At 66.6% G+C, this 106588-nt stretch carries 120 protein-coding genes, 2 tRNA genes and 1 pseudogene; 60 read left to right on the forward strand and 63 right to left on the reverse strand.

Annotation, left to right across the window (positions count from 1 at the left end; translation table 11 throughout):
- Positions 1-1250: 1250 nt before the first annotated feature.
- On the forward strand, positions 1251-1661 hold the full coding sequence (locus tag KK141_RS19380; protein WP_214572923.1) for an SEL1-like repeat protein: 411 nt from the start codon (positions 1251-1253) through the stop codon (positions 1659-1661).
- A gap of 62 nt (positions 1662-1723) precedes the next feature.
- Here the strand turns inward: KK141_RS19380 and KK141_RS19385 are convergent, their stop codons facing one another.
- The 25 genes from KK141_RS19385 to KK141_RS19505 form a co-directional block, all read right to left on the reverse strand.
- Positions 1724-2488, reverse strand: a complete 765-nt coding sequence (locus tag KK141_RS19385; RefSeq protein ID WP_214572922.1) for a phage portal protein — start codon at positions 2486-2488, stop codon at positions 1724-1726.
- A gap of 461 nt (positions 2489-2949) precedes the next feature.
- Positions 2950-3927 (reverse strand): hypothetical protein, encoded by a 978-nt coding sequence (locus KK141_RS19390; protein WP_214572921.1) that lies wholly within the window; start codon positions 3925-3927, stop codon positions 2950-2952.
- A 5-nt stretch (positions 3928-3932) separates the two neighbouring features.
- A complete protein-coding gene (locus tag KK141_RS19395; RefSeq protein WP_214572920.1) occupies positions 3933-4220 on the reverse strand; it encodes a nucleotide pyrophosphohydrolase in 288 nt (95 codons plus the stop codon).
- A gap of 157 nt (positions 4221-4377) precedes the next feature.
- Complete coding sequence (locus KK141_RS19400; protein ID WP_214572919.1) at positions 4378-5202, reverse strand: toll/interleukin-1 receptor domain-containing protein; 825 nt, start codon at positions 5200-5202, stop codon at positions 4378-4380.
- Positions 5203-5477: 275 nt separating this feature from the next.
- Positions 5478-6200 (reverse strand): NYN domain-containing protein, encoded by a 723-nt coding sequence (locus KK141_RS19405; RefSeq protein WP_214572918.1) that lies wholly within the window; start codon positions 6198-6200, stop codon positions 5478-5480.
- Between the two features lie 374 nt (positions 6201-6574).
- The gene (locus KK141_RS19410) at positions 6575-7876 is read right to left on the reverse strand and encodes a hypothetical protein (protein WP_214572917.1); all 1302 of its coding nucleotides are present in this window, start codon (positions 7874-7876) and stop codon (positions 6575-6577) included.
- A 16-nt stretch (positions 7877-7892) separates the two neighbouring features.
- Entirely contained in the window at positions 7893-8720 is an 828-nt protein-coding gene (locus tag KK141_RS19415) for a site-specific integrase (protein WP_214572916.1), read from the reverse strand.
- A gap of 55 nt (positions 8721-8775) precedes the next feature.
- Entirely contained in the window at positions 8776-9123 is a 348-nt protein-coding gene (locus tag KK141_RS19420; protein ID WP_214572915.1) for a hypothetical protein, read from the reverse strand.
- 417 nt (positions 9124-9540) lie between these two features.
- On the reverse strand, positions 9541-10908 hold the full coding sequence (locus tag KK141_RS19425; protein WP_214572914.1) for a zonular occludens toxin domain-containing protein: 1368 nt from the start codon (positions 10906-10908) through the stop codon (positions 9541-9543).
- Between the two features lie 3 nt (positions 10909-10911).
- Positions 10912-11529 carry a hypothetical protein gene (locus tag KK141_RS19430; RefSeq protein ID WP_214572913.1) on the reverse strand — a complete coding sequence of 206 codons (618 nt, stop codon included), beginning with the start codon at positions 11527-11529 and terminating at the stop codon, positions 10912-10914.
- Positions 11504-12679 (reverse strand): hypothetical protein, encoded by a 1176-nt coding sequence (locus KK141_RS19435; protein ID WP_214572912.1) that lies wholly within the window; start codon positions 12677-12679, stop codon positions 11504-11506. The genes KK141_RS19430 and KK141_RS19435 overlap by 26 nt, the downstream gene beginning before the upstream one ends.
- A 59-nt stretch (positions 12680-12738) precedes the next feature.
- On the reverse strand, positions 12739-12999 hold the full coding sequence (locus KK141_RS19440) for a hypothetical protein (RefSeq protein WP_214572911.1): 261 nt from the start codon (positions 12997-12999) through the stop codon (positions 12739-12741).
- A 157-nt stretch (positions 13000-13156) separates the two neighbouring features.
- Complete coding sequence (locus KK141_RS19445) at positions 13157-13276, reverse strand: capsid protein (protein ID WP_214572929.1); 120 nt, start codon at positions 13274-13276, stop codon at positions 13157-13159.
- Between the two features lie 140 nt (positions 13277-13416).
- Positions 13417-13662 (reverse strand): hypothetical protein, encoded by a 246-nt coding sequence (locus tag KK141_RS19450; RefSeq protein WP_214572910.1) that lies wholly within the window; start codon positions 13660-13662, stop codon positions 13417-13419.
- 12 nt (positions 13663-13674) lie between these two features.
- The gene (locus KK141_RS19455; RefSeq protein WP_214572909.1) at positions 13675-13965 is read right to left on the reverse strand and encodes a G5P family DNA-binding protein; all 291 of its coding nucleotides are present in this window, start codon (positions 13963-13965) and stop codon (positions 13675-13677) included.
- Positions 13962-15038 carry a hypothetical protein gene (locus KK141_RS19460; RefSeq protein WP_214572908.1) on the reverse strand — a complete coding sequence of 359 codons (1077 nt, stop codon included), beginning with the start codon at positions 15036-15038 and terminating at the stop codon, positions 13962-13964. The genes KK141_RS19455 and KK141_RS19460 overlap by 4 nt, the downstream gene beginning before the upstream one ends.
- Positions 15032-15235, reverse strand: coding sequence for a hypothetical protein (locus KK141_RS19465; protein WP_214572907.1), 204 nt, complete (start codon positions 15233-15235; stop codon positions 15032-15034). Before KK141_RS19465 ends, KK141_RS19460 begins: the two co-directional genes overlap by 7 nt.
- Positions 15225-15647 (reverse strand): hypothetical protein, encoded by a 423-nt coding sequence (locus KK141_RS19470; RefSeq protein ID WP_214572906.1) that lies wholly within the window; start codon positions 15645-15647, stop codon positions 15225-15227. The genes KK141_RS19465 and KK141_RS19470 overlap by 11 nt, the downstream gene beginning before the upstream one ends.
- 109 nt (positions 15648-15756) lie before the next feature.
- Complete coding sequence (locus tag KK141_RS19475; RefSeq protein ID WP_214572905.1) at positions 15757-16029, reverse strand: hypothetical protein; 273 nt, start codon at positions 16027-16029, stop codon at positions 15757-15759.
- A gap of 16 nt (positions 16030-16045) precedes the next feature.
- Positions 16046-16522, reverse strand: coding sequence for a hypothetical protein (locus KK141_RS19480; RefSeq protein WP_214572904.1), 477 nt, complete (start codon positions 16520-16522; stop codon positions 16046-16048).
- A complete protein-coding gene (locus tag KK141_RS19485; protein WP_214572903.1) occupies positions 16519-16680 on the reverse strand; it encodes a hypothetical protein in 162 nt (53 codons plus the stop codon). Before KK141_RS19485 ends, KK141_RS19480 begins: the two co-directional genes overlap by 4 nt.
- Entirely contained in the window at positions 16680-16859 is a 180-nt protein-coding gene (locus tag KK141_RS19490; protein ID WP_214572902.1) for a hypothetical protein, read from the reverse strand. Before KK141_RS19490 ends, KK141_RS19485 begins: the two co-directional genes overlap by 1 nt.
- A complete protein-coding gene (locus tag KK141_RS19495; protein ID WP_214572901.1) occupies positions 16856-17047 on the reverse strand; it encodes a hypothetical protein in 192 nt (63 codons plus the stop codon). Before KK141_RS19495 ends, KK141_RS19490 begins: the two co-directional genes overlap by 4 nt.
- Positions 17044-17280, reverse strand: coding sequence for a hypothetical protein (locus tag KK141_RS19500; protein ID WP_214572900.1), 237 nt, complete (start codon positions 17278-17280; stop codon positions 17044-17046). Before KK141_RS19500 ends, KK141_RS19495 begins: the two co-directional genes overlap by 4 nt.
- 500 nt (positions 17281-17780) lie before the next feature.
- Positions 17781-17856: transfer RNA gene (locus KK141_RS19505), tRNA-Ile, on the reverse strand.
- A 159-nt stretch (positions 17857-18015) separates the two neighbouring features.
- Between KK141_RS19505 and KK141_RS19510 the strand changes: the two genes are divergently transcribed.
- Positions 18016-18390, forward strand: coding sequence for a SnoaL-like domain-containing protein (locus KK141_RS19510; RefSeq protein ID WP_214572899.1), 375 nt, complete (start codon positions 18016-18018; stop codon positions 18388-18390).
- 76 nt (positions 18391-18466) lie between these two features.
- On the opposite strand, the gene rpoD is transcribed toward KK141_RS19510, so the two are convergent.
- The gene (gene rpoD / locus KK141_RS19515) at positions 18467-20326 is read right to left on the reverse strand and encodes an RNA polymerase sigma factor RpoD (RefSeq protein WP_214572898.1); all 1860 of its coding nucleotides are present in this window, start codon (positions 20324-20326) and stop codon (positions 18467-18469) included.
- Positions 20327-20493: 167 nt separating this feature from the next.
- Positions 20494-20934, reverse strand: a complete 441-nt coding sequence (gene dtd / locus KK141_RS19520; protein WP_214572897.1) for a D-aminoacyl-tRNA deacylase — start codon at positions 20932-20934, stop codon at positions 20494-20496.
- A gap of 99 nt (positions 20935-21033) precedes the next feature.
- Between dtd and KK141_RS19525 the strand changes: the two genes are divergently transcribed.
- The gene (locus KK141_RS19525) at positions 21034-21942 is read left to right on the forward strand and encodes a lipid A biosynthesis acyltransferase (protein WP_214572928.1); all 909 of its coding nucleotides are present in this window, start codon (positions 21034-21036) and stop codon (positions 21940-21942) included.
- A gap of 1 nt (position 21943) precedes the next feature.
- Here the strand turns inward: KK141_RS19525 and KK141_RS19530 are convergent, their stop codons facing one another.
- The 4 genes from KK141_RS19530 to KK141_RS19545 are packed head-to-tail and all read right to left on the reverse strand — an operon-like array spanning position 21944 to position 25885.
- A complete protein-coding gene (locus tag KK141_RS19530; protein WP_167253178.1) occupies positions 21944-22273 on the reverse strand; it encodes a hypothetical protein in 330 nt (109 codons plus the stop codon).
- Complete coding sequence (locus tag KK141_RS19535) at positions 22270-23976, reverse strand: glycosyltransferase family 39 protein (RefSeq protein WP_167253180.1); 1707 nt, start codon at positions 23974-23976, stop codon at positions 22270-22272. Before KK141_RS19535 ends, KK141_RS19530 begins: the two co-directional genes overlap by 4 nt.
- A gap of 59 nt (positions 23977-24035) precedes the next feature.
- Positions 24036-25067, reverse strand: coding sequence for a CDP-glycerol glycerophosphotransferase family protein (locus KK141_RS19540; protein WP_214572896.1), 1032 nt, complete (start codon positions 25065-25067; stop codon positions 24036-24038).
- Positions 25068-25069: 2 nt separating this feature from the next.
- Positions 25070-25885 carry a glycosyltransferase family 2 protein gene (locus KK141_RS19545; RefSeq protein WP_214572895.1) on the reverse strand — a complete coding sequence of 272 codons (816 nt, stop codon included), beginning with the start codon at positions 25883-25885 and terminating at the stop codon, positions 25070-25072.
- A gap of 180 nt (positions 25886-26065) precedes the next feature.
- On the opposite strand from KK141_RS19545, the gene KK141_RS19550 reads away from it, so the two are divergent.
- The 4 genes from KK141_RS19550 to KK141_RS19565 are packed head-to-tail and all read left to right on the forward strand — an operon-like array spanning position 26066 to position 30037.
- The gene (locus tag KK141_RS19550; protein WP_214572894.1) at positions 26066-27307 is read left to right on the forward strand and encodes an O-antigen ligase family protein; all 1242 of its coding nucleotides are present in this window, start codon (positions 26066-26068) and stop codon (positions 27305-27307) included.
- Positions 27304-28254 (forward strand): UDP-glucuronic acid decarboxylase family protein, encoded by a 951-nt coding sequence (locus KK141_RS19555; RefSeq protein ID WP_214572893.1) that lies wholly within the window; start codon positions 27304-27306, stop codon positions 28252-28254. Before KK141_RS19550 ends, KK141_RS19555 begins: the two co-directional genes overlap by 4 nt.
- Positions 28254-29180, forward strand: coding sequence for a glycosyltransferase family A protein (locus tag KK141_RS19560; RefSeq protein WP_214572892.1), 927 nt, complete (start codon positions 28254-28256; stop codon positions 29178-29180). Before KK141_RS19555 ends, KK141_RS19560 begins: the two co-directional genes overlap by 1 nt.
- Positions 29177-30037, forward strand: coding sequence for a glycosyltransferase family 2 protein (locus KK141_RS19565; protein WP_345777620.1), 861 nt, complete (start codon positions 29177-29179; stop codon positions 30035-30037). The genes KK141_RS19560 and KK141_RS19565 overlap by 4 nt, the downstream gene beginning before the upstream one ends.
- On the opposite strand, the gene KK141_RS19570 is transcribed toward KK141_RS19565, so the two are convergent.
- The 5 genes from KK141_RS19570 to def all read right to left on the reverse strand — a co-directional run bounded on the left by KK141_RS19570 (position 30034) and on the right by def (position 35564).
- On the reverse strand, positions 30034-30993 hold the full coding sequence (locus tag KK141_RS19570) for a glycosyltransferase (protein ID WP_214572891.1): 960 nt from the start codon (positions 30991-30993) through the stop codon (positions 30034-30036). The two genes, KK141_RS19565 and KK141_RS19570, sit on opposite strands and share 4 nt — an antisense overlap.
- A gap of 7 nt (positions 30994-31000) precedes the next feature.
- Positions 31001-32734: a glycosyltransferase family 39 protein gene (locus tag KK141_RS19575; RefSeq protein ID WP_214572890.1), complete on the reverse strand. Its 1734-nt coding sequence runs from the start codon at positions 32732-32734 to the stop codon at positions 31001-31003.
- A 90-nt stretch (positions 32735-32824) separates the two neighbouring features.
- Positions 32825-34120 carry a 16S rRNA (cytosine(967)-C(5))-methyltransferase RsmB gene (gene rsmB, locus KK141_RS19580; protein ID WP_214572889.1) on the reverse strand — a complete coding sequence of 432 codons (1296 nt, stop codon included), beginning with the start codon at positions 34118-34120 and terminating at the stop codon, positions 32825-32827.
- Positions 34117-35043, reverse strand: a complete 927-nt coding sequence (fmt, locus tag KK141_RS19585; RefSeq protein ID WP_214572888.1) for a methionyl-tRNA formyltransferase — start codon at positions 35041-35043, stop codon at positions 34117-34119. The genes rsmB and fmt overlap by 4 nt, the downstream gene beginning before the upstream one ends.
- Positions 35044-35054: 11 nt before the next feature.
- Positions 35055-35564 (reverse strand): peptide deformylase, encoded by a 510-nt coding sequence (gene def, locus KK141_RS19590; protein WP_214572887.1) that lies wholly within the window; start codon positions 35562-35564, stop codon positions 35055-35057.
- 191 nt (positions 35565-35755) lie between these two features.
- Between def and KK141_RS19595 the strand changes: the two genes are divergently transcribed.
- From KK141_RS19595 to purD, 6 genes are all read left to right on the forward strand, one after another.
- On the forward strand, positions 35756-36880 hold the full coding sequence (locus KK141_RS19595; RefSeq protein ID WP_214572886.1) for a LysM domain-containing protein: 1125 nt from the start codon (positions 35756-35758) through the stop codon (positions 36878-36880).
- Positions 36881-36957: 77 nt separating this feature from the next.
- Positions 36958-38094, forward strand: coding sequence for a DNA-processing protein DprA (gene dprA / locus KK141_RS19600; RefSeq protein WP_214572885.1), 1137 nt, complete (start codon positions 36958-36960; stop codon positions 38092-38094).
- A 136-nt stretch (positions 38095-38230) separates the two neighbouring features.
- On the forward strand, positions 38231-40747 hold the full coding sequence (locus KK141_RS19605; RefSeq protein WP_214572884.1) for a DNA topoisomerase I: 2517 nt from the start codon (positions 38231-38233) through the stop codon (positions 40745-40747).
- Positions 40748-41320, forward strand: a complete 573-nt coding sequence (locus tag KK141_RS19610; RefSeq protein ID WP_214572883.1) for a Sua5/YciO/YrdC/YwlC family protein — start codon at positions 40748-40750, stop codon at positions 41318-41320.
- Positions 41321-41509: 189 nt separating this feature from the next.
- Positions 41510-42874 carry an AMP-binding protein gene (locus KK141_RS19615; RefSeq protein WP_214572882.1) on the forward strand — a complete coding sequence of 455 codons (1365 nt, stop codon included), beginning with the start codon at positions 41510-41512 and terminating at the stop codon, positions 42872-42874.
- Positions 42875-42950: 76 nt separating this feature from the next.
- A complete protein-coding gene (gene purD, locus KK141_RS19620) occupies positions 42951-44231 on the forward strand; it encodes a phosphoribosylamine--glycine ligase (protein WP_214572881.1) in 1281 nt (426 codons plus the stop codon).
- 103 nt (positions 44232-44334) lie between these two features.
- Here purD and KK141_RS19625 read toward each other — a convergent pair whose 3' ends face one another.
- Entirely contained in the window at positions 44335-44715 is a 381-nt protein-coding gene (locus tag KK141_RS19625; RefSeq protein WP_214587355.1) for a hypothetical protein, read from the reverse strand.
- Between the two features lie 165 nt (positions 44716-44880).
- Between KK141_RS19625 and KK141_RS19630 the strand changes: the two genes are divergently transcribed.
- On the forward strand, positions 44881-46755 hold the full coding sequence (locus KK141_RS19630) for an MFS transporter (protein WP_214572879.1): 1875 nt from the start codon (positions 44881-44883) through the stop codon (positions 46753-46755).
- Between the two features lie 16 nt (positions 46756-46771).
- Here KK141_RS19630 and ampE read toward each other — a convergent pair whose 3' ends face one another.
- From ampE to KK141_RS19670, 8 genes are all read right to left on the reverse strand, one after another.
- Positions 46772-47641, reverse strand: a complete 870-nt coding sequence (gene ampE, locus KK141_RS19635) for a regulatory signaling modulator protein AmpE (protein ID WP_214572878.1) — start codon at positions 47639-47641, stop codon at positions 46772-46774.
- Positions 47642-47744: 103 nt separating this feature from the next.
- A complete protein-coding gene (gene nudC, locus KK141_RS19640) occupies positions 47745-48737 on the reverse strand; it encodes an NAD(+) diphosphatase (RefSeq protein ID WP_214572877.1) in 993 nt (330 codons plus the stop codon).
- Between the two features lie 13 nt (positions 48738-48750).
- Positions 48751-49128: an iron-sulfur cluster insertion protein ErpA gene (gene erpA / locus KK141_RS19645; RefSeq protein ID WP_167253220.1), complete on the reverse strand. Its 378-nt coding sequence runs from the start codon at positions 49126-49128 to the stop codon at positions 48751-48753.
- A gap of 58 nt (positions 49129-49186) precedes the next feature.
- The gene (locus KK141_RS19650) at positions 49187-49615 is read right to left on the reverse strand and encodes a polymer-forming cytoskeletal protein (protein ID WP_214572876.1); all 429 of its coding nucleotides are present in this window, start codon (positions 49613-49615) and stop codon (positions 49187-49189) included.
- A complete protein-coding gene (locus KK141_RS19655; RefSeq protein ID WP_167253224.1) occupies positions 49602-50351 on the reverse strand; it encodes a DUF6776 family protein in 750 nt (249 codons plus the stop codon). The genes KK141_RS19650 and KK141_RS19655 overlap by 14 nt, the downstream gene beginning before the upstream one ends.
- 133 nt (positions 50352-50484) lie before the next feature.
- On the reverse strand, positions 50485-50955 hold the full coding sequence (gene bfr / locus KK141_RS19660) for a bacterioferritin (protein WP_214572875.1): 471 nt from the start codon (positions 50953-50955) through the stop codon (positions 50485-50487).
- A 138-nt stretch (positions 50956-51093) separates the two neighbouring features.
- Complete coding sequence (locus tag KK141_RS19665) at positions 51094-51291, reverse strand: (2Fe-2S)-binding protein (RefSeq protein WP_214572874.1); 198 nt, start codon at positions 51289-51291, stop codon at positions 51094-51096.
- A gap of 66 nt (positions 51292-51357) precedes the next feature.
- The gene (locus tag KK141_RS19670) at positions 51358-51912 is read right to left on the reverse strand and encodes an RNA pyrophosphohydrolase (RefSeq protein ID WP_214572873.1); all 555 of its coding nucleotides are present in this window, start codon (positions 51910-51912) and stop codon (positions 51358-51360) included.
- Between the two features lie 190 nt (positions 51913-52102).
- On the opposite strand from KK141_RS19670, the gene KK141_RS19675 reads away from it, so the two are divergent.
- From KK141_RS19675 to KK141_RS19690, 4 genes are all read left to right on the forward strand, one after another.
- Positions 52103-52179, forward strand: a tRNA-Met gene (locus KK141_RS19675).
- A 254-nt stretch (positions 52180-52433) separates the two neighbouring features.
- A complete protein-coding gene (locus tag KK141_RS19680; RefSeq protein ID WP_214572872.1) occupies positions 52434-53108 on the forward strand; it encodes a hypothetical protein in 675 nt (224 codons plus the stop codon).
- Between the two features lie 73 nt (positions 53109-53181).
- Positions 53182-53907 (forward strand): DUF6683 family protein, encoded by a 726-nt coding sequence (locus tag KK141_RS19685; protein WP_214572871.1) that lies wholly within the window; start codon positions 53182-53184, stop codon positions 53905-53907.
- A gap of 83 nt (positions 53908-53990) precedes the next feature.
- A complete protein-coding gene (locus tag KK141_RS19690; protein WP_214572870.1) occupies positions 53991-54587 on the forward strand; it encodes a GNAT family N-acetyltransferase in 597 nt (198 codons plus the stop codon).
- Between the two features lie 4 nt (positions 54588-54591).
- Here KK141_RS19690 and KK141_RS19695 read toward each other — a convergent pair whose 3' ends face one another.
- Positions 54592-55251 (reverse strand): hypothetical protein, encoded by a 660-nt coding sequence (locus KK141_RS19695; RefSeq protein WP_214572869.1) that lies wholly within the window; start codon positions 55249-55251, stop codon positions 54592-54594.
- 18 nt (positions 55252-55269) lie between these two features.
- Positions 55270-55515 (reverse strand): hypothetical protein, encoded by a 246-nt coding sequence (locus tag KK141_RS19700; protein WP_214572868.1) that lies wholly within the window; start codon positions 55513-55515, stop codon positions 55270-55272.
- 179 nt (positions 55516-55694) lie between these two features.
- On the opposite strand from KK141_RS19700, the gene sctU reads away from it, so the two are divergent.
- On the forward strand, positions 55695-56768 hold the full coding sequence (gene sctU / locus KK141_RS19705; protein ID WP_214572867.1) for a type III secretion system export apparatus subunit SctU: 1074 nt from the start codon (positions 55695-55697) through the stop codon (positions 56766-56768).
- Positions 56769-56771: 3 nt separating this feature from the next.
- Here the strand turns inward: sctU and sctT are convergent, their stop codons facing one another.
- Genes sctT through KK141_RS19735 form a run of 6 tightly spaced genes read right to left on the reverse strand, consistent with a single transcriptional unit; the run spans position 56772 to position 61185 of the window.
- On the reverse strand, positions 56772-57569 hold the full coding sequence (gene sctT, locus KK141_RS19710) for a type III secretion system export apparatus subunit SctT (RefSeq protein ID WP_167253243.1): 798 nt from the start codon (positions 57567-57569) through the stop codon (positions 56772-56774).
- A gap of 7 nt (positions 57570-57576) precedes the next feature.
- A complete protein-coding gene (gene sctS, locus KK141_RS19715) occupies positions 57577-57843 on the reverse strand; it encodes a type III secretion system export apparatus subunit SctS (protein ID WP_167253244.1) in 267 nt (88 codons plus the stop codon).
- Positions 57844-57852: 9 nt separating this feature from the next.
- Positions 57853-58518, reverse strand: a complete 666-nt coding sequence (gene sctR, locus KK141_RS19720; protein WP_214572866.1) for a type III secretion system export apparatus subunit SctR — start codon at positions 58516-58518, stop codon at positions 57853-57855.
- A gap of 2 nt (positions 58519-58520) precedes the next feature.
- Positions 58521-59492, reverse strand: coding sequence for a FliM/FliN family flagellar motor switch protein (locus KK141_RS19725; protein WP_214572865.1), 972 nt, complete (start codon positions 59490-59492; stop codon positions 58521-58523).
- Positions 59493-59494: 2 nt separating this feature from the next.
- Positions 59495-60094: a response regulator gene (locus KK141_RS19730; RefSeq protein WP_167253250.1), complete on the reverse strand. Its 600-nt coding sequence runs from the start codon at positions 60092-60094 to the stop codon at positions 59495-59497.
- Complete coding sequence (locus KK141_RS19735; RefSeq protein WP_214572864.1) at positions 60091-61185, reverse strand: ATP-binding protein; 1095 nt, start codon at positions 61183-61185, stop codon at positions 60091-60093. Before KK141_RS19735 ends, KK141_RS19730 begins: the two co-directional genes overlap by 4 nt.
- Before the next feature lie 103 nt (positions 61186-61288).
- Here KK141_RS19735 and fliO point away from each other — a divergent pair, with 103 nt between their 5' ends.
- The 14 genes from fliO (at position 61289) to KK141_RS19805 (ending at position 75104) form a co-directional block, all read left to right on the forward strand.
- Complete coding sequence (fliO, locus tag KK141_RS19740; RefSeq protein ID WP_167253254.1) at positions 61289-61621, forward strand: flagellar biosynthetic protein FliO; 333 nt, start codon at positions 61289-61291, stop codon at positions 61619-61621.
- Positions 61622-61976: 355 nt separating this feature from the next.
- A complete protein-coding gene (gene sctV / locus KK141_RS19745; RefSeq protein ID WP_214572863.1) occupies positions 61977-64052 on the forward strand; it encodes a type III secretion system export apparatus subunit SctV in 2076 nt (691 codons plus the stop codon).
- Positions 64053-64089: 37 nt separating this feature from the next.
- The gene (sctC, locus tag KK141_RS19750) at positions 64090-66069 is read left to right on the forward strand and encodes a type III secretion system outer membrane ring subunit SctC (RefSeq protein WP_214572862.1); all 1980 of its coding nucleotides are present in this window, start codon (positions 64090-64092) and stop codon (positions 66067-66069) included.
- A 4-nt stretch (positions 66070-66073) separates the two neighbouring features.
- Complete coding sequence (locus tag KK141_RS19755; protein WP_214572861.1) at positions 66074-67387, forward strand: FHA domain-containing protein; 1314 nt, start codon at positions 66074-66076, stop codon at positions 67385-67387.
- Between the two features lie 31 nt (positions 67388-67418).
- Complete coding sequence (locus tag KK141_RS19760; RefSeq protein ID WP_208399640.1) at positions 67419-67763, forward strand: hypothetical protein; 345 nt, start codon at positions 67419-67421, stop codon at positions 67761-67763.
- Positions 67764-67790: 27 nt separating this feature from the next.
- Positions 67791-68195, forward strand: coding sequence for a hypothetical protein (locus KK141_RS19765; protein ID WP_214572860.1), 405 nt, complete (start codon positions 67791-67793; stop codon positions 68193-68195).
- A gap of 12 nt (positions 68196-68207) precedes the next feature.
- Positions 68208-68993, forward strand: coding sequence for a type III secretion inner membrane ring lipoprotein SctJ (gene sctJ, locus KK141_RS19770; protein ID WP_214572859.1), 786 nt, complete (start codon positions 68208-68210; stop codon positions 68991-68993).
- Between the two features lie 7 nt (positions 68994-69000).
- Positions 69001-69648, forward strand: coding sequence for a hypothetical protein (locus KK141_RS19775; protein WP_214572858.1), 648 nt, complete (start codon positions 69001-69003; stop codon positions 69646-69648).
- Positions 69645-70274, forward strand: coding sequence for a FliH/SctL family protein (locus KK141_RS19780; RefSeq protein ID WP_214572857.1), 630 nt, complete (start codon positions 69645-69647; stop codon positions 70272-70274). The genes KK141_RS19775 and KK141_RS19780 overlap by 4 nt, the downstream gene beginning before the upstream one ends.
- The gene (locus KK141_RS19785) at positions 70271-71623 is read left to right on the forward strand and encodes a FliI/YscN family ATPase (protein ID WP_214572856.1); all 1353 of its coding nucleotides are present in this window, start codon (positions 70271-70273) and stop codon (positions 71621-71623) included. Before KK141_RS19780 ends, KK141_RS19785 begins: the two co-directional genes overlap by 4 nt.
- Positions 71620-72108: a hypothetical protein gene (locus KK141_RS19790; protein WP_168648373.1), complete on the forward strand. Its 489-nt coding sequence runs from the start codon at positions 71620-71622 to the stop codon at positions 72106-72108. Before KK141_RS19785 ends, KK141_RS19790 begins: the two co-directional genes overlap by 4 nt.
- Before the next feature lie 7 nt (positions 72109-72115).
- Entirely contained in the window at positions 72116-72838 is a 723-nt protein-coding gene (locus KK141_RS19795) for a type III secretion HpaP family protein (RefSeq protein ID WP_214572855.1), read from the forward strand.
- An 11-nt stretch (positions 72839-72849) separates the two neighbouring features.
- Positions 72850-74214 carry a LysM domain-containing protein gene (locus tag KK141_RS19800; protein WP_214572854.1) on the forward strand — a complete coding sequence of 455 codons (1365 nt, stop codon included), beginning with the start codon at positions 72850-72852 and terminating at the stop codon, positions 74212-74214.
- A 218-nt stretch (positions 74215-74432) separates the two neighbouring features.
- Positions 74433-75104 (forward strand): hypothetical protein, encoded by a 672-nt coding sequence (locus tag KK141_RS19805; RefSeq protein ID WP_214572853.1) that lies wholly within the window; start codon positions 74433-74435, stop codon positions 75102-75104.
- Between the two features lie 45 nt (positions 75105-75149).
- Here KK141_RS19805 and KK141_RS19810 read toward each other — a convergent pair whose 3' ends face one another.
- Both KK141_RS19810 and KK141_RS19815 read right to left on the reverse strand, forming a co-directional pair.
- Positions 75150-75905 carry an ankyrin repeat domain-containing protein gene (locus KK141_RS19810; RefSeq protein ID WP_214572852.1) on the reverse strand — a complete coding sequence of 252 codons (756 nt, stop codon included), beginning with the start codon at positions 75903-75905 and terminating at the stop codon, positions 75150-75152.
- A gap of 82 nt (positions 75906-75987) precedes the next feature.
- Positions 75988-76968 carry a DUF2974 domain-containing protein gene (locus tag KK141_RS19815; RefSeq protein WP_214572851.1) on the reverse strand — a complete coding sequence of 327 codons (981 nt, stop codon included), beginning with the start codon at positions 76966-76968 and terminating at the stop codon, positions 75988-75990.
- 217 nt (positions 76969-77185) lie between these two features.
- On the opposite strand from KK141_RS19815, the gene KK141_RS19820 reads away from it, so the two are divergent.
- Complete coding sequence (locus tag KK141_RS19820) at positions 77186-78955, forward strand: LysM peptidoglycan-binding domain-containing protein (RefSeq protein WP_214572850.1); 1770 nt, start codon at positions 77186-77188, stop codon at positions 78953-78955.
- A gap of 136 nt (positions 78956-79091) precedes the next feature.
- Here the strand turns inward: KK141_RS19820 and KK141_RS19825 are convergent, their stop codons facing one another.
- Entirely contained in the window at positions 79092-79418 is a 327-nt protein-coding gene (locus tag KK141_RS19825) for a hypothetical protein (protein ID WP_214572849.1), read from the reverse strand.
- 232 nt (positions 79419-79650) lie between these two features.
- Positions 79651-80070, reverse strand: coding sequence for a hypothetical protein (locus KK141_RS19830; RefSeq protein ID WP_214572848.1), 420 nt, complete (start codon positions 80068-80070; stop codon positions 79651-79653).
- Positions 80071-80186: 116 nt separating this feature from the next.
- On the opposite strand from KK141_RS19830, the gene queD reads away from it, so the two are divergent.
- The 14 genes from queD to KK141_RS19900 all read left to right on the forward strand — a co-directional run bounded on the left by queD (position 80187) and on the right by KK141_RS19900 (position 91670).
- The gene (queD, locus tag KK141_RS19835; RefSeq protein ID WP_214572847.1) at positions 80187-80549 is read left to right on the forward strand and encodes a 6-carboxytetrahydropterin synthase QueD; all 363 of its coding nucleotides are present in this window, start codon (positions 80187-80189) and stop codon (positions 80547-80549) included.
- Positions 80550-80703: 154 nt separating this feature from the next.
- Positions 80704-81105 (forward strand): phasin family protein, encoded by a 402-nt coding sequence (locus KK141_RS19840; RefSeq protein ID WP_214572846.1) that lies wholly within the window; start codon positions 80704-80706, stop codon positions 81103-81105.
- A gap of 263 nt (positions 81106-81368) precedes the next feature.
- Complete coding sequence (locus KK141_RS19845; RefSeq protein WP_214572845.1) at positions 81369-81734, forward strand: hypothetical protein; 366 nt, start codon at positions 81369-81371, stop codon at positions 81732-81734.
- Positions 81735-81737: 3 nt separating this feature from the next.
- Positions 81738-82571 (forward strand): F0F1 ATP synthase subunit A, encoded by an 834-nt coding sequence (atpB, locus tag KK141_RS19850; protein WP_214572844.1) that lies wholly within the window; start codon positions 81738-81740, stop codon positions 82569-82571.
- 79 nt (positions 82572-82650) lie between these two features.
- Positions 82651-82938 carry a F0F1 ATP synthase subunit C gene (gene atpE, locus KK141_RS19855; RefSeq protein WP_168648365.1) on the forward strand — a complete coding sequence of 96 codons (288 nt, stop codon included), beginning with the start codon at positions 82651-82653 and terminating at the stop codon, positions 82936-82938.
- Positions 82939-83027: 89 nt separating this feature from the next.
- Positions 83028-83498, forward strand: a complete 471-nt coding sequence (locus KK141_RS19860; protein WP_167253298.1) for a F0F1 ATP synthase subunit B — start codon at positions 83028-83030, stop codon at positions 83496-83498.
- Between the two features lie 3 nt (positions 83499-83501).
- Entirely contained in the window at positions 83502-84035 is a 534-nt protein-coding gene (locus KK141_RS19865; RefSeq protein WP_214572843.1) for a F0F1 ATP synthase subunit delta, read from the forward strand.
- 91 nt (positions 84036-84126) lie between these two features.
- Entirely contained in the window at positions 84127-85677 is a 1551-nt protein-coding gene (atpA, locus tag KK141_RS19870; protein WP_214572842.1) for a F0F1 ATP synthase subunit alpha, read from the forward strand.
- Between the two features lie 69 nt (positions 85678-85746).
- Entirely contained in the window at positions 85747-86664 is a 918-nt protein-coding gene (gene atpG / locus KK141_RS19875; RefSeq protein WP_214572841.1) for a F0F1 ATP synthase subunit gamma, read from the forward strand.
- A gap of 126 nt (positions 86665-86790) precedes the next feature.
- Positions 86791-88224 (forward strand): F0F1 ATP synthase subunit beta, encoded by a 1434-nt coding sequence (gene atpD, locus KK141_RS19880; protein ID WP_026635370.1) that lies wholly within the window; start codon positions 86791-86793, stop codon positions 88222-88224.
- 81 nt (positions 88225-88305) lie between these two features.
- Complete coding sequence (locus KK141_RS19885; protein ID WP_026635371.1) at positions 88306-88731, forward strand: F0F1 ATP synthase subunit epsilon; 426 nt, start codon at positions 88306-88308, stop codon at positions 88729-88731.
- 101 nt (positions 88732-88832) lie between these two features.
- Positions 88833-89390, forward strand: coding sequence for a hypothetical protein (locus KK141_RS19890; protein WP_345777619.1), 558 nt, complete (start codon positions 88833-88835; stop codon positions 89388-89390).
- 45 nt (positions 89391-89435) lie between these two features.
- Positions 89436-90803, forward strand: a complete 1368-nt coding sequence (gene glmU, locus KK141_RS19895) for a bifunctional UDP-N-acetylglucosamine diphosphorylase/glucosamine-1-phosphate N-acetyltransferase GlmU (protein ID WP_214572840.1) — start codon at positions 89436-89438, stop codon at positions 90801-90803.
- A gap of 87 nt (positions 90804-90890) precedes the next feature.
- Positions 90891-91670, forward strand: a complete 780-nt coding sequence (locus tag KK141_RS19900) for a DUF4850 domain-containing protein (protein ID WP_214572839.1) — start codon at positions 90891-90893, stop codon at positions 91668-91670.
- Here the strand turns inward: KK141_RS19900 and KK141_RS19905 are convergent, their stop codons facing one another.
- Positions 91671-92675, reverse strand: coding sequence for a pteridine-dependent deoxygenase (locus tag KK141_RS19905; protein WP_214572838.1), 1005 nt, complete (start codon positions 92673-92675; stop codon positions 91671-91673). It lies immediately after the preceding gene.
- 93 nt (positions 92676-92768) lie between these two features.
- On the opposite strand from KK141_RS19905, the gene KK141_RS19910 reads away from it, so the two are divergent.
- The 6 genes from KK141_RS19910 (at position 92769) to KK141_RS19935 (ending at position 97675) form a co-directional block, all read left to right on the forward strand.
- Positions 92769-93041 carry a phosphopantetheine-binding protein gene (locus tag KK141_RS19910; RefSeq protein ID WP_214572837.1) on the forward strand — a complete coding sequence of 91 codons (273 nt, stop codon included), beginning with the start codon at positions 92769-92771 and terminating at the stop codon, positions 93039-93041.
- A gap of 68 nt (positions 93042-93109) precedes the next feature.
- On the forward strand, positions 93110-93409 hold the full coding sequence (locus KK141_RS19915; RefSeq protein WP_214572836.1) for a hydroxymyristoyl-ACP dehydratase: 300 nt from the start codon (positions 93110-93112) through the stop codon (positions 93407-93409).
- The gene (locus KK141_RS19920) at positions 93406-94359 is read left to right on the forward strand and encodes an acyltransferase (RefSeq protein ID WP_214572835.1); all 954 of its coding nucleotides are present in this window, start codon (positions 93406-93408) and stop codon (positions 94357-94359) included. The genes KK141_RS19915 and KK141_RS19920 overlap by 4 nt, the downstream gene beginning before the upstream one ends.
- Positions 94283-94945 (forward strand): LolA-related protein, encoded by a 663-nt coding sequence (locus KK141_RS19925; RefSeq protein ID WP_214572834.1) that lies wholly within the window; start codon positions 94283-94285, stop codon positions 94943-94945. Before KK141_RS19920 ends, KK141_RS19925 begins: the two co-directional genes overlap by 77 nt.
- The gene (locus KK141_RS19930; RefSeq protein ID WP_250901896.1) at positions 94942-97257 is read left to right on the forward strand and encodes an MMPL family transporter; all 2316 of its coding nucleotides are present in this window, start codon (positions 94942-94944) and stop codon (positions 97255-97257) included. The genes KK141_RS19925 and KK141_RS19930 overlap by 4 nt, the downstream gene beginning before the upstream one ends.
- Entirely contained in the window at positions 97241-97675 is a 435-nt protein-coding gene (locus KK141_RS19935) for a phosphotransferase (RefSeq protein WP_214572833.1), read from the forward strand. The genes KK141_RS19930 and KK141_RS19935 overlap by 17 nt, the downstream gene beginning before the upstream one ends.
- 1 nt (position 97676) lies before the next feature.
- Here KK141_RS19935 and KK141_RS19940 read toward each other — a convergent pair whose 3' ends face one another.
- From KK141_RS19940 to KK141_RS19950, 3 genes are read right to left on the reverse strand one after another with little or no spacing between them, the layout of a single operon-like run.
- A complete protein-coding gene (locus KK141_RS19940) occupies positions 97677-98441 on the reverse strand; it encodes a glycosyltransferase family 2 protein (RefSeq protein ID WP_214572832.1) in 765 nt (254 codons plus the stop codon).
- The gene (locus tag KK141_RS19945; protein ID WP_214572831.1) at positions 98438-99232 is read right to left on the reverse strand and encodes a beta-ketoacyl synthase chain length factor; all 795 of its coding nucleotides are present in this window, start codon (positions 99230-99232) and stop codon (positions 98438-98440) included. The genes KK141_RS19940 and KK141_RS19945 overlap by 4 nt, the downstream gene beginning before the upstream one ends.
- Entirely contained in the window at positions 99229-100425 is a 1197-nt protein-coding gene (locus KK141_RS19950) for a beta-ketoacyl-[acyl-carrier-protein] synthase family protein (protein WP_214572830.1), read from the reverse strand. Before KK141_RS19950 ends, KK141_RS19945 begins: the two co-directional genes overlap by 4 nt.
- Before the next feature lie 133 nt (positions 100426-100558).
- Between KK141_RS19950 and KK141_RS19955 the strand changes: the two genes are divergently transcribed.
- Positions 100559-101269, forward strand: coding sequence for a YdcF family protein (locus tag KK141_RS19955; RefSeq protein WP_250901890.1), 711 nt, complete (start codon positions 100559-100561; stop codon positions 101267-101269).
- Between the two features lie 78 nt (positions 101270-101347).
- The gene (hemF, locus tag KK141_RS19960; RefSeq protein ID WP_214572829.1) at positions 101348-102250 is read left to right on the forward strand and encodes an oxygen-dependent coproporphyrinogen oxidase; all 903 of its coding nucleotides are present in this window, start codon (positions 101348-101350) and stop codon (positions 102248-102250) included.
- 42 nt (positions 102251-102292) lie between these two features.
- On the opposite strand, the gene KK141_RS19965 is transcribed toward hemF, so the two are convergent.
- Positions 102293-102955: a hypothetical protein gene (locus KK141_RS19965; protein ID WP_214572828.1), complete on the reverse strand. Its 663-nt coding sequence runs from the start codon at positions 102953-102955 to the stop codon at positions 102293-102295.
- A gap of 142 nt (positions 102956-103097) precedes the next feature.
- Between KK141_RS19965 and gpmA the strand changes: the two genes are divergently transcribed.
- Together gpmA and KK141_RS19975 are read left to right on the forward strand one after the other, a co-directional pair.
- A complete protein-coding gene (gpmA, locus tag KK141_RS19970) occupies positions 103098-103841 on the forward strand; it encodes a 2,3-diphosphoglycerate-dependent phosphoglycerate mutase (protein ID WP_214572827.1) in 744 nt (247 codons plus the stop codon).
- Positions 103842-103952: 111 nt separating this feature from the next.
- The gene (locus KK141_RS19975; protein ID WP_214572826.1) at positions 103953-104495 is read left to right on the forward strand and encodes a DUF1453 domain-containing protein; all 543 of its coding nucleotides are present in this window, start codon (positions 103953-103955) and stop codon (positions 104493-104495) included.
- Between the two features lie 12 nt (positions 104496-104507).
- On the opposite strand, the gene glnK is transcribed toward KK141_RS19975, so the two are convergent.
- The gene (gene glnK / locus KK141_RS19980; RefSeq protein ID WP_167253333.1) at positions 104508-104846 is read right to left on the reverse strand and encodes a P-II family nitrogen regulator; all 339 of its coding nucleotides are present in this window, start codon (positions 104844-104846) and stop codon (positions 104508-104510) included.
- A 192-nt stretch (positions 104847-105038) separates the two neighbouring features.
- On the opposite strand from glnK, the gene KK141_RS19985 reads away from it, so the two are divergent.
- Both KK141_RS19985 and KK141_RS19990 read left to right on the forward strand, forming a co-directional pair.
- Positions 105039-105296 (forward strand): accessory factor UbiK family protein, encoded by a 258-nt coding sequence (locus KK141_RS19985; RefSeq protein ID WP_167253335.1) that lies wholly within the window; start codon positions 105039-105041, stop codon positions 105294-105296.
- 99 nt (positions 105297-105395) lie between these two features.
- Positions 105396-106241: pseudogene (locus KK141_RS19990) on the forward strand (magnesium chelatase domain-containing protein); the annotation flags it as partial.
- Positions 106242-106588: the final 347 nt, after the last annotated feature.

Consider the following 106588-nt stretch of genomic DNA (forward strand, 5'->3'; position numbering starts at 1 on the left):
GGTAGCCGCGCTCGTTAACTTGTTTGACCGCTTCAGCTTTGAACTCGTCGGTGAAACGTTTGCTGGTCATAGATCCTCCGATCCTCAATAGACACTATCAGGTGTCTACGGAATCGGGGGCGTACCACACTTATGGGGCCAGATGACGGCAATCCTGGAGGAAACGATCTGTACCACGCGTATGATGTAACCAGATCAATTGGATGCGCCGACCCCAATGATGTGATGCAGGGATTAATCAATAATCCGACACCACCTGCTGGAAATCCTCAGCCCGCGACACCTGGTGGTACTGCGAACAATGCTGCAGTTCCCGGCATTGCGCCGATTAACCCAGTTACGTCTTATTTGACGACTGACCTAAATACGGGCGCACCTGTTGTTGTGAACGTAACCGGAACCAATAGCGTATTTGGCCCAGGGTACGTTGCCCGAACCGTAACAAATGGCGTCGCACATACCTACGGTGAAGGTGAGGCCTGGAGTCAGTCAGATATGGGGATGGATGGGCCGAATCCATTTATGGATATTGGAAATTGGATCGTGAACCAACTAATTTGGGGCCGGCAGATGAACCAAATAATTGGCAACGCAAAAACGCGGTGCGGTTGTAGACATTAGAGGCAGCAATGAATGTGCATAACTCAGTTTCCATTGCCTTTTCATTTGGTGCGCCGCTGATGATTTTCCCGCCCCATGCTCAAGTGGCTAAGCAATTGGCTCCATGTCATGGCAGTGGGTGCGGCGTACGAATCAGTGCATCTTCCTTCATCCATAGAGCGGCTAGACATTCATGAATATCGGCAGGGCCTACCTTCTTCTTGCTGTATTAATAGTTCTCTTTTGCCTGGGAGCATTTACGGTGTTTTCTATCCCCTCTCTTCAATGGCCAGGTGCTGATCGCTTAACTTGGCCGGTAGCGATTGGATTTCTAGCTATCTCGGTCATCGCACTACTATTTCCACTCGTCCCCTATGGGCGGCGCGGCATCTCATCCAGTGCGAACAAGACGTTCTTCGCGATAGGCTATGCCATCCTTGCCTGCTATACCCTACTTGGCATTGTGGTCATTCTGCTCTATCACCTTAGGGGCGCCTCTGGTGTCTGACGATTCTCTGGTCAGTACTACGACGCGGAATCGGGATATTCGAACTGGGGTTTCCGGAGCTATGAGGCCTCCACGGGTCGCCCTTTGCATAGCGATCCAGAAGACCTAGGTCAACTTACGACCTTCTCGCCGAGGCACTAACATGAAGGCAAAGATCTCGCTCGCTATCGTCATGCTGATCGCAATTCTTGCTGGGTCTGCTCATGCGCAGCAGAAGACGCTGGAAAAGGCAGTCATGACAAATCAAGAGTTCGCACTCGACGCATCGCAAATCCGCCTCAACGAGGAAAAGGCATTGGACGGCACACAAGAGGCGGCAAATAGACTGGCTCATCACTATGAATTCGTAGCAGTTGATCTCGATAAAGCGCTGCGCTGGTACGAGATTGCGGCGGAAAACGGAAGCACGGAGGCGATGTACAACTATTGGACAATGGCCACTCAAAGCAATGATCCAAATGATGGGCGCCGGGGCCTTTTTTGGCTAAAAAAGGCTGCATCCTTGGGCGACACACAATCCAAGAAGGCGCTTCAAGATCTTAAAGTTCACTAAGTTACCCCGACAGGCCAATCTGCCCTAGCTGATTGCAGGAGGCTAGGGGCTAATGGGGACGGCTAAGATGCGCTCGTCACGGCGTAGTCGCTGAACGACGCCATCTCTTCACCAAGCCAGTCGTTAACCTGACGGAAGCGCGCCATCAGTGGCAATAGCTCATTAATCGCAAACACCTGTGCCGCCGGCACCACCGATCCAAACCCGGTGGTGCCGGTAGGCACCAGGCCAAGCAGCTGCGGTGGCACGCGATGCGCGGCGAGAACATCGTCACGAGTGACGTTCTTGATGCTGAAGAACTCATCTTTCGCGGCGACCTCGCTGATCGGCATCAACTGCAGGCCGTCCTTCTTGCCGTTGGGCGCATAGATGAAGAGGTTGCGGAAGTTGCCCTGCCCCTTGCTGTTCTTCAGCGCGTCGCGGATACCGTTCACCTGGTCTTCGTCGGCCAGCGCATCGGTGACATAGAGGGTGTACCCGGCGTGTGATCCGTTGAGGTAATACTTACGCCGGAACAGCGTGCCCGCTTCATTCAGCCAGGCGCTCTGCAGCGCCGACAGGTACTCGGGTACGCCATAGACCTCCTGGTGAGTATCCGGCTCCATCAAGTGGAAGATCGAGCCCTTCGCAAACTCGTGCTCCGCCTTCCATCCAGTCACCTGAAAGTACACATCCATATCATCGGCGCCACGCCGCATGTACTTCGCCAGCGCAGGCTGCAGCCCCATGGTGGTGCGCAGCCGGCTCTTCCGGCGCTCGAGGTAGCCGTTGCCGAACACCATGAAGTCCAGCGTCCAGCCGATACATCGCGTCGCGTGGCTTCGCATCTCGCACAGCCAGCACGGTCAACTCCGTCATCTTCTTCTCGGGTTGCGCCACGTGCAGTCCTACTGGTGGTATCCCACGTACTTCACGGATGCTGGAACATTTGTACCGCCGGGTGCCTTGCGCTGTAGCGAGCTGATCTGCGGATAAGTGAGACAAGAAAAGGCTCAAAAGTGGCCCACTTCTCCCAATTCCACCCTTCGGCGATATGTCGTGAGATGCTTTGAGAGCAAAAGATGGTGGGCCCACCAGGATTCGAACCTGGAACCAAGGGATTATGAGGCCCAAGGGAGGAAAACGAGGCCGCGTCGGCTGCTTTACAAACTTCGGTCAACTCTTCAGAACTGCATGGCGACGAGTGTTGGAAAGAGGCGAGCTTCTGCCAGCTCAATGATCCTTCATGGCGCAGCATTCCTGCTCGAGCTACATCGATTCACGATCACTTGGAGGACAAACAGGGGAGTTAGTGGGGGCGCCGAGGATGCTCCCTGTGCCATCTAAAATACGGCGCTGAGTCTGCTGTCCAGGCTAGGCATGTTGTTCCTTCTAAAGAGTCAATGATGGTATCAAGTTGTGGATTGCCACGAGCGGTGGTTGAAGCCCGGACGATGCCCGAAGCGTCTACATAGATGTACCCGTTCTCAAACAACTTGTCGCAGCCCAGCAAGCACACAGCCATAACGTTGGCTGCGTCGCGCTTCTGAGATGGATCACAGGAGTGACGTTTTCGGATATGCCCGATCACCAGTAGATCTACTGGCAGCACCTTCGCGCAGATTGCGCAGACTCCAGACTTCTTGCCACCAAGGTGGATCTTGCGAAGAAGCGCTTGCTCAGCTCGTCGAAGAACGTTGGCTGGAACATCAAGATCGCCCTCCAGGTTCTCGAGCGCGCGCGTTGCAGCCCAAATTTCGTCTTCCGCCGGCAAGAGAACACCAACAACAGGGTCTAGATCCAATGCCTCTATGATCGCCTCACTCTGGTCAGAGGAGAGAACGTTGAAGCCCTGAATGATGTTGTTCGCTTTGTATCGCGCAGCCGCATTGAATCGCACGACATCAATATCAATCTGCTCTAGATCCGTCAGGAAAAAAACGTACTCCCAAGTGACGCCGTCCGAACGTTCTTTCCACAGCTCGCGCGCTATATCTGGAGAGTGAATCTTGTACGCCACCGCCCCCTTGAAGAAGAAGCGCCTGTTGCGGTAAAGCATGGCAACATCACCCAGTTGCATGCGGCTCCATTTCCGGGCGTTGACTTGGTTCTTGCCGGGGGTAACCCCCCAGACTGCGACAGACTCACCAAACGCAAGAGATACACGCTCTCGTTCAGCCGGAGGAAGGAGAGGCAAGATGCGCGTTAGTGAAACAGGATTCTGGATAGTGTCGACGTAATGCTCGACGGCATCTGAATCACCACAGGGCTGTAGTACGAGCTGCATTGATGTCAAAACTCCGTGTACTTCTTTGCGCTTCCCTTTGACTTCTCAGTTGGGTATTTAGCGGCATTCTTATCGAGCTTGCCTAGGATGGCCTTCTCGAGATCGATACCCAAGTTGTCAGCCAGCTCGATTAGATAGACGCTAACATCAGCGATTTCGTCGGCAATCTGATCCTTGGCTGTGACGGAGTGTGTCTCACTCTCTTCAAGAGTCTTCCACTGGAAATGCTCAAGAAGCTCGGTCGCTTCAAGTACGATCGAGATAGCCAAGTTCTTAGGGTTGTGGAACTGCATCCAATCTCGTTCATCCCGAAAGTGGCGGATGCGAGCCTGAATTCGTTCTAGGTCCAAGTTCGTCTCCCCAAGGCAACATCCGGTAGATGTAGCGCAGCCCAAAAAGTAGCGGAAATGTACGCGTCGCAGCGCACATTTATTCTCTCAGAAGAAAGTCCTACGAAGAGTCTTTTACGCGTGTTACGGCTTCAACGATCTGCTGATAGCCGTCAGGTGCGTATCCATCGATATAGCGATAATCTCTTAAAAGTGGTGGCAGACGCTCAATTGGCAAGCCGAGGTTGACGACGACGAACTTCTTGGCGCTCTCACGGATCCGCTGTTGAAAGAAGTAATTTGCCTCTTGCATGGGCCAGCCCATCTCCTTGCTTAAAAAACTGTCTGATATGAAGAGCAGTCCAAGATGTGCGGCGTCGAGGCCTTGGTTGATCTTGGTCGTGATGCTATCGCCAGGCTCAATCTCGTAGCGATCATACCAGGCGCGGACTCCCGCCTTATGGAGAGCCTCGAAGGCTGCGTCGACGAAAGCCTTGTCTTTACTTGAGTGCGAAAGAAAGACTGTGAAACTAGCCATCATGCTTGGCTCTCCAAAGATGCCACTCGAGATGTCACGATCTGGGAAAAAGTAAAATTCGTTAGGCTCGCTGGACATTACGGAGTCTACAAACCCGTCGTCAGGTGAGCTAAATGTCGCTACATTAAAACCCCTTCGCGACAGAGACCCCATAAGCTCCTGGAACGTGAAGCGAAAGTGTCTTCTCCACGGGGTTGTTGTCCTAAGCCAAGTCTCAAAATCGTCTTGCGCACTAAAAAAGTTTAGAAACAAGAAAGAGGTTAAGGAGTACGGATTGTTATTAACGAACAGAACGCATCCGACCAGCTTGTCTCGATCATAGCGAGCGAGAAGTTGTTTAACTACTTCCCTGTCGCGCTTCCGGTTACCATAATCCAGCGGGATAAGGTAGTTAAATGAATGCTCCATTTCTATTCCTTGCCATCCCTAGTGCTGCGGTAATTAAGCGATGGCGCAGCGTACGATGAGTACGGGCGCACCCGCAATCATTCGATCAATGACAGCTGCATGCTACCGTCGATATTGATTGATGATGGGCCCAGCAGGATTCGAACCTGCAACCAAAGGGTTATGAGACCCAGGAAGGCAAGGTGGATCCGCGTCGGTTGCTGCAAAAACTTCGGTCAGTTATTCAGAAGTGCTTGGGGACAGATGGCCGATGCAGCATGGCTATCCCAATTCGCTTACCACGTGGGCGGCTTGTAGATGTTTGTGTTTGGTATTGGATCAGGCAGCATAGATTTCTCAAATGTCGCCTTGCGTATAACGCGCATGTCCGTTACGTGCTTTGCCAGATGCATTGATGGCCTTGTTCCCTCGGGCGTCAGAAGGAGCACCTTCTTTCCAAGCTCGGCACTAACGATACGCGCTGCTTCCGAAAGATCGCTGTCATTCGTTACAAGCGCGAAGCAATCTGCCTTGTTGGCCCAGGCGTCATTTAGGAAGTGAACGGCGACGTTCACGTCTGACCCCTTCTCTTCCATATTAATGACATGAACTGGAGGCCCCGGGTCATCCGCCCACTCTGGCTTTGCCGCGTGAACTTCGCAATTAAGATCGGCTACAAAGGCTTTTTTCCCGCGACTTAGGACGTCTCTTTTTGCCAGGGCGCCTACTGGGTGAAGCATCCGTTGGCACTTCGCGTGAACAGCAAACGAGCCGTGGACAATATCCAAATTTGGAATGTGATTGCGAAGCGCTGCGAGATAGATACGCTGACGTTCCGGAGAACCAGGGCTATCAGGAAGTTCATGGACCTGGGCCGTGAAGTATTTGATGCGAATGAGCTCATGCCCTTGCGGCAGAGACGCACCAACAAGAGACCACAGATCGAGCCACTTGCAGTTCAATTTCCGAATGGCCCGGTAGTACAGATTGAAGCCATCAATATAGGCGATAGTTCGCATTCCGCTTTCCCCCTGAAAGCAGAAGGCCCCGAAGTTTCCTTCGGGGCCCTCGGGGCCAGTCGACGGAACGACTGGCGCTGTGTGATTGAAATCTTACCCGAGTGGGCCACAGTTATCCACACAATCTGTGGATAACTTCCCTCTTTTCTGTGGATAAGTCCACTTTTTTTGCGTATCAAGAGCCTTAAGACGCCTCGAATCGCCAGTTTCACTCTTCGCATCACGTGGAATCGCCCCACCCTCATTACTGGCTGCTAGCGCTCCGCGCTTAGGTAGCTCAGACGTAGGAACTCGAGCGTTCAACCCAACGGACTATGAGTCCCAAAGGGACAAGATGGGCGGGCGCCGATTGTTCCGAAAATTAGGTCACTTCTTCAGCCGTTTGGGAATAGCTTCGGTCTACCCGCTTGTTCGGCCAAGTCGACCAGCCACCCTTTGGGCGTGATCTGAATGGTTTTACGACGCTTATCGCCATCATCCTGAGTACTCACCATTACGCCTGTGGCCTCAAGGTCGCGGATATGGGGTCGGAGCGCGGGAATGCTATTGAACCCGAACTGCTCAAAATCGCTCGGAGAAAACAAGCCGCCGATCTCGACGGCCTTAGTGAACACCGACCAGGCACGCGGTCCAAGCGCTCGCTTGACGGAAACATGAGCCAATTCCGCCTGCTCAAGGAGCCATGTTTCGAATAACGCGTGCTTTTCTTCGTCTGTCAATGGCAGTGAGCGGTCCGCCACCCACTGGCAATAGTTGTCGGCTTGTCCCAGCACGCTTCGCAAGTTGCCACGTAGAACTTCAAAAAGACGCCCAAAATCTGAGGAAATAAGCGGTAGGTATGTGTTATCACGTGCCGCCGTCGACTGCACGCGGCTATCCAGGATGGCCGGTGCAAATGTCGCGTCGATACCTCCGACTTCGACGGGGTTGTGCAGATATCCCTCCAGGCGCGGTGACGCCACCACGCCATGCACAATGCCCAGAGCACCACACAACACCCACCTCAGCCCCCGGACGTTAAACAGCTCGTCCCTCAGCGCTTCTAGCAGCCCCCGCGCTCGATCCGAAGATTGCAGCAATTCCAGATTGTCAATTATGCATACGACGCCGCCGTCCTCCTGCGAAGGGAATACGGACTGAAGCCACTCAAAAACTATCTTGCGTAAGCCACTCGATTGAAAGCCTGAAGAGGTGTTCGTTTCTACGTTGGCTCCCAATTGGAAACCGAGGCCGGCGGCGTTGTATGTCTTGAGCTGAGGTGAATTCAGCCACCGATCCAGGTGCGTCGTCGAAATGCTCTTGCCATCAGCCCTGTAAATGTCCTTCGCGCGTTCGATCAACGTCTGCGCAACCTCCATAAGGACGCCGTCGATGAATGTTTGCAGGTCTTGATCTGCGTCGAGCTGGAAGACCTTCTTACAAGGCACGAACAGGGCGCCATCTCCGCCTTCGAGGTGACTCTCGAATAATCGAAAAGCAGCGACGTTTGCGACGCTAGTTTTGCCAACGCCATTCAGCCCTTCAAGCGTCGCTAACTTTGGCCCCGTGCTGATGCGTCGCATCAGTTGAGCAACTTCTTTGTCTCGTCCCTTCAGTAGCTGGGATCCGATTTCCGAAGCTGGAAGCGATGTAGTGTCAAAGGGCGATCGCCGAAATCCCCATTCCTGGTAAACCATGTCTCGTCCTGTTCGGTCACGTATTGATTATGGCGTCGATAATTGCTGCGTGGGAAGCATACTGTGAGGGCGCAAGGTGTGCATAACGGCGCACCATCACTTGGCTGCGCCAGGCGCCTAAATCCTGTACCACAAATAGTGGGGTGCCGTGTTGTATGTGCCAACTCGCCCAGGTGTGCCGCAAATCGTGCCACCGAAAATTCTTGATCCCGGCACGCTTTAGCGCTTTCCGCCATGCCTTCGTGTTAGCCCAGGCAATAGGCTTGCCACGGTAAGTGAAAACACGTTGAGGATGGCGGCCCTTGCATCGCTTCAACACCGAGAGTGCTGTCTCATTGAGCGGCACGGAGAACGAGCGACGGCCCTTCGCCTGGTCGCTGTGTATCCATGCGAGCTTGCGGCGTACGTCGACCTGCGACCATTCGAGCCGCAGCACATTTCCCTGTCGCAACCCGGTAGCCAACGCGAAAAGCACCATGTCCAACTGGTGCTCCGGCAGCTCGCCTAAGAGCCCACGTGCCTGCTCGGGCGTTATCCAACGCACGCGCCCCTCTGATTCGGGAAACAGCTCCACGAACGGCATGCGATCGATCCATTCCCACACGCGACACGCGCGCCGGAAAATCGCGCGCACAAGTGCGAGATATCTATTCGCCGTTGCCGGCGATGTGGCTTTGGCCTTGTCCCACGCAGCGACCATGATGGTCTCTCTATCAATCGTCGCGAGTCGCTTCCCGGCAAGATATGGCTTCAACCACTCAAGCTTGAGCGCGTCGCGCTCGATGTCCGCCTTGTGCTTCTTTTCCACCAGCCACAGGCGCGCAGCGTCATCCCACGTGTGCATCTATCGGTCCATCGAACAACTGTAGGACCGCAACGCAAGCGCGTTGGTGCCGTGGTCAGTAGAAGCATTGAGTGCGTCGCGGCCACTCTTCGACCACGGTAGTCTCGCCTTGCTTGCGGACCACCATAACCAGCCCACCCATGCACTTAGCCTTGCCGCTCGCCAAAGCCTCCTCCGCTTCCGGCAGATATGCGCAGATACCCTGCACGCGGTGCCATAGACACTTCTGTCGCGTGAGATCGAGCGCAGTCTCCGCCGCTGGCTTCGGCGGCGGTTGGTGGGCCATCGCTTCCTCGCGCGCCACGTCTGCACGGGCGTGACCGAGGATGTAGCGATATATCGGCACCGTGGCGAGAAACAAAAGCGCGGCAATGCCGTAGTAGAACGCGTCCTTGGTTCGCATAGTTCCCCCTTGCTCCATGAGGGAGGGTAACGGCACAGGCGCCCCCAGCCAAATGCTATGCATTTGTCCGGTGACTCCTGCTCAGTCAAAGGCGCGGCGAGGCTCAATCGCCACCGTCCATAGGTTTTGGCCGGCAGAGCCGGCCCCGATTGGTGGGCGCTGTGGGGGCTAAAAAGCGGGGTTGGCGGGGTGGCCATGGGAACCGATGAACCCATGCAGGACATTCGGCCGCATGGTCCTGGGTTTCGATGTGATCCTAGATCAAGGGCGTATCCGTAGGGGCTTTGCCCCTACACCCCTACGGCCGGTTGCGACTCTGCTGCCAGCGCTGGAAATCCTGGTCCATCCAGGCGGCATACGCGCGGTTGCTGCGCATGGCCCACAGGCGGCGAATCGCTTCAAGGAATCTGCTGACCATCACTTGCCCGGCCTCCAATCCGACGCCCCCGGCCCCGTCATTTGCTCGGGTGGGGTGTAGGACCAGGATAGGCGGTTCTCTTTCCAGCCGCCAGCCACGCCGGGACCGCCGCCCTTGGCGGGAGCGGCGACCGTCACGTAGCCGCTTTGGCGGCCTTCCTGCACCGTCTGCGCCTGGTTGGCATCGGCGGAGCTGTTGGGCATGTCGACCGGCCACGCGGTCACCACGATCACCTGCGGCCCGTAGCGGAGCTTCACGCCGTAGCCGTGCACCTCCGCGACCACGCCCAGCTCGCGTACCTGATCGAGACTAAGCCGCTCCAGGACGTGCCCTTGGTCCTCCCGCCACTCGATCACAGCCCAATCCTTGCCGCCTTCCACGTGCGCCAGGGCGGCCAGCCGCGGCCGAGCCTGGGCAGACATGTCGAACAGGTAGCCAACCTCGGGCGGCATGCCCTTGGTGTCGTAAGTGGGATGCAGGCTGTTCGGCGACGCGGCCGGTTTCACCGGCGCCGCCTTCTCAGCCGAGGGTGGTGGGGTGGACTGACCTGTTTGCACGCCTACGGTTGCCGGCGCAGGGCCGAGACGCGTTTTCCCCGTGGTCTCCTTAGCCAAGCCAGAGTCGCCACCAAAGAAGTGCAGGAAGACCCACAGCGCGGCGCACACCGCTGGCACGACCACCACAGCCAGCACACCAATCTTGCGCCACACCGTGCGACCGCCAGCGGTGTATACCTCGGTATTGCCCGCGCCGTCCGCATAGCCCTTGTAGAGCGGAAATATCTCCGCGTCATACGACAGTGTGTCGGTGCCGACCTTCTCGTAGCGATCAGGCGCCACCGCGTGGTACCGCGTGGCGGTGTAACGCTTCTGCATGCCCACAGCGGTCAGCTTCTGAAACACGTTCTTCCGCTCAAGGCGCGCGCGCACCGCCGAATGCAGGCGGCGGTACCACTGCGACATCAGCACGCCATCCATGCCGTTCTGACCGCACAGCGCAAAGAACTGTTCGATAGCCGGATGGATCGGTTCGCGCGAAGCCACGTAGAACTCATGGACCTCATCGATCACGAAAAGCGCATCTTTCAGCTTGTCGTCAATCTTCCACTCGCCATCCTCGACATTGTGATCCTTCGTCGCGATAAAGAGGCGCTTTACTTGGGCAGTTGGCACGAAGATCAGCAGTTCGTCCAAGCGCTCCGCGCTCATCCCGAGGTAGGCGGCAATCTTGCTTCGGCGATCAGGGTCGTCCAGGCCGTTGATGCGGGCGAACACCTTGCGCCCGCGCTTCAACGCCGGCAACACATGATCTTTGATCGCGTCATAGCTCTTACCGGAGCGCGGTACGCCTTCGTTAAAGACGAGCATGGGTCACCACTGGAAAAGAGTAAGGAACTTGCGCAGCAACCGGAATGCATAGCCGGCGCCGACCAGCGCCAGACCTTCGCCAACGCGCAGCTGCACCAGAAAAAAGCCGACGATGGGGCCGGCCTGCCCGAGCAGGTTGCCCATGGAATAGTTCGTCAAGAACGCCGGTGGCGTGATCGAGCTGATCGCGTCAGCGATCAAATCAAGGATGGTCGACAGCACGTAGGTCACAAGGTCTTTCAATAGCTGCACGATGGCAACGAAGAAGGTATGCACCACGTTGGCAATCCAGCCCGTGAGCTTGCTAAGCCAACCCGTGCCCATCATCTGCGACGGTAGATCGCGCACTTGGCCGAGACCCTTGCCGAGCTTGCCAATCGTGGACGACGAGCTGCCACCGCCGTTGGTCAAGCACGTCTGATTACCCGTCACGGTGTCCGTAATGCAGACCGAGCCATTCGGCCCGGTGCTACCGTCGTCGCACACGTAGACACCCTGTTGCATCGAGCACGTGTAACCCGAGCCGGTCGACTGCGCGCGCACCACGCTGGGCAATATGGCCGTCAGCGCAAGCAGCGCGACGAGCGCGGCCGCGCTAATAGATGGCAATGCGGAACGCACTGAATGCCGCCACGGCAAGAACGATCCAGCCAGCCAGCGCGAGAATCGCGAGGATGCCGGAGTCACAGAAGAACGTGAAATCAAAGCCGCCCTGTCCCCAATACTGGTTCCCAGGGATGTGCCACGAGGGGCAAGAGCCGGAGGCGTTGACGGTGAAAAAGCCCGCTGCCGCCGTGATGAGAGGCGAGCCGGACACGCGTGATTTGAAGTTGGCATAGACGCTCCCGGGCGTATCCACGCTGGCCGAGTAAAGCGATCCGGTATCTCCGTCCGCCTGACCCACATCGCACATGCCACCCGTGCATTTGCTCTGCGTTGACGAACTACTCGCCGGCTGATTCGTAGTGCTGGTCCCCGTCGTCGTGCTCGTACCCGAGGTGGTACCGCTGCCACTGCCAGTACCACCGCCACCCGTGCCACCGCCGTCGCTGGTCCAGCCGCCGCTACTCGTCGTCGTGCTCGTCGTTGTCGTGGTCGATGTGGTGGGGCCGTTGTTGGTGGTGCTGTTCGTCGTAGTGCTGTTATTCGGTCCGGCAGACGAAGCAGGCGGCGCCGGCACCGTCTGCGGAGGCTTGTTAGCCGTCACGCACTTGCCGGAGATGGTCTCGCACCACGTGCACGTGCCATCGGCGTGGCACGCTTCAGACGGCGGCGGTGGCGGCGAAGGATCGGGAGGGGCCGGACTTGATGGACACGCGTTGCCCGTCTCGACCATCTGGCCGTTATTCGGACCACCAAGAGCAAGCGCCATATCGCACTGGCCGTTGCAGGTAACGCCCGAAGACTTCCACGACTGAAGCTGCGTACCAGCAGGCGGGGCATAACCGGCGCGGCACGAACCGTTATTAGGGTCTTCACCAACGCCGCAACTAAAAGTCGGCGTGTCACGCCCAGCCAAACCAGGCGCGACGTTGCCGTAGTGATAGTCAAGAACCGCAACCCATTGCGTGCCAGCATCGAGACGGAACGCAACGTTGTCGCGATGGTAGTACGGCCAACCGGCTTGAATGTTCGCCTCATTCCTCGCGACGGCGGCCATACCTGCCGCATAGCACGTCTGATCCGATGCGCGTACGGCACCGGCAAATGCCACGCACAGCAGCAACGCCATGACGAGTAGTGCGCGCACTGCCCTGGCAGCATTAGTCATCGTCCAGCCCCTTTGCACAGGCCCAGGCACACAGGGCGCCTAGAAAGCCGCAGAACAGATCAAGGAGCATGGGTCAGCGCCTTCCGCTCGCCGTCGTCATCAGCGCGATCCTCGAGGTCTTCAAACCGCCACTCAGCGGTTGGACCCCCGCCGTGATCACGCGTCGCGTCATCCGAGAACGACGCATCAGCGTCCTTGCTGCCGCCGAAGAAACGCCCCACCGTCGCGACGATCCACACGACGAAGATCAGGCCGACGAGTAACGCGCCACCAGCCAGCAGCGCAGACGTCACGGGCGCAGCGCTGATGCCGTCGAACACATGACCACCCGCATCACCGGGACCGTAGGTGCCCGTGCAAGGTCCGCCTGGGTTCCGCGAACCGCCGATACCGCAATCTGGAAAAAGCATGCTGGCCTCCCAAAAACGAAGGGCGGTGTGCACCCCGCCCGTCGTTACCTGTCGTTGTTGCTGGTCATCAGCCGAAGAAGCGCGCGACCTTCTTGGTCGCCCACTTGGCGAAGCCCACGCCGGCCAGCAGCGCGCCGGCCGAAATGATCGCGGTGATGGCCGTCGAGGTGCTCAGGCCGGACAGGATGCCGCTGTAGTCGTTGCCGGTGGCCTGGGCGAAGGCGGCACCACCGGTGACGGCCGAACCGGCCAGCAGCGCCATCACAGCGTTCTTGACGTTCTTGAGCTTGCGCATTGCACTTTCTCCCGTTTGGGTTGGTTGGTTTTTCACTTGAACATTGCGATCACGGCTCCCGCCGCACGCGACGCGATGTAGAACACCATCACCGCGCCCCATGCACCGAAGAACCAGCCCATGGCTTGCTCAGGGGTGGGCGTCCCCAGGGCGTCCTGTACAACTTGGTAGACGCCGTACTCGCTGCCAGAGACCAGCACGTAACCCGTGCACTCGCCGACCGGCTGACCGGTAGGGGTCAGCGTGCCGTCTTGATTGAGAGTCACGCACAGGGCCATGGCATCGAATCCTTATGCGGCCGCGCTGGCCTTGGTGGGCTGCTGCGGCTGCGCTTTCGGCTGTTCGGTCGGGATCAGCACGACGCGGCTCAGCGTGAGACGACCATTGGTCACACCGAAGCATTCCGGTGCGAGCGTGTACTCGCCCGGCGCGTACTCCTTGCCGGGATCGACCGTCACTTGGAACGACGTGGGCAGTCCGTCGATTTCATACATGCACCACTGCTTGACGCGATCGCGCGTCACGCCATCGAACGTCACCTGCACCGCTTCGGGTGCGCGCTTGAGAACTTGGATTTTCATTGCATCGTCTCCGTTTGATCGACTCGATAGGCCCACACCTCGCCACCTGGGCCAACACTTACGCGCCAGGGCGAAGCGAGGAACTCGCCCGTAAATTTGTCCATGTAGCCGCCGACCACCTTGCGAATGTCGGCACGACCCGACAGGGCATCACGTACCCAGATCGGAGCCATCCAGTACCGGACGTGCCGGCGCGACTCGGTGTCGAGTCCGCCATGTCCGTGCATGCGTGCGCCACGCGGATAACCACCAGCCTCGGCAGAGGTGGTCTTGCTCGCGTATTTCATGATGTAGCCGATAGGCGACTGCGCCGTTTTGATGTTGGTGCTGCCGTGCGGCCACCAGCCTTGCGCGTCCGCGAACGGAAGAAACTCGCCCTTGGGCAGCCAGACCACCACGTGGTAATGCAGCGCGCCGCGCTTCTGCAGCTCAGCCACCCACACGAAGCGACACTTGACCTTGCGGCGCTTGCACCACTGGCGAAGCGCATCGCGGAACTTGGAGAAGTGACCCGGACGCCAGTCGTCGCCGTTGGCGTACGTGAGCGTGATGAACTTTTTGTTCCAGCGCTGCGCGTCGCGCTCGCCGTGAGCATCGAAGTGCAGCAGGCGGGCCGAATGGCCCACCGTCGTCCGCATGCGCTTCACGCGCTGCGCGTTGCGGTTGATGAGCAGCTTTTCGCGAGGCGGCCGCCGTGCCTCTCCGTGGGTCTGCGTCCCACTTGTTGCATAGGAGACAAGCCCCAGGGTGTCCCGCGCGCTTCGCGCGCGGGACACCCTATGCGCCTCTACCCCACCGGACGTTGCCTTGGCCTTGGCGATGGCCTCGAAAGGCGCATCAAGCGCGCGCTGTTGAGCGACGTACACACGGGCACGGCGGGCGGCCTTGGCCGCCTGGGTGCGTGCATAGTCGTCCTCGATCAGCGGCGCCGGCTCACGCCGCTGTAGCGTGTATTCGGGGATCAGTGAGTCGGGCGCGCGGTACTCCGGCACCTTGCCCCACCCGGTCCATTCCGCGCGCTTGAGAAAGCGAATGGCGCGGTCTACGCGGTCGATGGTGTCGACCGTCAGCATGCGCCGTGGTCCTGATCGTCGTCGAGCATGTCGTCAGCGTTGCTGAGGCTTTCGGCGAGCGCATCACACGTCATGCCGAACACCGTTGCGAACAGCATCTGGCCGTTATGAACGCAACGCGCGTGCAACTCGCGCAGCTGTTCAACCACAGCCAGGCCGTCCGCGAGCGAGACCCGCGAGGTGTCATCAGTAGGCATTGTCGGTATCCGGATACTGGATCAGGTACGCGTGGATGCGCGAAAGCAGTTGCTCACGCGGCGGGAGGTTCGGCAGATCGGCCGGGCGACCCTGTTGGGCCAGCCACGCGTTGTGTATGACGATGGCGCGCGCTTCGCGCACCTTGGCGGCCATGCTTGGCGGGACAGATAGCTCGCACACGCTCAGCTGTGCCATCAGCGTGCGGTATTCATCGCGCCACCATGGTGCGTCACCGGCCTTATCGGCGCAGCGCTTGAACACTTGGTCAATCACGCGGCGCTGGTAGTTGTTGAGCAGCCCGCCGTTGCCCTTCTCGAACATGTTGCAAGCATCGCGGAAGCCGGATAGCCGGCCTTCGGCAAAAACCGTCGCCGCATCGAGAATGACATCGGTATGCGCGCGGCCTGTCACAGCATCACCCGGTCACGGACCCAGGACCACACGCGGCAGCACTGGCGATGGAACCGGCCAAGGCCGAGCACGAAAACGTACACGGACAGCAACGCCAAGACGGTTTGCATTAGTAGTCTTCCTCTTCGTCGTCTTCGTCGTCGTCTTCGTCGTCGCCGTCATCGAATCCGGATGCGCGCTCGGTACCATCGATCCGGCCACCGCAACGTGCGCAGCAGCCATCACCATCGGCTACGCGGAAATCGCCGCACGTGTCGCACCACGCTTCACCGTCGCCGTCTTCGGCGGACTCCACGACTTCCCCGCATTCGGGGCAATAGGCGTTGTCGGAGCCGGCGATGTCTTCCAACTCATCCGTACCGCATTGGGGGCACTTGCTCACGATGCTTGCTCCTTGGTCACCACTCGCCCGACGAGCCGCCACCGCCGAAATCTCCACCACCACCGGAGAAATCGGAGGACGTGCTATCGCTGCTGCTTGATGTGGACGTGGACAACGAAGACAGCGCACCAGAAGCAATGAAATCGGCAATGCCTGGGCCGTCATCGCGATAGCCGCCCTCTTCGCGCGCGGGCGCTCGCGTCGATGTGGACGCTGCTTGGCGAGAGCGTTGCGGCTCGGGGTGCTCGCGGTTGTACTGCTTTAGCTCTTCGGTCTCGCGGCGCATGCGCTCTTCCCACGCGGCGCGATACTCAGGAGAGGACTTGTCTTTCATCGGATCGGAAGGCGCGCCGGAGAAGAACCGCGCGACGGAACCGGACGTCCATATGCCGAAGCCGATGCCCACCACGATGGTTCCGCCAATAAGGATCAGAGCGATCACGGGGCCGGCATCAAGGCCAGCACTAATGGAAGTGAAGTCCGGGGCGATCATGCGAGACCTCGCATACGGCGCTTGATGCGCAGGCGTGTGACGCGGAACCACCCGGCGAAGAAGGCGCCGGAAACGTGTCCGATGATGAGCGCGAGCAGCACTAGGTTGCCGGTGTGGGCGAAGTTGTAGAGCCAGTGAGCGCGGTCGATGCAGAACATCAGAACTGCACTCCCTGCTTGGCGCACTGAGCCTTCACCGCCGCGATGGCCTTCTCAACCTCCGCAATTTCGTCTTCCTCGTACACGTTGGCGAGAAGATCGGAGAGAGCTAGCCAGACAACGAGCGCGTTATCGCGCGTCAGTGCCAGAATCACGTCGGCTTGCAGGATGCGGTTCATACGTGCACCCCGGTCAGCAGTTCGGTAACGCGGTCGAGGCGCTCGGTGGCGGCCTCTTTGGTCGAAGCGCAGCGAGCCATGCGGTACAGCGTCAGCGCGCGATCTTGTTCGCATTCGCTACGGCGCTGCTGACGCATTGCGGCGTCAACGCTCTGTTCGTCGGCAGTAAGCGGCTGGGTGTACCTCATGACCGCACCCGCTTCACGCGCAGGCCGTCGCTGTTGCCGCAACGCTTGATGACGGGCTTGAGCCAGTCGTGTGCGGCGGCGCGCGTCGCAAACAGTTCAACGGTGACCCAGCGGGCGCCAATCTTGGACTGCACGGCGTACTGCGGTTCGGTGTGCGATGCGATCCTGGCGGGCGGCAGTGCCGGGAGTTTCATCCCCTCGCCGTGCAGGCCGTCGTAGATTTCCAGGCTCATGCGCGCACCCCTTCCAGAGTGACCCGCTGCTGAGCAGCGAGATCGCGGAGCCCGCGAACGAGGTAACCCGCCCAAAAGGCGGCCAGAACAAACGAGAGAGCGGCTAGCGCGTACATTCCATGTCCCCTGTCTCTGTCAAGTGACTTGCGACGGGACGCAACGTAAAGTCAAATGCGACATTCCGTCAAGAGAGATGCGACATGAGCGCTGTAAATAATTTGCTTGACAAATACCGCGAGCGGTGCTCTCTCGCGTCCGACAACGCTTTGGGCGAGTCGCTAGGAGTGAAGCGCCAGGCGGTGCACCAATGGCGGAAAGGCCTTTCTTGGCCGAGCGACGAGCACGTCGTTGAGATGGCCGGCAAGATCAAAGAAGCGCCGGAAGGTTGGCTTGCGGCAGTACACGCAGATCGCACCAGCGACAAGACCGCTAAGCGGGTGTGGCTTCAAGCTGCTCAGCGCTTGGGATATGCAGCAGCGGTCACGCTCGCGTTGAACGCGTGGTGGGCCCAGCAGGATTCGAACCTGCAACCAAGGGATTATGAGTCCCCTGCTCTAACCGTTGAGCTATAGGCCCTGATGCCTGTCAGCCGCATTGCACGGCCAAATCCCGCAACAGCCCGTCATGTTAGCCACACACTCCGGGACCGTCGAGACCGCCGCCCCCGCCCACCGGCACATCCAGACTTATCCAACCCGGCGTACGCTGAGAGACCCTTTGACCCGGAGGTGCACGATGAGCACGGAATCGGTAGCGAAGCGGTTGGTGGCTTTGTGTCGCGAGGGTAAGTACGAGGAGGCGCAGAAGGAGCTGTATGCCAAGGATGCCGAGAGCATCGAGCCGGAGGGTGCGCCGGCTGGGGCGATGGGCAATGCGAAGGGGCTCGATGCCATCTTCGAGAAGGGCCGCAAGTTCCAGGAATCGATCGTGGAAGTGCATGGCAGCAACGTCAGCGACGCGGTGGTGGCCGGCAACTGGTTCAGCCTGGAAATGACGCTGGACGTGACGATGAAGGAATACGGCCGCGTGAACATGACGGAGATCTGTGTCTATCACGTCAACAAGGACGGCAAGATCGACCGCGAGCAGTTCTTCTACGACATGGGTTGAGCCGTTACGCCCGGTGCAAAAGAAAAGCCCCGCATGCGCGGGGCTTTTCGCTTTCTACCGTTCGCTTAAGGTCCGATCAATCGATATCGAGGAACGAACGCAGCTGCTCCGAGCGGCTCGGGTGGCGCAGCTTGCGCAGGGCCTTGGCTTCGATCTGGCGGATGCGCTCGCGGGTCACGTCGAACTGCTTGCCGACCTCTTCCAGGGTGTGGTCGGTATTCATGTCGATGCCGAAGCGCATGCGCAGCACCTTGGCCTCGCGCGGGGTGAGGCCGGCGAGCACTTCGCGCACGGTTTCCATCAGGCCGGTTTCCGTGGCCGACTCGATCGGCGAGCTGGCGTTGGTGTCCTCGATGAAATCGCCCAGATGCGAGTCTTCGTCGTCGCCGATGGGGGTTTCCATCGAGATCGGTTCCTTCGCGATCTTCAGCACCTTGCGGATCTTGTCTTCCGGCATCTCCATTTCCTTGGCCAGTTCTTCCGGCGTCGGCTCGCGGCCGAACTGCTGGAGCATCTGGCGGGAGATGCGGTTGAGCTTGTTGATCGTCTCGATCATGTGCACCGGGATGCGGATGGTGCGCGCCTGGTCGGCGATCGAGCGGGTGATGGCCTGGCGGATCCACCAGGTGGCGTACGTGGAGAACTTGTAGCCGCGGCGGTATTCGAACTTGTCCACCGCCTTCATCAGGCCGATGTTGCCTTCCTGGATGAGGTCCAGGAACTGCAGGCCGCGGTTGGTGTACTTCTTGGCGATCGAGATCACCAGGCGCAGGTTCGCCTCCACCATTTCCTTCTTGGCGCGGCGGGCCTTGGCCTCGCCGACCGACATGGTGCGGTTGATTTCCTTGATGTCGGTGAGCGGCAGGAACAGCTTGTGCTCGATGGAAGCGAGCTTTTCCTGCTCGGCGTCGATCGCTTCCTTGTAGTTCTTGATGTTCGGCGACCACTTCTGGCGCTTGCGGCCCAGCTCGTTCGCCCACTCGAGGTTGCCCTCGTTGCTGGGGAACGTCTTGATGAACTCGGCCTTGGGCATCTTCACCTGCTTGACGAAGATGTCCATCAGCACGCGCTCGTGGTGACGGATGTCGTTCACCACCTCACGCAGCTTGCGCACGAAGCTGTCGATCAGCGCGGACGGCAGCTTGAGCTTGAGGAATTCCTCAGCCATCTGCTCGCGCAGCTTGATGATCTTCTTGTCGCCGATGTCGGTGGTCTTGGCCGAGGCCTTCTGGAACTTGCCGTAGTAGTCGCGCAGCAGCTCCATGCGGCGCTTGACCTCTTCCGGATCGGGGCCGGTCGGGCCGGTCTCCTCGTCCTCGCTGGCGCCTTCGGTTTCCTCGTCCTCGTCGGCTTCGGCGTCGTTGTCGCCGGCGTCCACTTCGGCGGCGGCCAGGGCGGCGTCGGCGGCTTCCTCCAGGTCGGCGAAGCCGGCCAGGATCTCGCTCAGGCGGCGCTTGCCGTCCAGGTGCTGGTCGTATTCCTCCAGCAGCATCTCGATGGTGAGCGGGAAGCTGGCCAGCGCGGTCTGCACCTGGCCGAGGCCTTCCTCGATGCGCTTGGCGATGGCGATTTCGCCCTCGCGGGTGAGCAGCTCGACCGTGCCCATCTCGCGCATGTACATGCGCACCGGGTCGGTGGTGCGGCCCACTTCGGAGTCGACGGCCGACAGCAGGGCGACGGCTTCTTCGGCCGCGGCTTCGTCGTCGGTGGCGGTGCCACTGGCGTTGTCGGAAAGCGGGTCGGCGTCCGGGGCGGCATCGTGCACTTCGATGCCCACGCCCTTGAGGACGGCCATGATGTCTTCGATCTGCTCCGGATCGACGATGTCGTCGGGCAGGTGGTCGTTGATTTCGGCGTAGGTCAGGTAGCCCTGCTCGAGACCTTTGGAGATAAGCGCCTTGATTTCAGACTGTTGCTCGGGAGCTTTGTTGTTCATACCTACCGCCGCGGATGCAGGAACCGATCAGTATAGCGATGTGATGCTTTTTTGACCAGTTTTCAAGTGAAAGATATGGGTATCCGGCGCACGCAAAAAGCGCGCCAAACACCCGATGTCTGTGAAGTTTTTTTCGGAATCGTCGCGGTTGCCCGGTGGGTCCGCGGTCATGGCGTTTCGAGCCAGAAGGTGACCGGTCCGTCGTTGACCAGCTGGACTTTCATATGGGCACCGAAGCGCCCGATTTCCACCCCCGGGTGCGCCGCGCGGGCCAATGCCACCAGCCGGTCGAACCAGAGCCGGCCCTGTTCGGGCGAGGCGGCGCTGGTGAAGCTGGGGCGCATGCCGGAGCGGGTGTCGGCGGCCAGGGTGAACTGGCTGACCAGCAGCAGCTGGCCGCCGGTGTCCTTGAGCGAGCGGTTCATGCGGCCCTGTTCATCGGCGAACACGCGGTAGCCGAGCAGGCGCTCGAGCATGCGGCGGGTGCTGGCCTCGTCGTCGGCCGGCTGCACCGCCACCAGGGCGAGCAGGCCGGGGCCGATGGCGCCGACGGTTTCTTCATCCACGTCGACGTGGGCGGAAAGGACGCGCTGGATCAGGGCGATCATCGATAAGCGGCTGGGCTGGCGGCGGGGGCGCAAAGATTACCCACAAAACGAGGTAGCGGCCGGAGGGTGCACGGCTTGAGCCGCTACACTGTGCGGCTCATGCGCTTCGATATCTTCCTGCTCTACCTCCTGCTGCGCCTGGTCGGCCTGCTGCCTCTGCGGGCCCTGCACGGCGCAGGCGCGCTGCTGGGCCGGCTGTCGCTGCGGCTGGACGGCAAGACCGTGCAGAACACCGCAGTGAATATCCGCATCACCCGGCCGCAGCTGGACGCGCCGGCGCGCGCGGCGCTGCTGCGCGAGGTGATGATCGAGAGCGGCAAGTCGATCACCGAGATCGCCAAGATCTGGGGCAGCGACGCCGAACGCGCGCTGGACCTGGTCCGCGAAGTGCGTGGCGAGGCGCTGTTCGACGCGGCGCTGGCGTCCGGCCGCGGCGTGATCATCGCCGCGCCGCACCTGGGCTGCTGGGAGCTGCTCAATTACTGGCTATGCCGCAAGACCCCGATGGCGATCCTGTACCGTCCGCCGCGCATCGCCGCGGTCGAGGGCCTGCTGCGCAAGGCGCGCGGTGCGCTGGCGCCGGAGCAGGTGCGCGCCGAGGGCGCCGGGGTGCGCACGCTGTTCAAGCGGCTGGGCGCGGGCGGCACGGTGGGTATCCTGCCGGACCAGAAGCCGCGCGAAGGCGAGGGCGAATTCGCCCCGTTCTTCGGCCGCGAAGCGCTGACCATGGTGCTGCTGCCGCGCCTCGCGGCGCGCACGGGGGCGACGGTGCTGTTCGCGTTCGCCGAGCGCCTGCCGCGTGGCGAAGGCTTCCGCATCCATCTGCTGCCGGCGCCGGAAGGGCTGGCGGATGCGGATCAGGGCGTGGCGTGCGCGGCGCTCAATCACGGCGTGCAGAACTGCGTGGAGTTGGCGTATGCGCAGTATCAGTGGCACTACAAGCGGTATTCGGCGAACGATCGGCCGAGTCCGTACGACCATCCGGAAGTGCTGGACGGGGCGCGCTGACTCAGCCCGCGTCCTTCGGCTCCAGCCGGCGCAGAAACACGGCCATTTCCTTTTCCGCCTGCTTGTCGCCGCGCTCGCGCGCGGCGTCGATGCCTTGCCTCCAGGCCTCCGCGGCGCCGGCGCGGTCTTCCACCGCCAGCAGCGCCTTGCCCAGCAATTTCCACGCGGCGGAATAGCGTGGATCGAAACGCACGGCGTGGCGCAATTCCTCCGCCGCGGCCGGCGCATCGCCTTCGGCCAGCAAGGCATTCCCCAGCGAGAAACGCAGCAGCGCACCGTCGCGGGGGCCGCCGCACTGCGCGCGCAGGTTGGCGATCAGCGGCGAGCTCATTGCATCGCGCGGTACCGCCACGCGTCGACCTGGTACAGCCGGGTCGGGTGCGGCGGTTCGGCCGGGGTGTGGCCGGCGCGCTGGGCGGCCAGCGACGAGGCCGGCCAGATCACCACCCAGCTGGAGCGGAACGGCTGCACCAGCAGCGGGTAGCGCAGGTCGGCGTCGGCCAGTTTCTCGGGGCGGGTGATGATCAGGCCGTCCGGATGCAGGCGGGCGAAGGCCTGGATCGACTCGCCTTCGCTCAGGCGCTCGATCGGCCGGCTCAGGCGGCCTTCGAAATGGAACTGGCCTTCGTAGTTGCCGACGTAGCCGATGGCGCGGCCTTCGCCGTCCGCCGCGCCCAGCAGGCGGGCGGCCGGGCGCAGGTCGAAGTTCGGCCACATGGTCAGGGTGAACAGCGTGTTGAGCGCCAGCACGCCGATCAGGCCGGCCACCGCCAGGCGGCGCAGCTCGCCGCGGCCGCGCAGCAGCAGCAGCGCGCCCAGCACCACGAACACCACGCTGAAGAAGCGGCTGTACTGCGAGGTCGAATCGATGAACTCGCCGTGCATCAGGTTGTGCGCCACCAGGTTCGGCAGCACGAACAGGAACACCGCGAACAGGATGCCGCCCACGCCCAGCGGCCAGGTGCCCAGCCACGCCGTGTTGGCCAGCTTGGGCCGCTGCTCGCGCAGCACCGCGATGGCGCCGGCCAGCAGCAGGCAGGCACCGGCAAATTCCGGCAGCGGGTAGTACAGCTGCTTGCCGCTGATCAGCGAGAACGCCACCAGCACCGGCAGCAGCCAGCACAGCCCGAAACGGATGCCCGGCTCCAGCGGACGGCGCAGCGCGCCCAGCGCCACCCAGGCCCGCGGCCAGCCGCTGAACGGGAACAGCAGGGCCGGGATCATGGTGAGGTACCACCAGAACGGGCGGGCATGGTCGAACGCATCCACCACGCGGCCGGCGGTCTGGGTGAAGAACAGGCGGTGCCGATAGTCGTCGCCGCCGCTGAAGCCGGCCGGCAGCGCCCAGGCCAGCAGGATGATGCCGCCCAGCAGCACCGCCAGCAGGCCGCGGCCGTACCAGCGCCCGCGGTGGCGGTTGGCCCAGTCGTTCCACAGCGGGCCCAGCAGCCAGGGGAAGGCCACGTGCAGCAGCATCACCGGGCCCTTGGTCATCAGGCCGGCGCCGATGCACAGGCCGAACAGCAGCCAGCGCGGCTCTTCGCGGCCGGCCTTCGGGGTGAGGGTGAGCAGTGCCGCCAGCACCCATACCGCCAGCAGCACCTCGTACATCACCTGCAGGCCGAACAGGAAGGCGTAGCCCAGCGCCAGCAGCATCCACGGCGCGCCCTTGGCCACCCACGGGCGGTTGGGGAACAGGCGCCGCGCCAGCGTGGCCAGCAGCACCAGCTGGGTGCCGCCGAAGATCACTTCCAGGACGCGTGGCCACACGTCGTTCACGCCGAACACGAACCAGCCGGCATGGATCATCCAGAACAGCAGCGGCACCTTGTCGCTGTACGGCTGGCCGTTGATATGCGGCACCAGCCAGTGGCCGTGGCTCCACATCTCCCACGCCACCGCCAGGGTGCGGGTGGAATACAGCGGCATCGGGCCGTGCGAGAAGATCGCCAGCAGGGCGACCACGGTCCATAGCGGCAGCCAGGGCCACAGGGAGCGCAGGTGTTCGGAACGGCTGTAGGCGCTGGAAGGCAAGGGGGCGGCTCTTTCTCAGGAGGGTTGCGATTCTAGTGCGGCTTTTCTGTCCGGGGGCTTTAGGAGCGGGCCGGACCCCAATATCCGATACGGCGCCGCAGCTTGAGCTTGCGCCACCAGTTGCCCGGTTTCGGCTTGCGGCTGCGTCCGCCCTTGGCGATGAAGGCGTCGATCGCATCCAGCACGCGCTCGCTGGAATGGCCGTCGCGGTACGGGTGGATGGCGTCGGCGAAGTCGCGGATGGCCTGCATCAGCTCCGGCGGGCGGCTCAGCGCCCGGCGGATGGCCGGCTCGAACTGCGCGGCATCGTCGATATCGATCAGCTGCGGCCCCGGGCGGCGGTTCTTGAAGGTCACCACCGGCTTGCCGGTGAGCAGGAACTCGCTCAGCGCCGAAGAGGTGTCCGAACACATCAGGTCGGCCTGCGGGAACAGCTCCAGGATGTTGTCGTTCTCGGCAAAGGTCAGGTGCTCGCCCTGCAGCGCCTTGAACTTGGCCACCGTCTCCGGATTCATCTTGGGATGGAAGGTGACGATCCACTGCCACTCGCCGCTGCTCGAGAGGCGCTTCACCTCTTCGTACAGGGTCTCAGCTGCGCTCCACGAGGGCGAAAAAGTGGAGTGATAGAGGATCACCGGCTTCTCGCGCACCGGCGGCAGCGGGCCGGCGATCTCCTTCATGAAGGGGTCGAGCTTGGGCCAGCCGGTCTCGGCCACCGCGAAGTGGCCGAGCTCGTCGGCCAGCGCCTGGAACTGCACGGTGTCGCGCGGGCCGGTGGTGCAGTACAGGTCGAAGAAGCCGCGGATATAGATGTGGCGGGGCTTGCCGGCGTCGAAGCCGTGGAAGGTTTCCACTTTCACGCCGGGGAAGAAATGCGGCAGGTGGTTGGACGAGGTGATGCAGGCGATCGGCTTCCACGCGCGCACTTCGCGCACCGTAAGCAGGCGCTCGCCTTCGACCAGGTCTTCCGCGCCGGGGCCGTCGAAGAACCATGCCGCCTCGTCGCCGCGCGCGCGGATGGCGTCCTGCACCGGCCGCAGGATGGCCAGCGCGTAGCGCTCGGAGCCGTACAGAAGGTAGTGCTTGGGCATGGTCAGCGGTCGATTCCGTGGCGGTGGAGCGCGGCGGCCGCGCTCTCGATGGAGGCCGGGTTATGGCGCATCTCGTAGTAACGCATGCGCTTGTACACCGCATACGAGGCGGCGGTCTGGGCGATGGCGTAGCCGCGCCAGCCGTCGAGGAAGGCCAGGCGGAACAGGTAGTCCTTGAGGAAGGCCAGCGCGAACACGAACGGCGTCTGCCACATGCGCACGGGTTTGTCCTTCTCCAGCCAGTCGCGGCACTTCAGCTCCGCGTAGCGCAGCACCTTGATCTGCTTCTCCGGCAGGCTGGGGTTGTTCTCGTGGTTGAAACGGGCCTGGAAGATGGCTGACGGGCCGTCGAAGCGCAGCGACTCGTGCACGCGCACGTCGGCCCAGCGGGCGCGGCCGCGGTGGTAGAGGCGGGCCATCTTCTCGCCCATCGAGGGCAGGTAGAAGCGCATCGGCGCGCCCATGTAGATGGTGGCGCGGCGCAGCCACACGGCGCAGGTGTCGCCGGCCATCAGGGCCGGGAGCTTGGCGGCGATCTCCTCGGCCAGGGCCGGGGTGAGGTATTCGTCGGCGTCCAGGGCCAGGATCCAGTCGTGGCCGGCCTGGGTGCTGGCGAAGTTGCGCTGCGGGCCGAAGCCCAGCCAGTCCTGGTGCACCACGCGCGCGCCGCGGGCCTGGGCGAGCGCCACCGTGTCGTCGGTGCTGCCGCTGTCGATCACCACTTTTTCGGCGGCGAACGGCACGCTGTCCAGGCAACGGGCGATGTTCTTCGCCTCGTTGTAGGTCATCACGACGAGGGTGAGGGGGAGCGTCTGCATCCGGCGATTCTAGCCGCAACCGTCATTTCCTGATCCGGCGGCCGGGACGTTGAAGTCTGAAAGGCGGGTCAGGTCCCATCTGGGATGGAAAGCGCACCCTGCCTGCTGACAACGCGAGTGCCAACCCTGAGACTATGCGGCGCAGCGTTCCCCAGGCTGTAACGAGACAAGCAGGTAGTGATGGAGAACGAGATAAATCCCTCGAACGCGTGGCCCCCCTCCGAGCGGTACCGCCTCGGGCGTCTGCTCGTCGGCGTGGGTATTGCGTGGATGCTGCTGGGGCTGGTGGTGATGCCGGCGGGGGCGTCGCTCAACCCCGGCCGGATCTACCAGTACAGCCTGACCCTGTTGCTGTACCTGCCGGCGCTGGCGCTGGCTTTTGCCGGGCGTGCCCGCGTGTGGCGAGAGCTCTGGCCGCTGCCCGCGTTTCGGGTGTTTCTGCTGTTGCTGGCCTGGGCGACGCTGTCGCTGGCCTGGGGACATGTAGCTCACCCGGCCGAGGAAGTGGGGCGTCTGCTGAGTGTGCTGGCCTTCGTGCTGGGCTGGCAGGTTTATGCGGCCGACGAGCCGCGGCGTATCGGTGCGTTGCTGCTGCCGGTGGGGCTGCTGGTGGCGGCGTGCGCGTTGTTCTATTGCGTGCGTTTTTTCATGACCTCGCCGGAGGATGACCGCATCATCGGCGAGGGCACCATCGCGACCGCCAACTACGCGGCGGCGATGATGGGCGCGACCGCGCTATACCTCAGCCAGCTGCCGGTCGAGGACGTGCGCTGGTCGCTGGGCCGGTACGGCGCCATCGTCCTGCTGCTGGTGTTCGTGGCGCTGACGCAGTCGCGCGGCGTGTGGCTGGCGATCGGCCTGGCCTTCATGCTGATGCCGGCGTGGCAGCCGGGGCGCGCGTTCCGCTGGCTGGCCGCCGGCGTGGCGCTGATCGCGCTGGTGATGCTGGTGCATCCGCTCAGCGTGCTCACCGAGCGCGGTACGTCGCTGCGGCCGGAGCTGTTCGAGCAGTCGATGCGCCTGATCGCGCAGCATCCGTTGCTCGGCCTCGGCCAGGGCTCGCCCTTCAGCCTGCCGGTCAATGGCGTGACCTACGTGCACACGCATAACCTGCTGACCCAGGTGACGGTGGAGCTGGGCCTGCCGGGCCTGCTGTTGACCATCGCGTTGTGGTGCATGGTGGCCTGGCAGGGCTGGAAGAGCCGCGCCAGCCTGTCGGGCCGGCTGATCCTGGCGCTGTGGGTGTTCGCCTCGGTGGTGCTGCAGTTCGACATGCCGCAGATGCTCGACAGCCCGCGCCCGGCCTGGCTGCTGGTGTGGCTGCCGTTCGCTCTCGCCGTGGGCCGGGCCTGGCGCGAGCGCGAGCAGCATTCCCGATCCATCCATGTTTCTCCCGGTCAGCCGGGGCAGGATTCTCCATGAATAAAAAAGTGCTGGTGACCGGCGGTGCGGGCTTTCTGGGTTCGCATCTGTGCGATCGCCTGCTGCGCGACGGGCATGATGTGCTGTGCGTCGACAATTTCTTTACCGGCAGCAAGCAGAACATCGCGCATCTGCTGACGCATCCGTATTTCGAACTGATGCGCCACGATGTGACCTTCCCGCTCTACGTGGAAGTGGAGCGCATCTTCAATTTAGCCTGCCCGGCCTCGCCGGTGCACTACCAGCACGATCCGGTGCAGACCACCAAGACCAGCGTGCACGGTGCGATCAACATGCTGGGGCTGGCCAAGCGCACGCGCGCGCGCATCCTGCAGGCCTCCACCAGCGAGGTTTATGGCGATCCGGAAGTGCATCCGCAGACCGAGGACTACTGGGGCCGGGTCAACCCGATCGGCTTCCGCAGCTGCTACGACGAAGGCAAGCGCTGCGCCGAGACCCTGTTCTTCGATTACCACCGCCAGCACGCGCTGGACATCAAAGTGGTGCGCATCTTCAACACCTACGGCCCGCGCATGCATCCCAACGACGGCCGCGTGGTGAGCAACTTCATCGTGCAGGCCCTGCGCGGCGAGGACATCACCATCTACGGCGATGGCAGCCAGACGCGCAGTTTCTGCTACGTGGACGATCTGATCGAGGCGATCATCCGCATGATGCAAAGCGAAGAAGGCTTCACCGGTCCGGTGAACATCGGCAACCCTGCCGAGTACACCATGCTGCAGCTGGCCGAGCACGTGCTGCAGCTGGTCGGCGGCCGCTCGAAGCTGGTGTTCCGTCCGCTGCCGGCGGATGATCCGCGCCAGCGCCAGCCCGACATCGGTCTGGCCAAGGAGAAACTGGGCTGGGAGCCGCGCGTGAATCTGGACGACGGCCTGCGCGAGACCATCGCCTACTTCCGCCACCTGCTCCACGGCGGGGCCGGCTGATGGCGGGCGTGAGCTTCAGCGTCATCGTCACCAATTACAACTACCGCGACTACGTCGGCGCGGCGGTCGACAGCGTGCTGGCACAGACACGCGCGGCCGCGCAGCTGATCGTGATGGACGATGGTTCCATCGACGGCTCGTCCGCCTGGCTGGCCGAGCGCTACGGCAACGACCCGCGCGTCACGTTGCGCTGCGTGGAGAACGGCGGCCAGCTGTCCGCCTTCGTGCGTGGCATGGAAGGCGTGATCGGTGACGTGGTGTGCTTTCTCGATGCGGACGACGTGTGGGAGAAGGACTACCTGGCCACCCTCGGCGAGGTCTACGACCAGCGCCGCGACGTGGATTTCCTGTTCACGGACGTGCGCCTGTTCGGCAAGGAAGAGGGTATCCAGGGTTATGCCAGGGAAGCGGTCGACCTCGGCTACACCGCGATCAGCACCTGGATGACCGCGCACTGGTACGGCGCGGCGACCTCGGCCTTGTCGATGCGCCGCATCTGGGCGCAGCGCACGCTGGACCTGCCGGACGAATTCCTGCGCAGCTGGCGCATTTCCGCGGACAACTGCCTGGTGTTCGGCGCCAGCGTGCTGGGTGCGCGCAAGTACTTTCTGCCCACCGGCATGGTCGGCTACCGCGTCCACGGCGCCAACGGCTGGTGGCATGCGCAGCACCAGGGCAACCAGTTCGGCAGCCTGTGGCGCTCGCGCGTGCTGATCAACCATTACGCCCAGCGCATGCATATGGACGACCGCACGCTGGACCTGATCAAGTTCGAATTCCTCAGCAAGCCGGCGCCGTCGAAGGAAGAGACCTGGCGCTATGCACGCATGGCGCTGCGTGTCGGCACGGCGGGCTGGCCCAAGCGCCTGGACCGCACCTTATCGATCCTGCGCCGCGGCCGGCGCGCCGGGAAGGCGTCGTCGTGAAAGCGCTGGACGGCAGCCGCGTCAGCGTGGTGGTGCTGACCTACAACTGGCCCGCGGCGCTGGAGCGTGAGCTGCGCAGCCTGGCGGCGCAGGTGGTGCTGCCGCTGGAAGTGATCGTCGCCGACGACGGTTCGGGCGAGGAAACGCGTGCGTTGATCGAGCGGCTCGCCGCCACCTATCCGGTGCCGCTACGCCATATCTGGCACGAGGACCTGGGCTTTCGCGCCGCGCGGGCGCGCAACCGCGGCATCGCCGCCAGCCGCGGCGACTACGTCATCCTGCTCGACGGCGACATGCTGGTGCATCCGCGCTTCATTGCCGACCATCTGATGCTGGCCGAGCCGGGCTATTTCCTGCAGGGCGGCCGTCTGAAGGCCGATCATGCGGAAAGCGCGCGCCTGCTGGCCGGCGGCAAGCCGACCTTCGCGCCGTGGTTGCGCGCGAACTTCCACGAATTCGACGGTACGCGCAGGTTGTACGCGTTCCGTCAGCCGCTGCTGGCGCGCTGGAAGGCACGCTCGCGCAGCGGCGGACGCGTGATGAGCTGCAATATGAGTTTCTGGCGCGACGATCTGCTGCGCGTCAACGGTTTCGACGAGCGCATGGAAGGTTATGGCGCGGAAGATCGCGAACTGGTGGCGCGCCTGGAGAACGCCGGCTTGCGCCGGCGCCAGTTGAAGTGGGCCGCGCTGGCGGTGCACCTGGAGCACAAGTCGCGTGCGCAGGAAGATGTCGACGATCCGACCCTGCCGAACAACCGCCTGTTCCATGCCACGCGGGAGCTGCGCATCACGCGCTGCGAAAAGGGTATCGATCGTCACCTGGCGGAGTTCGCCACAGGCGCGGCGGCCCGCTAATCCAGCGCGACGATGGCCTGGTGCAGGCGCTGCGGCCAGGCGGCGCGATTGCTTTCATACCAGTGGCGCGCGGCATCGCCGAGTTGCCCGGCGGTGGCCGTATCTATCGCGATGCAGTGTTCGATCGCCGCGGCCATCGACTCGTCCGTGTAGCCATAAAGCGTGGCCAGGTCCTGCATGCCCTCGGCGCGCGCGGGCACCAGCACGCCGCGCGCGGCGGTGACCAGTTCGTTCATCGGCTCGGCATCGAGCGTCACCACCACCGCGCCGCAGCTCATCGCCTCGACCAGGTAGTGGCCGTAGCCTTCGGTCTGCGACGGGCACAGGTGGAAGCGGTGTTCGTTCTGCAGCCGGCGATACGCGGCGTCGTCCAGATGCTCGCGCAGCAGCGTGACGTTCGCCGGCAGCGCGCCGATATCCACGCGCTTGCGCCGCCACACCACGGTGAGCTGCGGCCACGACGGGTGTGCGGCCCACAGGCGCAGCAGCGCTTCGGTGCCCTTGTTGCCGCTGCGGCCCGGGCCATGGAAGAACGCATGCTTGCGTGGCACCGAGGCATCCAGCCGGTCCGGACTGGTGAAGCCGATGTACTGCGTGCGCGCACCGAGCGCGCCGAACAGGCGTTCCGCATGGCGCGTCTTCACCCACACCGCATCCATCGAGGCGAGGTGGGCGCGATCGAACGGGCGGAAGTATTCGGGATTCGGAATCACCACGTTGCGCCGCGCACCGCGCAGGAACTCGGGGCGGATGCGTTCCAGCATCAGGTTGATGTCCTGCGCCGGCGCGCGCCAGGCCAGGCGCAGCCGCGTTGCCCATTCGGCGAGGCGGCCGCGATGCGGCAGGCCGCTGAGCGCGACATCGTTGCCGGCCTCGCGCAGCGCCTCGGCCAGCAAGGCCATGTCGCGGCTGAGGCCGGCGCCGTTGTCGCGTCCGATCAGGTCAAGGCGCGCCATCGGGCGATCACTCGGAATCGGCGGTACTGGCCGGCACGCGGTCGACGTCCTCGCCCGGCGTGCAGCCCGGGATCACCGCGTCGGCCTTGAACAGCCACCACTCGCGGCGGTTGGCGTGGCCGAGGCTGATCGCCTTGCTGCGGTCGACGCACTTGTCCATCACGCCGTCCAGCGCGAACAGCCAGCGGTGCGCCGGAGCCTGCGCCTGCCACTTCACCGCCGCCACGTACTGCTCGTGCCAGGGCACGGTAAAGCCGAAGTCGGTGGCGGGGCGGTCGAGCATCAGCAGGTTCTGTTCCTTCCACGCGACCAGGCCCAGTTCTTCGTTGGCCGGCACGCGTGCACGCACGTCCTGCATCAGCGCGGCGGCGGAGCTGGAATCGTTGAGCAGCGGATACGCCCACAGGCCCCAGGCCAGCCACATCGCCGCCATGCCGCCGCATACCGCCCACACGGCGTGGCGCAGGCGCAGCGCGGCGATCAGTGCCAGCTGCACGGTGCCGATGGCGACGAACATCCACCACAGCGCGTGGCCTCCGTCGTCGAAGCCGCGCGCGGTGGCGAACTCGGTGGCGAATTTCGGATGCGCGATCAACGCCGCGGCGCCGACGCCGAGCATGGCCGCGCCCATCACGCCGATGAATACCAGGCCCGCGATGCGCAGCCAGCGCTTCTGCAGCAGCTCGTGCAGGAAGGGGCCGGTGATCAGCGCCAGCATCGGCAGCGCCGGCATGATGTAGACGTCGCGCTTGCCCTTGGGGATGGCGAAGAACACCAGGATCAGCACGATCCAGCCCAGCGGCAGCAGGATGCGCGCGTCCTTCGCCTTCAGCCGCTGCCACCAGCGCGGCAGCGTGCCCGGATAGGTGAGCGACAGCGGCAGCCAGCTGAACAGCACGATCGGCACGTAATAGAACGGCGAGTGGTGGTGGTCCCACGACTTGCTGTAGCGGCCGGCGGTCTGGTGGAACAGGATGTCGTTGACGTATGCGGCATAGGCCGGGTCGTTGCCGTGCGCCTTCGCGCCCAGCAGCATCGGCACCAGCCACAGCGCGATCGCCGCCAGCAGCGCCACCAGGCCCAGCGGCCAGCGCCACCACGCGCCCGGGCCCATGCGCGACACGCCGTCCCAGCCGCCGCGCCACGCCACCAGGTACGGCAGCAGCATGAACAGCGCGAGCACGCCCACGCCCTTGGTGATCACACCGAGACCCGCGCAGAAACAGCCGAACCAGAACGCACGCCAGTTCGGGCCTTTGAGCAGGTGCACCAGCAGGCCCCAGTTCGCCGCGGTGATGTAGAACATCACCAGCGGATCGATCTGCGCGCGTTTCACCTGGTAGACGAACTGGAAACTCACCAGCAGCGCCGCGGCCGCATACAGGCCCGCCTGCCGGCTCCACAGCCGCCGACCCAGGTCGTAGACCAGCAGCATGGTGCCCAGCGCGGCCAGCAGCGACGGCAGCAGGAAGGCCGCGCGCCAGCTGCGCAGCACGGTGTAGCTGGCCGCTTCGGTCCACATCAGCATCGGCGGCTTGTCCGAATACAGCTCGCTGCCGCGATGCGGGAACAGCCAGTCGCCGCTGTCCACCATCTGCTTGGCGGCCAGGGTGAAGCGCGGCTCGTCCGAGGGCCAGGGATCGCGCAGGCCGATGCCGGCGCCGATCACCACCACGGCGAAGATCAGCAGCAGCCAGAAATAGCGGCGTTCCTGGAGAGTGGCTTGCGAGGCAACGGGCATGCGTGGACTTCCGGCGGCGGCGCCGCGACGTAGCGATGGGTGAAGCGATTTTTTAAGCCGGGCGCCTTATCGGGCGCTTAGGCGCGCCGGTCAGGCCCGTTCGAGCACGGCATAGTACATGCCGTCGAGGTCCCCATCCCCGGGGAGAACCTGCCAGCCCAGCGCCGCCGCCTGCCCCGCGGGCAGGGTGAACGCGGCCGCGCGTGCTTCGGGCTGGCTGGCCAGGAATTCGCCGACCACCGCCTCGTTTTCCGCCTTCAGCAGCGAACAGGTCACGTAGACCAGCCGCCCGCCCGGCGCCAGCAGCGGCCACAGCGCCTGCAGGATGCGGCGCTGCTGCGCGGCCAGCGTGGCGACGTCGCTGTCGCGGCGGTGCAGGCGCACATCCGGCCGGCGGCGCAGGACGCCGGTGGCCGAGCAGGGGGCGTCGATCAGGATGCGGTCGAAGGGGCGGCCGTCCCACCAGGTATCCGGGGTGCCGGCGTCGCCGATCACCACGTCGGCGTCGAGGCCGAGGCGGTCGAGGTTCTGGCCGATGCGTTTGGCGCGGCCGGCGTCGGATTCCAGCGCGATCAGGTCGAGCCTGGCGCGTTCGAGCAGATGGCAGGCCTTGCCGCCGGGGGCGGCGCAGGCGTCGAGCACGCGCAAGCCGTCGCGCACCTCGGCCAGATCCGCCGCGGCCTGGGCGGCGCCGTCCTGCACGGCAAAGTGGCCTTCGGCGAAGCCGGGCATGCGGGTGACGTCGGCGCTGTGCGGCAGCACGATGCCGTCGGCCAGCCAGGCGTGGGCCTCGGCGGTATAGCCGGCGGCGCGCAGGCGTTCGAGCAGGTCGTCGCGGCCGCTGCGGCGGCGGTTGGCGCGCAGCATCAGCGGCGGCTCGATATTGTTCGCGGCCATTACCGCGTCGGCCTGTTCCGGCCAGTCGCGGGCGATGGCCTTGGCCAGCCAGGCGGGGTGGGCGTGGCGGGTCTGCGGCTTGGCGTCGAGCGCGGCCAGCAGCTCGGCGCGCTCGCGCTGCCAGCGGCGCAGCACGGCGTTGACCAGCCCGGCCATGCGCGGCCGCTGTAGTGCGCGCGCGGCCTGCACGGTGGCGGCGACGGCGGCGTAGTCGGGCAGCTCCAGGATCTCCAGCTGCACCAGGCCCAGCACCAGCAGGGCGTGCACGGCCGGTTCCTTCTGGCGCAGCGGTTTCTCCAGCAGGCGGTCGATGGCGGCGTCGAAGCGCAGCCACCAGCGCGCACCGTCGCTGACCAGGGCGGTGAACAGGGCGCGGTCGCGCGGGTCGGCCAGGCGCGGGGCGTAGCGCTCGGTGGCGTCGCGTTGCGAGGCGCCGCGCAGGGCGACTTCGGCGAGGGCCTGGGCGGCCAGGGCGCGGGTGTCGGTCATCGAGCGCTGCGCAGTTCGGGCCGCGCATTGAGATAGTCGGCCGCGCCGATGCGCTTGCCGCCGGCGCGCTGCAGCGCGGTCACGCGCAGGGCGCCTTCGCCGCAGGCGATCTCGATGCCGTCGCGGCCGGCGGACAGCACGCTGCCGGGGGCGGCCGCGTGGTCGCGCGCCACGGCTTCGGCGGCCCAGATGCGCAGCGCTTCACCGGCGATCTCGCCTTCGGCGACGGGCCAGGGATCGAAGGCGCGCACCTGGCGTTCCAGGCTCAGCGCGTCGCGCTGGAAGTCGAGCTTGGCCTCGGCCTTGTCCAGCTTGTGCGCGTAGGTGACGCCTTCCTCCGGCTGCGCGCGCGGGCTCAGCGTTTCGCCGGCCATGACGCGGCGCAGGCCTTCGGCCAGCACGTCGGCGCCCAGGGCGCAGAGGCGGTCGTGCAGGCTGCCGCCGGTGTCGGTGCGCTCGATCGGCGTGCGGCGTTCCAGCAGCACGGGGCCGGTGTCCAGGCCCGCTTCCATCTGCATCAGGTCCACGCCGCTTTCGGCGTCGCCGGCCAGGATCGCGCGCTGGATCGGCGCGGCGCCGCGCCAGCGCGGCAGCAGGCTGGCATGCACGTTCCAGCAGCCCAGGCGCGGCAGGGCCAGCACCTTGCGCGGCAGGATCAGGCCGTAGGCCACCACCACCATCAGGTCGGCCCGGCAGGCCGCGAGCGTGTCGCGCGCTTCCTGGCTTTTCAGCGATTCGGGCTGTTCCACCGGGATGCCTGCCGCCAGCGCGGCCTGCTTCACCGGGCTGGGCGTGAGCTTGCGGCCGCGGCCCGCGGGGCGGTCCGGCTGCGTATACACGGCAACGACCTCGGCGCCGCTGGCGCGGCAGGCTTCGAGGCAGGGGACGGAGAACTCGGGCGTGCCGGCGAAAACGACGCGCAAGGGCGCGCCCGTCAAGCGCTGGCCGCCTGCTTGCGCTGCTTGTCCATGCGCTTGAGCAGCATGGAGCGCTTCAGCGGCGACAGGTAATCGACGAACACCTTGCCGGCCAGATGGTCCATCTCGTGCTGGATGCACACGGCCAGCGGGCCTTCCACGTCGAGCACGAATTCCTTGCCGTCGGCGTCCTGCGCCTTGACCTTGATCTTCAGCGCGCGGGTCACGTCGGCATAGATGCCGGGGAAGGACAGGCAGCCCTCCTGGTACACCTGGGAGCCGTCCTTTTCCAGAATCTCGGCATTGATCAGGGCCAGCGGCTCGTTGCGCTCGTCGCTCATGTCCGCCACCAGCACGCGCTGGTGCACGTTGACCTGGGTGGCGGCCAGGCCGACGCCGTTGGCGGCATACATGGTTTCGAACATGTCGGCGACGAACTGCTTGAGTTCTGCGTCGAACACGCGCACGGGCTCGGCCTTGGTGCGCAGGCGGGGGTCGGGGAATTCGAGAATGGTCAGGGTCGGCATTTGGTGTACACCTCGGCGCCAAAAATGCGGGCGAATCGGTGAAAACCCAGCCCGGGCGCGATCTAGAATGAGCCTTATTGTACGTCGGCAACCCCGTGTCTGGCAGAGGATTCTGCCAACTGGCTCTGGTTGCGGGCGTTAAACCATCGGTTACACTCCGCCGAGCATCGGGGGATGGGGGAATCCCGTTTATGATTAGAAAGTCCATCGGGCTGCTGGCCGGCATGCTGGTCACTGTCGCCGTTTACGCTGCCGGCGCTCAATTGCGTTCGGACCACCCCGATTCGTACACCGTGCGCAAGGGCGACACGCTCTGGGCCATTTCGGCGCGCTTCCTCTCCAAGCCCTGGCTGTGGCCGGAGATCTGGCAGGCGAACCCGCAGGTGCAGAACCCGCATCTGATCTATCCGGGCGACGTGCTCAATCTTTCCTTCATCAACGGTCCGCGCCTCGGCTTGCAGCCGCGCGTGCGCGCCGAAGGCGAGCCGATCCCCGCCATCCCGCTGTCCGCGCTGCGCATGTTCCTCAAGGAAACGCGCGTGATGAGCTCGGACGAGGTGAAGCAGTCGCCGTACGTGATGGGCTTCGAGGAAGCCCGCCTGCGCGGCACCGTCGGCCAGAACATCTACGCGCGCAACCTCAAGTCCGAGCCGGGCCAGCGCTGGGCGATCGTGCGCCCGACGCATACCTTCCGCGGCTTCAACCAGGACGACCGCAGCGAGCCGTACCCGTTGGTCGGCCATGAGCTGGACAACGACGCCTCGGTGGTCACCACCCCGTGGCGCGAAGAATTCCGCAACGACCACCACTACGGCTCCGGCACCGACCTGGGTACCGAAGTGACGGTGATCGGCAATGCCGAAACGCTGCGCACCGGCGACGTCTCCACCCTGCTGCTGCTGGATTCCACCCAGGAGATCCGCAAGGGCGATCGCATCATGCCGATCGACGACAAGCCCTACGACCCGTACTACTACCCGCATGCGCCGAAGTCGGTGCCGGACAACTCCCGCGTGATCGCCTTCACCGACGCGCTCGAGGCCGTCGGCCCGCATCAGGTGGTGGCGCTGTCGATCGGTGCGAAGGACGGCGTGGAGAACGGCCAGACCTTCTCGATCATGCATCCGGGCGAGACCATCAACGACGACGTGGCCAGCGACAGCTGGCGCCGCGACACCGGCAAGCCGGTGACCCTGCCGGAGGAATTCGCCGGCCACGTGATGGTGTTCCGCACCTTCGACAAGGTCAGCTACGGCCTGGTCATGGACGGCATCAAGCCGATCTCGATGGGCGACCGCCTGACGATGCCTGAGTAAGCGCATCGGCATCGGCTGACAGAACGGCGCGGCATAGTCCGCGCCGTTTTCGTTTGCGCGGCCCATAAACTGCGCGGATGAGCGAAACCGACGCATGGCGCGCCTGGCTGGTCCTGCTGCGCACCCCCGGCCTGGGGCCTTCCATCCTCCGCCAATGGCTGCTGGCCCACGACCGGCGCATCGAGACCGTGCTGGCGCATGCGCCGCGCCGCGCTGCGGCATTGGGCGCAGATGCCGTGGCCTGGCTGGAGCGGCCGGACGAAGCCCTGATCGCCGCCGACCTGGCCTGGCTGGCCCAGCCGGGGCACCGCCTGCTGTGCTGCACCGAGGCAGATTTCCCGCCCCTGCTGGAAGCGATCCCGAACCCGCCCGCCGCGCTGTTCGTGAGCGGCGACGCCGGGCTGCTGCTGTTTCCGCAGGTAGCGGTCGTCGGCTCGCGCAGCGCCACCGCCGGCGGGCTGGTGCAGGCGCGGGCGTTCGCGCGGGATCTCGCCGTGGCCGGCTTCGTGGTGACCAGCGGCATGGCCGACGGCGTCGACGGCGCGGCCCACCTGGGCGCGCTGGATGCCGGCCGGCCCACGGTGGCGGTGGTGGGCACCGGCCTGGACCGCGTCTACCCGCGCAAGCACCTGGCCCTGGCGCACCGGATCGCCCAGGAAGGCGTCCTGGTCAGCGAATTCCCGCTGGGCACGCCGGCCGTGGCGGGGCATTTTCCGCGGCGCAACCGCATCCTGTCGGGCCTGGCCCTGGGCACCCTGGTGGTCGAGGCGGACCTCGAATCGGGCTCGCTGATCACCGCCCGCCTGGCCGGCGAACAGGGGCGGGAGGTGTTCGCGCTGCCCGGCTCCGTTCATAATCCGCAGTCCCGTGGCTGCCACCAGCTGATCCGCGACGGCGCCCGGCTGGTCGAAACGGCGGCCGAAGTGGCCGAGGTGCTGGCGCCGCAGGCGCGCGCGCTGGGCGCGGAACTGGCGGCGCGGCTGCAGGATGCGCCACCGGGCCACGCCGTCCAGGCCGCCCAGGCGGGCTGGAGCGGCGACCCGGAGTACGGCCAGCTGCTGGCCGCCCTGGGCCACGACCCGGCCAGCCTGGACGAGCTGGCCGGCCGTACCGGGCAGTCCGCCGCCGCCTTGTCGTCCATGCTGCTGATGCTGGAGCTGGAGGGCGTGGTGGGCAGCCTGCCGGGCAATCGCTACCAGCGCCTGCCGGGCTAGCCGGGCCGGATGGCCGAAATGGCTCCATGCCTCGTTTTCACGAGACCGAGCTTGACGGCGTTGGCGCGGCATGCCTTTAACTAAATAAAGAAGGCCCGCCAAAGTGCGGGCCGTTGGCTTCTGGAAACCCCGCTGCATGGCAAAGAATCTGCTCATCGTCGAGTCGCCCGCCAAGGCCAAGACGATCAACAAGTACCTGGGCAAGGACTTCCAGGTCCTGGCCTCCTACGGTCACGTGCGTGACCTGAAGCCGAAGGAGGGCGCGGTCGATCCGGACCATGGTTTCGCCATGGCCTACGAGATCATCGAGCGCAATCAGAAACACGTCGACGCCATCGCCAAGGCGGCCCAGGCGGCCGACGACATCTACCTCGCGACCGACTTGGATCGCGAAGGTGAGGCGATCAGCTGGCATATCAGCGAGATCCTGCAGCAGCGTGGCCTGACCAAGGGCAAGCAGCTGCACCGCGTGGTGTTCTCCGAGATCACCCCCAAGGCGATCAAGGCCGCCGTGGCCCAGCCGCGCCAGCTCTCGCACGACCTGGTCGACGCCCAGCAGGCGCGCCGCGCGCTGGACTACCTGGTCGGCTTCAACCTGTCGCCGGTGCTGTGGCGCAAGGTGCAGCGCGGCCTGTCCGCCGGCCGCGTGCAGAGCCCGGCGCTGCGCATGATCGTGGAGCGCGAGGAAGAGATCGAAGCCTTCGTCGCCCGCGAGTACTGGACCGTCGAAGCCGCGCTGCGCCACCCCGAGGGCGACTTCAGCGCGCGCCTCACCCGCCTGTACGGCAAGAAGTTCGAGCAGTTCGACCTCACCAACGAGGCCGACGCCATGGCCGCCCGCGCGGCGCTGAAGGAAGCCGCGCACGGCCGCCTCACCGTCAGCGACGTCGGCAGCAAGGAGCGCAAGCGCCGCCCGGCGCCGCCGTTCACCACCTCCACCCTGCAGCAGGAGGCCGCGCGCAAGCTCGGCTTCTCCACCAGCCGCACCATGAAGGTGGCGCAGGGGCTGTACGAGGGCGTGTCGCTGGGCAGCGAGGGCAACGTTGGCCTCATTACCTATATGCGTACCGACTCGGTGGCGCTGTCCGAAGACGCCGTGGGCGAGCTGCGCCAGCTGATCGCGCGCGACTACGGCAACAAGGCGCTGCCGGACCATCCGCAGGTCTACAAGTCCAAGTCCAAGAACGCGCAGGAAGCGCACGAGGCGATCCGCCCGACCTCGGCCATGTACACGCCGCGCGAGGTGGCTTCGTACCTCAACGACGAGCAGCGCAAGCTGTACGAGCTGATCTGGAAGCGTACCGTCGCCTGCCAGATGATCCACGCCACGCTCAACACCGTGTCGGTGGATTTCGCCCTGCCGCATGCCCAGGGCGGTGAGGCGGGCTTCCGCTCCACCGGCACCACCGTGGTCGACCCGGGCTTCCTGGCCGTGTACGAGGAAGGCCGCGACCAGAAGAGCGCCGAGGACGACGACGAAGGCCGCCGCCTGCCCAGGCTGGAAAAGGGCGAGCAGGTCGCGCTGCACGACATCCTGGCCGACCAGCACTTCACCGAGCCGCCGCCGCGCTATTCCGAAGCGAGCCTGGTGAAGTCGCTGGAAGAACACGGCATCGGCCGCCCGTCGACCTACGCCAGCATCATCCAGGTGCTGCTCAACCGCGAATACGTGCTGCTGGACAGCCGCCGCTTCAAGCCCACCGACGTGGGCCGCGCGGTGAGCAAGTTCCTGACCCAGCACTTCACCCGCTACGTCGACTACGACTTCACCGCCAAGCTCGAGGACGAACTCGACGCGGTGAGCCGCGGCGAGGAAGCCTGGGTGCCGCTGATGGAACGCTTCTGGCAGCCGTTCAAGCAGCAGGTCGAGGAAAAGACCGAGACCGTCGACCGCAGCGAGGCCACCGGCGCGCGCGAGCTGGGCACGGATCCGAAGTCCGGCAAGCCGGTGTCGGTGCGCCTGGGCCGCTACGGGCCATATGCGCAGATCGGCGACAAGGACACGGACGAGAAGCTGCAGTTCGCCAGCTTGCGTCCGGGCCAGAGCATGCACACCATCACCCTGGAAGAGTCGCTGGAGCTGTTCAAGCTGCCGCGCAAGCTCGGCCAGGCCGAGAACGGCGACGAGGTGTCGGTGGGCGTGGGCCGCTTCGGCCCGTTCGTGAAGCAAGGCAGCACCTATGCCTCGCTCAAGGCCGAGGACGACCCCTACACCATCGAGCTGCCGCGCGCGCTGCAGATCGTGCAGGAGAAGCTGGAGTTGATCGCCAACCGCGTGATCCAGGACTTCGGCAACGGCGTGCAGGTGCTCAACGGCCGCTTCGGTCCGTACATCACCGACGGCGAGAAGAACGCGCGCATCCCGAAGGACCAGGACCCGAAGACCCTGACCGAGGCGCAGTGCATCGAACTGCTCGCCGCGGCGCCGGTAAAGAAGGGTCGCGGTGGGGCCAAGAAGGCGGCGAAAAAGGCCGCGCCGGCAGCGAAGAAGGCGGCCGCCAAGAAGGCGCCCGCGGAAAAGCCGGCGGTGAAGAAGGCTGCAGCCAAGAAGACGACGGCCTCCAAGACGGCAGCCAAAAAGACCGCGACCAAGAAAACCGCCACCAGGAAAGCCGCCGCGAAGAAGCCCGCAGCAGGCAAGGCCAAGGCCTGAGTGGCCCGGCACTTCGCGCTCGGCCAGCTCGACGAAGCCGCCGCGCTATTGCGCGGCGGCGGCGTGCTGGCGTATCCCACCGAGGCGGTGTTCGGCCTGGGCTGCGATCCGCACGACCGCGCGGCGTTCGAGCGGATCTTCGCCTTGAAGCAGCGCCCGCCCACCCAGGGCGTGCTGCTGATCGCGGCGGATTTTGCGCAGGTCGAGCGTTACATTGCGCGCGCCGCCGTGCCCGATGAGGTGATGGAGCAGGTACGCGCCAGCTGGCCCGGACCGAACACCTGGATCTTCCCGCGCTCGGCCGAAGTACCCGAATGGGTGGCCGGCGCCCATGCCGGCATCGCCCTGCGCGTCACCTCGCACGAGCCCGCCGCCGCGCTGTGCCGCGCCTTTGGCGGCGGGCTGGTGTCGACCAGCGCCAACCCGCACGGCCAGCCGCCGGCCCGTTCCGCGGTGGCGGTGGAGAGCTACTTCGGCGCCGCTCTGGACGGCCTGCTGGACGCCCCGCTGGGGGGCCTGGAGCGGCCCACGGTGATCCGCGACGCGCTCACCGGCGCTATCATCCGCGCCTGACCCGAGCCGGCTCGCCGGCCCGCCTGAATACGCTCTGGACGCTACCGGCGCCAGTGGGGAGGTATTCAGCGGCGGTCGCGAGGATGGGAAGAGCCTCGCCGGGCCCAATCCGCGATCCGTTCCGTCGGCCCGGTTTCCGGGGCGGCTCCATGGATGCGTTGCCGGTGAACAGTACGGGGAGAACACCGCTTGGCCATTGTCTACGACAGCTACCGCCACGATCCGGCCAGCACCGGCCTGCCGCTGCTGGTGGCCGGCCATCCGGCGCGCACGGTGGCCTGGCGCGGCGCCGAGGCGGTGAGCGCCGCGCAGTTCCTGGCGCACGTGCAGCAGGTGGCCGCCGGGCTGCCCACTGCCACCGCGGCGGTGAACCTGTGCGATGACCGCTACGCCTTCCTGGTCGCGTTCTGCGCCATCGCGCTGCGCGGCCAGGCCAACCTGCTGCCTTCCTCGCGCCAGCCGCAGGCGGTGATGGAAGTGATGGCGGCGCATCCCGGCAGCTACGCACTGGGCGAACTGGCACTGGATGCACCGCCGCCCGGCTACCGCCTGATGCCCGTGCTGGACGCACCCGCCGCCGACGGCGAAACCCCGGCGCCGCTGATCCCGGCCGAACAAGTGGTAGCGATCGGCTACACCTCCGGTTCCACCGGCGTCCCGAAGGCCTACCCGAAGACCTGGCGCAGCTTCCACGCCAGCAACGCCGGCAATATGCGCGCGCTGCGCGCCCTGGTCGGCCCGCGCTTCGACGTGGTGGCCACGGTGCCGCCGCAGCACATGTACGGCATGGAGACCTCGGTGCTGCTGCCGCTGCTGGGCGACGTGGGCGTGCATGCGGCGCGGCCGTTCTTCCCGGCCGACGTGGCCGACGCACTGGTGCAGACGCGCGGCCCGCGCGTGCTGGTGATCACGCCGATCCACCTGCGCGCGCTGATTGAATCCGGCATCGCACTGCCGCCGATCGCCGCCATGATGTCGGCCACCGCGCCGATGCCGGCGGAGCTCGCCGCCGCCGCGGAGCAGCGCTTCGGCGCGCCGCTGCTGGAGGTGTTCGGCTCCACCGAAACCTGCGTGATCGCCTCGCGCCGCGCCGCCGCGGACGAACCCTGGACGCTGTACGACGGCGTGCGCCTGCATCCGCAGCCGGACGGCACCCTGGTGGACGCGCCGCAGCTGGATCAGCCGATCGCCCTGGCCGACATCGTCGCCCTGCAGGACGAGGGCCGCCGCTTCCGCCTGTGCGGCCGCCATGCGGACCTTTTGGAAATCGCCGGCAAGCGCGCTTCGCTGGGCGATCTCACCCGCCGCCTGCTGGCGGTGCCGGGCGTGCGCGACGGCGTGGTGTTCCAGCTCGACGGCGACGCCATCGGCGTCAAGCGCATCGCCGCCCTGGCGGTGGCGCCGGGGCTGGACGAGCACAGCATCCTGGAAGCCCTGCGCGGCTCGGTCGAGCCGGTGTTCCTGCCGCGCCCGCTGCGCCTGGTCGACGCGCTGCCGCGCAACGAGACCGGCAAGCTGCCGCGCAGCGCGCTGATGGAGCTGATCGGCCGCTGACGGCCGCCTGGGCGCCTCGCCCGCTACAATGTCGCGCTGCGCCATGCAGGCGCATCCCCTCGTAGTGGAGCAAGGCATGAAAGTTCTGGTCATCGGCAACGGCGGTCGCGAACACGCGCTGGCGTGGAAGCTCAAGCAGTCGCCGCGCGTGAGCGAGGTGATCGTCGCCCCCGGCAACGCCGGCACGGCGCGCGAGCGCGGCCTGCGCAACGCGGACGTGGCGGTGACCGACCTGGACAGCCTGCTCAAGCTGGCGCGCGAGGAGAAAGTGGAGCTGACCGTGGTCGGCCCCGAAGTGCCGCTGGTGGCCGGCGTGGTCGACAAGTTCCGCGCCGCCGGCCTGCGCATCTTCGGGCCGCGCGCGATCGCCGCGCAGCTGGAAGGCTCCAAGGCCTTCGCCAAGGATTTCCTGCTCCGCCACAACATCCCCACCGCGCGCTACGCGGTGTTCACCCAGCTGGAACCGGCGCTGGCCTATGTGCACAAGCACGGCGCGCCGATCGTGATCAAGGCCGACGGCCTAGCCGCCGGCAAGGGCGTGGTGGTGGCGCTCACGCTGGCCGACGCCGAACTCGCGCTGCACGACATGCTCGGCGCGCACAGCTTCGGCGATGCCTCGGCGCGCGTGGTGATCGAGGAATTCCTCGATGGCGAGGAAGCCAGCTACATCGTGATGAGCGACGGCAGCCACGCCCTGCCCATGGCCAGCAGCCAGGACCACAAGCGCCGCGACGAGGGCGACCTCGGCCCCAACACCGGCGGCATGGGCGCGTACTCGCCCGCGCCGGTGGTGACGCCGGAAGTGGAGCGCCGCATCCTCAAGGAAGTGATCGAGCCGACCCTGCACGGCATGGCCGCCGAGGGCGCACCCTTTATCGGTTTCCTCTACGCCGGCCTGATGATCGACAAGAGCGGCGCGCCGAAGGTGATCGAATTCAATGTGCGCTTCGGCGACCCGGAAACGCAGCCGATCATGCTGCGGCTGAAGTCCGATCTGGTCGAGCTGATCGAAGCCGCGCTGGACGGCGAGCTGCGCCACACCACCGCGCATTGGGACCCGCGCCCTTCGATCGGCGTGGTGATGGCCGCGGGCGGCTATCCGGGCAAGGTGCGCAGCGGCGATGCGATCACCGGGCTGGACGGCGTCTCCGGTCCGGACGCCAAGGTTTTCCACGCGGGCACCAAGCTCGATGCGCAGGGCCAGCCGGTGACGGCCGGCGGCCGCGTGCTGACGGTGTGCGCGCTGGGCAAGGACATCGCGGCGGCGCGCGAGCAGGCCTATGCGGCGGTGTCGAAGGTGCATTTCGACGGCGCGTTCTGCCGGCGCGACATCGCGCACCGGGCGCTGCATCGCTGAGCAAGGAACGGCGTAGGTTGGGGTGAGCCGAAGGCGAACCCCAACGACGCGATGAGCCTGGTCATGTTGGGGTTCGCCTTCGGCTCACCCCAACCAACCCCGCTCACTGCGCGAAGCCCAAGCGCCCAAGCGCCATCGCCAGCGCGAACACGTAGCCATAGGCGAAGCGGTCGATGCGCAGCAGCGCATCGCCGCAGCGCCGGCGCCAGTAACCGAACAGCATCATCGCGCCGCCGGCGAGGACGGGCACCAGCACCAGGCTGGCCAGGCGCTGCGTCTCGGTATGCCCCAAGTGGCCCGGCATGACCAGCAGGCTCAAGCCGCCGGCCAAGCCGCCCAGCAGAAGCATCCCGATCACCGCCACGACGGGATGCGGGCGCCGGCGGAAGGGTTCGCGCACGGCGTGGAAGCCCAGTTCCGCCAGCGTTTCGGCGAACAGCTGCAACAGCAGTTCGCCCAGGATCTGCAGGATGGCTTCCAGCATGTCAGCGCCGGCCCGCAGGCGCCTTGCGCCGGTCCTTCGAATCGCTCATCGATCACCCCCGGTTCGTTGCCGCATCTTTGCCGATACGCCGCGGCGAGGGTAGCCACCGGCGCCGCCGGGTTTCCGGCTAGGCTATGCCGCACCGCTCTGACGCCAAGGACCTGCATGAGCCAGTTTTCTCTGTTGGGCAGCCGTCGCTTCGCGCCCTTCTTCTGGACCCAGGCGCTGGGCGCGTTCAACGACAACGCGTTCCGCAATGCCATGGTCATGCTGGTGGCGTTCCAGATGGGGCTGGACGACCGCACGGTGTCGCTCTACACCAGCCTGGCGCCGGCGCTGTTCATCCTGCCGTACTTCCTGTTCTCGGCCACGGCGGGACAGCTGGCGGAGAAGTACGAGAAGACGCGCATCATCCGCTTCGTGAAGCTGTTCGAGATCGGCGCGATGCTGCTGGCGGCGATCGGCTTCTATACGCATCACGTGTCGCTGCTGCTGGTGGTGCTGTTCCTGATGGGGCTGCACTCGACCGTGTTCGGACCGATCAAGTACGCGATCCTGCCGCAGGCGCTCAAGCCGCAGGAACTGGTCGGCGGCAACGGCCTGGTAGAGATGGGTACGCAGCTGGCGATGCTGGTCGGTATGATCGCCGGCAATGCGCTGATGCTGATCGCGGGCTTCGGGCCGGTGGCGGCTTCGTCGCTGACCATCGTGGTGGCGTGCATCGGCTACGTCGCCTCGCGGCAGATTCCGTCGGCGCCGGCGACCGCGCCGGATCTGCGTTTCAGCTGGAATCCGTACACCGAGACGGTGAAGGTGCTGAAGCTGACCCGCGCCGATCGCGCGGTGTTCAACGCGGTGCTGGGCATTTCCTGGTTCTGGTTCTTCGGCACGGTGCTGATCTCGCAGCTGCCGAACTACACGCGGCTGAACCTGGGCGGCGACGGCTCGGTGAACACGCTGGTGCTGACGCTGTTCTCGATCGGCACGGGCATCGGTTCGCTGCTGTGCGAGCGCATGTCCGGGCGCCGCGTGGAAGTGGGCCTGGTGCCGCTGGGTGCGTTCGGCCTGACCGTGTTCGGCGTGGACCTGTACTTCGCGCGCTCCGGCCTGGCGTTGACGCATGGGCTGGACTGGACGGCCTTTCTGCATTCGCCCGGCAGCTGGCGCATCGCGCTGGATCTCACCCTGGTGGGCATGTTCGCCGGTTTCTACGTGGTGCCGCTGTTCGCCTTCGTGCAGAGCCGCGCGCCGCGCGAGCAGCTGTCGCGCATCATCGCGGGCAACAACATTCTCAATGCGCTGTGGATCTGCGTCGCTTCCGGTTTCGGCCTGGGGCTGGGCGCGGCGGGGCTGACGCCGGCGCAGATTTTCCTGGCGACGGCGCTGCTGAACATCGCGGTGGCGGTGTACATCTTCACCCTGGTGCCCGAGTTCCTGATGCGGTTCATCACCTGGGTGCTGGTGAACACGCTGTACCGGGTGCGCGTGGACGGCACGCAGCACATTCCGGAAGAAGGCCCGGTGCTGCTGGTGTGCAACCACGTCAGCTTCATGGACCCGTTGCTGCTGATGGCGAACCTGCGCCGGCCGGCGCGTTTCGTCATGTACTACAAGATCTTCAACATCCCGCTGCTCAACTTCGTATTCCGTACGGCGAAGGCGATTCCGATCGCGGGACAGAAGGAAGACCCCGACGTGCTGCGCAAGGCGTACGAGGAAGTGGACGCGGCGCTCGCCGACGGCGAAGTGGTGTGCATCTTCCCGGAAGGCGGGCTGACCAAGGACGGCGAGGTGGCGACGTTCCGTCCCGGCGTCGCGCACATCCTGCAGCAGCGTCCGGTACCGGTGGTGCCGATGGCGCTGCGCGGTTTGTGGGGCAGCGTGTGGAGCCGGCGCGACAACATGCTGCGGCGCGCGCGGCTGCCGCGGCGTTTCCGCGCGCGGGTGGAGCTGGTGATCGGCGAACCGCTTGCGCCCGCCGAGGCGCAGCTGTCGGTGCTGGAAGCGCGGGTGCGCGAACTGCGCGGCGACAAGGCCTGAAGCGAGAGCCGGCGGCTCAGTGCAGCCAGCCGGCCAGCACGATCAGCGCCACCACGCTCATCCACGCCAGCAGCGCGCGCAGCAGCGCGCCGCGCAGGCGGCGCAGTTCGCCGAGTACGTCGATGCGTTCCTCGGCGTAGCCGTCGCCGGCTTCGATATCCACCTCGATATCGGCACGCGCGGCGGCGCCGAGAAAGCCGGGGCCTTCGCGCAGCCAGCTGCCGGGAATGGCCTGCTGGTGCCACTGGCGCCAGGCGCCGATCACCGCGTCCCAGTGGCCGACCAGGGCCAGGGTGAACACCATCAGCTGCGCGGGCACCCAGTCGAGGCCGTGGGCGATGCGGCGGGCCATGGATTGCGCGTCGGTGTCCAGGCGCAGAGTGGCGTCGCTGCGCAGCGTCTGCGCGAGGCGGTACAGCAGCGCACCGGCCGGACCGAGCACGAAGAACCAGAACAGCACGCCGAAGCGGCGGCGCAGCGCGGCATAGGCGACGGCTTCGCCGACCGCGACGGCATGCCAGGCGATCGGTTCGCCCTCGTCCGACAGCGCCTGCACGGCGGCCTGGCGGCTGACGCCGTCCGGCGCCTTGAGGATCGCTTCCAGATCCGCTTCGTAGGCATGCGGCCCGAAGCAGTACAGCAGCACCGCGAGCGAGAACGCCAGCAGCACCAGGTCGCGCATCGGCAGCAGGCTGATCAGCCAGATCGCCAGCAGGCACAGCACCACCGGCACGGCCAGCGCGATCACCGTGCGGCCGGCGCCGCTGGCGTCGCCCAGCTGCGCTACCCAGCGCCGGAAGCCGCCGTCGCCGCGCCAGTGCGCGAGCGCCGGCTGCAGATGCAGCAGGCCGAGGGCGATAAGAGCGGTGAGCAGGCTGACGGCCATCGGTGGGACTCCCTTGCGTTGGCCGCATTGTAGCGAGGAGCGTGCGACAGCCGTGCGCCTGGCGGGCAGGCCTTTCTTTATACGTCGTTGGTGATGCGCGGCTTCAGCGCGCCGGCGTGGTCCGCGCTGCGTGTGCCTGTTCGACCAGCGTGTCGAGGTCCAGCCCGGCGCGCCACTGCAGCCAGTGCGCGAGCAGGTGGTACGACACCGACAGGCGCGGCGACGGCAGGAAGCTGCCGTCGTTGAGGCCGTCCATGATCTGCCGCGGGGTGAACCAGCGGGCGTCTTCGAGTTCGTCGTCGCGCAAGCGGATCGCCGGCGACACCGCCTTGGCCATGAAGCCGACCATCAGCGAAGCCGGTAGCGGCCACGGCTGCGAGGAGTGGTAATGCACCTCGCCCACCACTACGCCGGATTCCTCGGCGACTTCGCGGCGCACTGCATCTTCCAGCGCTTCGCCGGGTTCGACGAAGCCGGCCAGGGTGGAATAGCGTCCCGGCGGCCAGCCGGCCTGGCGGCCGAGCAGGCAGGCGCCTTCGTGTTCCACCAGCACGATGATCGCCGCGTCGGTGCGCGGGAAATGCAGGCGGCCGCAATCGGCGTTGGTGCACTGCGCGCGATGGCCGGAAGCGACCAGCACCAGCGGCGCGCCGCAGCGCGCACAGAAGCGCGTCTCGCGCTGCCAGTGCGCCAGGCCCTTGGCGTAGGCGAACAGGCCGGCTTCGTCGGCGGGCAGGCGCAGGCCGGCATCGCGCAGGTTGGCGCGGCGGGCGTCGAGCGAGGATTCCAGCGCGGCGGCGCGTTCGGCGTCGTCCAGCGCCAGCAGGAAGTGCGGGCGGTCGTCGGCGAAGCCGAGCAGGCTGGCGTCGATGTCGCCGAGCAGGCTGGCGCGTTCGCCGGCGTCGAGCCAGCGCAGCGTTTCGCCGTCCTTGCGCAGATAGGTTTCGCCCAGGCCATCCAGCAGCAGGTAGCGCGCTTCGGGCGAGGTGCCCTGTTCGGCCACCCAGGCCAGCTCTTCGCGCCGCTCCGCGACGCGATCCAGGATCAGGCTGAGGCCGGCGAAGGTGTTGGGCCGCGGCAAGGTCTTGCTGTCCATGCCCGGGAGGCCTTTAGGCGGAGAAGGAGGAGCCGCAGCCGCAGGTGGTCTTGGCGTTGGGGTTGCGGATCACGAACTGCGAGCCGCTGAGGTTTTCCGCGTAGTCGATCTCGGCGCCGGTGAGATATTGCAGCGAGAGCGGATCGACCAGCAGGGTGACGCCCTCGCGCTCCAGCGCGAAGTCGTCCTCGGCCTGGGCCTCGTCGAAGGTGAAGCCGTACTGGAAGCCCGAGCAGCCGCCGCCGGTGATGTACACGCGCAGCTTCAGCGAAGGATTGCCTTCTTCCTGGATCAGCTCGCGCACCTTGTGCGCGGCAGCCTCGGTGAACACCAGCGGTGCGCCGGCGCTGCGGTAGTCGGGAACGGTGGGGAAGGGAACGACGGTATCCATCGCGATCACATGGGGCTGCGGCGGGCGATGCGCAAGGATACCGCGTTTCGGGGCTGCCTCAGGCGGGGACGGGCTCGCCGAGGTCCGCCGGCGCCGGCAGCTCGCGCGTGGCTTCGCCGGTGCGGTGCGACATGCGGCCGTTCACTTGGGCGCCGGCGGCCATTTCCAGGGTCTTGTAGTGCACGTCGCCGTGGATGCGCGCCTGCGGCGCCAGTTCCAGGCGTTCCTCGATATGGATGTCGCCCTGCACCTGGCCGTTGATGATGGCGTGGGGCACGCGGATGTCGCCCTGCACCTGGCCGGATTCGCTCAAGGTGAACACGGCATCCGGGCCTTCGCCCAGCACGGCGCCTTCGATGCGGCCGTCCAGGTGCAGCGCGCCGCTGAAGCGCAGGTCGCCCTGGATCACCGTGCCGCGGGCGATCAGGCTGGTGTCGTGGGAGGTGCTGCTGCTGGTGCGCTCGGTGCGCTGCTTACGGTTGAGCATGGGAGTCCCCTGGCTTGGTGAGAGTGCCGCCGACGGCATCGGTCCAGGCGACCGTGCGGCTGACCGCATCGTCGCCCGCGGGCTGCGCGCTGACGTACACGCGATTGGGGCGGAAATCCGCCGGCAGCACGATGGTGGCGTGCAGTTCCTGGAAATACTTGAGGCGAAACGGCAGGCCGTCCTTCTGCGCGGTGTCGCCGAGCGCGGCCCAGTCCAGCCGCACCACCTTGTCGCCGCGCAGGCCTTCCACGCTGAGCGTGGCGGTGCCGCTGGTGTCTTCGCCGCGCTTGGCGTTCTGGGTGAGCGAGACGGTGAGGTTCCAGCCCTGGGTGCCTTCGATCGGCTGCACCCGCACGCTCTGGATGCGCAGGCCGCCGCGCTGAGCGTCGCCGCCGACGAGGCGGCCGTAGAAGTCGAGGTCGGCGCGCAGGCCGCTGATTTCCTCTTCGCGCTCGGCCAGCGTGGTGCGCAGCGAGCGGTTGGCGATGTCGTTGACCTGGGCGGCGCGCAGCTGGTTGGTGACCTGCTGCTTGAGGTCGTCGTTCTCCCGGCTCAGCGCCTGCACCTGGCGGTGTTCGCTGGCCGCGGGCGTGCCGTGCCCGACCAGCAGGCCGGTGACCAGGGCCACCAGCAGCACGCTGGCGAACCACGCCACGCCCAGCCAGATCCAGCGGCGGCGCTGGCCGGCCATATCGTGCGGTCGCACGACGAAGCGCGGTGGTGGACGTGAAGCCATGCGGGGCCTTCCCGGGAAAAAACACGGTATAGCCGCGGCGTGACAAGAGCGTCAAGGAACGGCCGCACGCTTCGGCGGCCGTTCCCTGCATTTCGCGATAATTCCGGGACGTTTATGTCCGGATCGTGACGGATCAGCTGGACATCTTGCTCTGCAGGTAGCGCTCCGCGCCGATGTCCTTGATCAGGCTCTGCTGGGTTTCCAGCCAGTCGATGTGTTCTTCCTCGTCGTGCAGGATGCCCTTGAACATGTCGCGGCTGACGTAGTCGGCGATGCCTTCGCTGTAGGCGATGGCTTCGCGCAGGTCCTTCACCGCGGCGATTTCCAGGTCCAGGTCGCCCTGGATGCATTCGAGCACGTTCTCGCCGATGCGCAGCTTGCCCAGGTGCTGCAGGTTGGGCAGGCCTTCGAGGAACAGGATGCGCTCGATCAGGTGGTCGGCGTGCTTCATTTCCTCGATCGATTCCTTGTACTCGTGCTCGGCCAGTTCGCCGTAGCCCCAGTCCTTGAACATGCGGTAATGCAGGAAGTACTGGTTGATCGCGGTGAGCTCGTTGTAGAGCACCTTGTTGAGGAACTCGATGACCTTGGTGTCGCCCTTCATGGTGTTGTCTCCTGATCGCTGCAGCTGGCGACTATACGGGTCCGTGTCGCGCCATGATGGAACGCAAATAGGAATGCTTCGCTCACACGAAAGCGCCCGCGGCGAACCGCGGGCGCAAACATAGCCGTGGGGACGGTATTAAGCGGTGACGATGGGCAGCTGGAGCAGCACGTGCTCCACCGCCTTGTCGAGCGTGGCGCGCGCTTCCTGCTCGCAGCAGCCGCAGCAATCCGAGCAGCCGGTGCGGGCCTGCAGCTCGGCAAAGGTATGCACGCCATCGGCCGCGGCGCGGCGGATGTCATGGTCGGTAACGGCGTTGCACATGCAGATGTACATGTGGCGTATGGGAACGCAAATGCGAATGATTGTCAACTTACGTGCCCGGATGCCCGGGCCGGGTGTTCAGGCAGCCTGATAGCCCGGACCGCCGCCCGGCCGCTCGGCCTCTTCCTGGCGGGGCAGGTTGCCGAGCTGGATGCTCAGCAGGGTCTCGACCATGGGCGCGAACTGGCGCAGCGCCCGCTCGTAGACCTGGCGCTTGAAGTTCACCACGTGGTTGGCCGGATACCAGAAGTCCACCCAGCGCCAGTGGTCGAACTCGGGTTTCTCACAGCCATCGAGACAGAAGGCCTCTTCGCTGCCGACCAGGCGCAGCAGGAACCACACCTGCTTCTGGCCGATGCACATGGGGCGCTGGTGGTGGCGGATATAGCGGTTGGGCAGTTTGTAGCGCAGCCAGCCGCGGGTGGCGCCGATCACTTCGACGTCGGCCGGGTTCAGCCCGGTTTCCTCGGCCAGCTCGCGGTACATGGCTTCCAGCGGGGTCTCGTCGCTGCGCATGCCGCCCTGGGGGAACTGCCAGCCATCACGATTGACGCGGCGCGCCCAGAACAGGCGGCCGTCTGTATTCAGCAGCACGATGCCCACATTCGGACGGTAGCCATCGACGTCGATCATGTCTTCTCCTAGGTCAGGCGCTTGCCTTGATGCCGGCAACACCTTGTTCCCGCGACCGATTCAACCACAGCCCCGGAAGCACCGGCAAGCGAAGCCTGAACCGGAGACTTGAACCCATGGCTAAGGCCGACTAAACTTTCGCGCCCTCGCCCTGGTGCTTCCGCGCCCGCCTGGCGAAAGACCTTACCGTGGCTAGGTAGCTCAGATGGTTAGAGCGCGGCACTCATAATGCTGAGGTCGGCGGTTCGATCCCGCCTCTAGCCACCATTCATTCCTTCGCCGACAGCGGCGAACGGTCAGGAAACCGCGCCAGGCGCGGTTTTTTTGTGCCTGCGATTCCTCGAGCGCTGCACGCATGGGGATATCCCTATCTAGGGTTCGACCTAGCTGGTCGCTGTCCGGTGCCTGCGGATACTTCGCCTACGGCCCGGAGGCGGTCTGCACGGGGCGAGGCCATCGGCGCCGGCAAGGCGCGGCGGAGCGGCCATCCAATCCTTCCCCCTAGATGCAGAGGAATCGCCATGTCGCACGGAATCAGCTTCAACTCGATCGCCAACCCCGTCCTGGACGCCACGGCCACCTCGCTCAGCGGCGGTTCCTCGCTGGTGTTCAACTCGGCGGTGCGCCAGATCGCCAATGAAGCCTTCACCAACACCATCACCCAGCAGTTCGGCCCCACCGGCACTCTCGCCAGCGACGCCTTCAATTCCTCGTTCACCGGCGACACCGCGTCGCTCAGCGGCTGGAACGACAGCGCGCTGCCGCAGGCCACCAGCGACGTGATCGCCGCCGCCAACCACCAGGGCCTCAATGGCGCCTACACCGGCGACGCCGACCGCTTCCGCAGCGACCTGCAGGACGCGATGACCAAGGACATCAACAGCATCATCAACAACGAGTCGCTGATGCGCGCGCTGAAGGGCGGTTCCGACAAGGACTCCGACGGCCTTGGCGAAAGCTGGCTGGTGGCGATCGCCAAGGCGATGGGCAAGATGCTCGGCCAGCAGGCGCAGCACCTGGTGGATCTCACCAACCAGATGTCGCAGCACACCGGCAAGGACGACGCGCAGGTGTTCCAGCAGCTCAATGCCGAGTTCTCCGCGCAGTCGCAGATGTTCGGCATCCTGTCCAACTCCTTCAGCAACTCGATCAAGACCATCGGCGACGGCCTGACCACGCTGGCGCGCAAGAACTGATCGAACGGCTGCACCGGTTGTTCACACGCGGGGGCTACCATGCCCCCGCGTTGTTTTTTCTGGAGCCATGCTCATGAAACGTTCCCCGCTCGCGTTGCTGCTGTTGCTGCTGGCGTGTACCGCGCAGGCGCAGTACGACGCCAGCGCCACGGTGGGCATGGGCCAGGGCATGGTGCTCAACAATGCGGTGATCGGTTCCAACGTGATGGGCGACGTGATCCTGAAGCAGGGTCAGCCGGCGCATCGCGGCAGCGCATCCAGCCAGGGTAGCGCCGCGAATCTCTCCGCCCTGCAATTCCAGCCCTCTGCGGACGTCAGCAAGTCCGTGCTCGACCATATCGCCCAGCAATTCGGCGGCCGCCAACCGGACACCTACCGCCAGGCGCTGCTGCGCGAAGGCCTGCTGGCGAAGTTCGATGCGCTGCTGCAGCAGTACGGCTACGACAGCCACAACGTGGCCGATGCATTCACTGCGTACATGGTGCTGTCGTGGGAAGTGGTGAACAACGGCAGCATCGGCCAGAACCGCGCGGGCATCGACGCCGTCCGCCGCAACATGCAGCAGACGCTGGCGCGCAATCCGCGCTTCGTCGCCATGCCGGATGCGCAGAAGCAGGAAATGGCCGAGACCTTCGGCTACCTCGCGATGATCGCCTCGTCCACGCGCAGCGCGCTGCAGCGCAAAGGCGACCAGATGAGCCTGGCCAAGCTGCAGGAAGGCGTCAACGGCACCGCGCAGAAAATGGGCGTCGATTTGCGCGAGATCAAACTCACGCCGCAAGGCTTCGTCGCGTTGTGATGCATCGGCCTGGGGAAATCCCCAGCTAGCCAGCGCTGCCGCCGCACGTCAGAGTCGCGCAAGCATCGACTTCGGGCGCGGCCATGAGCGGTACGGCGGAACGGCAGGTCAGGGCGCGGCCCGCGGCGCCGGCCGTCGGTGTGGAAGTCGCGCGCAGCCGCCGCATCCGCCTGCGCCAGCTCAGCTATGGCGACATTCCCTGGCTTAGCCGTCTATACGCCCAGCCGCAGGTGCGCCAGTTCCAGCTGGACGATTGCCCCACGCGCTTTATCGACGTCGCCGCCCTGGTGGCCTGGGTCAACCAGATCTACGCCAGGCATCGTGGCCTGGGCATCTGGCGCGCCGATTCGATGGGTGGCGAATTTCTCGGCACCTTTTCGCTGATGCCGGTGCAGGCCACCGGCGAAGTGGAAATCGGCGCGCGGCTCACGACGGAAGCCTGGGGGCGCTGGTATGCGATTGAGGGCGGCCGGCTGCTGTGCCGGCAGGCTTTTACGGTGCTCGGCCTGCCTAAGCTGGCGGCTTATCACCATCCGGAAAACGAAGTGGTGGCGCGCGTGCTCGAACGGCTCGGCTTCCGCGAAACGGGAGCCTGCGAATACGCGGGGAAAGCAGCGCGCCGCTTCGAGCTGGATGCATCCGACTGGGGCATGGCCGAAGCGGCCGCCGAGCAAGCCTGAGCGATCAGAGCCGGTGCACGATCCAGCCGGGCGGCACCGGCGTATCCGGCGCATCGCCACGCAAGGCGGCACGCACCACTTCGTCCGGCGTGCTCTGCGGCTTGCGCCAGCGCTGCGCCATGCGGCTCAGGATGTCGCGCGTATCGCGCGTGTAAGTGCCTTCGAGCTCGCCGCCGGCATCGGAACCGAGCTTGCCGGCGTACAGCTCGCGCAGTTCGGGATTGAGATCGAACAGCGCTAGCAGCTTGCGCACCGCATCGGCGTACAGCGCTTCCTCCAGCATCGGGCGCTGGGTCTGCTGGCAATGCCACACGGTGAGATATTCGATCGGACCGAGCAGGCGGCGGCGCGTGTGCGCATTCATGCCGGCGCCTTCGCCGCTGGAGCCGCCCCAGGCGCTCAAGGGGCCGCTGGGCAGGTCCATGCGGCGCGCGGCGGCGGCGAGCAGGTCGGCCACCAGTTGCTTGGCGGCGGTGTCTTCGCTCTCCGCGACGATCAGCAGGATCTTGAGGAAGACCGGATACGCCTCGTCGCCGAGCTGGCGCACCACGCGCTTAGCCAGCGCCAGGCGCATCTCGACGGAAGGTTCATGCTGAAGCGCACCGATCAGCCGCCGCGTGGTTTCCAGCAGCGGTGCGGCAAGCGGTTGCAGCTGGGCGCTCATGCGGGCGCTCGCGCCGGATCAGCCCAGCGGGGCCAGGATGTGGCTGACCACCTGGTCCAGATGCGCACCGCCGCCGGGCAGGGCCGGGGCGCCGCCCAGCAGGCGTTCCGCGGCGCTGCTGCCGGCCCACACGTCCAGGCCCAGCAGCTGGTTGCCATGGCTTGCCGGCAGGCGCTGCGCCAGGGCCTGGCCCGCCAGCGCATGCAGGCCGCCGACCTCGAGGGACGGCGCAAGCGGACGCGGCTGGAGTTCGGAAAGGCTCATGGCACCCGGCGTGGAATCGATGCTTGGCATCAGTCTAGGTCTCGCATGATGCTGAATCAGCTGGGGTAATCCCTAGGTGGTCGGCGGCGGCCGGCCTGTCCACACTGGCGTCCTGGTCACGGTGAATGCCCAACGCCAGGGCGTAGCATCGGTTGACCGCCACAGGCGCGAGCGGACTCATGGCCGGGCAGAACAAGGACAGCGGTGACCGCACCGAAAAACCTACCCCGAAACGCTTGCGCGACGCCCGCAAGGAAGGCGACGTCCACAAGAGCCGGGAGCTGACCAGCACCGTACTGGTCCTGGCCTGGCTGCTGATGGTGATGATGGGCATGCCGCTGATCCGCGCTCGTCTTACCGGATTGTTCGATACCACCCTGTCCGGCCTCAATCAGCCATTCGGCCAGGCGCTGCACACGGTGGGACTGGCCACGCTGGAAGCCTTCCTGTGGCTGACCTTGCCCTTCCTGCTCGGCGCGGTGGCGGTGGGCGTGATGGTGGAATTCCTGCAGGTCGGGCCGGTATTCGCGCCCAAGAAGCTCAAGCCCGACGCCAGCCGCATGAATCCCGCCGAGGGCATCAAGCGGCTGTTCTCGCAGGAGAACCTGGTGGAGGTGATCAAGGCCATCGCCAAGAGCGGCCTGCTGATCGGCCTGTTCGCCTGGGTGCTGTTCGCGCTGATCGGCCAGTTCGCGCAGCTGCCGCAGGCGCCGCCGGAGATGCTGGGCGAGGCGCACTGGGTGGCGGTGAAGCGTCTGGCGACCGGGGTGATCTTCGTCTTCTTCTTCGTGTCGGTGCTGGATGCGTTCTACCAGCGCTACGCGTTCACCAAGAAAATGAAGATGAGCCGCCGCGACATCAAGCAGGAGCTCAAAGACAACGAAGGCGACCCGATGGTCAAAGGCCGCCGCCGCCAGCTGCACCAGGAGTGGGCGCAGCAGAACACCTTGGCCGGCGTGCGCAGCGCCAGCGTGGTGGTCACCAATCCCACCCATCTGGCTATCGCCATCCGCTACCAGCAGGGCGAGGACGACCTGCCGGTGATCGTGGCCAAAGGCGAGGACCACGAAGCCGCGCTGATCCGCCAGGCCGCCGAGGAAGCCGGCGTGCCGATCATGCGCAACGTCACCCTGGCGCGCGGCCTGTACGAGAAAGTGGAAGTGGACGAATACCTGCCGTCCGATTTCTTCGAAGCCGTGGCCGAGCTGCTGCGCTGGGCCGAGTCGATCCGCGATTCGCGCGACGGCAAATAGCCCTCAAAGAATCGACTGCAGCATCTTTAGCAACCCGCGGTTCTCGTACAGCTTGCGCATCACCACTTCCACCATCGCGCCCAGCGCCAGCAGCAGCACCCAGGTGGACATCCACGCCTTGATCGGCATCGCCAGCGCGAACACGTTCAACTGCTGCGCATAGCGGTTGACCAGGCCCAGCGCGATATCCACCAGCGACATCACCACCAGGGCCGGCGCCGACAGCACCAGCACGGCCGTCATCAGGTAATTGAACTGGCCGATAAAAAACTCCATGCCGCCGGCCTTCAGCGGCGGCAGCATGCTCGCCACCGGCCACAGCGCATAGCTGGACATCAGCAGGTCCAGGAAGACGGTGAACGCACCGCTGGTCATGAACAGCCAGGTCGCCAGCTGCATCAGGAACACGCTGGTGAGCGTGCTCTGCTGGCCGGCGATCGGATCCATGTCCATCGACATCGACGAGCCGGCCTTGGTGTCGATCACCGCGCCCGCCGCGCCCAGCGCCCAGAACACCATGCCGAAGCAGAAGCCGATCAGCAGGCCGATAAAGACTTCCTTGCCCAGCACGCCGATCCAGTTGGCGCCGGTCATCACCGTCATGCCGGGGCTGGCGGCGGCAGCGAGTGGATAGGCCAGGATCGCCAGGCTCACATAGAAGCTGTTGCGCACCAGCGACGGCACCGTCTCCGCGGTCATCAGCGGCAGCACCAGAAAGGCCGCGACGATGCGCGGCAGGGTCAGCGCCACGCCGGTGAGCTGGTCGCCCAGGTATTGAACGGAAAACGCGTCCCCCGTCATCGCGCGCTCAATGGAGCATACCGGGGAAGCCGCTGAACAATCGGTCGGCGAATTTGAACAAGGTGCCGCCGAGCATGGCTGCCGTACCCAGCAGCGCGACGACGACCACCACGAATTTCACCGCGTAAGGAAAGGTCTGTTCCTGGATCTGCGTGGCCGCCTGCAGAAACGCCACCAGCAGGCCGGCGATGGCCGCGGCCAGGATCGGCGGTGCGGACAGCACCAGCACCAGCCACAGGGCTTCGCGGGCGAGCTGGATTTCCTGATCGTACATGCCCGCCTCCTATTGGTAGGTCATCACCAGGCCGTGGATCAGCTTGGCCCAGCCGCTGAGCAGCACGAACAGCAATAATTTGAACGGCAGCGACACCATGGTCGGCGACAGCATCATCATGCCCATCGCCAGCAGGATGTTGGACACCACCAGGTCGATCACCAGGAACGGCAGGAAGATCAGGAAGCCGATCTGGAACGCCTGGGTCAGCTCGCTCACGGTGAACGCGGGCACGATCACCATGTAGTCCTCGTTGGTGAGGTCGGTCTGGCGATCCGCCGGCAGCAGACGCTTGGCGCTGGCGAGAAAAAAGCCGCGTTCGTTCTCGTTGCTGTGCTTGATCAAGAAGCGCCGCAGCGGCTCTTTGCCGGATTGCACCAGCTGGCCGAGTTTCTCCATGGTCATCGGTCCGGGTGCCTGCGTGCTCATCTGCGTCTGCACGTCGCGGTAGCTGTCGCCGAGCACCGGGTTCATCACATAGATCGACAGGATGATGGCCAGCCCGTTGATCACCACGTTCGGCGGCACCTGCTGCAGCCCCAGCGCATTGCGCAGCAGGCTCAGCACAACCACGATCTTGGTGAACGAGGTGACCATCACCGCGACGAACGGCGCCATCGCCAGCGCCACCACCATGGTGATGACCAGCGCCGGCGAGAAACTATTGAAATCCATGCTCAGTCCCTTTGCGCAATGCGTACGCCCAACCATTCGCCCAGCCGCACCACGCTGCCTTCGCCGTAGCGCCGTCCGCCGAGCATGATCCCGACCGTGGCGCCCACCAGCGCGCCGTCCACCTGCAGCACACTGCCGGCGCGCAGGGCGCCGAGATCGTCGAGGCTCATGTTCAGCCGCGTCAGCAGGAACAGCGGACGCGCCGCGTCGTTGCCCAGCGCCGCCAGAGGACGCTGCGCGATCTGCCACTCGCCCTGGCGCCGCTGCACCGCCCAGCCTTCGGGCAGGCCGAAGACGTGGCGTGCGCTTTCGTCGTCCGGTTGCAGCCGCGCTTCGCAATCCGCTTCGTGGCCGACGACCAGCACGTCGCCGGGCGCGAGTGCGGCCGCGGCGGCTGCGTCGAGCGCGTGTCCCGGCACCACCAGGCGCAGTGAGAGAGAAGCAAGGTCGCCGATCAGCGCGGGGGTGGACGGGTCCTGCCGCCATTCGCTGCGTGCCGCGAGTGCGCGCAGGTCGGTTTCGGCCAGGCCGATCCAGCCGCCGACCGTGGCGCCGTCGTGCTCCTGCCACAGCAGCTTGAGCCAAAGCTTGTCGCGCTCGCCGCCGATCGGCAGGAAGGCCGCGGGCAGCGCGTCCTGGCCGAGCAGGGCGCCCACCGCGCCGACCAGCGCTTCGTGCGAGAGCGACCAGGCAAGCAGGCGCGCTTCGCCGTCGTAGTCTTGCCAGCGCGCGTCGCCGAGCGGGCTTTCGCCGCGCTCCTGCTCCAAGGCCAGCCAGCACGAGCCATGCGCATGATCGAGCCGCACGCAGGCCAGGCCGGCGGCGTGGCGCTGGCCGCGTCCGGCCTGTACGGTGAGCACGCCGATGGCGTCGGCATAAGCCAAGACGTTGCCGCGCGACAGCAGCGCCCGGGCCGCGGCGAGCAAGCCGTCGCCGGGCGGGGGAATGGCCGGTACGGCCTCCATGGCGACCATGCTCAAGCCTGGCCCAGTACGGCGCGCGTCAGTTCGACCACGTTGTGCGCACCCAGCTTGGCCATCAGGTTGGCGCGGTGCAGTTCCACGGTCTTGGGGCTGATCTTCAGATCGTCCGCGATCACTTTGTTGAGTTTCCCGCTCATGATGCCGTCCAGTACCTGCCGCTCGCGCCGGGTCAGGTTCGCCAGCGCGCCGGAAGCCGCCTGCGGCGCATGCGCCGACAGCGCGGACTGGATCGCCTCGATCAGCAGCGGCGCGTCGAACGGCTTCTCGATGAAATTGGCCGCGCCGTGGCGCATGGCATCCACCGCCAGCGGCACGTCGCCGTGGCCGGTGACGAAGATCAGCGGCAGCGCCAGGCCGCGGTGGGCCAGCTCGCTCTGCAGTTCCAGCCCGCTCATGCCGGGCATGCGGATGTCGCTGACCACGCAGCTGCGCGCCGGCGGCGGCGTGCGCGCGATCTCCTTCAGCAGCGCCTCCGCGCTGGAAAACGCCTGCACTTCGAAGCCGGTCTGCTCGAGGATCCAGACACAGGAATCGCGAAACTCCTGGTGGTCGTCCACCAGGTAGATGCGGGTGCCATGGTTGGCCGATGTCATGCAGCGTTCCCTCGTGGCACGGTGAATGCCATGGCGCAGCCACCGTGCCCATCCGGGTTCGGTTCGGCGAACAGGCGTCCCTCGTGGTATTCGACGATCGAGCGGCAGATGGCCAGGCCGATCCCCAGCCCGTCGGGCTTGGTGGTGTACAGCGGCGTGAACAGCCGCTGCATGTCGGCGGCGCCGAGGCCGCAGCCCTGGTCGACCACGCGGATCTCCACCATGCCGTCGTAGTCCACTCGCGCGGTGACGCGGATGCCGCGGCGCGCCGGCGGCGTTTCGCGCATGGCCTCGATCGCGTTCTTGATCAGGTTGAGCAGCACCTGCTCGATCATCACGCGGTCGGCGAAGATCGGCGGCAGGTCGGCCGGCAGCGCGTCGACGATGGCGACCTGGAACTGCTCGGCCTCCAGCCGCAGCAGCTCGATCACGCCGTGCACCAGCGCGTGCGCATCCAGGTTCTGCCGGTACGGCTCGCGGCTGCGCACGAACTCGCGGATGCTGCCGATGATCTGCGCCGCGCGCTCGGCCTGGCGCTTGGCCAGGCGGATGCCCTGCAGCAGATGGCCCGAGCCCTGCGTCTCGCCCGCCAGCTGTTCGCAGCCGTTCAAGTAGTTCACCGCCGCGGCCAGCGGCTGGTTGAGCTCATGCGCCAGCGTGGTGGCCATCTCGCCCACGCTCATCATGCGCGAGGTGGACAGCAGCTGTTCGTGCTGCGCCTGGTGGCGGCGCAGCAGGTCGATGCACTCGCTGATATTGGTGATGAACAGCGCCTCGGCCGGCGCCGCGACGGTCGGCTGGCCGTTGTCGATGCGGTACCAGCGCCGCGTCTGCGCGGCGTAGTAGATCGGCTTGCCGCCCTGGCCGCTGGTGCTTTCGAACGCCGCGTCGAAGTGCGCGCGCGCCGGTTCGCGCTCGAACTGGGGGAACTCGTCGCGGAAGGCCGCGTTGCTGGCGAGCGCCTTGCCGTCGTGCCGGTCGAACACGATGCACGGCCACGGCACCGCATCGATCCATGCATATCCCTGCGCTGCGTCGGCGGTCGCGTTCCGTGCGGGCGTCGGCTTGCGGTGAATCCGGGTCACAGGCATCGTGACGATCCTTGATCGATCAGGTGTGCCGCGCTTTCGTCCCCCATGACGAACGACACAGTGGCCAGGTCGGTTGGTTTTTTTTTGGAATGGGAATAATGCCATGAAGAGATTACTTCGCAACGTCATGGCCGGATTAACTTGGCCATCCGTCGCATTTGCAACCGATTCACCCGAGGGCGGCAGCCTCTGGCTAGGCCTTTTATTACCGCTCATTGCAGTGTGCGCGGCCTTGCTTGCATGGTTGTGGTGGCTGCGCAAGGGCCAAGCGTTACGTGGCCCCGGCGGTCCGTTGAAAGTGGTTCAGGCCGTTGCCGTAGGCGCGCGCGAGCGCGTGGTGGTGGTGGATGCGGCGGAGCGCCGCCTGGTGCTTGGCGTCACGGCGCAGCGCGTGGAACTGATCGCCGAATTACGGCGTGATGACAATGCGAAATAGCGTGATCAATATCACGCTAAAAGCGTGAATCGGAAAATACTTTCGATTATATGTGCCGTGTGAATTTCATTTTCACGAAGGTGAATCCGAAAACCTAGGGTTTTCCCTAGGTACCGATTTTCAGGGGCGCTGTGTAGGTTGCCACTTCACCGAGCGCCGACAGGGGGCGTAAGGCTGAAGTGGATCGCGCCGCAAGAGCGCGGCGGCATCGGCAACGGCAGTGGGAAAGGGCGTTTCCATTCGCTCAATGGACGAGTGTGTCCGCTTGCCGGAGTCGTGTGCGTGGTCAGCGTGGCGAGGCCAATCAGGTTGCCAGCACAGCAGGTCGTCGCCGACCGCGCCGCAGCGGTGCGCCATGGCGCTTGAGGCGATCTTCTCGCGGCTGGCGCCCGGCGCCGGCGGCTCGCGCAGCTATAGCGACCTGGTGCTGGTCGCGGGCGTGGTGGCGATCATCGGTTTGATGATCCTGCCGCTGCCGATGATGGCGATCGACGCCCTGGTGGCGCTCAACATGCTCATCGGCGTCGGCCTGCTGCTGATCGCCATCTATATCCCGGCGCCCGTCGCGTTCTCCAGCTTCCCCAGCGTGCTGCTGCTCACCACGCTGTTCCGCCTGGCCCTGTCGATCGCCATCACGCGCTCGATCCTGCTCAATGCCGACGGCGGCCACATCATCGACACCTTCGGCAACATGGTGGTCGGCGGCAACCTGATCGTGGGCCTGGTGGTGTTCCTCATCATCACGGTGGTGCAGTTCATCGTGGTGGCCAAGGGCGCCGAGCGCGTGGCCGAAGTGGCCGCCCGCTTCTCGCTGGACGCCATGCCCGGCAAGCAGCTGTCGATCGACTCGGACCTGCGCTCGGGCCTGCTCGAGAAGGACGAAGCGCGCCGCCGCCGGCGCCTGCTCGAAATCGAAAGCCAGCTGCACGGCTCGCTCGACGGCGCCATGAAGTTCGTCAAGGGCGACGCCATCGCCGGCATCGTGATCATCGTGATCAACCTGCTGGGCGGCCTGGGCGTGGGCGTGATGATGCACGGCATGGGCCTGGGCGAGGCCGTGCACACGTACAGCGTGCTGACCATCGGCGACGGCCTGGTCGCGCAGATCCCGGCCCTGCTGGCCTCCATCTCCGCCGGCCTGATCGTCACCCGCACCGCGGGCGACGAGGAAGACCGCAACCTCGGCGCGATCATCGCGCGGCAGATCTCCGGCGAGCCGCGGGTGACCATGATCATCGGCTGCATCGCGCTGGGCATGATGCTGGTGCCGGGCTTCCCGCTGCTGGTGTTCCTGCCGCTGGGCCTGATCCTGGTCGGCATCGCTTCCTGGCGCATGCGTGAGCGCGTGGGCTTCCTGCGCCGCCTGTTCAAGGTGCCGGAGAGCCAGGCCGAGCTGCTCCCGCCGGACGTGGCCGACAGCGACGTGCTGCTGCCCTCGGCGCCGCTGATGCTGGAAGTGCACATGTCGGCGCTGCAGGCGCTGGGCAGCAACCAGGTGCGCAACGTGCTGCGCCAGGTGGTCGGCGGCCTGCGCGAAGACTACGGCGTGCCGCTGCCGAAGCCCGCGCTGCGCGCCGGCCTGAATCTGCCGGAGCAGGGTTACGCGCTGTATGCCTATGGCGTACGTATCGCGCACGGTGCGCTGCGTCCGGGCCAGCTGTTCCTGCCCGGCCGCGCGGCGCTGCCGCCCGCACCGGCGGCGCCCGACAACGGCGGCGCGCTGGCCCCGGAAGGCGTGAACGGTTTCCCCGGCCGCTGGCTGCCGCGCGATGGCGCGCGCCAGGCCAAGGCGCTGGAAGCGCCGCAGGTGCTGCATGAGCACATCCGCCTGGCGCTGGAGCGGCATCTGTCGCTGTTCGTCGGCATCCAGGAAACCTCCAATCTCTCCAACGGCCTGAGCCGCGACTACCCGGACCTGGTGCGCGAAATGCTGCGCGTGGTGTCGCCGCAGCGCGTGGCCGAAGTGCTCAAGCGCCTGGTCGAAGAACGCGTGCCGATCCGCCAGCTGCGCGACGTGTTCGAGGCGATCACCGACGCCGCGAGCCGCGAGAAGGACATCGTGCTGGTGGCCGAATACGTGCGCATGGCGCTGCGCCGCCATCTCAGCTACCGCTACGCCGACGACAACCACGTGCTGCGCGTGTTGGTCGCGCGGCCGGAGCTGGAAGAGCGCCTGCGCCGCTCGGTGCACACCGGCCCGGCCGGCACCCAGTTGGCGGTGGAGCCGGATCTCGCCGCGCGCCTGCTGGCGCAGATCGGCGAACACGCGCGCGGCGAACACGGCACGGCGATGGTGCTGCTCAGCTCGATGGACGTGCGCCGCCACCTGCGCAAGCTCACCGAGGCGGAGTACGCCGACATCCCGGTGCTTTCTTATCAGGAGCTGGTACCCGACTTGCGTCTGGTGCCGGTGGGACAACTGGCCGTCTGACGGCCACGACATTGAACAGGCCAAGGAATCCGTGAAGATGGGCGATGACAGGGGCAGGACGATGGGTAAGGGCACGCGGCGGGCGCTGGCCTGCATGGCGGTGCTCGGCCTGATGCTGTACGCCGCGCTGGCGCAGGCGGCCGCGATACCGTTCAAGAAGAGCAGCACCGAGATCCAGACTGACAAGACGCTGCGCGAGATCCTGCCGGACTTCTTCCACGACCAGGGCCTGGAAGTGGTGCTGAGCCCGCAGGTCGCCGCGCGCAACGGCACGCTCAACGGCAGCTTCAAGGGCACCTATGCGCAGGTGTGGCGGCGCATCGCCGACACCAATGGCCTGCTGGCCTATTGGGATGGTTCGGCCGTCTACGTCTACCTCGACTCCGAGCGCGTCACCGACTACACCAGCGTGCCGCTGCCGCTGGAGCAGCAGTTCATCTCCGCCATGGGCAGCGTGAACTGGGCCGACGCCGCCACCGGCAACGTGTGGAAGCTCGAGCCCAGCACCGGCCTGGTCTCCATCACCGGCACCAAGCGCTTCGCCGAGCAGGTCAAGCAGATGTCGCTGACCATCGCCGGCCTGGGCCAGCGCGAGACCACGCGCTTCAAGTTCTATCCGCTGAAGTACGCCTGGGCCTCCGACACCAGCATGAACCTGGGCAGCCGCCAGGTGACGGTGCCGGGCGTGGCCAGCGTGCTGCGCGCCCTGGTCAGCGACCCGGGCAGCTACGGCCAGTTCAGCGGCGCCAGCGAGCGCATCGCCTCGTCGCGCCAGCGCGGCCTGCGCGGCCAGGGCCTGGCCGGCCAGGGGCAGCAACCGCCGCCGCCGCTGGGCAACTACAGCGTGCCGCCGCAGCAGGACGACGACGGCCTGACCCCGCCCGCCGCGCAGCTGGCGCCCACCGCGCAGCGCAACGGCGTGGAAGCGATCGCCGGCAGCGGCGACACGCGCATCGTCGCCGACAGCTTCCGCAACGCGATCATCGTGCGCGACACCGCCGACCGCCTGCCGATGTACGACGAGCTGATCCGCCAGCTCGACGTGCCGCCGCAGATGGTGGAGATCGAAGCGACCATCATCGACGTCGACAAGACCAAGGCGCGCCAGCTCGGCATCAATTGGTTCTACCGCAACCATCGCACCACGGTGGGCTTCATGAGCGGCAACCAGACGCCGGCCGACGCCCTGTACAACAAGGCGCTGCTGCTGGCCGCGCTGGGGCTGGGCGACACCAGCGGCCTGCCGCCGCTGTTCAACAACGGTTTCCAGATCGGCACCATCCTGGGCAACCCCGCCAAGTTCGTGGCCAACATCAATGCGCTGGAGGACGACGGCATCGCGCACGTGGTCACCCGTCCGCAGGTGATCACCATGAACGACGCCGAGGCGGTGATCCAGAGCAATCAGTCCGTGTATGTGCCGGTGGCCGGCGCCTACAACTCCGACCTGTACAACGTCACCGCGGGCACCACGCTGCGCGTCACCCCGCATCTGGTGATGGAAGAGGGCGGTCCGCGCATCCGCATGATGGTGCAGATCGAGGACGGCAACATCACCTACTCGGCCAAGGATGCGCAGGACATCTCGTATCCCATCGTCAGCCAGAACGCGGTCAACACGCAGGCGGTGATCCAGGACGGCCAGGGCCTGCTGCTGGGCGGCCTGGTGCAGGACCAGTCGCGCAATAACGAGCACAAGGTGCCGATCCTCGGCGACATCCCGCTGCTGGGCTATCTGTTCAAGACGGTGGAGAAGCAGCGCGCGCATACCGAGCGCCTGTTCCTGATCACCCCGCGCCTGGTGCTGCTCAACCACATCAACGGTCAGCAGACGCCCAGCTCCCCGCAGGTGAGCATGGAAAGCCAGGAGCAGCTGGACAAGCAGGAAGCCAACCGCGATGCGTGGTGGAACCACAAAAAGAGCCAGGTGACGCAGCCGGCGCCGGTGCCGGAAGTAGTGCAGCAACCGCCGCCGCCGTCGCCGGCTCCCGCCCCCCAGAAGCGTCCGCCGGAGTAATGCCATGAGCGCTCTGCCTGCCACCCGCCAACGCGCCAGCCAGCCGCCCAAGGTGCAACTGGCCTTGCGCGTGTTCAGCGGGCTGCATGCGGGCGCGGAGCTGCGCCTGCCGCAGCGCGGCATCCTGATGATCGGGCAGGCCGACGACTGCGATCTGATCCTCAACGACACCGGCATCGCCAACCATCACTGCGTGCTCACCGTGGTCGGCGACCAGGTGCTGCTGCGCGCGATGGACGGCGAGGTGGAAACCCACGACGGCCGCATCGCGGTGGGCGAGAACGTCAGCCTGGAACACTTCGCCCTGGTGCGCCTGGGCGACGTGCAGTTCGCGGTGGGGCCGCATTGGAGCGAACGCTGGCAGACCCTGGCCGACGTCGGCGACGAGACCTTGCCTGCGCTCACCGAACGCCAGCTGGCCGGCCGCCGCCGCGGCGTGCTGGCCCTGGCCGGCCTGCTGCTGGCGGTGGCCGCGCTGGTGCTGGCCGGCAGCTGGAAAGTCACGCATCCGGCGGTGGCGGTGCGCGCGGCCAGCGTGTCCGACCAGCTCAACCGCGTGCGGGCGATCCTGCATGGCCTGTCGCTGCGCCATGTCGGCGCTTCGGCCGGCGAGGGCGGCCACGTGGTACTGCGCGGCGTGATCGGTAATGCGGCGCAGCTGCCGCAGCTCAAGCGCAAGCTGTCCGAAGCCGGCCTCACCACCGAGTTGACCGTGCGCGACTGGCCCAGCGTGGAGAAGCAGGTCAACGACATCTTCGCCATGCACGGCTACACGGTGGAAACCAAGCTGCTCGACCAGGGCGGCGTGGAAGTCGGCGGCCACTTCGGCGACATCGCCAAGGCCGACAAGGTGAAGAAGGACGTGCTCGGCTCCACCGACATGCAGAACCTCAACGCCGATGCGCTGGGCCTGGCCCTGGCGCTGAAGAACTACGACGAACACGCGCCGGAACCGGTCAAACCCGATCCCGGCAAGCGCATCCGCCACGTGGTCGGCGGACGCGAACCCTATCTCGTGACGCGCGACGAATCGCGCTACTACGTGGGCAACAAGCTGCCGCAGGGCGGCGTGTTCCTCGCGGTCAGCGCGGAGGGAACCATCCTCCTGCGCATGCCGGACAACCGCTACATGCAATTGAACAAGGCCGACGACTACCAGACCCCGCAGCCGCTCGACGAAGCGGCCGCGTCGGTGCTGCTGCCGCCGGCCATGCCGGAGTCCGCCGCTTCCGCGGCCGAACCGGCGCCGGAGCCGCCCGTGCTTCCTGCCAAGGCCGTCGCCATCGGTGCGAAGACCCAGGCCGGCGGCGGGCGTTGAAGCGAGCAGTGTCACCACCAGGAGACGAACCATGAGCAGCAACAACAGCATCAACGGCAACGGCGGCAACACGCAGTTCCCGACCATCAACACCAGCATCGCCGGCGGCAGTGCGGCGGCCGGCCGTTCGGCCAGCGACGAGCAGTCCAAGAGCTGGTTCGAGGCCATGGCCAAGGCCTGGGGCAACGCGCTGGACCATCAAGCCTCCAAGGTCACCGAGCTGTCCGCGCAGGTGAGCGAGAACGGTTCGGACCAGCCGTCGGTGATGACCCAGCTCACCGCCGAAAGCCTGAAGATGCAGTTCCTTTCCACCAACGCGGCCACCTCGAACAACGCGGTCGGCCAGGCGCTGGAAACCCTCGGACGCAAGCAGTAATCCGGCCGCGTGCCAGGAGGCATGAGCATGAACGTGGATCCTACCCAGCTGGTCAACGTCGGCCAGTTCGCACCCACCGAACCGAAGGCCGCCTCGCCGGCGCACGCCGACGACGTGGCCAAGTTCCGCCAGAGCTTCGCCGACGCCGCGCCGGCCAACGCGGTGCAGTCCGAGCAGGTGACGCCGGTGCCGCACGAGATGTCGCCGGAGTTCAAGGCAGTGCTCGGCCAGTTCGACTCGCTCAACGGCCGCGCCAACGAACTGGGCCGCTTGTCCGAGGCGATGAAGGCGAACGGGCGCGATCTCTCGCCCAGCCAGGTGATCGACATGACCCTGAAATGCCACGAGCTGGTGTTCCAGGCGGAGCTGACCAGCAACGTCGCCAACCGCAGTTCGGAAGGCGTGCAGCAATTGTTCCGCCAGCAGTCCTGAGGTCTTACGGCGATGATCAAGCGTTTCGCGACCTTCGCCCTGCGGCTGGCGGCCCTGGCCTTCGTGCTCGGGCTGCTCGCCGGCTGCAGCCGCGACGTGCTGTACGCCAAGCTGGACGAACAGCAGGCCAACGAAGTGGTGGCCGCGCTGATCAACGCCGGCATCGACGCGCAGAAGGAACCCGGCGAGCGCGGCGAGGGCTGGCGGGTGCTGCTCGACCGGCGCGACATGCCGGCCGCGGTGGCGGTGCTGCGCGACGCCGGCCTGCCGCACCAGGGCATCGCCAATATCGCGCAGATCTACAAGAAGGACGGCTTCGTCTCCTCGCCGATGGAGGACAAGCAGCGCTTCATCTACGCGCGCGAACAGCAGCTGGGCAATACGCTGCGGCAGTTCGACGGCGTGGTCGACGCGTACGTCTACCTGTCGATTCCCGACAAGAGCCCGATCGACGACAAGCCGCCGAGCGGTTCCGCCTCGGTGGTGATCATTGCCCGCCCCAATGCCGGCATCGAAAGCCGTGCACCGGACATCAAGGCGGCGGTGATGACCGGCACCGAAGGGTTGACCGATCCCAGCCGCGTCACCGTGCAGTTCTTCCAGCGCACGCCCAGCGAGGTGCCGGCGCAGCCGGCGCGTTCGGGCGTGATGCGCGGCGACGTCGCATCGATTCTGCTGATCGGCCTGGCCGCACTGGCGGTGCTGCTGGCCGGCCTGCTGCTGTGGCGCAACCGCGGCGCACTGATGGGCCATCCGTCGCGCGGCGTGATGCGGCGCGAGGCGCCGGGTGAGCGCTGAGCGCGCCATGCGCCGCCAGCACGCGCGGGCCGCGCTCGACGGCCTGCATCCGGCGCGCTGCGCGGCGCTGCCGGCGCCGCTGCTGGAACGTGCGTGGATGTCCGCGCTCGGCCGCCGCTATCTCGCACGCGCGGCACTGCGCACGCAGCCGCGCGTGTTCGCGCCCGACCAGGAGCGCTGGGCGATGTGGGTGGAAGAAGAACCCTGGCTGCACTGGCCGCAGGCGGAGCTCGACGCGTTCACCCGCGTGCTCGGTGCGATCGCGCTCGGCCCGGCGGTGCGCGTCACGGTGGAGCGTAGCGAAGTGCTGTTCCTGCGCGAAGCGCTGGGACTCGAACATTGGCGCCGCGCGCAGGGTGCCGACCCCTGGCGCGGCCCCGCGCCCGAAGCCGTGCGCAACATGGGCCGCGCGCTGATCCAGCGCTGCGAGCGCGATGCCGGCGCTCTGCGTGAGGCCGCCTACGAGCGCGGCAAGATCGAATTCCTCGGCCATGCCGGCCGCCACGATCCGCGGCTGGCCGAGCGCCTGGCGCTGGCCTATGCCACCGCGCCGGCGCTGCCCTGCGCCAAGGAAGCCTGGCTGCCGGCGTCCACCGTGCCGGCTCTGCTCGCGCCAGCCCCGGTGGAACCTGTCGCGGAGGAGCCTGCCGTATGAATGCCCAGGCCATGTTCGTCGACCGCGAGCGCTTCCAGCTCTATCTGGATGGCGGCGTGATTCCGGCCGCCGCGTGGGCGCCGCTGCAGGAAGCCCAGCGCATCCTGGACGAGGCCAACGCGATCCTGCGCCAGGCGCAGCAGGAAGTGGAACAGATCCGCGGCCAGGCCAAGTTCGAAGGCCTGGTCGAAGGCCGCGAGCGCGGCCTGCGCGATTGCGCGCGTGCACTGGAGGCGCTGGTGGTGGCGCGCGCCGCCGCCACGGTGGAACTGCGCCGGCGCGCCAGCGAGATCGCCATCGCGGTGGTGCGGCATATCGCGCCGGCGATCGGCGCCGAGCGCCTGGTCGCCTCGCTGGTGGCCGAGGCCATGCAGAAGCTGGTGTTCGAACCGCACTTGCTGGTGCGCGTGCATCCGGACGTGGCCGAGCAGGCCCGCGCCGAAGTGGCTGCACTGGGCGCGGCGGCGGCGCCGGATACCGAAATCATCGGCGACCCGGAGCTGGACCGCTTCGACTGCATTATCGAATCCGCCGGCGGCATGGTGCGCGCTGGCTTCAACGAACAGCTGGAACAGGCGCGCGTGATCCTGGCCGCCGCCGAGCACAGCGGAGCCGGCGCGCCATGAGCCTGCCGCAGCCCGACGCGCCGCAGCCCGAGGCCTTCGCCATACCCGGCGACGACCCGCTGCTGCGCGCGCTGAGCCGGCGCGACACGCTGCAGCGCGTGGGCCGCGTGGCCGAGGCCTACGGCACCCTGGTGCGCGCCACCGGCGTGCGCGCGGCGATCGGCGAGCTGTGCCTGCTGGAGCAGCCGGACAACGATTTCTGCCTGCCGGCCGAAGTGGTCGGCGTGTCGCAGCACCAGACCCTGCTCACCCCGCTGGGTCCGCTGGAAGGCATCTCCACCGCCACCACCGTGACCGCCACCGGCAAGCAGGCCACCGCGCCGGCCGGCATGAGCCTGCTCGGCCGCGTGATCGATGCGCACGGCGATCCGCTGGATGGCCTGGGCCCTCTGGAACAGGTGGAGCGCGTGCCGCTGTATGCGGCGTCGCCCAATCCGCTCAGCCGCCAGGTGATCGACCAGGCCATGCCCACCGGCGTGCGCGCGATCGACGCCGCGCTCACCATCGGCCGCGGCCAGCGCACCGGCATCTTCGCCGTGGCCGGCGGCGGCAAGAGCACCTTGCTCGGCATGCTGGCGCGCAATGCGCAGGCCGACGTCAACGTGATCGTGCTGGTCGGCGAACGCGGCCGCGAAGTGGGCGAGTTCCTGCACGACAGCCTGGGCGAGGAAGGTCTCAAGCGCAGCGTGGTGGTGGTGGCGACGTCGGACCGGCCCGCGCTGGAGCGCAGCCGCGTGGCCTGGCTGGGCACGGCCATCGCCGAATACTTCCGCGACCGCGGCATGAACGTGCTGCTGATGATGGACTCGATCACCCGCTTCGCCCGCGCGCTGCGCGACGTCGGCCTGGCGATGGGCGAACCACCGTCGCGGCGCGGCTTCACGCCCTCGGTGTTCTCCGCGCTGCCGCGCCTGTTCGAGCGCGCCGGCACCAACGACAAGGGCGCCATCACCGCGTTCTACACGGTGCTGATGGAAGACGAGGACGGCAGCGATCCGATCGCCGAGGAAGTGCGTTCGATCCTGGACGGCCATATCTATCTTTCGCGCCGGCTGGCGCAGGCCGGGCATTACCCGGCGATCGACGTGCTGGCCAGCGCCAGCCGCCTGATGCCGCGCGTGACCGGCAACGCGCATCAGCGCGCCGCTTCGCTGCTGCGCCGCTACATCGCGAAATACCGCGACATCGAAATGCTGTTGCAGCTGGGCGAGTACAAACCCGGCGGCGACGCCGACGCCGACACGGCGATCGCGCGCATCGACGCCATCAACCAACTGTTGCGCCAGGGCACGCACGAGGCGGCCGATTTCGCCGGCACGCGCTCGCGCCTGACGGGAGTGTGCACATGAGCGCCGGTCCTTTCCCGCTGGAACCGCTGCGCACCGTGCGCGGCATCCGCCTGCATGCGCTGGAGTCGGAACTGAAGCAGTGCCGCGAACGCCATCGCCTGGCGGACGAGGAGCGTGCCGCCGCGGACGAGCGCCTGCAGCAGGCCACGTTCGCGCGCCAGGATTTCGCCGACCGCGCCTGGACCGGCATGTTCGCCAACGGCGCGCCCACCGCGCTGGCGATCGACCGCTACGAGCGGCACCTGGCCCTGCTCGATCACCAGATCCTGCTGCGCCGCGCGGAGCTCGACGAGCGCGAGATCGCCTGCGCGCAGACCCAGGACGCACTGGACCGCGCCGCCGCCGCGTGGCGGCAGGCGCGCGGCAAGCTCGACGCCGTGGACGAAATGAAACAAGGCTGGCTGCGCGAGATGCGCGGCCGCATCGAATGGAGCGAGGAACAGAATCTGGAAGAACTGTTCCTGCGCCGCGCACCGACGAACTGAGGTCCTTATGCGCAACGATGCCACCACCGCCACTCACACCACGCCGCCCGCGCCGCATACGCACGGGCACACGCAGCGCGCCAAGGACGAACCCGCGCGCGGACGCGAGGACATCCAGCGCTTCCGCAAGCTGATGGATGGCAAGGGTCAGGATGCGCAGGACAGCGGAGAGACCGCCACCGGCCCGCGTGGCTCAGGTGCCAGCGAACAGGAAAAGGCGCTGCGCGAACTGCTGCAGCGCCAGCTCGACGCATCTGCCGGCAAGGCCACCGCACTGCCGCCGCGCGACGGCGAGCGCGACAACGGCAGCGATACGTCTTCGGACAGCGGCGGCCAGCCGGACGGCCAGGCACTGGCCAGCGCCGGCGCACAGGCCTGGCAGCAGGCGCAGCAGATCGTGCTGCACGGCGCGGAACAGCCGGCGCCCGCCGCCCAGGCGGCGCTGGCGCCCGCGCTGGCCGAGCTGATCGAGCGCCACGTCAAGCAGCTGCTGGTGCCGGATGCGCGCAGCTCCGCGCAGTCGCGCGAAATCATGATCACCTTGAAGGGTGGGGTGCTGCCGGGCACCGAGCTGTGGCTGAGCCGCACCGACAAGGGCTGGAAGCTGCGCGCCGACACGCATTCGCCGGATGCCTACCGGCAGCTGCTGGACGGCGCGCCGCAGCTGATCGAGCGGTTCGCCAGCAGCCGGCTGGGCGAGCTGGAGATCGATCCGTCCCTGCTGAGCTGAGGAGAGGGGCGATGGGCATCCACCTTCCGAACGATCCGGTGCTGCGGCTGCTGGGCGGCGACCGCGGCGGCCACGATGCGCAGGGCAACGGCCATGTGCAGCTGAGTTTCCCTATGTCGCCCGGCGACACCGTAAGCACCATCGCCGAGAAGCTCGGCTTGCCCCTGGACGGCCTGCTGCAGGTCAACCCTGGCTTGAGTGCGAATACGCCGCTGTCGTCGGGGCTTACCGTGCAGTTGCCGGTGTCGAGCCTGGGCGATCTCAATGGCAACTGGGGCGATCGCGGCAACGGCAATGGCAACGTCGACAATCAGTCCGGCCCTGAACTGCCATTGCTGCCCGAACTGGTGGATGCCTTGCGCGGCACCGCGCGCATCGACGGTATCCAGCTGGGCGTGACGCTGTCGACCAGCGGTGGCCTGCAGGCGATCCCCCTGATTTCCGCCGGCGCCATGAACAGCGCCGACCTGGCCGCGCAGGCCTCGCGGAACCAGCTCGCCGGTTGGCCCGGCGGCACCGTGCCCGGCAGCGCGCCGGTGAACTACGTGCAGGGCGCGGACCGCAGTGGCGCCACTGCGACGGGCGTACCCGCCACCACGTTGGGCGCTGCGCGCGCCGACGGCGTCGTGCTGAGCTTCGCCCAGGCGGCCGGCGCGATGGCGCAGGCGGCGCTGAACAACCAGCACGGCAACGACTCCGTGCCGCCGCCTCCGCCGATGCCCTGGCTGGACGGCACGCGGCCGGCGCTGGTGAGCGCGCCGATGGCCTGGCAGGCGGTGCCGCAGGGCATGCCGCCGGCTGGCTGGAGCGTGGCTGCGGCGGCAGTGGACGGCAACGAAGCCAAGCTGCAGATCATGGCCTTGCTGATGGCCCAGCTCGGCCAGGCCGCCGCCGGCAGCGCCGGCGCGGCGAACGTGCAGGCCCCCGGCTTTATCGACCCGCAGGCGGTGGCGGCGCAGGCCGCGGCGATGCGCGCCGGCCGCAATATCGACCTGGGCGCCGGCCGCAGCCTGCAGTTCACCCTGGTGCAGGACCGCATGCGGCGCGTCGGCGCAGTGGGTGAAGAGGAACGCGCGGCCGCCGGCCGCCGTACGGGCGAGGCGGAGGTGAAGTCCGCGCGCGAGCGGCGCGCCGCCGACGCCGAGGAAACGCAGGAAAACCGCGACCGCCGCGAGCAGGACCGCCGCCGCCGCGCCGCCGAAGCCGCCTTGCGCCGCCGCCGCAAGCTCAGCGCCCGCTGCCGTCCGCGCCGCGGGCCGCGCATGCCGTTGCGCGAGGCGGGGCACGGGCGCTATCCGAAGGCGGTGGATTGGGCGGAGTTCCGCGGACGGCTGCCGCCGCGTTATCTGTGGGGCAGTGCGCCGGATCCGCGCTAGCTTCCATCGATCGCCGGCCATGGGATGTCGGTAGTTATCAGCCGAACGTGCCCGGTGCCTGGCCACCGCCATCGGCAGCTCTTGCCGTAACGCCGGTGATTTTGATCTTCGTGCGATTGAGTCCCCTGGCCGGATCAGGGGCGATCGAAGATGTTGGCCTCGGGTGCCGATAATCCTTGGAGGGCCGCCGACGCGGTGCCGTTCGAGGAGTGATCGCAATGACCAGGTTCTTGATGTTCTCATGCGTGGCGATGCTGTCGCTCGCGACCACACCCGCTGCATATGCAAAGACAACCACTGAAATAAAAACCAGCGAGCTCTCCGGCGATCAGCTGCCGGGCGGCTTCAATGACATCGTTCTCATCCCCGACCACGATCAGCGCTTCAGTCGCTGGATTACGCTTCCGCAAGATCCGCAGGACAATGATCAGGTGGTCGTCTCTCGCACAAGTTCACGCGCCATCATGAATGCCGCGGATAAGGACCTGAAAAATTCCAGGCTCAATATCGGCGCCTTTGTCTATAGCGACAGGTGTGGCTCCTGCATCTTCAGGTACAGCGAAGCAAAGGGTAAATGGATCGTCACCGGTACGAAGATCAAGTACGTTTCTTCGTCCGAACGGAACGACATACCTGCGGGTACCTGGAACATCGCGGTCTATGAAGTGGATGGCGTGGCCAGTCATCCGATCAAGCTGCCGGTGGGCACGGGGAGCCAGGAAATAAAGATCGTTTCACACACGCATGACGCGCAGATCGATACTGCGCTTCTGTTGAACTCCGCGTACGTTGCACCCTCGCCACACGAAGCGACGGTGCCGAAAGGCAAGATCGCGGCGTTGCGCCACGACGACAGCAATGACAAATGGATCCTGGCCGGATTCGAATAGAAGACGATCAGCCAGGCCGCAGACTCGGGTGCAATGGCCGCCGCGTCATTGCACCCCCTGTTCCACCGCTACTCCATGCTGTCGAAGCCATTGATGCACCTGCTCGTGCTGCGCGCGCGCGGTGGCGTTCAAGCCACCCGCAGGAAGAATGTTGAAGTACGTCTGGAACGTCGCCCCCTGCTGATTGCGCCGCGTCGCATCCGCCCCGGCTTCCAGCAGGCGCAGCACGCAATGCGTGCGATGCACCTTCGCCGCAACGTGCAGCGGCGTATTGCCCAGGCGGTCGGCGCGGTTGGGATCGGCGTGATGGGCGAGCAGCAGGTCGAAGGCATCTTCGCCGGGGTTCATCAGCGCGGCATCCAGCGGCGGCGCCTGGGTCACGCCGTGCGGCGCGTTCGGGTCGGCGCCATGGTCGAGCAGCAGGCGCAGATAGCTGGAGTCGTTCGCCATCGCCGCCAGGTGCAGCACCGTGGCGCCGCCCACGCCGGGGCGCGCCGGATCGGCGCCGGCGCGCAGCAGGGTTTCCATGGCGCGGCGGTCCTTGTGCAGCAGCGCCCATTCCAGCGGCGTCACGCCGCGCTCGCCCTGCGCGTTGAGGTCGGCGCCTTGCTGGCTCAAGGCGCGCACGCGCGCTTCGTCGCCTTGCGCGGCGGCATCGACCAGCGCCAGCACGCGCGTATCCGTGAACACCTTGCTTGCATCCGTGTCGCTCATGGCCTGGGTTTCCGCGATGGCGCCGGCGAGCGCAAGGCCTGCCAGCAGACACCAGGCAGCACGCCTGGGGCGAAGGATGTGCATCATGCCGGGTTCTCCCATGTCGGCCCAGCGCCGAAAGCCGCCCGAGTACAGCAGAGGCGGCGTCACGGTTTCATGGTGGGGCGGCTCAGGGCTGCCAGGGATGGTCTTTCTGCAGCGCGGCGAGCACGGCATCGTCGTCGTGCAGATCCACCGAATGCTTGGCCACGTCGACGGCGTACTTCGCTTCCAGCACTTCCGCCTTGCCGTCGAGCCAGTCGTACCAGTGGATGTCCGGTTTGGCGACCGGATCGGGATCGTGCAGCGCGATCTTGTGGCCGACGGCGTCGGGCAGGGGCGAGTGCTCCTGCACGGTGGTAAGGATCTCGCCGTCCACCGCGTAGCGCCGGATCAAGCCGTTTTCGGCCTGCTGCTTCAGCGCCGCGGGATCGCCGTCGGGAATCAGCCGGTGGATCGTCTCGTCGTTGAGGCCCGCGGCGTTGAAGGTGACGCCGGCCGAATCCGTCGCCAGCGAGGCGATCGAGGCGAGGCCGCCGCCCAGCGAGTGGCCGGTGATGGCCAGGTTGTCGCCGAACGCCGCCTTGGCTTCGGTGGCCAGGGCCACGGCCTGGTTGTACTGCGCGGCCGATACACCTAAGCCCTGCTCGGCGTTGTTGAGCCAGTCCTTGATGTCGTTGGAGCCGGCGAAGGCCAGCACGTGGTCGCCGTTCTTGTCCTGGTAGATGGCGGCGCGGAAACCGGTGCTGGGGTCTTCCAGCGAGGCGGGGTCGATGCCGGCCTGGGTCAGCTGGTCGGCGGTGAGGCGCGTCCAGCCGTCGACGCCAGAGCTGTGCGGGTCGTAGACGTCCTGCGAGATACGCGCCAGCTGCATATCGATCGCTTTCGGGTCGGTGCCGCGCACTTGCGCGTCGAAGTCCGGCGCGCCGGCGCCGGATGCGCCGAACATCGAGCCGGTGAGTTTCGCCAGCTGCGGATTGAAGGCGAGCTGCGGCTGCGAGACGTGCGCATCGGGATGCGCGGCGCTGGTGGCTGCGGCCTGCGCCGAAGCGTTGTAGCGATCTACCGGCAGCGCCGCGCTGCTGCGTTGGGACTGCAGTTCCAGGTACATCGCTCCACCTCTCTTGGTGACGCCCGGACGATAGCCCTGCGGCTTGAGCGCCGATCATTAGGGCGCTCCCTAGCTGGGGTTCTCCCTAGGTGGTTTGGACGTCCATCTAGGGTTGCACCTAGCTGGGGAAAGTCCCAATGGGAGAGCTCGTTGTCACGATGCTGCAATTCGGCGGCCGGCCAGGTGGGCCGCATGCATCCGAGCAGAGAGGCCTTCCATGACCGCAGTCAGCGCCGTGCGTTCCTCGCCAGCCTTCGCCGCGAGCGACGAGTCGTCGAACACGTATTCCGTGCAGCATGGCGATTCGCTGTCGGCGATCGCGCAACGTTTCGGCGTGTCGCTGGCGGCGCTGGAGGCGGCCAATCCGCAGATCGCCAACCCCGATCGCATCTATCCCGGCGACGTGATCCATCTCCCCGCCCATGCGAGCGATGGCGGCGCCACGCCTGCCGCGCCCACCGGTGGCGCGCAAGCGGCGGCAGGCAAGGCGGGGCCGGCCTCGGGTTTCAGCATCAGCCAGAACGGCGTGCAGATGATCGAGGGTTTCGAGGGCTACAGCGCGACGGCGTATCCCGATCCCGGCACCGGCGGTGCGCCGTGGACCATCGGCTACGGCCACACCAAGGGCGTGCAGCCGGGGCAGACCATCACCCGCGCGCAGGCCGAGCAGTACCTCAAGGAAGACCTGGCCTGGGCGCAGGATGCGGTGCGGCGCAACGTGCATGTGCCGATCACGCAGAACCAGTTCGATGCGCTGGTCAGCCTTACCTACAACCTCGGTGCGAACGGTTATCCCGGGCTGCTGGCCAAGCTCAATGCCGGCGACTACAAGGGCGCGCAGGCGATGTTCGGCGAGTACGTGCATGCCGGTGGCCATGTCTTGCAGGGCCTGGTGAACCGGCGCGCGAAAGAGGCGGCGCTGTTCGGCAGCGATGCGCCGAATGGCGGCAATCCGCCGGCACCGCCATCGCCTCCTGCGCCGCCGGGCGGTTCGCACGACTACACGGTGCAGTCGGGCGATACGCTGTCGGCCATCGCCGCGCGCCAGGGTGTATCGCTGAAAGCGCTGGAAGCGGCCAATCCGCAGATCCGCGATTTCAACCACATCTATCCCGGGCAGGTGATTCATCTGCCGGGTGGCGGCGGCAGTGCGGCGTCGGGCGGCAGTTACACGGTGAAGTCGGGCGACACCATGTCGGGTATCGCCGCGCGCCATGGCGTGTCGCTTTCCGCGCTGCTCGCGGCGAATCCGCAGATCTCCAATCCGAACCGCATCTATCCGGGGCAGGTGATCCATCTGCCCGGCGGCAGCAGTGCGGGCAGCGCGCCGGCGAGCCACGACTACACGGTGCGTTCGGGTGACAGCATGTCGAGCATCGCGTCGCGCAACGGCGTGTCGCTGGCGGCGCTGGAGCGTGCGAATCCGCAGATCGCTAATCCCAATCGCATCTATCCGGGGCAGGTGGTGCATATCCCCGGTGCGGGCGGCACGCAAAGCACCGGCGGTACGCAGGACACCGGTGGCGTGCATGGCGGCAGCGGTGCGAGCGGCAGCAAGGTGGTGGACATCGCCAAGCAGTTTCTCGGGCGCAATGCGTCGGAGCTGGAACGCAGCGGCGCCTTGCCGATGAATCCCGGCGTGTCGCCGGACGAGTGCTGCGCGAATTTCGTCTCCGCGGTGCTGCAGAAGGCGGGCGTGCTCGACCGGCACACCGACCTGGTGTCGGGGTCCAGCCGCACCGGCCCGGGTGCGCCGGGTTCGATCGGGCGGATATTGAAGGACCGCGGCTGGAAGGTGGTCGATGCGGCGCATGCGAAGCCGGGCGACGTGTGCATCCTCAACAACGGCGGCCACGTCGAACTGGTGGCGAGCAACAACGGCGGCAATATCCAGTTGATCGGTTCGAACAACACCAACAGCAATGGCACGCAGCAGGTGGGCTACGGCCACCCCTACGGCGGCGCGTGGTACCTCACGCCCCCTTGAGCCTGCGGCCAGGCGGGGGAGGGCGAAGGGCGGCCTGTGGGTCGCCCTTCGTCTTTCAGGGTGCTCGATGGCCGGCGCAAAAAGAAAAGGCCCCCGTCACGGGGGCCTTTTCCAAGCGATGTCGTCCGGGAACGACTTACTGCTGCTTCATGCACACCGCCCAGACCACGGCGAGGAACGAAAGCGTGCTTTGCGTGGGCGTGCCGGTGTAGCGGATCGTCCAGCCTTGCTGGGTGCCGCCGATGGGCGCGTTGTAGAGCACGTTGGCGGTGTCGGCGATGAACTTGTAGCCACCGCCGCTGACGACTTCATCGGCCTGGCACGAGATCGTCAGGTCGCCGGCGGTAACGCTGCTGCTGGCCGAGCGCGTGGTGGTCACGAGTGCGGCGTCGGCCACCGAGCCGTAGCCGAGCAGGATCAAACCGATACAGGCAGCTTTGGTAAGAAATGTCACACGACGCATAAACCCTCCTGGTTAGTGTGTGTGTTGCTCAGGCTTCTAAAGGCGTCTCGCGCCAGCCCTGCGTGTCGCTTGGCGTGGCGGTCTTTCCTGGCGCCATGTCGAGCCGCTGCGGCTTATATCGGGGATGTTGTGAATCTTCCGCGCAGGCTTGGGCGTGGCTGTCGGTGAGCTTGCGGTGATCGAATGCGTGCCCGATGGCGGGGCCAGCACCGATGCTGCTTTCAAGCCTTGCTCAGTCGCCGAACAGCGCCGCGGGTGCGCCGTAATTCCGTGCCCAGGTGGTCCATGCCGGGTCGGTCGGGCCGATCGCTTCCGTCCTGATCGTCCAGTGGCCGGCCTTGCGTTCGAGCAGCGCGGCATAGACGCGCGACATCGCGCCGTGGCTGGCCGCTTCGGCGAACTCGGTGCCGGTGAAGTCCACGGGCTTGCCGCCCGCGCCTTGCATGTGCGCATGCAGGAAAGCCCAGTCGCCGGTTACGCGGAGCCGGTCGACCGCGAACTGCACAGATTGATGCAGGCGCTGTTCCAGCGGCGCGCGGGCCGCGTCGAGGATGGCTTTGCGTTCGGGGCTGCCGGCTTCGGGCGTGCTGATGGAAGAGGCGGTGGCGGTCATGGCGGTCAGGCTCAGCAGCAAGGTGGCGAGGAGGCGCATGAGGAGGGCTCGGGCCTTGGCCGGGCGAGTATCGCGCCGGCGCGGCGGGCGCCGGACCTGGGGTGTTCCCCAGTGCGCGCAAGGCGCCATGCCGGGGTGGGCGCTAGAATGTCGCGATGCATATCTTCAAGCTCTTTCATCTCGAAGCCGCCCACCGCCTGCCCAACGTGCCGCCGGGCCACAAGTGCGCGCGCCTGCACGGGCATTCCTTCCGCGTGGAAATCCATGTCGAGGGCGAGCCGGATCCGCAGCTGGGCTGGGTGATGGACTTCGCCGACGTCAAGGCCGCCTTCGCGCCGCTGTACGAGCAGCTGGACCACCACTACCTCAACGACATCGAAGGCCTGGAAAACCCCACCAGCGAGAACCTCGCGCGCTGGATCTTCCGCCACCTGGAGCCGCGCCTGCCGGGGCTGGACAAGGTGGTGGTGCACGAGACCTGCACCTCGGGCGCCAGTTGCAGCCGTGACAGCTTTTGACGCGACGCGGCATTTCATGGATTTGTCATAGTGGATTGTTCTTACAATAATTTTGTGTGACATCGCGCGTCTTCACAAAAAATATATTGCGCTGCACAAAATCCCTTGTTAGGCTTTGTCCCACTAACCCCATTCCCGTCGAGGGAGCAAAGCCATGACCCAGCAACTGAATGCCCAGGTGTTCGCCTACGCCAAGCAGCTGACCGACAACGCCTTCAAGGCCCAGTCGGTGGCTTTCAAGGCTCTGGAGAAGATTGCCGAGCTGCAGATCCAGGCGCTCGAGAAGCAGTCCCAGGTGACCTCCGAGTACATCGCCGATGCGCTGGAAACCCGCGACATCGAAGGCCTGCGCACCCTGTGGGAAAAGGGCAGCGCGCTGAGCCGCGAGAACGCCGAGCGCGCCGTCGCCGTGACCCAGGAAATCATCGCCGTCACGCAGAAGACCGCCGAGTCGCTGACCGCCCTGGTGCAGGAACAGCAGCAGGCCGCCAACGACGCCGTGTCGGCCCCGGTCGCCGCGGTGAAGAAGGCCGCTGCCGCCGCCGCCGCGAAGTAATCCGCTTCAAAACGTCGCTCCCTCCCTCGGCGACGTCCCCCAAGGCCGGACTGGTTCTTCCAGTCCGGCCTTTTTCTTGCCCGCGCCATGGACGCTTTGCACACGTGGCGGTCGGCAAAGTAGGCGATCGGGCACGAAAGTGCGGCATAACGCAGGAACGCGGCTTGTCCGTCTAAATGCCCCGCTGATATACTTTTTAAGATTGGACCGTGGCCCGCAGCTGGATCGGTGCCGCCTAGTGCGAAGCCGCGCGGGGACCTCACGTGCTCAACAGTCTTGCCTCCGGACGTCGTCTCGCGCTGCGCATCGTGATGCTGCAGCTCGCCACGGCGGCGATCGTGGGCCTCGCTTTCCTGACGCAGGGGTACCGCGATGCGATCGCGGCCGCTGCGGGCGCCGCACTGGTGGCGCTGGGTACCGCGCTGCTGGCGTCGCGTACCTTCGCAGGACTGGGCGGGGGCGGCATGACCATGGGCCGGATGGTTTCAGGCATGGTTCTGAAATGGATCGCGATCGCTGGAGGGCTGATCGTGATCCTGGGTCAATACAAACTGCCGCCACTGGCCGCTATCACGGGGCTGGTGGCTGCGTACGCAATAAATCTGCTGGCGTTCCGATTCAAGGGCTGAGACATGGCAAGCGAGCCTCAGGGCGGTTTAACCGAATACATCCAGCATCACCTGCACCACAACGTGGTGAGCCTGGGTGACGGTGCTTTCATGAAGCTCCATCTCGACTCGATCGTGGTGGCCTTCCTGCTCGGCGCGCTGTTCTGCCTGTGGTTCTGGCTGAAGGCGCGCAAGGCCACCTCGGGCGTGCCGTCCAAGGGCCAGGCCTTCGTCGAGCTGATCGTCGAATTCGTCGACACCCAGGTGAAGGACACCTTCCACGGCGACCGCCGCACGGTGACCCCGCTGGCGCTGTCGATCTTCATGTGGGTGACCTTCCTCAACGCGATGGACCTGCTGCCGCTGGACGCGCCGGGCTTCGCCGTCAAGGCCGCCGCCGGCGCCGAGACCGCGCATCACACCTTCTTCCGCTGGGTGCCGACCGCCGACATCAACACCACCGTGGGCCTGGCCCTGGCGGTGTTCTTCATCGTGCTGGGCCATGGCATGAAGGCCAAGGGCACGCTGGGCTTCGGCAAGGAACTGGTCACCGCGCCGTTCCACGCGCACAACCCGGTGGTGGTCGCGATCCTGGTGCCGTTCAACCTGGCGCTCAACATCATCGAATACCTGTCTAAGCCGGTGTCGCTCGCGATGCGACTCTTCGGCAACATGTACGGCGGCGAGCTGGTGTTCATGCTGATCGCGGGCCTGTTCGCGGGCTGGATCAGCTTCCTGCCGGGCGTGCTGTTCAACACTGCCTGGGGGATCTTCCACATCCTGATCATCCTGCTGCAGGCGTTCATTTTCATGATGCTGACGATCGTCTACATCGCGACGGCGCGTGAGCATCACTGACACCAGGTTCCATCCGGTTTCGCTTTTCAATTCCGTTTCGCTCTAACCACACCTTTAGAAAGATTCACAGGAGAACACCATGAACCTCGCCGAACTCATTTCCCATGTGCAGGGCCTGACCGCGATCGCCGTCGGCATCATCATCGGCCTGGGCGCGCTGGGCGCTTGCCTTGGCATCGCCATCATGGGTTCGAAGTTCCTCGAGTCCGCCGCCCGCCAGCCGGAGCTGGTGCCGCTGCTGCAGGGCCGCATGTTCCTGCTGGCCGGCCTGATCGACGCGGCGTTCATCATCGGCCTGGCCGTGGCGCTGCTGTTCGCGTTCTCGAACCCGCTGACCGCCCAGGTCATCAGCAACTTCGGCCACTAATCGCTTAGTAGCCGGCGCGATATGCCGCTGCGGCCCTGTGGCCGCAGCGGATTGCGGTCCCACGCGTTACCGGAGTTTTCGGAAAGCTCATGAATATCAATCTGACTTTCCTGGGCCAGATGGTGTCGTTCGCCATCCTGGTCTGGTTCACCACCAAGTTCATCTGGCCGCAGCTCAATGCCGCGATCGAAGAGCGTCAGAAGAAGGTCGCCGAAGGCCTGGCCGCCGCCGAGAAGGCGCGCGCCGAGCTGAAGGACGCCGACGCCAAGGTCGCCACGGAGATCAAGCAGGCCCGCCAGCAGGCCGCCGAGATCATCGAGCGCGCCCAGCAGCAGGCCAACCAGATCGTCGACAAGGCCCGCGAGGACGCTGTCGCCGAGACGGCGCGCCTGAAGGCCCAGGCCGGCGAAGAGATCGCCAGCATGCAGCAGCGCGCCCGTGAGGAACTGCGCGGCTGGGTCGGCCGTCTTGCCGTGCAGGGTGCGGAGAAGATCGTGCAGCGCGAAGTCGACGCCTCGGCCCACAAGGCCCTGCTCGACCAGCTCGTCGCCGAGATCTGAGCCATGGCCCAGGCAATCACTCTCGCCCGCCCGTATGCCCGCGCCGCTTTCGAGCTGGCGCGCGCGTCCGGCGCGCTGCCCGCATGGTCGCAGGCGCTGGCCTTCGCCGCCGCGGTGGCGAAGGACGCCCGCGTCGCCGCGCTCGGCAACGACCCGCGCGTGCTGCCCGAGCAGCTCGTCGCGCTGCACCTGCCGCAGGGCATGGACGCGCAGGCGCCGTTCGCCAGCTTCCTGGCCGAACTGGCCGAGCATCGCCGCATGGCGCTGCTGCCGGAAGTCGCCGACCTGTTCGAGCAGTACAAGCGCGAGGCCGAGTCGCAGCTGCTGGTCAAGGTGACCAGCGCGATGGCTCTGGACGCCGCGCAGGCCGAGCAGCTGAAAGCCTCGCTCAAGCGCCGCTTCAAGCGCGACATCGAGCTGGAAACCCAGATCGACGCCTCGCTGCTCGGCGGCGTGGTGATCGATACCGGCAGCGAAGTGATCGACGGCTCCGTACGCGGCCGCCTGGCGCGCCTTTCCGGCGCGCTGACGGCCTGAGTACGCGCAGAGCCAGCCCGGCCGTCCCGCGCCTGCGCGGAACGGACCGGATCTCGACTAGCGAATTCAAAAAAATCCCAGGATAACCACCATGTCCAGCACCACCTTGAACCCGTCCGAGATCAGCGAGCTGATCAAGACCCGCATCGAGCAGTTCAAGCTCGGCGCGGAAGCCCGCAACGAGGGCACGATCATCAGCGTGTCCGACGGCATCGTGCGCATCCACGGCCTGGCCGACGTGATGCAGGGCGAAATGATCGAGCTGCCGGGCAATGCCTTCGCCCTGGCGCTGAACCTCGAGCGCGACTCGGTCGGCGCGGTGGTGCTGGGCGAATACCAGCACCTGCGCGAAGGCGACACCGCCAAGACCACCGGCCGCATCCTCGAAGTGCCGGTCGGCCCGGAACTGCTCGGCCGCGTGGTCGACTCGCTGGGCGCGCCGATCGACGGCAAGGGCCCGCTCAACGCCAAGCTCAGCTCGCCGATCGAGAAGGTCGCGCCGGGCGTGATCTGGCGTAAGTCGGTCGACCAGCCGGTGCAGACCGGCTACAAGTCGGTGGACTCCATGATCCCGATCGGCCGCGGCCAGCGCGAGCTGATCATCGGCGACCGCCAGACCGGCAAGACCGCGCTGGCCATCGACGCGATCATCAACCAGAAAGATTCCGGCATTAAGTGCATCTACGTCGCCATCGGCCAGAAGCGCTCGTCGATCGCCAACGTGGTGCGCAAGCTCGAAGAGAACGGCGCGCTGGCCAACACCATCGTGGTGGTGGCTTCGGCCTCCGAGTCGGCCGCGCTGCAGTACATCGCGCCGTACGCCGGTTGCGCCATGGGCGAGTACTTCCGCGACCGCGGCGAAGACGCGCTGATCATCTATGACGATCTGTCCAAGCAGGCCGTGGCCTACCGCCAGATCTCGCTGCTGCTGAAGCGCCCGCCGGGCCGCGAAGCCTATCCGGGCGACGTGTTCTATCTCCACTCCCGTCTGCTCGAGCGCGCCGCGCGCGTGTCCGAGGAGTACGTCGAGAAGTTCACCAACGGCGAAGTGAAGGGCAAGACCGGCTCGCTGACCGCGCTGCCGATCATCGAGACCCAGGCCGGCGACGTGTCCGCCTTCGTGCCGACCAACGTGATCTCGATCACCGACGGCCAGATCTTCCTTGAGACCGACCTGTTCAACGCCGGCATCCGCCCGGCCGTGAACGCCGGTATCTCGGTGTCGCGCGTGGGCGGTTCGGCCCAGACCAAGATCGTCAAGAAGCTGTCCGGCGGCGTGAAGCTGGCCCTGGCGCAGTTCCGCGAGCTGGCTGCGTTCGCGCAGTTCGCCTCGGACCTGGACCCGGCCACCCGCGCCCAGCTGGACCGCGGCCAGCGCGTCACCGAGCTGATGAAGCAGAAGCAGTACGCGCCGCTGTCGATCGCCGAGCTCGCGCTGTCGGTGTACGCCGTCGAGAAGGGCTACCTGGACGACCTGGCGGTCGACAAGGTGCTGCCGTTCGAGAAGGGCCTGCATGCGTTCTTCCACCAGAACCACGCCGAGCTGATGAAGAAGCTCGTCGCCACCGGCGACTGGAACAACGACATCGAAGCCACCTTCAAGTCCGGCCTGGACGAGTACAAGAAGACCGGTAGCTGGTAAGCCGGACGCGGGAACGGCGCCGCCGTTCCCGTTTCCCGAACTTGAGCGACCACAGCGAGCGAGAAAGAGATGGCAGGCGGACGCGAAATCAAATCCAAGATCAAGAGCACGCAGAACATGCGCAAGGTGACGCGCGCGCTCGAAATGGTCTCGGCGTCGAAGATCCGCAAGGCGCAGGATCTGATGAAGGCCTCGCGCCCCTATGCGCGCCAGATGCGCAAGGTGATCGCGCACGTGGCCCAGGCCAGCACCGACTTCAGCCATCCGTTCCTGGTGCAGCGCGAAAAGGTCGCGCGCGTCGGCTACGTGGTGGTGTCGACCGACCGCGGCCTGTGCGGCGGCCTGAACTCCAATCTGTTCCGCCGCCTGCTGCCCGCCATCCGCGAGTGGCAGGAGAAGGGCGTGCAGGTGGACGTGGTGGCCGTGGGCCAGAAGGCCACGCAGTTCTTCCGCCGCATCAAGGGCGTGAACCTGGTCGGCAGCGTCACCCATCTGGGCGAGAAGCCCAAGCTCGAGCAGCTGGTGGGCGTGATCAAGGTGGTGCTGGATGCTTATACGGCCGGCAAGCTGGATCGCGTGTTCCTGGCCTACAACGACTTCGTCAACACCATGACGCAGAAGCCGACCCTGGACGCGCTGCTGCCGCTGCCCCTGGTGGCCGCGGAGCTGGAAGCGCACCAGTCGGCCGGCGAGTCGGCCTATGCCGGCATCAAGCTCGAACAGTCGCACGACTGGGACTACATCTACGAGCCGGACGCCGCCACGGTGCTGGAATACGTGCTGGGCCGCTACATCGAGTCGGTGGTCTACCAGGGCGTGCTGGAGAACCTGGCCAGCGAGCATGCCGCGCGCATGGTCGCCATGAAGGCGGCTTCGGACAACGCGAGCAAGGTCATCGGCGAGCTGACGCTGGTCTACAACAAGGCCCGTCAGGCTGCGATCACTCAAGAGATCTCGGAAATCGTCGGCGGCGCAGCGGCTGTGTGAGTGCGATCATCCATGATCGCGAAGATCAAACGGGCGGCCATCCATGGCCGCACTCTTCACTAAAACCACGCGACCAGAACGGGCGCGGTTAAACCAGACATTCAAAGATCCATCCGGAGCATTTCCATGAGCCAGGGTAAAGTTGTACAGATCATCGGCGCGGTCATCGACGTCGAGTTCGCACGCGATCAGGTGCCGCAGGTTTACGACGCGCTGAAGATCGACGGCACCGACATCACGCTGGAAGTCCAGCAGGTGCTCGGCGACGGCGTGGTGCGCACCATCGCCCTGGGTTCGCCGGACGGCCTGAAGCGCGGCCTGGCCGTGCGCAACACCGGCGAAGGCATCAAGGTGCCGGTCGGCAAGGCCACCCTGGGCCGAATCATGGACGTGCTCGGCAACCCGATCGACGAAGTCGGCCCGATCGAAGCCGAAGACCAGTGGGTCATCCACCGCGAAGCGCCGTCGTACGACGACCAGGCGCTGGCCAACGAGCTGCTGGAAACCGGCATCAAGGTGATCGACCTGGTGTGCCCGTTCGCCAAGGGCGGCAAGGTCGGCCTGTTCGGCGGCGCCGGCGTGGGCAAGACGGTGAACATGCTGGAGCTGATCAACAACATCGCGACCCAGCACTCGGGCCTGTCGGTGTTCGCCGGCGTGGGCGAGCGTACCCGCGAAGGCAACGACTTCTATCACGAGATGCAGGACGCGGGCGTCGTCAAGATCGACAACCTGCCCGAGTCCAAGGTGGCGATGGTGTACGGCCAGATGAACGAGCCGCCGGGCAACCGTCTGCGCGTGGCGCTGACCGGCCTGACCATGGCCGAGTACTTCCGCGACCAGAAGGACGAGCACGGCAAGGGCCGCGACGTGCTGTTCTTCGTCGACAACATCTACCGCTACACGCTGGCCGGTACCGAAGTGTCCGCGCTGCTGGGCCGCATGCCGTCCGCGGTGGGCTACCAGCCGACGCTGGCCGAGGAAATGGGCGTGCTGCAGGAGCGCATCACCTCGACCAAGACCGGTTCGATCACCTCGATCCAGGCCGTGTACGTGCCCGCGGACGACCTGACCGACCCGTCGCCGGCCACCACCTTCGCGCACCTCGATTCCACCGTGACGCTGAGCCGCCAGATCGCCTCGCTGGGCATCTACCCGGCGGTGGATCCGCTGGACTCGACCAGCCGCCAGCTCGACCCGAACGTGGTCGGCGCCGAGCACTACGACGTGGCCCGCCGCGTGCAGGGCACGCTGCAGCGCTACAAGGAACTGAAGGACATCATCGCGATCCTGGGCATGGACGAGCTGTCGGAAGAAGACAAGCAGCTGGTGTACCGCGCCCGCAAGTGCGAGCGCTTCTTCTCGCAGCCGTTCCACGTGGCCGAAGTGTTCACCGGCGCTCCGGGCAAGTACGTGACGCTGAAGGAAACCATCCGCGGCTTCAAGATGATCGTCGACGGCGAAGTCGACCACATCCCGGAGCAGGCGTTCTACATGGTCGGCGGCATCGACGAGGCCATCAAGAAGGCCGAGGACATGGCCGCGAAGAAGGCGGCCTGAGGACAGGGCGAGCCTGGGAGCGGTAACCATCCCGCTCCCTGATCCCCCATCCCCACTCCCGTCGAGCAGAGCGAGACAGACATGAGCCATACCCTTCGAGTCGACATCGTCAGCGCCGAGGCCGAGATCTTCCACGGCGAGGCGACGATGGTGATCGCCACCGGCGAAATGGGCGAGCTGGGCATCGCGCCCCGCCACGCGCCGCTGATCACCCGCCTCAAGCCCGGCCACGTCGACGTGGTGCTGGCCAATGGCGAACGCCAGCAGTTCTGGGTCTCCGGCGGCATTCTCGAAGTGCAGCCGCAGGTGGTGACCGTGCTGGCCGATACGGCCGCGCGCGCCGCCGACCTGGACGAAGCGGCCGCGCAGCGCGCCAAGCAGGAGGCCGAGGACGCCCTGGCCAACCGCACTGACGCCGAGGACATCGCCGAGGCGCAGGCCAAGCTGGCCCAGGCGCTGACCCAGCTGCAGGCGCTGGAGCGCCTGCGCAAGAACCTCAAGCACTGATTCCCCGCGCCGGTTACGGCGTATGGAATAGGCGGAACGCCGGCCTTGTGCCGGCGTTTTCGTTTGGGCATGTTGCGCCGGTGCATCCGAGGGAGCCGCGCGTGGCGAAGCGTTTCCGTATCGTGTCATCGGGTCTGGCGGTGTGCCTTGCCGCCTGCAGCCAGGTGTCGCCGCAAACATCGGCCACGCGGCCGCAGGGCGATGCCACCTGGCACGCCGTGGTGCCCGAAGGCACCGCGCGCTACGCGCTGGCGCTGGGCGAAGTGTCCAGCGGCGCCGCGCCCGCGCATCGCGTCACACCCGTCTATCCGGCCTCGCTGCTGGCAAGCTGCCCGCCGCCCGAAGAAGTACGCGCACTGTTCATCGTCAGCGCCACGGGCAAGGTCGACGAGGTGCGCATCGACGACGAAGCCAGCGCCAGCGCCAGCGCAGACCGCCGCCTCTATATCGCCGCAGTGAAAGCGGCCGCGACCCAATGGTCTTTCCTGCCCTTGAAAGTCGAACGCTGGGCCGCCGACGCCAACGGCGAAAGCCACGTCGTCGACAGCCAGGCGCGTCCGTTCAGCCTCGCCTACGATTTTCATTTCGAATGCTACGGAGGTGCGGCACGCGTCACGACCGGCGACGCTGCGTCAGCCCCCGGTCATGGAGCGAAATGAGCGGCTGCTATCCTGCTTCGCTGACCCAGGCTCTAAGGGACCGACATGAAGAACATGCCCCTGCACGTCATTGTCCTCGCCGCCGGCGAAGGCAAGCGCATGAAGTCCAAGAAGGCCAAGGTGCTGATGCCGCTCGCCGGCCGCCCGCTGCTGGCGCACGTGCTGGCCGCGGCGCGCGCGCTGTCGGCGCAGCAGATCCACGTGGTCTACGGGCACGGCGGCGACCAAGTGCTCGCCGCATTCGAAGGCCAGCCGGACCTGCGCTGGGTGCTGCAGGCCGAGCGCCTGGGCACCGGCCACGCCGTGGCCCAGGCCCTGCGCGACGTGCCCGATGATGCCGCGGTGCTGGTGCTGTACGGCGACGTGCCGCTGACCCAGCCGTCCACCCTGCAGCGCCTGATCGATACCGGCGAAGCGCTCAGCGTGCTCGCCACCCGCGTGGCCGACCCGAAGGGCTACGGCCGCGTGCTGCTGGACGGCAACGGCTTCGTGCGCGCCATCGTGGAAGAAAAAGACGCCAGCGACGAGCAGCGCGCGATCGACCGCATCAACACCGGCATCGTCGCCGCGCACGCCGCCGCGCTGAAGCGCTGGACCGCGAAACTCGACCGCAACAACGCGCAGGGCGAGTACTACCTCACCGATATCTTCGCGATGGCCGCGGCGGAAAACCGTCCGGCCTTCTGCGTGGAATGCGACGACGAGATGGAAGCGGCCGGCGCCAACAATCCCTGGCAGCTGACCGAACTCGAAGCGGTCTACCGCCAGCGCGCGGCCAAGGCGCTGGCGCTGGAAGGCGTGCGCATCGCCGATCCGGCGCGCATCGATATCCGCGGCCGCGTCACGGTGGAGCGCGACGTCGACATCGACATCGACGTGATCCTGGAGGGCGACGTGCAGCTGGGCGAAGACGTGCGCATCGGCGCGTTCTGCCGCCTCAAGGACGTACAGCTCGCCGCCGGCACCGTGGTGCAGCCGCACTGCGACCTGGAAGGCGTGGTCACCCACGGCCCCTGCACCATCGGCCCGTTCGCGCGCCTGCGCCCCGGCACCGAGCTGGCGGCCGGCGTGCACGTGGGCAATTTCGTCGAGACCAAGAAGGCGAAGCTGGGCGAGGGCAGCAAGGCCAATCACCTGAGCTATCTGGGCGACACCGTGATCGGCGCGAAGGTCAATATCGGCGCCGGCACCATCACCTGCAACTACGACGGCGTGAACAAAAGCGTCACCCGCATCGACGATGGCGCGTTTATCGGCTCCAACAGCGCGCTGGTGGCGCCGGTGCGGGTGGGCGAGAACGCGACGATCGGCGCGGGCTCGGTGATCACCCACGATGCGCCGGCAGGGCAATTGACCGTGGCGCGTGGACGCCAGGCCACCTTGCATGGGTGGAAGCGCCCCGAGAAAAAATAAACGTCGATCGACTCCGTCACCCCGGCTTTCGCTGAGGTGACGAGACCGGTCGGACATTCATCCATTCGAAGACAAGGAGCGTCTTGCATGAACTTCCCTGTGCGCCTCGGCGCCGTACTGCTGTTGCTCGCTGCCGGCTCGGGCATCGCCGTTGCCGGCGATGCGCCGCATCGCGCGCTGACCGGTCCGCCGTCGCACTACCTCTCCGTCGCCGGCAAGGACTATCGCCTGGCCCCGGCGCATCCTCGCGATGCCGCCGGCCACGCGCTCGACGCCATCCGCGCCACGCGCATCGAAGTCAAAGACGGCGAAGGCGATTGGGAAACGGTGCAGGACAGCGAACTGCCTGTACTCGCCATCGCCGTTCCGCCGGAACTGCGCGACAAGCTCGACTGGTTCTATGCCAACGCCACCGGCTGGCTCGCCGTGCCGCGCGGCTGGAAACCGCAGCGCACGGCGGTGGGCGTCGACGGCAATACCGTTTTCAGCTTCGTCGCGCCGGAAGGCGCCGAGGCGGGATGGATGAGCTGGGAACTGTTTCCCGCCTGCCTGGGCTGCATCTACGAAGCGGCGCAGGGCGTGTTTCCCGGCGCGCACAAGCAGCTCGATACGCTGATGGAAACCTCGACGCCGGAACCGGTGCTCGAGCCCAAGCCGGACGAACTGCAGCGGCTGGATCGCTGCACCGCGCGCCTCGCCTACCGCCTGCCGAAGTCGCCGCCCGTGCGTGCGCTGATGGTGCTGGACCAGACCGGCGATCCGTTCTTTCGCGAACTGGCGATCGCCGTACCCGCGTCGTCAGCCGCGGTGGCGGATGTCCTGCTCGCCTCGTTCAAGGACGCGCACGGCGGCTGCGGCAAACCCTGATCAGGCGTAGCGCCAGCCGTCGATCTCCACCAGCAGTTCGCGGCGGCACACGTCGCCGTGCAGCAGCAGCACCGGCACGCCGGGCAGGCGCGCGGCGAGGAAGCCGAGTACGCGCGGCGCATCCGCCGCGTGGCGCACGTAGGCCTTCAGCGGCGAATGCGTGTCGAAGCCGGCCGGCATGCCGGCATGCGCAAGCAGTGTTTCCAGGTTGGCCAGCGTCTCGGCCATCTGCGCGTCGAGGTCGTCCTCGTGCGCGGAGCTGTGGCCGACCACTGCGGCGGTGCCGGAAATCGCCAGTACGTCCTGGCCCGGCAGCGACATGGCTCGGGCGAAGCTCGGCGGCGTGCGGCCATACTGGCGCGGGTAGCGCCAGGCGCTGACCTGGCGCGGATTCTCCACGCGCTGGCCAGGCTGGTCGCAGGCCAGCAGATAGACCTGCAGATGCTCGCCGGCGTGATGGCCGGCTCCATGATGGCCAATCGCGGTGGCGGCGGGAAAGCCTTCGCGGAAGAACTCGCCCATGCCGGCCGCGCGGCCTTCGCAGAACAACTTGTAGCGCTCGGCGTCGCCTTCGCCCTGGTTGATCGCGCCGAGGTAATTCCAGATGCGCTGCACCTGTTGTTCCGGCCGGCGCGCGAGGAATTCGCGCAGCAGGCGGTAGGCCAGTTCGGCGGTAGCGCGCGGGCCGCCATGCGCGTGTTCGTCCAGGTCCACCGCGGCGAACAGCCAGCCCGCGCCGGCGGACCAGCGCAGCGCGCCTTCTCGGCCGTGTTCGACGTCGCCGTCGACCTGCCAGACCTCCAGCGGCGTCGGCGCTTCCATGCCTTCGAGCGGCACGGGCAGGTAGCGCGGATCGTCGTGCAGCGGCGCACCGGCGCCGAAGCCCAGCGCAGCCAGCGTGCCGGTTTCGGCCAGCACCGCGGCCAGGGCCTCGTGGCGGTAGGAGATGCGGGGGGCGCGCCTTTCCGGGGCGGCTGGCTGGAGGTTTTCTGAACCGGGAACCATGCACCGTAACCAGGGACGACAAGGCCGCCATGTTACACTGCCGCTCCATGCCAGCCGGGGGGGAGGGCATGTCCAGAGCAGTACGGAACGAGCATGGCAGAGCAGACGGCGGCACAACGTGAACTGGCGATCCTGATCGTCGAGAGCCTCAACCTGGAAGACCTCCAGCCCGAGCAGATCGACCCCGATACCGCGCTGTTCGGCGGCGAACTGGGCCTGGATTCCATCGATGCGCTGGAGATCGCGCTGGCGGTGTCCAAGCAGTACGGCTTCCAGCTGCGTTCGGACAATCCGGACAACCGCGCCATCTTCGCCAGCCTGCGCTCGCTCGCCGAGCACATCGAAAAGCACCGCGCGGCCGCCTGAGCCATGCCGGCGATGCCCGTACGCCAGGCATCGTCCCCACGTTCCCGCATGCACATGCCGGTGGCTGCATGAGCCCGACCTATCGCACCTGTGTGCGCATCGATCCCACGCATCCGTCGCTGCCGGGCCATTTCCCCGGCCAGCCGCTGGTGCCCGGCGTGGTGCTGCTGCAAGCCGTGGCGGATGCACTGCGCGCATGGCGTGGGCAGCGGCTGGCGCGCATCGCCGAAGCGAAATTCATGGCGCCGCTGCTGCCCGGTGAAGAGGCCGAACTGCTGCTGAGCGAAAGCGGCGCGCGCGTGCGCTTCGAACTGCGCCGCGGCGAGCTGCTGCTGGCGCGCGGCGCGATCGAAGGCGAAGCGGCATGACCGAGCATTGGCAAAGCCGGCCCGAAGGCGGTGGCCGTTTCGCGCTGTGGCTGATCCGCAGCATCGCCCTGCATGGCGGGCGCGGTTTCGCGCGGCTGTTCCTGTATCCGATCACGCTGTATTTCTACTGGCGCCGCAAGCTGGAGCGCGAGGCCTCGCAGGCCTTCCTGGCGCGCGTGCTGCCGCATCGCGTCACGGCATGGCATGTGTTGAAACACATCCACTGCTTCGCCTCCACCATGCTGGACCGCGTCTTCCTGCTGGCGCGCGGCGAGCGCGGCTTCGCCATCGAAGTGGAAGGCCTGGAGGCACTGGACGCACCGCTGCGCCAAGGGCAGGGCGTACTGCTGTTCGGCTCGCACCAGGGCAGCTTCGAGGCGCTGCGTGCGATCAGCGCGCGCCGTCCCGAGGTGAACCTGCGCGTGCTGCTGGACAAGCAGAAGACGCCCGCGCTCACCGAGCTGCTCGAAGCCCTGGCGCCGGAGATCGGCGACAAGGTCATCGACGCTTCGCAGGACGGCACCTCGGTCGCCATGCAGATGGCCGAAGCCTGCGGCCAGGGCGCGCTGGTGGCGATGCTGGCCGACCGTGGCCGCGAACACGAAGTGCTGCGCCGCGCCGAGCTGCTGGGCAGCCCCGCGCCGTTCCCGATCAGCCCCTGGCTGCTGGCGCATACGCTGCGCGTGCCGGTGGTGCTGTGTTTCGGCCTGTACCTGGGCGGCAACCGTTATCGCCTGGTCTTCGAAGCCTTCGCCGACCGCGTGGACATTCCGCGCCCGGGCCGTGCGCAGGCGCTGGACGCGGTCATCGCCCGTTATGCGCAGCGCGTCGAGCATTACATCCACGCCGCCCCCTACAACTGGTTCAACTTCTATGATTTCTGGCAGCAAGACACTAGCGCTCCTGTTCGCCCTGAGCCTGTCGTGCTGGGCGAACGCCCAGGAGCCTGAGGCGCGCGCGGCCGGGTCGAGTTCGGCCGACGCACAGGCGCTGATCGCTTCGCTGGCGCGTCCCGCGCCGTCGCGCACGCCGTTCGCCGAAGCTCGCTTCATGAAAGTGCTGGAGCAGCCGCTGGTGGTCTCCGGCGAACTGGGCTGGCTCGGCGGCGACCGCCTGGAGCGCCGCGTGGAGAAGCCGGCCAAGGAAACCGCCACCATTGCCGACGGCGAAGTGACGCAGCAGCGCGAAGGCCGCAAGCCGCGCAGCTTCTCGCTGCACCGCGCGCCGCAGCTGCAGGTGCTGCTGGACAGTTTCGTGGCGCTGCTCGGCGGCGATGCCGGCCGGCTCAACCAGGCCTTCGACGTGCGCCAGGAAAGCCATGCCGGCGGCTGGACCTTGACCCTGGTGCCGCGCGACGCGCGCGTGGTCAAGGTCATCGCCAGCATCGAGATCGACGGCCGCGGCGGCGAGCCGCGCTGCATGCGCATGCAGGAAGCCGACGGCGACCTCGCCGTGGACCTGCTCGGCGACCTGGCCGCGCGCATGCCGGCGGCGCCGACGCGCGAAGCCCTCGCGGCGCTGTGCAAGGGCGGCTGAGCGTGAAGCATGGCCTGCTGCTTGCCGTGTGGCTGCTGGCGCTGGCCGGGCTGGGCCTGCTGGTGTCGCAGCGGCTGAAGGTGAGCGGCGATCTGCGCGACTTCATGCCCGCGCCGGTCAATGCCGACCAGCGCCTGCTGATGGAGCAGGTCGGCGACGGTCCCGGTTCGCGCCTGTTGCTGCTGGCGATCGATGGCGGCGACGATGCGGCGCTGGCTGCGTTGAGCCAGGGTCTTGCGGGTGCGCTGCGCCCTGACCCGCGCTACACGCAGGTGCTCAATGGCAGCTTCGATCTCACCGCGCTGGACGAACAGCTGCTGCCGTATCGCTATCTGCTTTCGCCGACGCTGGATCAACAGCGCTACGACGAAAGCTTCCTCGCCGACCAGCTCGATCAGCGCGTGGACGATCTCTCCTCGCCCGCCGCCTCGCTGCTGAAAGGCCTGCTGCCGCGCGATCCCACGCTGGAAGTGCTGAAGCTGGCCGAACGCTGGACGCCCGCGCGCACGCCGGAGACGCGCGAAGGCGTGTGGTTCTCGCCGCAGCGCGAGGCGCTGCTGGTGGTGCAGACACGTGCCGCCGGTTTCGATCCTGCGGCGCAGGGCGAAGCGGTGAGCGGGATCGAGCAGGCGTTCCATCGTCTGCCCGGTGCGGGCAGTGCGCGCCTGACCATCAGCGGCCCCGGTTATTTCAGCGTGGTGGTGGGCGAGCACACGCGGCACGAGGCGGAGTGGATCGGCAATGTGTCCACCGCCGGTTTCATCCTGTTGCTGCTGCTGGCGTATCGCAGCATCGGCTCGCTGCTGCTGTCGGCCTTGCCGATCGCCAGCGCGGCGCTCGGCGGCATCGCGGCGCTGGTGCTGGCGTTTCCGCAGGTGCACGGCATCACGCTGGCCTTCGGCTTCACCTTGCTGGGCGTGGCGCAGGAATATCCCATCCGCGTGCTGAGCCACCGCCGCGCGGGCGAGGACGCCGTGGCCAGCGTGCGCGGCCTGTGGCCGCTGCTGCTGACGGCCATCGCTTCGGCGTGCATCGCTTATCTCGCTTTCTACGCCTCGGGCGTGAACGGCCTGCAGCAGCTGGCCGTGTTCACCATCACCGGCCTGCTGGTGGCCGGCCTGTGCACGCGCTATCTGCTGCCGCGCCTGCTGCCGGCGCAGGTGCGCGACGTGGCGCAGATGCCGTGGCTGGCGCACGCGCGTCGTTTCTTCGACCGGCTGCCGCGTCCGCGCTGGCTGCCGGCGGCGGTGGCCGTCGCCATCGTGGCCGCGCTGGCGTTCGCGCCCGGGCCGTTCTGGCAGAACAACCTCGCCGCGCTGACGCCGCTGCCGCAGGACCTGCTGCAGCGGGATGCGCGCCTGCGCGAAGCCCTGGGCGCACCGGACGTGCGCTATCTGCTGGTACTGCAGGCGTCCGATGCGCAGGGTGTGCTGCGCCTGTCGGAGCAGCTGGAGCCGAAGGTCGATGCGCTGGTGGCGAAGCACGCCGCCGATGCGATCGAACTGCCTTCGCGCTATCTGCCCAGCATCGCCACGCAGCAGCAGCGCCAGCGCCAGTTGCCCGATGCCGCCAGCCTGCGTGCCGCACTCGCGGAAGCGACGCAAGGCATGCCGTTCCGCAAGGATCTGTTCGAACCCTTCGTGGCCGACGTCGAGAAAGCGAAGACTCTGCCGCCGCTGACGCCGGAAGTCTTCGCGCAAAGCGCGCTCGGCCAGCGCTTCGCTGCGATGCTCGCGCAGCGCGAAGGGCAGTGGCTAGGGCTGGCGACGCTCAGCGGCGTGCATGATGTGGCCGCGCTCGAAGCACTGGCCAAGGACAGCGGCGGCAAGGTGCGCGTGCTCGACCTGAAAGCCGCCGCCGAATCGCTGGTGGCCGATTACCGCGTGCGCATCCTGCACGCGCTGGCCATCGCCGCCGTGCTGCTGGTGTTGACCGTATCGTTCGCGCTGCGCGGCTGGCGCCGTGCCTGGCGCGTGCTGGCGCCGATGACGCTGGCCACCTTCCTGGTGCTGGCGGTGGAGCGTGCGGCCGGCGTGGAGATCTCGCTGTTCCACCTGGTGGCGCTGACCTTGGCCGCCGGCCTGGGCCTGCACTACGCACTGTTCTTCGAACGCGATACGGACGACGTCGCCGAACAGCGCCGCACCCTGCACGCCACCCTGGTGTGCGTGGCTTCCGCGCTGCTGGTGTTCGGCATGTTCGCCTGGAGCAGCATCCCGGTGCTGCGCGCCATCGGCCTTACGGTGAGCCTGGGCGTGGCCTTCCATTTCTGCCTTTCGACCCTGATGGCGCCGCATGCTCGACCGGACTGACTGGGCCCAGCTGATTCCGCATACGGGCGAAATGTGCCTGCTCGATGCGGTGCAGGCGTGGGACGCCACCACCATCCATGCCATGAGCGAAGGCCATGCGTCCGCGGCGCATCCGCTGCGTTCCATGCACGGCCTGCACGCGCTGCACTTGTCCGAGTACGGCGCGCAGGCGATGGCGGTGCATGGGGCCTTGAGCGCCAGGGCGCGCGGCGACACCGCGGTGCGGCAGGGGCGGCTGGTCAGCCTGCGCGACGTGGTGCTGGCGGTGGAATACGTCGACGCGCAAGGCGGCCGGCTCGACATCCACGCGGAACAGCTGTTCGCCGACGAAGCCGGCGCGCAATACGCGTTCCGCGTGGAGCAGGCCGAGCGCGTCCTGGCCAGCGGACGCGCCGCGGTGATCTACGTCGCCGGCTGACTCAGCGCGCCGGCGCCGCCGTATCGAACACGATCGGCCGGCTCGCGCGCGAACGCCGGTAGCTGGACCACACTTCGCCGTAATGCAGCACCCGGCCCACCGTATAGGTGGTGATGCGCACCACGTCGCGCACCGGATTGAAGTGGCTCATGCGGAACTCGCCCTGGTAGCGCGAGGCGATTGGCACCGAAGCCATGCCTAAGCCCTTCTCGCGCGAGGCGGCGATCAGGATGGCCGCCTCGAACACGAAGTTCTCCGCCGGCAGTTCCACCAGGTCCAGCGCGGCGCGCGGATACCAGCGCTGGCCGCTCTGCGTGTCGGCCACCGGCTGCGCGCAGGCCCAGGAAATGCCCCAGTCGGCAATCGCATTGGCGATGCGGCGCGGCCTGGGCTGCTGCGCTTTGTCGAGCAGGCGGGCGCCGATCACGATGTGGTGCGGATAGCGCTGCGCGGCCGCGACGATGCGCGGCACGTCGCTGGCCAGGTGCTGGCCGTCGCCGTCCATGGTCACCACCGCGTCGAAGCCCTGGCGCAGCGCTTCGCGGAAACCGGTGCGCAGCGCCTCGCCCTTGCCGCGGCGCTGTTCGTGGCGCAGCAGAGTCACCGGCAGGCGCGCGACGATGTCCGGCGTGCGGTCGTCGGAGCCGTCATCGACCACGATGACCGGCGCGCCCAGCGCGATCGCCGCGCCGACCACGGATTCGATGGCCGCCTCTTCGTTGAGGCAGGGGATAAGTACACACCACGGGTTGGCCGGGACATTCAAGCGACGTTCTCCATGAGGATTTCCAGGCCGAGCCCTCCCGCTGCGGCCATCTGACAATGACGATCTCGACCCGCCAAAACGACAAGCAGCGGCAGCGCCGCGGCGGCCGTGGCATTGGCCTCGCTCCAGGCGGCGGGCAGTGGGCCGTCGTCCGTATGCGTTGCCACGCGCGGCGCCAGCTGCAGCGACAGCGTGGCTAGCGTGCGCGGCGAGGCTTCCGGTGCGAGCACGAAGGCGCAGCCGAAGGCCTGGGTACTGCGGGTGATCGGCGCCAGCGGACCGGCGCCGGCGACGTCGCTGCACACGAACAGCACCGGACGCTGGTCGGCCAGCGCCATGGCGGCCGCTTCCAGCAAGCCGGCGCCGATGCTGTCGTGCCAGGCGCACACCGCCGAAGACGGCGCGTGGCAGCCGGTGGCGATGGTCCAGTAGCCGGCGGCGGCGTTGTGCACCGAGTTGTGGAAGCGCGTAGGCGACAGCTCGGTCGGCGCATGCGCCAGCGTTTCGCACATGTAGTCGGTGATGCTCAGGTCGCCGAAGGCGGAGCCGAACACGCAGGCCAGTTCCGCCGGCGCACGGCCGCTCATCGCCACCGCCTGGCCGGCTACTTCGATCGCCAGCAGCACGCTTTCCGGCGCGCGGCGGCGTTCGTTCGCCGGCAGCGTGGCGGCCGGCGGCCTGCCGGCGGGAGCGGGCGCGGGCGTGCCTTGCAGCTGCCCGTGCAGCGCGGCGAAATCCGCCAGCTGCGGCGACCACACGCCGATGCCTTCCACGTGAACGCGCATGCTCATGCCGCCGCCTTGCCGAACGCGAGGCAGGCATTGTTGCCGCCGAAACCGAAAGAATTGCTCAAGGCGATGCGTACGTCGCGTCGTTCGCCGCGCCAGGCGAACTGTGGCCCGCAGGCCGGATCGGGCTCGTCGCCGCCGAGGTTGCCCGGGACGAAGCCGTGCTCGAGCGCAAGCAGCGCGAACGCCGCCTCGACGATGCCGGCCGCGCCCAGCGTGTGGCCGGTATAGCCCTTGGTGGAACTGGCGCGCGTGCTGGCCGGAAAGATGCGGCCGATCAGCGCGGCTTCGACTTCGTCGTTCTTCAGGCTCGCGGTGCCGTGCAGGTTGATGTAGTCGACCTGCGCGGCGTCCAGGCCGGCGCGTGCCAGTGCATCGCGCAGCGCCAGTTCGGCGCCGAGTCCTTCCGGATGCGGCGTGGACATATGGTGGGCGTCGCTCGCTTCGCCGTAGCCGAGCAGGCGCGGCGCGGCGGGCGCGGCCTCGGCGCGTTCGAGCAGGGCGAAGCCGGCGGCCTCGCCCAGCGACAGGCCGCGGCGCGCGCGGTCGAACGGGCGGCAGCGTTCCGGCGATACCAGCTCCAGCGAGTTGAAGCCGAACAGCACGCTGCCGCACAGCGTGTCGACGCCGCCGACCACGGCGGCATCGACCAGACCTAAGCGGATCAGCCGCTCGGCGCTGGCGAACACCTTGGCGCTGGACGAACACGCCGTGGACACCGTCAGCGCCGGCCCCTGCAGGCCCAGCGCTTCGGCGACGAAGGCGGTGAGCGAATGCGGCATGTGTACGCCGGAGCGCTCCAGATCGGCCGGCATGCGGCCGTTTTCCAGGCGGCGGTAGCCTTCCTCGGTGGCGCCGATGCTGGCGGTGGACGTGCCCAGTACCAGCGCGATGCGCGCGGCGCCGTAGCGCGCGATGGCCGCTTCGGCCTGCGCCAGGAAGCCGTCCTGCTGCAGGCCCAGCCAGGCCAGGCGGTTATTGCGGCATTCCCAGGCGGCGAAGGCGGCGGGCAGGGCTGCGTCCTCGACGCCGTCGACGCGGCCGATCCAGCAGGCCAGCGGCGCGTCGCCGAAATCGTTCGGGCGCAGGCCGCCGCGCGCCGCTTCGAGCGCGCGGCGGTGATCGGCAACGCCGTGTCCCAGTGCGGACGTCACGGTGTATGCACTGATAGCAAGTGGATGAATGGGTTGGGGCATCGCGGGAGCCTAGCGGGCGGCCGCTGGGTGCGCCCAGTGCGGCCGGTTCTTGCGTTCATATTTCCGCCTATTTTTTTCCATTGCGGCTTTCATAAGCCTTGCCCACACTGCTGGCCTTTTGCCGGACCCATCCTTGTCCTCCCTGCTCGCGCCCCTGAAACGCGGCCCCTGGCGCCATGCGCGCCGGCGCGATCTGCTGCATGTGGCGGCGGTGGTGGGCGCGGCGATGGTGCTGAGCCTGGGCCTGGTCTGGCTCGGTTATCTGCTTTACGTCTGGCGGGTGGCCTCGCGCAGCCCGTTGGCGCCGCCGCAACGGCGCGACCTGCTGGTGTTCGGCCGCAAGCTGGCCGGCGACCGGCCGGAGCGCGACTACCAGCAGCGCCTGGCCCGCGCGCTGGCCCTGGTGCATGAAGGGCGCGTGGAGCGCATGTTCCTGCTCGGCGGCTGCAGCGGCGGCCGCATCAGCGAGGCGGAAGCCGGCCTGGCCTGGCTGCGCGCGCATGGCTTGCCGGATGCCGTGGCGCCGAAGCTCGAACAGGCCTCCACCGATTCGCTGGACAACCTGCGCCACGCCCGCAGCCTGCTGCGCCACGACGATCCCGGCCATGCGATGCCGCCGGTGGCCCTGGTGACCAGCCGCTACCACCTGCCGCGCTGCCTGCTGCTGGCGCGCTGGCTTGGGTTCACGGCGAGCGTGCCGGTGGCGGCGGAGGAACGCCTGCGCCTGGACCGCCGCATCGTGCTGCGCCTGCTGGCCGAAGCGGCCTATGTGATGTGGATCGACCTGGGCCTGCGCTGGGCGCGGCGCATCGGCCATGCGCGGCTCTTGATGCGCGTGCGCTAGGGCGCGGCGCACGGTCGCAGTCCTGCTGCCGGACGGCTTGCTAAGCTCGCGGTGTTTTCCCCATCCACGGACGCCTAGATGAGCCAGCAAACCGACCGAGTCGAACAGTTCTTGCGCCAATTGCAGGACCGCATCTGCAGCGCGGTCGAACAGCTGGACGGCAAGGCGAAGTTCGTCGAGGACGCCTGGACGCGCCCCGCCGGCGGCGGTGGCCGCACGCGCGTGCTGCGCGACGGCGCGGTGTTCGAGCAGGCCGGCGTGAATTTCTCGCTGGTGCACGGCAGCCAGCTGCCGCCCAGCGCCACCGCGCACCGGCCGGAGCTGGCCGGCGGCGGTTTCGTCGCCACGGGCGTGTCGCTGGTTCTGCATCCGCATAATCCTTATCTGCCGACCACGCATGCCAACGTGCGTTATTTCGAGGCGAGCAAGGACGGCCTGGAGCCGGTGTGGTGGTTCGGCGGCGGCTTCGATCTCACGCCGTTCTATCCCTTCGACGAAGACGTGGCGCACTGGCATACGGTGGCACGCGACCTGTGCGCGCCGTTCGGCGCCGAGGTCTACCCGCGCTACAAGAAATGGTGCGACGAGTATTTCTATCTCAAGCACCGCGCCGAGACGCGCGGCGTCGGCGGCCTGTTCTACGACGATCTGAACGAAGGCGGCTTCGAGCGCTGCTTCGATTTCACCCAGGCCGTGGGGCAGGGTTTCCTCGATGCCTACCTGCCGATCGCCGAGCGCCGCAAGGACACGCCGCACGGCGAGCGCGAACGCGAGTTCCAGCTGTACCGGCGCGGGCGCTACGTGGAATTCAACCTGGTCTACGACCGCGGCACGCTGTTCGGGCTGCAGTCGGGCGGGCGCACCGAGTCGATCCTGATGAGCCTGCCGCCGCGCGTGCGCTTCGAATACGCCTATACCCCGGAGCCGGATTCGGCCGAGGCGCGGCTGTCGGATTACCTCAAGCCGCGCGACTGGCTTTGACAAAAAAGCTGGCGGCCCGGCCGGGCCGCCAGCATCGGTGGATCAGTCGTCCGAGGCCGGCATGTCGCCGGAGAACTTGGTCGGCGTGGCGCCCTTGATCGTGCCGACCTGGGCGCTGTCGCTGATCTGCAGGATCACTTCGCGGCGGAATTCCAGCGTGCCCTGCACCACGGCGTGCGGGCCGATCACCACGTGCGGCGGACGGTTGTTGCTGTTGAACCAGCCGCTGGGCTTGTCGACCAGAATGCCGCCTTCGACGCGCGAATTGGCGCCGATATAGATGCTGCCGTTGACCGTCTCGATGCCGTGGCCGATATGGCCGCCATCGAGGTTGATGCGGCCGTTGACGTTGCCGACCTTGCCCGAGACGTCCGCACCCTTGCCCAGGCGGATCGCGCCATTGGTGGTGCTGACTTCGCCGCTGACCTTGGCGCCGGCGCCCAGGGTGGCCGAGCCGTTGACGGTTTCCACCTCGCTGGCCTGCGCGCGCTCGCCCAGTTCCACCGAGCCGTTGACGGTGCTGGCCTTCTGCACCACGGCGCGCTCGCCCACGTGCACCGAGCCGTTGACCGAGCTGACGTCGCCGGCCTGCTGGCCGGCCTCGACGCGGACCGCGCCATTGACCTTGTCGATATCGTTGTCCCGGGCCTGGGCGGCCAGCGGCAGCGCGAGGACGAGGGCCAGGGTGAGCAGGGTGCGGCGCATGGCGGAACTCCTTGAGTGAATGACCTGCCTAGGATGCTCCGCCGCGGCACGGGGTTTAGCATGACCTTCGACAGGGGCGCGATTTGACGGGCAGGAAGGCGGCCTGCACCATCCGGTCTTTCCCCGCAGCCCTTTCATCGCCATGCACAAACTCGTACTGATCCGCCACGGCCAATCCCAGTGGAACCTCGACAACCGCTTCAGCGGCTGGGCCGACGTCGACCTCACCGCGCAGGGCATGGAAGAGGCCAAGGAAGCCGGGCGCCTGCTGAAAGAGGCCGGCTACAGCTTCGACGTGGCGCACACCTCGGTGCTCAAGCGCGCCGTGCGCACGCTGTGGGGCGTGCAGGACGAGATGGGCCTGATGTGGATCCCCGTGATCACCGACTGGCGCCTCAACGAGCGCCACTACGGCGCGCTCACCGGCCTCAACAAGGCGGAGACGGCGGCGAAGTTCGGCGAGGACCAGGTCAAGGTGTGGCGCCGCAGCTACGACATCCCGCCGCCGGCGCTGGAGCGGGCGGACAACGAGTCGGTGCAGGACCCGCGCTATGCCGGCCTGGATGCCTCGGTGATTCCCGACACCGAATGCCTGAAGGACACCGTGGCCCGCGTGCTGCCGTACTGGCACGACGTGCTGGCGCCGGCGATCCGCTCCGGCCAGCGTGTGGTGGTGGCCGCGCACGGCAATTCGCTGCGCGCGCTGGTGAAGTACCTGGACGGTATTTCGGACGACGACATCGTCGAGCTCAACATCCCCAACGGCGTGCCGCTGGTGTACGAGTTCGACGAGCACCTCAAGCCGTTGCGCCACTACTACCTGGGCGACGCCGAGGCGATCGCGGCGAAGATGGCCGCGGTGGCCAACCAGGGCAAGGCCAGGTAAGCGCCGCGCCGCGCGGGTGACACGCGTCACCCGCGATAGCTGTGCGGCGTCAATCGCCGTGAAACAGAACGAGCGTTAGGCTGCGCCAACTTCCACGACGAGTGCCGCGCCATGGCTCCGAACATGATTCCCGCGCTGATGATTCCGCTGATGGCGTACGGCATGTACCGCCGCGTGCGCGGCAACTTCGGCCAGCAGCCGATCCGGCGCAAGCGGATGATCGCGCGCGTGGTGGTGCTGTCCCTGCTGACCGTGGCGCTGTCCCTCACCGGCCTGTACAACCCGATGCTGCTGGTCGGCCTGGCCGGCGGCATCGCCGGCGGCGCGGTGCTGGGCACGGTGGGCCTGCGCCTGACCCAGTTCGGGCAGAACGGTAGCGGCGAAGACGTCTATATCCCCAACCCGTGGATCGGCGCCGGCCTCACCGTGCTGCTGATCGGCCGCCTGGCCTGGCGCTTCATGGTGGCGATGCCGCAGATGCAGGACCCGGCCATGGCCGCCGCGGCCGGCCACGCGCCGCCGATGGGCAACAGCCCGCTGACCCTGGCGGTGTTCGGGCTGATGGTGGGCTACTACCTGGTGTATTTCATCGGCCTGCTGGTGCACCACCGGCGCTTCCAGCGCGAGCGCGGGATCGCCGCCTCGGCCGATTGAGCGGACGCGCTGTCAGAGCGCGTCGTTGTCCAGCTCGCCGGTGCGGATGCGGATGACCTGGTCCAGCGCGCTGACGAAGATCTTGCCGTCGCCGATCTTGCCGGTGCGCGCGGCCTGGGAAATGGCCTCGACCACGCGGTCCAGCTGCTCGTCCGCCACCGCCACTTCCAGCTTGATCTTGGGCAGGAAGTCGACCACGTACTCGGCGCCGCGGTAGAGCTCGGTATGGCCTTTCTGGCGGCCGAAGCCCTTCACCTCGGTCACCGTGATGCCCTGCACGCCCACTTCGGCCAGCGCCTCGCGCACGTCGTCGAGCTTGAAGGGTTTGATGATCGCCACCACCAGCTTCATGGGAACCTCGTCACTTAAGGCAGCGGGCGGCAGGCGCCCCCGGGGAGCGGCATTTTGCCCGTCCCGGGGCGGATTTGTCGCCTGTGACGACGGTGTGTAGGAAAATCCCTACATAAAGCAGCGGAGCAGGCCGATGGCGTACAAACTAGGCGTTTACTTAGACTTCTTTCCGACGAGTTCGAGGTGCTATCCATGATGGATAGGCAGGATATCGATCAGCTTGCCTTACGACTTGCCTCGTTGGTTCCGCCAGGATTGGCTCAGGCGCATGAGGACCTCCGCGCCAACTTTTCCGATGTCCTTGCGCAGGGACTGCGCCGCCTCGACCTAGTCACCCGCGAGGAGTTTGACGTCCAGAGCCTCTTGCTCGCCCGTACGCGAGCCAGAGTGGAAGCCTTGGAGCGACGAGTGGCCGATCTGGAGGCGCTCGCCGCATCGCGCGGGGGCTAGCCCTTCTCCCTCCCGGGAGCCGTCCCCGGTCCGTCACCCTCACCCCGAGAACGACCGGGGGCGGTCATTCTCTTTGCCCGCTCCGGAAACGCCGTCGCCATGAGTCTTGCCGTCACCCTCAGTCGAGCCCAGGAGGGGGTGGCCGCGCCGCAGGTGATGGTCGAGGTGCATCTTTCCGGCGGTCTGCCCGGCACCAACATCGTCGGCCTCCCCGAAGCTGCCGTGCGCGAGGCGCGCGACCGGGTGCGCGTGGCGATCCAGAACACCGCCTTCGAATACCCCAACCGCCGTGTCACCGTGAATCTGGCCCCGGCCGAGCTGCCGAAGGACGGCGGGCGTTTCGACCTGGCGATCGCGCTGGGCATCCTCGCCGCCGGCAACCAGGTGCCGCGCGAGCGGCTCGATAACTGCGAATTCCTCGGCGAACTGGCCCTGTCCGGTGCTTTGCGCGGCGTCTCCGGCGTATTGCCCGCGCTGATGCGCGCCCGCGCCCGCGGTCGCAAGGTGGTGGTGCCGCGCGCCAATGCGGCGGAGGCGGCGCTGGTGTCCGATGCCGACGTGCGCGTGGCCGATTCGCTGGCCGAAGTCTGCGGCTGGCTGCGCGGCGTGCAGGACCTGCCCACCCCGGCCGCCGCCCCCGCCAACGACGAGCTGGCCGGCGACGGCCCGGACCTGCGCGACGTGCGCGGCCAGCGCCATGCGCGCCGCGCGCTGGAAATCGCCGCCGCGGGCGGCCATCACCTGCTGCTGGTCGGTCCGCCCGGCACCGGCAAGACCATGCTGGCCGAACGCCTGCCCGGCATCCTGCCGCCCTTGAGCGAATCCGAGGCGCTGGAAACCTGCGCCGTGCTGTCGGTGGCGGGGCAGGCGGTGGAAGCCGGGGAATGGCGGCGCCGGCCGTTCCGGGCGCCGCACCACACGGCGTCCGGCGTGGCCCTGGTCGGCTGTGAACTCTCAAAGACGAAGCGACTGAACAAAAAAGATTGCGACTATGGCTTCTGCTAGAAAAGCCGCCTCCCTTGAGTTCTTAGAATTCATTGCGGACATTTCACATCCGGGAACAGGGGAGATACTGATTGATCGCCTAGCGCCTTGGATGGGGCTTAGCGAACGGGAGGTCAGGAAAAGCTGGAGCGCTCGAGGAGCCCATATTTCCTGGTCAGTGTGGTACGCCCCCGCTTTCGTAGACGGTTAGCTGCTGGATTTTGAGTTAGCCGCCTCGAACATCATTGGCGCAAGGCCACCCAGATGTCCATGTCGGCGTTGTCGGTTGTAGAAAACCTCGATGTAAT

It is taken from the genome of Dyella sp. LX-66, assembly GCF_018599165.1.
Taxonomy (GTDB): domain Bacteria; phylum Pseudomonadota; class Gammaproteobacteria; order Xanthomonadales; family Rhodanobacteraceae; genus Dyella_D; species Dyella_D marensis.

What these genes read in the sequence shown, in the direction of transcription:
- KK141_RS19560 (WP_214572892.1), top strand. Translation starts at nt 28,254, where the DNA reads ATGGCGGGCGTGAGCTTCAGCGTCATCGTCACCAATTACAACTACCGC.
- sctJ (WP_214572859.1), top strand. Translation starts at nt 68,208, where the DNA reads ATGATCAAGCGTTTCGCGACCTTCGCCCTGCGGCTGGCGGCCCTGGCC.
- glnK (WP_167253333.1), bottom strand. Translation starts at nt 104,846, where the DNA reads ATGAAGCTGGTGGTGGCGATCATCAAACCCTTCAAGCTCGACGACGTG.
- atpA (WP_214572842.1), top strand. Translation starts at nt 84,127, where the DNA reads ATGTCCAGCACCACCTTGAACCCGTCCGAGATCAGCGAGCTGATCAAG.
- KK141_RS19975 (WP_214572826.1), top strand. Translation starts at nt 103,953, where the DNA reads ATGGCTCCGAACATGATTCCCGCGCTGATGATTCCGCTGATGGCGTAC.
- KK141_RS19795 (WP_214572855.1), top strand. Translation starts at nt 72,116, where the DNA reads ATGCGCAACGATGCCACCACCGCCACTCACACCACGCCGCCCGCGCCG.
- KK141_RS19555 (WP_214572893.1), top strand. Translation starts at nt 27,304, where the DNA reads ATGAATAAAAAAGTGCTGGTGACCGGCGGTGCGGGCTTTCTGGGTTCG.
- KK141_RS19790 (WP_168648373.1), top strand. Translation starts at nt 71,620, where the DNA reads ATGAGCGCCGGTCCTTTCCCGCTGGAACCGCTGCGCACCGTGCGCGGC.
- KK141_RS19490 (WP_214572902.1), bottom strand. Translation starts at nt 16,859, where the DNA reads ATGAACCGCATCCTGCAAGCCGACGTGATTCTGGCACTGACGCGCGAT.
- purD (WP_214572881.1), top strand. Translation starts at nt 42,951, where the DNA reads ATGAAAGTTCTGGTCATCGGCAACGGCGGTCGCGAACACGCGCTGGCG.
- rpoD (WP_214572898.1), bottom strand. Translation starts at nt 20,326, where the DNA reads ATGAACAACAAAGCTCCCGAGCAACAGTCTGAAATCAAGGCGCTTATC.
- KK141_RS19670 (WP_214572873.1), bottom strand. Translation starts at nt 51,912, where the DNA reads ATGATCGACGTCGATGGCTACCGTCCGAATGTGGGCATCGTGCTGCTG.
- def (WP_214572887.1), bottom strand. Translation starts at nt 35,564, where the DNA reads ATGCCGACCCTGACCATTCTCGAATTCCCCGACCCCCGCCTGCGCACC.
- KK141_RS19425 (WP_214572914.1), bottom strand. Translation starts at nt 10,908, where the DNA reads ATGCTCGTCTTTAACGAAGGCGTACCGCGCTCCGGTAAGAGCTATGAC.
- sctV (WP_214572863.1), top strand. Translation starts at nt 61,977, where the DNA reads ATGGCGCTTGAGGCGATCTTCTCGCGGCTGGCGCCCGGCGCCGGCGGC.
- KK141_RS19450 (WP_214572910.1), bottom strand. Translation starts at nt 13,662, where the DNA reads ATGGCCCTGTGCGTGACTCTCAATCAAGACGGCACGCTGACCCCTACC.
- KK141_RS19815 (WP_214572851.1), bottom strand. Translation starts at nt 76,968, where the DNA reads ATGTACCTGGAACTGCAGTCCCAACGCAGCAGCGCGGCGCTGCCGGTA.
- KK141_RS19725 (WP_214572865.1), bottom strand. Translation starts at nt 59,492, where the DNA reads ATGGTCGCCATGGAGGCCGTACCGGCCATTCCCCCGCCCGGCGACGGC.
- KK141_RS19395 (WP_214572920.1), bottom strand. Translation starts at nt 4,220, where the DNA reads ATGCAGTTCCACAACCCTAAGAACTTGGCTATCTCGATCGTACTTGAA.
- KK141_RS19950 (WP_214572830.1), bottom strand. Translation starts at nt 100,425, where the DNA reads ATGCCCCAACCCATTCATCCACTTGCTATCAGTGCATACACCGTGACG.
- KK141_RS19690 (WP_214572870.1), top strand. Translation starts at nt 53,991, where the DNA reads ATGAGCGGTACGGCGGAACGGCAGGTCAGGGCGCGGCCCGCGGCGCCG.
- KK141_RS19510 (WP_214572899.1), top strand. Translation starts at nt 18,016, where the DNA reads ATGAGCACGGAATCGGTAGCGAAGCGGTTGGTGGCTTTGTGTCGCGAG.
- ampE (WP_214572878.1), bottom strand. Translation starts at nt 47,641, where the DNA reads ATGGCCGTCAGCCTGCTCACCGCTCTTATCGCCCTCGGCCTGCTGCAT.
- KK141_RS19775 (WP_214572858.1), top strand. Translation starts at nt 69,001, where the DNA reads ATGCGCCGCCAGCACGCGCGGGCCGCGCTCGACGGCCTGCATCCGGCG.
- KK141_RS19630 (WP_214572879.1), top strand. Translation starts at nt 44,881, where the DNA reads ATGAGCCAGTTTTCTCTGTTGGGCAGCCGTCGCTTCGCGCCCTTCTTC.
- rsmB (WP_214572889.1), bottom strand. Translation starts at nt 34,120, where the DNA reads ATGACCGACACCCGCGCCCTGGCCGCCCAGGCCCTCGCCGAAGTCGCC.
- queD (WP_214572847.1), top strand. Translation starts at nt 80,187, where the DNA reads ATGCATATCTTCAAGCTCTTTCATCTCGAAGCCGCCCACCGCCTGCCC.
- KK141_RS19820 (WP_214572850.1), top strand. Translation starts at nt 77,186, where the DNA reads ATGACCGCAGTCAGCGCCGTGCGTTCCTCGCCAGCCTTCGCCGCGAGC.
- KK141_RS19700 (WP_214572868.1), bottom strand. Translation starts at nt 55,515, where the DNA reads ATGAGCCTTTCCGAACTCCAGCCGCGTCCGCTTGCGCCGTCCCTCGAG.
- KK141_RS19755 (WP_214572861.1), top strand. Translation starts at nt 66,074, where the DNA reads ATGAGCGCTCTGCCTGCCACCCGCCAACGCGCCAGCCAGCCGCCCAAG.
- KK141_RS19905 (WP_214572838.1), bottom strand. Translation starts at nt 92,675, where the DNA reads ATGGTTCCCGGTTCAGAAAACCTCCAGCCAGCCGCCCCGGAAAGGCGC.
- KK141_RS19495 (WP_214572901.1), bottom strand. Translation starts at nt 17,047, where the DNA reads ATGAGGTACACCCAGCCGCTTACTGCCGACGAACAGAGCGTTGACGCC.
- KK141_RS19405 (WP_214572918.1), bottom strand. Translation starts at nt 6,200, where the DNA reads ATGCGAACTATCGCCTATATTGATGGCTTCAATCTGTACTACCGGGCC.
- erpA (WP_167253220.1), bottom strand. Translation starts at nt 49,128, where the DNA reads ATGGATACCGTCGTTCCCTTCCCCACCGTTCCCGACTACCGCAGCGCC.
- atpG (WP_214572841.1), top strand. Translation starts at nt 85,747, where the DNA reads ATGGCAGGCGGACGCGAAATCAAATCCAAGATCAAGAGCACGCAGAAC.
- KK141_RS19625 (WP_214587355.1), bottom strand. Translation starts at nt 44,715, where the DNA reads ATGCTGGAAGCCATCCTGCAGATCCTGGGCGAACTGCTGTTGCAGCTG.
- KK141_RS19935 (WP_214572833.1), top strand. Translation starts at nt 97,241, where the DNA reads ATGCTCGACCGGACTGACTGGGCCCAGCTGATTCCGCATACGGGCGAA.
- bfr (WP_214572875.1), bottom strand. Translation starts at nt 50,955, where the DNA reads ATGAAGGGCGACACCAAGGTCATCGAGTTCCTCAACAAGGTGCTCTAC.
- KK141_RS19765 (WP_214572860.1), top strand. Translation starts at nt 67,791, where the DNA reads ATGAACGTGGATCCTACCCAGCTGGTCAACGTCGGCCAGTTCGCACCC.
- KK141_RS19525 (WP_214572928.1), top strand. Translation starts at nt 21,034, where the DNA reads ATGCGCTTCGATATCTTCCTGCTCTACCTCCTGCTGCGCCTGGTCGGC.
- KK141_RS19420 (WP_214572915.1), bottom strand. Translation starts at nt 9,123, where the DNA reads ATGCGAACCAAGGACGCGTTCTACTACGGCATTGCCGCGCTTTTGTTT.
- fliO (WP_167253254.1), top strand. Translation starts at nt 61,289, where the DNA reads ATGAAGAGATTACTTCGCAACGTCATGGCCGGATTAACTTGGCCATCC.
- KK141_RS19650 (WP_214572876.1), bottom strand. Translation starts at nt 49,615, where the DNA reads ATGCTCAACCGTAAGCAGCGCACCGAGCGCACCAGCAGCAGCACCTCC.
- KK141_RS19530 (WP_167253178.1), bottom strand. Translation starts at nt 22,273, where the DNA reads ATGAGCTCGCCGCTGATCGCCAACCTGCGCGCGCAGTGCGGCGGCCCC.
- KK141_RS19695 (WP_214572869.1), bottom strand. Translation starts at nt 55,251, where the DNA reads ATGAGCGCCCAGCTGCAACCGCTTGCCGCACCGCTGCTGGAAACCACG.
- KK141_RS19800 (WP_214572854.1), top strand. Translation starts at nt 72,850, where the DNA reads ATGGGCATCCACCTTCCGAACGATCCGGTGCTGCGGCTGCTGGGCGGC.
- sctR (WP_214572866.1), bottom strand. Translation starts at nt 58,518, where the DNA reads ATGGATTTCAATAGTTTCTCGCCGGCGCTGGTCATCACCATGGTGGTG.
- KK141_RS19540 (WP_214572896.1), bottom strand. Translation starts at nt 25,067, where the DNA reads ATGCCCAAGCACTACCTTCTGTACGGCTCCGAGCGCTACGCGCTGGCC.
- KK141_RS19805 (WP_214572853.1), top strand. Translation starts at nt 74,433, where the DNA reads ATGACCAGGTTCTTGATGTTCTCATGCGTGGCGATGCTGTCGCTCGCG.
- KK141_RS19925 (WP_214572834.1), top strand. Translation starts at nt 94,283, where the DNA reads ATGATTTCTGGCAGCAAGACACTAGCGCTCCTGTTCGCCCTGAGCCTG.
- KK141_RS19685 (WP_214572871.1), top strand. Translation starts at nt 53,182, where the DNA reads ATGAAACGTTCCCCGCTCGCGTTGCTGCTGTTGCTGCTGGCGTGTACC.
- gpmA (WP_214572827.1), top strand. Translation starts at nt 103,098, where the DNA reads ATGCACAAACTCGTACTGATCCGCCACGGCCAATCCCAGTGGAACCTC.
- KK141_RS19570 (WP_214572891.1), bottom strand. Translation starts at nt 30,993, where the DNA reads ATGGCGCGCCTTGACCTGATCGGACGCGACAACGGCGCCGGCCTCAGC.
- sctT (WP_167253243.1), bottom strand. Translation starts at nt 57,569, where the DNA reads ATGACGGGGGACGCGTTTTCCGTTCAATACCTGGGCGACCAGCTCACC.
- KK141_RS19865 (WP_214572843.1), top strand. Translation starts at nt 83,502, where the DNA reads ATGGCCCAGGCAATCACTCTCGCCCGCCCGTATGCCCGCGCCGCTTTC.
- KK141_RS19605 (WP_214572884.1), top strand. Translation starts at nt 38,231, where the DNA reads ATGGCAAAGAATCTGCTCATCGTCGAGTCGCCCGCCAAGGCCAAGACG.
- KK141_RS19435 (WP_214572912.1), bottom strand. Translation starts at nt 12,679, where the DNA reads ATGACTAATGCTGCCAGGGCAGTGCGCGCACTACTCGTCATGGCGTTG.
- KK141_RS19390 (WP_214572921.1), bottom strand. Translation starts at nt 3,927, where the DNA reads ATGCAGCTCGTACTACAGCCCTGTGGTGATTCAGATGCCGTCGAGCAT.
- KK141_RS19460 (WP_214572908.1), bottom strand. Translation starts at nt 15,038, where the DNA reads ATGCTGACGGTCGACACCATCGACCGCGTAGACCGCGCCATTCGCTTT.
- sctU (WP_214572867.1), top strand. Translation starts at nt 55,695, where the DNA reads ATGGCCGGGCAGAACAAGGACAGCGGTGACCGCACCGAAAAACCTACC.
- atpB (WP_214572844.1), top strand. Translation starts at nt 81,738, where the DNA reads ATGGCAAGCGAGCCTCAGGGCGGTTTAACCGAATACATCCAGCATCAC.
- KK141_RS19380 (WP_214572923.1), top strand. Translation starts at nt 1,251, where the DNA reads ATGAAGGCAAAGATCTCGCTCGCTATCGTCATGCTGATCGCAATTCTT.
- KK141_RS19885 (WP_026635371.1), top strand. Translation starts at nt 88,306, where the DNA reads ATGAGCCATACCCTTCGAGTCGACATCGTCAGCGCCGAGGCCGAGATC.
- sctS (WP_167253244.1), bottom strand. Translation starts at nt 57,843, where the DNA reads ATGTACGATCAGGAAATCCAGCTCGCCCGCGAAGCCCTGTGGCTGGTG.
- dtd (WP_214572897.1), bottom strand. Translation starts at nt 20,934, where the DNA reads ATGATCGCCCTGATCCAGCGCGTCCTTTCCGCCCACGTCGACGTGGAT.
- KK141_RS19545 (WP_214572895.1), bottom strand. Translation starts at nt 25,885, where the DNA reads ATGCAGACGCTCCCCCTCACCCTCGTCGTGATGACCTACAACGAGGCG.
- KK141_RS19920 (WP_214572835.1), top strand. Translation starts at nt 93,406, where the DNA reads ATGACCGAGCATTGGCAAAGCCGGCCCGAAGGCGGTGGCCGTTTCGCG.
- KK141_RS19810 (WP_214572852.1), bottom strand. Translation starts at nt 75,905, where the DNA reads ATGATGCACATCCTTCGCCCCAGGCGTGCTGCCTGGTGTCTGCTGGCA.
- KK141_RS19825 (WP_214572849.1), bottom strand. Translation starts at nt 79,418, where the DNA reads ATGCGTCGTGTGACATTTCTTACCAAAGCTGCCTGTATCGGTTTGATC.
- atpE (WP_168648365.1), top strand. Translation starts at nt 82,651, where the DNA reads ATGAACCTCGCCGAACTCATTTCCCATGTGCAGGGCCTGACCGCGATC.
- KK141_RS19410 (WP_214572917.1), bottom strand. Translation starts at nt 7,876, where the DNA reads ATGGTTTACCAGGAATGGGGATTTCGGCGATCGCCCTTTGACACTACA.
- KK141_RS19910 (WP_214572837.1), top strand. Translation starts at nt 92,769, where the DNA reads ATGGCAGAGCAGACGGCGGCACAACGTGAACTGGCGATCCTGATCGTC.
- KK141_RS19465 (WP_214572907.1), bottom strand. Translation starts at nt 15,235, where the DNA reads ATGCCTACTGATGACACCTCGCGGGTCTCGCTCGCGGACGGCCTGGCT.
- KK141_RS19480 (WP_214572904.1), bottom strand. Translation starts at nt 16,522, where the DNA reads ATGATCGCCCCGGACTTCACTTCCATTAGTGCTGGCCTTGATGCCGGC.
- KK141_RS19655 (WP_167253224.1), bottom strand. Translation starts at nt 50,351, where the DNA reads ATGGCTTCACGTCCACCACCGCGCTTCGTCGTGCGACCGCACGATATG.
- KK141_RS19965 (WP_214572828.1), bottom strand. Translation starts at nt 102,955, where the DNA reads ATGCGCCGCACCCTGCTCACCCTGGCCCTCGTCCTCGCGCTGCCGCTG.
- KK141_RS19860 (WP_167253298.1), top strand. Translation starts at nt 83,028, where the DNA reads ATGAATATCAATCTGACTTTCCTGGGCCAGATGGTGTCGTTCGCCATC.
- KK141_RS19385 (WP_214572922.1), bottom strand. Translation starts at nt 2,488, where the DNA reads ATGCGAAGCCACGCGACGCGATGTATCGGCTGGACGCTGGACTTCATG.
- KK141_RS19575 (WP_214572890.1), bottom strand. Translation starts at nt 32,734, where the DNA reads ATGCCCGTTGCCTCGCAAGCCACTCTCCAGGAACGCCGCTATTTCTGG.
- hemF (WP_214572829.1), top strand. Translation starts at nt 101,348, where the DNA reads ATGAGCCAGCAAACCGACCGAGTCGAACAGTTCTTGCGCCAATTGCAG.
- KK141_RS19400 (WP_214572919.1), bottom strand. Translation starts at nt 5,202, where the DNA reads ATGGAGCATTCATTTAACTACCTTATCCCGCTGGATTATGGTAACCGG.
- KK141_RS19830 (WP_214572848.1), bottom strand. Translation starts at nt 80,070, where the DNA reads ATGCGCCTCCTCGCCACCTTGCTGCTGAGCCTGACCGCCATGACCGCC.
- KK141_RS19415 (WP_214572916.1), bottom strand. Translation starts at nt 8,720, where the DNA reads ATGCACACGTGGGATGACGCTGCGCGCCTGTGGCTGGTGGAAAAGAAG.
- nudC (WP_214572877.1), bottom strand. Translation starts at nt 48,737, where the DNA reads ATGGACAGCAAGACCTTGCCGCGGCCCAACACCTTCGCCGGCCTCAGC.
- KK141_RS19500 (WP_214572900.1), bottom strand. Translation starts at nt 17,280, where the DNA reads ATGAGCCTGGAAATCTACGACGGCCTGCACGGCGAGGGGATGAAACTC.
- KK141_RS19485 (WP_214572903.1), bottom strand. Translation starts at nt 16,680, where the DNA reads ATGTTCTGCATCGACCGCGCTCACTGGCTCTACAACTTCGCCCACACC.
- KK141_RS19915 (WP_214572836.1), top strand. Translation starts at nt 93,110, where the DNA reads ATGAGCCCGACCTATCGCACCTGTGTGCGCATCGATCCCACGCATCCG.
- KK141_RS19730 (WP_167253250.1), bottom strand. Translation starts at nt 60,094, where the DNA reads ATGACATCGGCCAACCATGGCACCCGCATCTACCTGGTGGACGACCAC.
- sctC (WP_214572862.1), top strand. Translation starts at nt 64,090, where the DNA reads ATGGGCGATGACAGGGGCAGGACGATGGGTAAGGGCACGCGGCGGGCG.
- KK141_RS19735 (WP_214572864.1), bottom strand. Translation starts at nt 61,185, where the DNA reads ATGCCTGTGACCCGGATTCACCGCAAGCCGACGCCCGCACGGAACGCG.
- KK141_RS19945 (WP_214572831.1), bottom strand. Translation starts at nt 99,232, where the DNA reads ATGAGCATGCGCGTTCACGTGGAAGGCATCGGCGTGTGGTCGCCGCAG.
- glmU (WP_214572840.1), top strand. Translation starts at nt 89,436, where the DNA reads ATGAAGAACATGCCCCTGCACGTCATTGTCCTCGCCGCCGGCGAAGGC.
- KK141_RS19595 (WP_214572886.1), top strand. Translation starts at nt 35,756, where the DNA reads ATGATTAGAAAGTCCATCGGGCTGCTGGCCGGCATGCTGGTCACTGTC.
- KK141_RS19780 (WP_214572857.1), top strand. Translation starts at nt 69,645, where the DNA reads ATGAATGCCCAGGCCATGTTCGTCGACCGCGAGCGCTTCCAGCTCTAT.
- KK141_RS19760 (WP_208399640.1), top strand. Translation starts at nt 67,419, where the DNA reads ATGAGCAGCAACAACAGCATCAACGGCAACGGCGGCAACACGCAGTTC.
- KK141_RS19665 (WP_214572874.1), bottom strand. Translation starts at nt 51,291, where the DNA reads ATGTACATCTGCATGTGCAACGCCGTTACCGACCATGACATCCGCCGC.
- KK141_RS19785 (WP_214572856.1), top strand. Translation starts at nt 70,271, where the DNA reads ATGAGCCTGCCGCAGCCCGACGCGCCGCAGCCCGAGGCCTTCGCCATA.
- atpD (WP_026635370.1), top strand. Translation starts at nt 86,791, where the DNA reads ATGAGCCAGGGTAAAGTTGTACAGATCATCGGCGCGGTCATCGACGTC.
- KK141_RS19900 (WP_214572839.1), top strand. Translation starts at nt 90,891, where the DNA reads ATGAACTTCCCTGTGCGCCTCGGCGCCGTACTGCTGTTGCTCGCTGCC.
- KK141_RS19455 (WP_214572909.1), bottom strand. Translation starts at nt 13,965, where the DNA reads ATGAAAATCCAAGTTCTCAAGCGCGCACCCGAAGCGGTGCAGGTGACG.
- KK141_RS19550 (WP_214572894.1), top strand. Translation starts at nt 26,066, where the DNA reads ATGGAGAACGAGATAAATCCCTCGAACGCGTGGCCCCCCTCCGAGCGG.
- KK141_RS19985 (WP_167253335.1), top strand. Translation starts at nt 105,039, where the DNA reads ATGATGGATAGGCAGGATATCGATCAGCTTGCCTTACGACTTGCCTCG.
- dprA (WP_214572885.1), top strand. Translation starts at nt 36,958, where the DNA reads ATGAGCGAAACCGACGCATGGCGCGCCTGGCTGGTCCTGCTGCGCACC.
- KK141_RS19840 (WP_214572846.1), top strand. Translation starts at nt 80,704, where the DNA reads ATGACCCAGCAACTGAATGCCCAGGTGTTCGCCTACGCCAAGCAGCTG.
- KK141_RS19680 (WP_214572872.1), top strand. Translation starts at nt 52,434, where the DNA reads ATGTCGCACGGAATCAGCTTCAACTCGATCGCCAACCCCGTCCTGGAC.